The organism is Burkholderia arboris (genome assembly GCF_902499125.1).
Classification (GTDB): domain Bacteria; phylum Pseudomonadota; class Gammaproteobacteria; order Burkholderiales; family Burkholderiaceae; genus Burkholderia; species Burkholderia arboris.
This window is the reverse complement of record NZ_CABVPX010000033.1, coordinates 1-93,977: the sequence shown is the minus strand read 5'-3', so window position 1 is coordinate 93,977 and position 93,977 is coordinate 1. Positions and strand designations below refer to the sequence as shown.

Annotated in this window: 85 protein-coding genes, 1 other RNA gene and 2 pseudogenes; 59 read left to right on the top strand and 29 right to left on the bottom strand. The window is 66.5% G+C overall.

Annotation, left to right across the window (positions count from 1 at the left end; all coding sequences use genetic code 11):
• The 8 genes and pseudogenes from BLA15945_RS30565 to BLA15945_RS30530 form a co-directional block, all read left to right on the top strand.
• Window positions 1-551: pseudogene (locus BLA15945_RS30565) on the top strand (anti-sigma factor); the annotation flags it as partial.
• A gap of 243 nt (window positions 552-794) precedes the next feature.
• The gene (gene rpsF, locus BLA15945_RS30560) at window positions 795-1,169 is read left to right on the top strand and encodes a 30S ribosomal protein S6 (RefSeq protein ID WP_004193673.1); all 375 of its coding nucleotides are present in this window, start codon (window positions 795-797) and stop codon (window positions 1,167-1,169) included.
• A 40-nt stretch (window positions 1,170-1,209) separates the two neighbouring features.
• Entirely contained in the window at window positions 1,210-1,509 is a 300-nt protein-coding gene (gene priB / locus BLA15945_RS30555; protein WP_034188684.1) for a primosomal replication protein N, read from the top strand.
• A gap of 4 nt (window positions 1,510-1,513) precedes the next feature.
• Window positions 1,514-1,789, top strand: coding sequence for a 30S ribosomal protein S18 (gene rpsR / locus BLA15945_RS30550; protein WP_006486248.1), 276 nt, complete (start codon window positions 1,514-1,516; stop codon window positions 1,787-1,789).
• A gap of 27 nt (window positions 1,790-1,816) precedes the next feature.
• Window positions 1,817-2,269 carry a 50S ribosomal protein L9 gene (gene rplI / locus BLA15945_RS30545; RefSeq protein WP_059233968.1) on the top strand — a complete coding sequence of 151 codons (453 nt, stop codon included), beginning with the start codon at window positions 1,817-1,819 and terminating at the stop codon, window positions 2,267-2,269.
• Between the two features lie 139 nt (window positions 2,270-2,408).
• A complete protein-coding gene (gene dnaB / locus BLA15945_RS30540) occupies window positions 2,409-4,829 on the top strand; it encodes a replicative DNA helicase (RefSeq protein WP_059233969.1) in 2,421 nt (806 codons plus the stop codon).
• A 138-nt stretch (window positions 4,830-4,967) separates the two neighbouring features.
• Window positions 4,968-5,594, top strand: coding sequence for a DUF47 domain-containing protein (locus tag BLA15945_RS30535; protein WP_034188683.1), 627 nt, complete (start codon window positions 4,968-4,970; stop codon window positions 5,592-5,594).
• A 10-nt stretch (window positions 5,595-5,604) separates the two neighbouring features.
• The gene (locus BLA15945_RS30530) at window positions 5,605-6,615 is read left to right on the top strand and encodes an inorganic phosphate transporter (RefSeq protein WP_059233970.1); all 1,011 of its coding nucleotides are present in this window, start codon (window positions 5,605-5,607) and stop codon (window positions 6,613-6,615) included.
• Between the two features lie 147 nt (window positions 6,616-6,762).
• On the opposite strand, the gene BLA15945_RS30525 is transcribed toward BLA15945_RS30530, so the two are convergent.
• Both BLA15945_RS30525 and BLA15945_RS30520 read right to left on the bottom strand, forming a co-directional pair.
• Window positions 6,763-7,857: a C40 family peptidase gene (locus BLA15945_RS30525; RefSeq protein WP_059233971.1), complete on the bottom strand. Its 1,095-nt coding sequence runs from the start codon at window positions 7,855-7,857 to the stop codon at window positions 6,763-6,765.
• A 237-nt stretch (window positions 7,858-8,094) separates the two neighbouring features.
• Entirely contained in the window at window positions 8,095-9,891 is a 1,797-nt protein-coding gene (locus BLA15945_RS30520) for a PhoH family protein (RefSeq protein WP_059233972.1), read from the bottom strand.
• Here BLA15945_RS30520 and BLA15945_RS37975 point away from each other — a divergent pair.
• Window positions 9,787-10,040 (top strand): annotated as a pseudogene (locus BLA15945_RS37975) (hypothetical protein); the annotation flags it as partial. The gene BLA15945_RS30520 and the pseudogene BLA15945_RS37975 sit on opposite strands and share 105 nt — an antisense overlap.
• A 185-nt stretch (window positions 10,041-10,225) precedes the next feature.
• On the opposite strand, the gene BLA15945_RS30515 reads toward BLA15945_RS37975, so the two are convergent.
• The 9 genes from BLA15945_RS30515 to BLA15945_RS30475 form a co-directional block, all read right to left on the bottom strand.
• Window positions 10,226-10,687, bottom strand: a complete 462-nt coding sequence (locus tag BLA15945_RS30515; RefSeq protein ID WP_034207483.1) for a peroxiredoxin — start codon at window positions 10,685-10,687, stop codon at window positions 10,226-10,228.
• A 108-nt stretch (window positions 10,688-10,795) separates the two neighbouring features.
• The gene (locus tag BLA15945_RS30510; RefSeq protein ID WP_059233973.1) at window positions 10,796-11,692 is read right to left on the bottom strand and encodes a polysaccharide deacetylase family protein; all 897 of its coding nucleotides are present in this window, start codon (window positions 11,690-11,692) and stop codon (window positions 10,796-10,798) included.
• Window positions 11,693-11,705: 13 nt separating this feature from the next.
• The gene (locus BLA15945_RS30505; RefSeq protein ID WP_059233974.1) at window positions 11,706-12,761 is read right to left on the bottom strand and encodes a bifunctional UDP-4-keto-pentose/UDP-xylose synthase; all 1,056 of its coding nucleotides are present in this window, start codon (window positions 12,759-12,761) and stop codon (window positions 11,706-11,708) included.
• Complete coding sequence (locus BLA15945_RS30500; RefSeq protein WP_174994140.1) at window positions 12,758-13,705, bottom strand: formyltransferase; 948 nt, start codon at window positions 13,703-13,705, stop codon at window positions 12,758-12,760. Before BLA15945_RS30500 ends, BLA15945_RS30505 begins: the two co-directional genes overlap by 4 nt.
• Window positions 13,702-14,739 carry a glycosyltransferase gene (locus BLA15945_RS30495; RefSeq protein ID WP_174994139.1) on the bottom strand — a complete coding sequence of 346 codons (1,038 nt, stop codon included), beginning with the start codon at window positions 14,737-14,739 and terminating at the stop codon, window positions 13,702-13,704. Before BLA15945_RS30495 ends, BLA15945_RS30500 begins: the two co-directional genes overlap by 4 nt.
• Window positions 14,740-14,745: 6 nt before the next feature.
• Window positions 14,746-15,897 (bottom strand): DegT/DnrJ/EryC1/StrS family aminotransferase, encoded by a 1,152-nt coding sequence (locus BLA15945_RS30490; RefSeq protein WP_059233977.1) that lies wholly within the window; start codon window positions 15,895-15,897, stop codon window positions 14,746-14,748.
• 130 nt (window positions 15,898-16,027) lie between these two features.
• Entirely contained in the window at window positions 16,028-16,399 is a 372-nt protein-coding gene (locus tag BLA15945_RS30485) for an SMR family transporter (RefSeq protein ID WP_059233978.1), read from the bottom strand.
• Window positions 16,400-16,412: 13 nt separating this feature from the next.
• Entirely contained in the window at window positions 16,413-18,089 is a 1,677-nt protein-coding gene (locus BLA15945_RS30480; RefSeq protein WP_174994138.1) for a glycosyltransferase family 39 protein, read from the bottom strand.
• 124 nt (window positions 18,090-18,213) lie between these two features.
• On the bottom strand, window positions 18,214-18,588 hold the full coding sequence (locus BLA15945_RS30475; RefSeq protein WP_012328660.1) for an Mth938-like domain-containing protein: 375 nt from the start codon (window positions 18,586-18,588) through the stop codon (window positions 18,214-18,216).
• Window positions 18,589-18,903: 315 nt separating this feature from the next.
• Between BLA15945_RS30475 and BLA15945_RS30470 the strand changes: the two genes are divergently transcribed.
• The 6 genes from BLA15945_RS30470 (at window position 18,904) to BLA15945_RS30445 (ending at window position 25,285) form a co-directional block, all read left to right on the top strand.
• Window positions 18,904-20,142, top strand: coding sequence for a pyridoxal phosphate-dependent aminotransferase (locus tag BLA15945_RS30470; RefSeq protein WP_059233980.1), 1,239 nt, complete (start codon window positions 18,904-18,906; stop codon window positions 20,140-20,142).
• A 53-nt stretch (window positions 20,143-20,195) separates the two neighbouring features.
• A complete protein-coding gene (locus BLA15945_RS30465) occupies window positions 20,196-21,524 on the top strand; it encodes a homoserine dehydrogenase (RefSeq protein WP_059233981.1) in 1,329 nt (442 codons plus the stop codon).
• A 14-nt stretch (window positions 21,525-21,538) separates the two neighbouring features.
• Window positions 21,539-22,990: a threonine synthase gene (gene thrC / locus BLA15945_RS30460; RefSeq protein ID WP_059233982.1), complete on the top strand. Its 1,452-nt coding sequence runs from the start codon at window positions 21,539-21,541 to the stop codon at window positions 22,988-22,990.
• A gap of 234 nt (window positions 22,991-23,224) precedes the next feature.
• Window positions 23,225-24,472, top strand: a complete 1,248-nt coding sequence (locus BLA15945_RS30455; RefSeq protein WP_174994137.1) for a molybdopterin molybdotransferase MoeA — start codon at window positions 23,225-23,227, stop codon at window positions 24,470-24,472.
• 19 nt (window positions 24,473-24,491) lie between these two features.
• Window positions 24,492-24,749: a molybdopterin converting factor subunit 1 gene (gene moaD / locus BLA15945_RS30450; protein ID WP_012328655.1), complete on the top strand. Its 258-nt coding sequence runs from the start codon at window positions 24,492-24,494 to the stop codon at window positions 24,747-24,749.
• A 59-nt stretch (window positions 24,750-24,808) separates the two neighbouring features.
• On the top strand, window positions 24,809-25,285 hold the full coding sequence (locus tag BLA15945_RS30445) for a molybdenum cofactor biosynthesis protein MoaE (protein WP_174994136.1): 477 nt from the start codon (window positions 24,809-24,811) through the stop codon (window positions 25,283-25,285).
• A gap of 75 nt (window positions 25,286-25,360) precedes the next feature.
• Here BLA15945_RS30445 and BLA15945_RS30440 read toward each other — a convergent pair whose 3' ends face one another.
• Window positions 25,361-25,921, bottom strand: coding sequence for a group III truncated hemoglobin (locus BLA15945_RS30440; RefSeq protein ID WP_059233983.1), 561 nt, complete (start codon window positions 25,919-25,921; stop codon window positions 25,361-25,363).
• 251 nt (window positions 25,922-26,172) lie between these two features.
• Between BLA15945_RS30440 and BLA15945_RS30435 the strand changes: the two genes are divergently transcribed.
• Complete coding sequence (locus BLA15945_RS30435; RefSeq protein WP_059233984.1) at window positions 26,173-26,691, top strand: Rrf2 family transcriptional regulator; 519 nt, start codon at window positions 26,173-26,175, stop codon at window positions 26,689-26,691.
• 157 nt (window positions 26,692-26,848) lie between these two features.
• Complete coding sequence (gene clpB / locus BLA15945_RS30430; RefSeq protein ID WP_174994135.1) at window positions 26,849-29,446, top strand: ATP-dependent chaperone ClpB; 2,598 nt, start codon at window positions 26,849-26,851, stop codon at window positions 29,444-29,446.
• A gap of 117 nt (window positions 29,447-29,563) precedes the next feature.
• Here clpB and BLA15945_RS30425 read toward each other — a convergent pair whose 3' ends face one another.
• Complete coding sequence (locus BLA15945_RS30425) at window positions 29,564-30,001, bottom strand: YidB family protein (protein WP_059233986.1); 438 nt, start codon at window positions 29,999-30,001, stop codon at window positions 29,564-29,566.
• Window positions 30,002-30,089: 88 nt separating this feature from the next.
• Window positions 30,090-30,701, bottom strand: coding sequence for a ComEA family DNA-binding protein (locus BLA15945_RS30420; RefSeq protein ID WP_174994134.1), 612 nt, complete (start codon window positions 30,699-30,701; stop codon window positions 30,090-30,092).
• Window positions 30,702-30,986: 285 nt separating this feature from the next.
• Here BLA15945_RS30420 and BLA15945_RS30415 point away from each other — a divergent pair, with 285 nt between their 5' ends.
• Complete coding sequence (locus BLA15945_RS30415) at window positions 30,987-31,448, top strand: MerR family transcriptional regulator (protein ID WP_174994133.1); 462 nt, start codon at window positions 30,987-30,989, stop codon at window positions 31,446-31,448.
• Window positions 31,432-31,866, top strand: coding sequence for a carboxymuconolactone decarboxylase family protein (locus tag BLA15945_RS30410; protein ID WP_059233989.1), 435 nt, complete (start codon window positions 31,432-31,434; stop codon window positions 31,864-31,866). The genes BLA15945_RS30415 and BLA15945_RS30410 overlap by 17 nt, the downstream gene beginning before the upstream one ends.
• Window positions 31,867-31,885: 19 nt before the next feature.
• On the opposite strand, the gene BLA15945_RS30405 is transcribed toward BLA15945_RS30410, so the two are convergent.
• A complete protein-coding gene (locus tag BLA15945_RS30405; protein WP_174994132.1) occupies window positions 31,886-33,802 on the bottom strand; it encodes a sigma-54-dependent Fis family transcriptional regulator in 1,917 nt (638 codons plus the stop codon).
• A 541-nt stretch (window positions 33,803-34,343) separates the two neighbouring features.
• Between BLA15945_RS30405 and BLA15945_RS30400 the strand changes: the two genes are divergently transcribed.
• From BLA15945_RS30400 to lipA, 6 genes are all read left to right on the top strand, one after another.
• Complete coding sequence (locus BLA15945_RS30400) at window positions 34,344-35,402, top strand: ATP-NAD kinase family protein (RefSeq protein WP_174994131.1); 1,059 nt, start codon at window positions 34,344-34,346, stop codon at window positions 35,400-35,402.
• 58 nt (window positions 35,403-35,460) lie between these two features.
• Window positions 35,461-36,237, top strand: coding sequence for an SDR family NAD(P)-dependent oxidoreductase (locus BLA15945_RS30395; protein ID WP_059233992.1), 777 nt, complete (start codon window positions 35,461-35,463; stop codon window positions 36,235-36,237).
• A gap of 77 nt (window positions 36,238-36,314) precedes the next feature.
• Window positions 36,315-37,298, top strand: coding sequence for a thiamine pyrophosphate-dependent dehydrogenase E1 component subunit alpha (locus BLA15945_RS30390; RefSeq protein ID WP_059233993.1), 984 nt, complete (start codon window positions 36,315-36,317; stop codon window positions 37,296-37,298).
• Window positions 37,299-37,352: 54 nt separating this feature from the next.
• Window positions 37,353-38,357 carry an alpha-ketoacid dehydrogenase subunit beta gene (locus BLA15945_RS30385; RefSeq protein WP_059233994.1) on the top strand — a complete coding sequence of 335 codons (1,005 nt, stop codon included), beginning with the start codon at window positions 37,353-37,355 and terminating at the stop codon, window positions 38,355-38,357.
• A gap of 4 nt (window positions 38,358-38,361) precedes the next feature.
• Window positions 38,362-39,477, top strand: a complete 1,116-nt coding sequence (locus tag BLA15945_RS30380) for an acetoin dehydrogenase dihydrolipoyllysine-residue acetyltransferase subunit (RefSeq protein ID WP_174994130.1) — start codon at window positions 38,362-38,364, stop codon at window positions 39,475-39,477.
• Window positions 39,478-39,479: 2 nt separating this feature from the next.
• On the top strand, window positions 39,480-40,445 hold the full coding sequence (lipA, locus tag BLA15945_RS30375) for a lipoyl synthase (protein ID WP_174994129.1): 966 nt from the start codon (window positions 39,480-39,482) through the stop codon (window positions 40,443-40,445).
• Window positions 40,446-40,456: 11 nt separating this feature from the next.
• Here the strand turns inward: lipA and BLA15945_RS30370 are convergent, their stop codons facing one another.
• From BLA15945_RS30370 to trxA, 8 genes are all read right to left on the bottom strand, one after another.
• Window positions 40,457-41,812: an MATE family efflux transporter gene (locus BLA15945_RS30370; protein ID WP_174994128.1), complete on the bottom strand. Its 1,356-nt coding sequence runs from the start codon at window positions 41,810-41,812 to the stop codon at window positions 40,457-40,459.
• Between the two features lie 2 nt (window positions 41,813-41,814).
• The gene (locus BLA15945_RS30365) at window positions 41,815-43,647 is read right to left on the bottom strand and encodes an ArnT family glycosyltransferase (protein ID WP_155627131.1); all 1,833 of its coding nucleotides are present in this window, start codon (window positions 43,645-43,647) and stop codon (window positions 41,815-41,817) included.
• A gap of 145 nt (window positions 43,648-43,792) precedes the next feature.
• Entirely contained in the window at window positions 43,793-44,053 is a 261-nt protein-coding gene (locus BLA15945_RS30360) for a type B 50S ribosomal protein L31 (RefSeq protein ID WP_059233999.1), read from the bottom strand.
• Window positions 44,054-44,211: 158 nt separating this feature from the next.
• Window positions 44,212-45,045, bottom strand: coding sequence for a M90 family metallopeptidase (locus BLA15945_RS30355; RefSeq protein WP_059234000.1), 834 nt, complete (start codon window positions 45,043-45,045; stop codon window positions 44,212-44,214).
• Window positions 45,046-45,083: 38 nt separating this feature from the next.
• Window positions 45,084-46,640: an MFS transporter gene (locus tag BLA15945_RS30350; protein WP_174994127.1), complete on the bottom strand. Its 1,557-nt coding sequence runs from the start codon at window positions 46,638-46,640 to the stop codon at window positions 45,084-45,086.
• Window positions 46,637-47,137: a MerR family transcriptional regulator gene (locus BLA15945_RS30345; RefSeq protein WP_059234002.1), complete on the bottom strand. Its 501-nt coding sequence runs from the start codon at window positions 47,135-47,137 to the stop codon at window positions 46,637-46,639. The genes BLA15945_RS30350 and BLA15945_RS30345 overlap by 4 nt, the downstream gene beginning before the upstream one ends.
• A 124-nt stretch (window positions 47,138-47,261) precedes the next feature.
• The gene (gene rho / locus BLA15945_RS30340) at window positions 47,262-48,524 is read right to left on the bottom strand and encodes a transcription termination factor Rho (RefSeq protein ID WP_006478662.1); all 1,263 of its coding nucleotides are present in this window, start codon (window positions 48,522-48,524) and stop codon (window positions 47,262-47,264) included.
• 195 nt (window positions 48,525-48,719) lie between these two features.
• On the bottom strand, window positions 48,720-49,046 hold the full coding sequence (gene trxA / locus BLA15945_RS30335; protein WP_006402348.1) for a thioredoxin TrxA: 327 nt from the start codon (window positions 49,044-49,046) through the stop codon (window positions 48,720-48,722).
• A gap of 390 nt (window positions 49,047-49,436) precedes the next feature.
• Here trxA and ffs point away from each other — a divergent pair.
• From ffs to BLA15945_RS30285, 10 genes are all read left to right on the top strand, one after another.
• Window positions 49,437-49,535, top strand: an RNA gene (ffs, locus tag BLA15945_RS30330) — signal recognition particle sRNA small type.
• 128 nt (window positions 49,536-49,663) lie between these two features.
• Window positions 49,664-52,021, top strand: a complete 2,358-nt coding sequence (locus tag BLA15945_RS30325; protein ID WP_174994126.1) for a DNA polymerase III subunit gamma/tau — start codon at window positions 49,664-49,666, stop codon at window positions 52,019-52,021.
• Between the two features lie 94 nt (window positions 52,022-52,115).
• Complete coding sequence (locus tag BLA15945_RS30320) at window positions 52,116-52,442, top strand: YbaB/EbfC family nucleoid-associated protein (protein ID WP_014896896.1); 327 nt, start codon at window positions 52,116-52,118, stop codon at window positions 52,440-52,442.
• A 31-nt stretch (window positions 52,443-52,473) separates the two neighbouring features.
• On the top strand, window positions 52,474-53,070 hold the full coding sequence (gene recR / locus BLA15945_RS30315) for a recombination mediator RecR (RefSeq protein ID WP_034181272.1): 597 nt from the start codon (window positions 52,474-52,476) through the stop codon (window positions 53,068-53,070).
• A 48-nt stretch (window positions 53,071-53,118) separates the two neighbouring features.
• Complete coding sequence (locus tag BLA15945_RS30310) at window positions 53,119-54,303, top strand: CaiB/BaiF CoA transferase family protein (protein ID WP_174994125.1); 1,185 nt, start codon at window positions 53,119-53,121, stop codon at window positions 54,301-54,303.
• 208 nt (window positions 54,304-54,511) lie between these two features.
• Window positions 54,512-55,273 (top strand): 5'/3'-nucleotidase SurE, encoded by a 762-nt coding sequence (gene surE, locus BLA15945_RS30305; RefSeq protein ID WP_174994124.1) that lies wholly within the window; start codon window positions 54,512-54,514, stop codon window positions 55,271-55,273.
• Window positions 55,270-56,214, top strand: coding sequence for a protein-L-isoaspartate(D-aspartate) O-methyltransferase (locus BLA15945_RS30300; protein ID WP_174994123.1), 945 nt, complete (start codon window positions 55,270-55,272; stop codon window positions 56,212-56,214). The genes surE and BLA15945_RS30300 overlap by 4 nt, the downstream gene beginning before the upstream one ends.
• 5 nt (window positions 56,215-56,219) lie before the next feature.
• The gene (locus BLA15945_RS30295) at window positions 56,220-57,110 is read left to right on the top strand and encodes a peptidoglycan DD-metalloendopeptidase family protein (protein WP_174994122.1); all 891 of its coding nucleotides are present in this window, start codon (window positions 56,220-56,222) and stop codon (window positions 57,108-57,110) included.
• Window positions 57,111-57,121: 11 nt separating this feature from the next.
• Window positions 57,122-58,216 carry an RNA polymerase sigma factor RpoS gene (gene rpoS / locus BLA15945_RS30290; RefSeq protein ID WP_059234006.1) on the top strand — a complete coding sequence of 365 codons (1,095 nt, stop codon included), beginning with the start codon at window positions 57,122-57,124 and terminating at the stop codon, window positions 58,214-58,216.
• Window positions 58,217-58,219: 3 nt separating this feature from the next.
• Window positions 58,220-58,996, top strand: a complete 777-nt coding sequence (locus BLA15945_RS30285) for a 3'-5' exonuclease (protein ID WP_174994121.1) — start codon at window positions 58,220-58,222, stop codon at window positions 58,994-58,996.
• Window positions 58,997-59,026: 30 nt separating this feature from the next.
• Here BLA15945_RS30285 and BLA15945_RS30280 read toward each other — a convergent pair whose 3' ends face one another.
• Window positions 59,027-59,881, bottom strand: coding sequence for an endonuclease/exonuclease/phosphatase family protein (locus BLA15945_RS30280; RefSeq protein WP_174994120.1), 855 nt, complete (start codon window positions 59,879-59,881; stop codon window positions 59,027-59,029).
• 220 nt (window positions 59,882-60,101) lie between these two features.
• Here BLA15945_RS30280 and rlmD point away from each other — a divergent pair, with 220 nt between their 5' ends.
• Window positions 60,102-61,499, top strand: coding sequence for a 23S rRNA (uracil(1939)-C(5))-methyltransferase RlmD (rlmD, locus tag BLA15945_RS30275; protein WP_059234009.1), 1,398 nt, complete (start codon window positions 60,102-60,104; stop codon window positions 61,497-61,499).
• Between the two features lie 63 nt (window positions 61,500-61,562).
• On the opposite strand, the gene BLA15945_RS30270 is transcribed toward rlmD, so the two are convergent.
• The gene (locus tag BLA15945_RS30270; protein WP_006761414.1) at window positions 61,563-62,261 is read right to left on the bottom strand and encodes a Bax inhibitor-1/YccA family protein; all 699 of its coding nucleotides are present in this window, start codon (window positions 62,259-62,261) and stop codon (window positions 61,563-61,565) included.
• Between the two features lie 249 nt (window positions 62,262-62,510).
• Here BLA15945_RS30270 and ndk point away from each other — a divergent pair, with 249 nt between their 5' ends.
• The 17 genes from ndk to BLA15945_RS30185 all read left to right on the top strand — a co-directional run bounded on the left by ndk (window position 62,511) and on the right by BLA15945_RS30185 (window position 81,218).
• The gene (gene ndk / locus BLA15945_RS30265) at window positions 62,511-62,936 is read left to right on the top strand and encodes a nucleoside-diphosphate kinase (RefSeq protein WP_017332230.1); all 426 of its coding nucleotides are present in this window, start codon (window positions 62,511-62,513) and stop codon (window positions 62,934-62,936) included.
• Window positions 62,937-62,991: 55 nt separating this feature from the next.
• A complete protein-coding gene (gene rlmN / locus BLA15945_RS30260) occupies window positions 62,992-64,131 on the top strand; it encodes a 23S rRNA (adenine(2503)-C(2))-methyltransferase RlmN (RefSeq protein WP_011549686.1) in 1,140 nt (379 codons plus the stop codon).
• Between the two features lie 150 nt (window positions 64,132-64,281).
• Window positions 64,282-65,304: a helix-turn-helix domain-containing protein gene (locus BLA15945_RS30255; protein ID WP_174994119.1), complete on the top strand. Its 1,023-nt coding sequence runs from the start codon at window positions 64,282-64,284 to the stop codon at window positions 65,302-65,304.
• A 112-nt stretch (window positions 65,305-65,416) separates the two neighbouring features.
• Window positions 65,417-66,721 carry a flavodoxin-dependent (E)-4-hydroxy-3-methylbut-2-enyl-diphosphate synthase gene (ispG, locus tag BLA15945_RS30250; protein ID WP_059236726.1) on the top strand — a complete coding sequence of 435 codons (1,305 nt, stop codon included), beginning with the start codon at window positions 65,417-65,419 and terminating at the stop codon, window positions 66,719-66,721.
• A gap of 20 nt (window positions 66,722-66,741) precedes the next feature.
• Window positions 66,742-68,082, top strand: a complete 1,341-nt coding sequence (gene hisS / locus BLA15945_RS30245; RefSeq protein ID WP_059234012.1) for a histidine--tRNA ligase — start codon at window positions 66,742-66,744, stop codon at window positions 68,080-68,082.
• A gap of 55 nt (window positions 68,083-68,137) precedes the next feature.
• Window positions 68,138-68,767: a tetratricopeptide repeat protein gene (locus BLA15945_RS30240; RefSeq protein WP_059234013.1), complete on the top strand. Its 630-nt coding sequence runs from the start codon at window positions 68,138-68,140 to the stop codon at window positions 68,765-68,767.
• A 41-nt stretch (window positions 68,768-68,808) separates the two neighbouring features.
• Window positions 68,809-69,954, top strand: a complete 1,146-nt coding sequence (bamB, locus tag BLA15945_RS30235) for an outer membrane protein assembly factor BamB (protein ID WP_059234014.1) — start codon at window positions 68,809-68,811, stop codon at window positions 69,952-69,954.
• A 249-nt stretch (window positions 69,955-70,203) separates the two neighbouring features.
• Window positions 70,204-71,541 carry a ribosome biogenesis GTPase Der gene (gene der / locus BLA15945_RS30230; protein ID WP_059234015.1) on the top strand — a complete coding sequence of 446 codons (1,338 nt, stop codon included), beginning with the start codon at window positions 70,204-70,206 and terminating at the stop codon, window positions 71,539-71,541.
• A gap of 141 nt (window positions 71,542-71,682) precedes the next feature.
• Window positions 71,683-71,925, top strand: a complete 243-nt coding sequence (gene hfq / locus BLA15945_RS30225) for an RNA chaperone Hfq (protein WP_006754897.1) — start codon at window positions 71,683-71,685, stop codon at window positions 71,923-71,925.
• 72 nt (window positions 71,926-71,997) lie between these two features.
• The gene (gene hflX / locus BLA15945_RS30220; RefSeq protein WP_174994142.1) at window positions 71,998-73,173 is read left to right on the top strand and encodes a GTPase HflX; all 1,176 of its coding nucleotides are present in this window, start codon (window positions 71,998-72,000) and stop codon (window positions 73,171-73,173) included.
• 47 nt (window positions 73,174-73,220) lie between these two features.
• Window positions 73,221-74,567, top strand: a complete 1,347-nt coding sequence (gene hflK / locus BLA15945_RS30215; RefSeq protein WP_174994118.1) for an FtsH protease activity modulator HflK — start codon at window positions 73,221-73,223, stop codon at window positions 74,565-74,567.
• Window positions 74,568-74,582: 15 nt separating this feature from the next.
• Window positions 74,583-75,482 (top strand): protease modulator HflC, encoded by a 900-nt coding sequence (gene hflC, locus BLA15945_RS30210; protein WP_174994117.1) that lies wholly within the window; start codon window positions 74,583-74,585, stop codon window positions 75,480-75,482.
• A 36-nt stretch (window positions 75,483-75,518) separates the two neighbouring features.
• Window positions 75,519-75,710: a DUF2065 domain-containing protein gene (locus BLA15945_RS30205; RefSeq protein ID WP_009687995.1), complete on the top strand. Its 192-nt coding sequence runs from the start codon at window positions 75,519-75,521 to the stop codon at window positions 75,708-75,710.
• 103 nt (window positions 75,711-75,813) lie between these two features.
• Entirely contained in the window at window positions 75,814-76,962 is a 1,149-nt protein-coding gene (locus tag BLA15945_RS30200; protein WP_174994116.1) for an ATP phosphoribosyltransferase regulatory subunit, read from the top strand.
• Between the two features lie 113 nt (window positions 76,963-77,075).
• Window positions 77,076-78,422: an adenylosuccinate synthase gene (locus BLA15945_RS30195; RefSeq protein ID WP_059234021.1), complete on the top strand. Its 1,347-nt coding sequence runs from the start codon at window positions 77,076-77,078 to the stop codon at window positions 78,420-78,422.
• Window positions 78,423-78,429: 7 nt separating this feature from the next.
• Window positions 78,430-79,026: a phosphoribosyltransferase gene (locus BLA15945_RS30190; protein ID WP_059234022.1), complete on the top strand. Its 597-nt coding sequence runs from the start codon at window positions 78,430-78,432 to the stop codon at window positions 79,024-79,026.
• A gap of 275 nt (window positions 79,027-79,301) precedes the next feature.
• Window positions 79,302-81,218, top strand: a complete 1,917-nt coding sequence (locus BLA15945_RS30185; RefSeq protein ID WP_059234023.1) for a potassium transporter Kup — start codon at window positions 79,302-79,304, stop codon at window positions 81,216-81,218.
• A 22-nt stretch (window positions 81,219-81,240) separates the two neighbouring features.
• Here BLA15945_RS30185 and BLA15945_RS30180 read toward each other — a convergent pair whose 3' ends face one another.
• On the bottom strand, window positions 81,241-82,266 hold the full coding sequence (locus BLA15945_RS30180; RefSeq protein ID WP_174994115.1) for a terpene synthase family protein: 1,026 nt from the start codon (window positions 82,264-82,266) through the stop codon (window positions 81,241-81,243).
• A gap of 408 nt (window positions 82,267-82,674) precedes the next feature.
• Entirely contained in the window at window positions 82,675-84,999 is a 2,325-nt protein-coding gene (locus tag BLA15945_RS30175; protein WP_174994114.1) for a Tex family protein, read from the bottom strand.
• Window positions 85,000-85,163: 164 nt separating this feature from the next.
• Here BLA15945_RS30175 and BLA15945_RS30170 point away from each other — a divergent pair, with 164 nt between their 5' ends.
• The 3 genes from BLA15945_RS30170 to BLA15945_RS30160 all read left to right on the top strand — a co-directional run bounded on the left by BLA15945_RS30170 (window position 85,164) and on the right by BLA15945_RS30160 (window position 88,513).
• Entirely contained in the window at window positions 85,164-85,916 is a 753-nt protein-coding gene (locus tag BLA15945_RS30170) for a hypothetical protein (protein WP_174994113.1), read from the top strand.
• Between the two features lie 76 nt (window positions 85,917-85,992).
• Window positions 85,993-86,208 carry a YdcH family protein gene (locus tag BLA15945_RS30165; RefSeq protein WP_006478692.1) on the top strand — a complete coding sequence of 72 codons (216 nt, stop codon included), beginning with the start codon at window positions 85,993-85,995 and terminating at the stop codon, window positions 86,206-86,208.
• Between the two features lie 55 nt (window positions 86,209-86,263).
• Complete coding sequence (locus BLA15945_RS30160) at window positions 86,264-88,513, top strand: ATP-dependent DNA helicase (protein WP_174994112.1); 2,250 nt, start codon at window positions 86,264-86,266, stop codon at window positions 88,511-88,513.
• A gap of 120 nt (window positions 88,514-88,633) precedes the next feature.
• Here BLA15945_RS30160 and BLA15945_RS30155 read toward each other — a convergent pair whose 3' ends face one another.
• A complete protein-coding gene (locus BLA15945_RS30155; RefSeq protein WP_059234028.1) occupies window positions 88,634-89,458 on the bottom strand; it encodes an outer membrane protein assembly factor BamD in 825 nt (274 codons plus the stop codon).
• A 41-nt stretch (window positions 89,459-89,499) separates the two neighbouring features.
• On the opposite strand from BLA15945_RS30155, the gene BLA15945_RS30150 reads away from it, so the two are divergent.
• The 3 genes from BLA15945_RS30150 to phaC all read left to right on the top strand — a co-directional run bounded on the left by BLA15945_RS30150 (window position 89,500) and on the right by phaC (window position 93,801).
• Window positions 89,500-90,711: an RluA family pseudouridine synthase gene (locus tag BLA15945_RS30150; RefSeq protein WP_174994111.1), complete on the top strand. Its 1,212-nt coding sequence runs from the start codon at window positions 89,500-89,502 to the stop codon at window positions 90,709-90,711.
• Window positions 90,712-90,717: 6 nt separating this feature from the next.
• Window positions 90,718-91,557, top strand: a complete 840-nt coding sequence (gene pgeF, locus BLA15945_RS30145; protein WP_174994110.1) for a peptidoglycan editing factor PgeF — start codon at window positions 90,718-90,720, stop codon at window positions 91,555-91,557.
• A 360-nt stretch (window positions 91,558-91,917) separates the two neighbouring features.
• Window positions 91,918-93,801, top strand: coding sequence for a class I poly(R)-hydroxyalkanoic acid synthase (gene phaC / locus BLA15945_RS30140; protein ID WP_059234030.1), 1,884 nt, complete (start codon window positions 91,918-91,920; stop codon window positions 93,799-93,801).
• Here the strand turns inward: phaC and BLA15945_RS30135 are convergent.
• The coding region (locus BLA15945_RS30135; protein ID WP_217468175.1) for a hypothetical protein at window positions 93,780-93,977 on the bottom strand (198 nt) is incomplete at its 5' end. The genes phaC and BLA15945_RS30135 overlap by 22 nt on opposite strands.

Below are 93,977 nucleotides of genomic sequence, written 5' to 3'. Positions count from 1 at the left end.
CGGCCGTGGCCGGCGGCGGGCCGCGCGCCGCGGCATTGCCCGGGCTCGGCTGGGGCGTCGCGCTGCTGGTGGCGCTCGCGGCGGCGGGCGGGATGACGTTGTCCGCGCGCCACGCGGACACCGACCGCACGGTCGACGAACTCGTCTCGAGCCACGTGCGGGCCGACCTGTCGGCGCGCGACATCGACGTGATCTCGACCGACCGGCACACGGTCAAGCCCTGGTTCAACGGCCGGCTCGACTATGCGCCGCCGGTCGAGGATCTCGCGGCGAACGGCTTCGCGCTGGTCGGCGGCCGGCTCGACTACGTCGGGCGGCGCCGTGTCGCGGTGCTCGTCTACCGCTACCGGCAGCACGTGATCGACGTGTACGTGCGGCCGGCCGGGGAAGGGCCCGCGGCACCGTACACGACCGTGTCGCAGGGTTATGCGCTCGACCGCTGGGACGCGGCCGGGATGACGTGGTGGGCCGTGACGGACGCCGAGCCGTCGGCGCTCACGGCGTTCAAGGCTGCGCTCGACACGCGGCTCTCCGGCACGCGCAGCGAGTGACGGCGCGACGCCTGTTGCGCCCGGTGCGTGTCCGGCCGACTACCTTCAGACCCCGGTAAAACGAACCGACGGGCGGCCGCGCGCGCCGGCTCGCCCGTTCAAGTCGTTGAAAACATGGCCGAATCCGCGCGCCAATCGTTGATTGGCCTTGCATGCGCCCCGTAACCGGGTTAGAATCTTCGGCTTCTCACTTGCCACACCGGTTCAGACGCCCGGGTGGCTTTAATCCACAAGGAGTGTGTAATGCGTCATTACGAAATCGTCTTCATCGTGCACCCGGATCAAAGCGAGCAAGTGCCCGCGATGATCGAGCGCTACAAGTCCACGATCACGTCGCACGGCGGCCAGATCCACCGTGTCGAAGACTGGGGCCGTCGCCAGCTGGCCTACATGATCGAGAAACTCGCGAAGGCTCACTACGTCTGCATGAACATCGAGTGCGACCAGACGACGCTCGACGAACTCGAACACGCGTTCAAGTTCAACGACGCCGTGCTGCGTCACCTCATCGTCAAGATGAAGAAGGCCGAAACCGGCCCGTCGCCGATGATGAAGGAAGTTCAGCGCGAAGAAGCCAAGAAGGCGGCTGCAGCTCAGCCGACCGAAGCGCAGGCTTAAGTTCGTCATTCATTAAGCCATCAAGGAGCGCGTCACTCTCGTGAACAGGTTGCAATTGACGGCGAGCGTCGTCGAACGCGCACCGGTGCGATATACGCCGGCAGGTGTTCCGATTGCTAGCGCCACATTGCAGCACCGCACGGAAGTCGTCGAAGCAGGCATCCCCCGCCAGGTCGAAATGACGATTGAGGCAGTGGCGGCCGGTGAGGCGAGCGGCAGGCTGGAAAGTCGTGAAATGGGCGTCGAAACGCTGTTCACGGGCTTCCTGGCCAAGAAAAGCCGTAACGCGAGAACCTTGGTGTTTCACATCACAGCATTGCAGGACATTGGAAAGGACTGAAATCATGCCCCGCCCGACTGGTAAGAAATTCGACAAGCGTCGTCAGCAACAAAACCCGCTCTTCAAGCGCAAGAAGTTCTGCCGTTTCACGGCTGCAGGCGTCGAGCAGATCGACTACAAGGACACGGAAACGCTGAAGGACTTCATCGGCGAAAACGGCAAGATCACGCCGGCTCGTCTGACGGGTACGAAGGCGCACTATCAGCGTCAGCTGGATACGGCCATCAAGCGTGCGCGTTTCCTCGCGCTGCTGCCGTACACCGATCAGCACAAGGCGTAATCAGGCGACGCAATAAGGAGAATTCGAATGCAAATCATTCTGTTGGAAAAAGTCGCCAATCTGGGCAACCTCGGCGATATCGTCAAGGTCAAGGACGGTTACGCTCGCAACTTCCTGATCCCGAACCGCAAGGCTCGCCGTGCAACGAAGGAAGCGATCGCCGAATTCGAAGTGCGCCGCGCTGAACTCGAAAAGATCGCCGCTGAAAAGCTGGCGGCATCGCAGGCAGTCGGCGAGAAGCTGAACGGCCAGTCGTTCGAAGTCACGCAGAAGTCGGGCGTTGACGGCCGTCTGTTCGGCTCGGTCACGAACGGCGACGTCGCAGAACTGCTGAAGAAGGCAGGCTACGAAGTCGAGAAGCTGCAAGTTCGCATGCCGGAAGGCCCGCTGAAGATGATCGGCGAGCACAACGTCCAGGTCGCGCTGCACACGGACGTCGTCGTCGACGTCACGATCAACGTGATCGGCGACCACGCGTAAGCGTACGCAAGCTTTCCGGGCGGCTTCCGTCGTCCGGACAAGGGCAGGCGCCCGGGCAACCGGGGCCTGCCTTTTTTATTGTCCGATCGCTGGCGGCCGGTATGGCGTCGTCCTGTGTAATTCGCGATAATCCCAACCCATGAACGCGCCGCAAGATCCTCAAATCGAATCGCTGAAAGTCCCGCCGCATTCGGTCGAAGCCGAGCAATCGGTGCTCGGCGGGCTGTTGCTCGACAACGCGGCCTGGGACCGGATTGCCGACTTCCTGTCGCAGGGCGATTTCTACCGCTACGACCACCGGATCATCTACGAGCACATCGGCCGCCTGATCGCGTCGACGCGCCCGGCCGACGTCGTGACCGTGTACGAAGCGCTGACCACGTCCGGCAAGGCCGACGACGTCGGCGGGCTCGCGTACCTGAACGCCCTCGCGCAGAACACGCCGAGCGCCGCGAACATCCGCCGCTATGCGGAAATCGTGCGCGACCGTGCGGTGCTGCGCCGGCTCGTGTCGGTCGCCGACGAAATCTCGGCCGACGCATTCAACCCGCAGGGCAAGGAAGTCCGCCAGCTGCTCGACGAAGCCGAATCGAAGGTGTTCTCGATCGCGGAAGACGGCGCGCGCGGCAACCAGGGCTTCCTCGAGATCGGTCCGCTGCTCACGCAGGTCGTCGAGCGTATCGACACGCTGTACCACACCGCGAACCCGAGCGACGTCACGGGCACGCCGACGGGCTTCGTCGACCTCGACCGGATGACGTCCGGGATGCATGGCGGCGAACTGATCATCGTCGCAGGGCGTCCGTCGATGGGTAAGGCGCAGCCGCTCGATGCACGCGTCAGGACACTGGCGGGATGGAAGCGGATGGGCGAGCTGGCGGTCGGCGATGCGCTTGCTTCTGTCGACGGCGGCTCGTCGGTCGTGACGGGCATCTTCCCGCAAGGCGAGCGCCAGGTGTATCGGGTTCGCTTTTCCGATGGTCGCTCGGCCGAATGCTGCGACGAGCACCTTTGGTGCGTCCATTTCCGCGAGTGGGAGAAGCCGCGCGTGCTGTCGACGGCGGAGATCCGCACGTTGCTGACGCGCGAGCGGTACCGGAACCGGTTGTGGGTCGACATGCCGAGCGGTGAGTTCGGTCATCGCGACGCGCTGCCGGTCGATCCGTGGGTACTCGGCGCGCTACTGGGTGACGGTGCGCTCGGCGGTACCGCCGTGCGTTTCAGCGTGAAGGCCGAGGAAACATTGAACCGGATGCGTACGCGCGTCGACGCGTCGCTCGAACTCGAATATGCGGGTCAGTACGACTGGCGCATTAAGCGTCGGCCATCGACGGCAGAGGCCCGACCTTCCGTCAACCCGCTCAAAGCTGCGCTCGAGCAGCTCGGTGTGTGGGGGAAGACGAGCTACGACAAATTCATCCCGCGCATTTACCTCGATGCGGACAAGGATGCCCGACTCGACCTGCTGCGTGGACTGCTCGATGCCGACGGCTGGGTCGAGTCGTGGGGCACGGTGCGCTATTCGACCGCCAGTGCGCAGTTGGCGAACGATGTGTGCGAACTGGCACGTTCGATCGGCGCGTGGTGCCAGATAACCGAAAAGGCGACCAGCTTTACGGTCGACGGCGAACGCACGGCCGGCGCGACGGCCTACATTTGCACGATCAGTCATCCGGATCCGCAGAGCCTGTTCCTGTTCGAGGGCAAGCGCGAGCGGCTCACGGGCGGGCGTACGCGCCGGAAGATGCCGGTTATCACCGGCATCGAGCCGACGCGCCGGACAGCGACGCAATGCATTTCGGTCTCGCATCCGTCGCGGCTGTACGTGACCGACGATTACGTCGTGACCCACAACACTGCGTTCTCGATGAACATCGGCGAATACGTCGCGGTCGAGTATGGGTTGCCGGTCGCCGTGTTCTCGATGGAAATGCCGGGCACCCAGCTTGTGATGCGTATGCTCGGCTCGATCGGCCGGCTCGACCAGCACCGGATGCGGACGGGTCGCCTGACGGACGAGGACTGGCCGAAACTGACGCACGCGGTGCAGAAGATGAGCGAGGCGCAGCTCTTCATCGACGAGACGGGCGGTTTGAACCCGATGGAACTGCGCTCGCGCGCTCGGCGTCTTGCGCGGCAATGCGGCAAGCTCGGCCTGATCATCGTCGACTACCTGCAGCTGATGTCGGGTTCGTCGCAGGGCGAGAACCGCGCGACCGAAATTTCGGAAATCTCGCGATCGCTGAAGAGCCTCGCGAAGGAGCTCGACGTGCCGGTGATCGCGCTGTCGCAGCTGAACCGCGGCCTCGAACAGCGCCCGAACAAGCGCCCGGTGATGTCCGATTTGCGCGAATCAGGCGCAATCGAACAGGATGCTGACGTGATCCTGTTCATTTACCGCGACGAAGTTTACAATCCGGACAGCCCCGACAAGGGCACGGCCGAAATCATCATCGGCAAGCAGCGTAACGGTCCGATCGGCCCCGTTCGGCTCACGTTCCTGGGGCAATACACGAAGTTCGATAATTTTGCAGGGGCGCAGACGTTCTACGGCGAGTAAGGCCGATTGTAAAGTCCTAAATCGCCAAACGTTGTATCCAATCCCGGCGCGCGCATGTGCGCGCGTCGCGTCACGACCGAAACCGGTACAATGTCGCCCGTTTTCGTGACAGTAGTTTGACAATCTCTCAGGAATCCCATGTTCGGTCGATTCATGCCCACCGAGGGCAAGTTCTTTGAACTCTTCAACGCGCACGCGAAGCACATCGTTTCCGGTGGCCGCGAGCTCGAACTGCTGATCGACAATCTCGCCGACGCCGAGATTCACAAGCAAAACGTGCAGACCGCCGAGAAGGCCGCCGACAAGCTCACGCACGAGGCGATCGATCTGCTGCACAAGACTTTCATCACGCCGCTCGATCGCGACGAGATCCACAAGCTGATCACGACGATGGACGACATCCTCGACCTGATGGAAGACGTCGCAACGGCCGTGTCGCTGTACGACGTGCGCTCCGTCACGTCCGAGGCGAGCCAGCTCGCGCATATCGTCACGCAGTCGGCCCAGCATGTGCAGCAGGCGGTCGGGTTGCTGTCCGACATGAAGCAGTCGGCACAGATCCTCAAGCAGTGCGAGGAGATCGACCGCTGGGAGTCGGAGGCCGATCGCGTGCTGCGCGCAGCGATGTCGAAGCTGTTCCGCGAGGAAGACGACGTGAAGACGCTCATCAAGCTGAAGGCGATCTACGAGTTGCTCGAAGAGATCACCGACAAGTGCGAGGACGTCGCGAACATCATCGAAGGCATCGTGCTGGAAAACGCCTGAGCGGACCACGATGCATTCGATACAACTCGCCCTATGGATGGTCGCGACGCTGGTGCTCGTCGCGCTCGTATTCGACTTCATGAACGGCTTTCACGACGCGGCGAACTCGATCGCCACCGTCGTGTCGACCGGGGTGCTGAAACCCCAGCAGGCCGTCGTGTTCGCGGCCGCGTTCAACGTGATCGCGTATTTCATCTTCCACCTGAAAGTCGCGCAGACCGTCGGTAAAGGCACGATCGATCCCGAGATCGTCGACCACTACGTCATCTTCGGCGCGCTGGTCGGTGCGATCGGCTGGAACGTGATCACCTGGTACTACGGGATTCCGTCGAGCTCGTCGCACGCGCTGATCGGCGGCCTCGTCGGCGCGGCGCTCGCGAAGTCGGGCTGGAGCTCGCTGAACATCGACGGGCTGCTGAAGACCGTCGCGTTCATCTTCATCTCGCCGCTGCTCGGTTTCATCCTCGGTTCGCTGTTCATGCTCGGGGTGTCGTGGCTGTACTTCCGTACCGCGCCCAGCAAGGTCGACCGGCGTTTCCGCCGGCTGCAGCTGCTGTCGGCCGGCCTGTACAGTCTCGGCCACGGCGGCAACGATGCGCAAAAGACGATCGGCATCATCTGGATGCTGCTGATCGCGAGCGGCTACGCATCGGCCACCGCCGATGCGCCGCCTGCGTGGGTGATCGGCGCGTGCTATCTGTCGATGGGGCTCGGCACGCTGTTCGGCGGCTGGCGCATCGTGCGCACGATGGGCCAGAAGATCACGAAGCTCAAGCCGGTCGGCGGGTTCTGCGCGGAAAGCGGCGGGGCGATCACGCTGTTCATCGCGTCGTTCCTCGGCATTCCGGTGTCGACCACGCATACGATCACCGGCGCAATCGTCGGTGTCGGCGCGACGCAGAAGCTGTCGGCCGTGCGTTGGGGCGTGGCCGGCAACATCGTGTGGGCGTGGGTGCTGACGCTGCCCGCAGCCGCGCTGTTCGCGGCCGGCGGATGGTGGCTCGGTCACCAGATCTTCTGATCGTCCGCAGCCAGATCGACCTGAAATGCGCCGCAAGCCGAAAGGCTGCGGCGCATTTTCTTTTGGAGCGGGGATGGGCGACGGAACGGGCGGGGCGGCGGCAGATGCCGCCAACGTGAATTACCGTCGGGGGGGGCGGGCAATCGGTCAGTAACTTCCGTTCGCGAATCGCGCAATCGGATCGTCTGCGGTGCTGGTACGCGGGCTGACGGGCGCCGATTGCGTTGACGCACGCAATACCTGCACGGGGGCCGGCTCGATACTGCGCGGAGATGCGGACGCAGTGGCGGGCGGCGGTTCGGCATCGAATGCGGCGGCCTGGGCGGCCGTCAGCGCCGTCGTCGGAATCTGCGTGCCGGACTCCGCCGACGCGGTCGGTGCTGCATTGGCCGTCATCGCGCTCATGCCGTCATTCACCGACGTCGCCTGTTGCCGGGCGGCCTGCATGCGCGTCGGCGGCGGTTCGTACGGATCGGCGGCCGGGGCCGCAGGTGCAACCGCAGCGGTCGTCACAATCGGCGCGGCCGGGACCACCGGAGCAGGCGCGGGCGCCTGCGTCACTCGCGCTTGCGGCGAAGCATAGGCGGGCGGCCGCGACGCAGCGGCCGTCACGACCACCGGAGCCGGCGCAGCCGCCGGCGGGTTGCGGGGCTCGTCGCGTTTCGCCTCGTAGGTCGGCGCATCGAACGGCGTCGGTGCCGTGCGCGGCGGCGCGACACGGCGAATGCCGTCGAAACGCTTGGCCCAGTACGGGTTCGTCAGGTAGTCGAGCCGCACGGTGCCGCCCGTCGACGGCGCGTTGACGAAGCGCAGCTTGCCGACATAGATGCCGACGTGCGAATGCGGCCGCCCGGTCGTATTGAAGAAAATCAGGTCGCCGGGGGCGATCTCGTCGGGTTCGACCGACACGCCGCGGCCGCTCATGTCGGCGGTCGTGCGCGGCAGGTTCACGTCGGCCGCGCGGCCGATCACGTAGCGCACGAGCCCGCTGCAGTCGAAGCCGCTCGTCGGCGTGTTGCCGCCCCAGCGATACGGGACACCGACGAGGCTCATCGCCTGGATCGAGATTTCTTCCTGGCCGACGCTGTGATCGACGAATTTCGGGAAATTGGCGGGCGCGGGGAACGCGCGCGGCGTCGTGATCTTCATGCCCGACGCGGGACGCGATGCCGACTGCGGCGGCACGCTGGAGCAGGCCGCAAGCAGGGAGACGACGGCAACGGGAACCCAGATTCGAAGCATGGCAAGGCGGGCGAGCGCGGCGCGCTCGCGAATCGTATGACAACAGACAGACCCGATGGTAGACGCTCCGGCGGGGCTTAAGCAACCATTCTTGAGAATTTACTTGAAGTTTCGCGCGTAAACTGCGTTGTTGCGTGACGAAGCGTTACTTTTGTCTTCGACCCCAAATAAAAACGGCGCTCCGGAAACGGAGCGCCGTGTGGCGTCGACAGCCGGCCGACGGGCCGGCTTGCGGTGTTACAGGATGTCCGACGCGTAGTCGGCGAGCCGCGAACGTTCGCCGCGCGCGAGCGTCACGTGGCCGCTGTGGCCCCAGCCCTTGAAGCGGTCGACGACGTAGGTCAGGCCCGAGCTGCCTTCGGTCAGGTAAGGCGTGTCGATCTGCGCGATGTTGCCGAGGCACACGATCTTCGTGCCGGGGCCCGCGCGCGTGACGAGCGTCTTCATCTGCTTCGGCGTCAGGTTCTGCGCTTCGTCGATGATCAGGTACTTGTCGACGAACGTGCGGCCGCGCATGAAGTTCATGCTCTTCACCTTCAGGCGCGAACGGATCAGCTCCTGCGTTGCAGCCCGGCCCCATTCACCGGCCGCGTCGTCGGTCTTCTGCAGCACTTCGAGGTTGTCGTCGAATGCACCCATCCACGGCTGCATCTTCTCTTCCTCGGTACCGGGCAGGAAACCGATATCCTCGCCGACGGGCACGGTCGCGCGCGTCACGATGATCTCGTTGTAGCGCTTGTCGTCGAGCACCTGCGCGAGGCCGGCCGCGAGCGCGACGAGCGTCTTGCCGGTGCCGGCCTGGCCGAGCAGCGTGACGAAGTCGATCTCGGGGTTCATCAGCAGGTTCAGCGCGAAGTTCTGCTCGCGGTTGCGCGCCGTGATGCCCCACACGTTGTTCTTGTGGTGGCTGTAGTCGCGCAGCGTCTGCAGCAACGCCGTCTTGCCGTTCAGCTCGCGGACGATCGCATGGAACGTCGGCTCGCCGTTCTGCGGCTCGAGATAGACGAACTCGTTGACGAGCATCGACGCGACGAGCGGGCCCGTCACGCGGTAATACGTGGTGCCCGTCTTCGTGTCCTGCCAGCTCTCCATGCCCTTCGCATGCTTGGTCCAGAAGTCCTGCGGCAGTTCGCGCACGCCGGTGTAGAGGAGATCCGAATCCTCGAGCACCTGGTCGTTGAAGTAGTCTTCCGCGGGCAGGCCGAGCGCATGCGCCTTGATCCGCATGTTGATGTCTTTCGACACCAGCACGACCTGACGGTCGGGCCGGTCGCGCTGCAGCGCGCGCACGACACCGAGGATCTGGTTGTCGGCCTTGCCTTCGGGCAGGCCCTCGACCGGCGCGATGTCGGCGAGCTTCGTCTGGAAGTACAGGCGGCCGAGCGCCTCGCGGCTGCCGAGGCGCGACAGCGGAATGCCGTCCGAGATCGGGCCGCCGTCGGCGACGAGCGCGTCGAGCGTGCGGCTGACCTGGCGTGCGTTGCGCGCGACTTCCGACATCCCCTTCTTGTGGTTGTCGAGTTCCTCGAGCGTCATCATCGGCAGATAGACGTCGTGTTCCTCGAAGCGGAAGAGGCTGCTCGGGTCGTGCATCAGCACGTTGGTGTCGAGCACGAACAGTTTCTGCAGTTCGGCTTCGGCGGGCTTGCGGCTGCGCGACTTCGTCGCGGCGCCGGCGTCGCGCGCGGGCGCGGCGGCCGGTTTGCCGGCGGCCGGCTTGTCGTTGCGTGCGACGACCGGCGCCGCGGGTTCGACGGGCGCGGGCATCGGCTGCAACAGGGCGGCTGTCTGCCTGGTCTTGCGGCCGCGTGCGGGTGCGGCGTCAGGCGCCGAAGACGCGACGGCACGCAGCGGCGCGGCCGTGTTCGCGGCTTCGATCATCGGTTGGGCCACGCTGGCCGGACCATAGTCACCGGCTGTGGATGCGTCCCCTTCGGCGGATTTCTTCGCGGCTTTCGCGGGCCGCGCTTTCGCCTTGTATTCGTCGGGCGGCAGCAGGCTGCCGAGCTTGCTGGGGGGGGTAGGCAAAGGCATGGTGTCCCTCGGGAGGAATCGTGTCGCATGGCGTGCGCCGCTGATCGCATCCTGCGTGACGTAGACGCATGCAGTTTGCGCGCGGTGGCGCACAGGAAGTTCGTCTAGCCGGTTCGCCTAAGTGTCGATCAGCTCCTCGATGCGGTTAGGGCCGGACCGGGAGGGCCGGCGCGCAATCCATAAAAAAAGCCGCTGCCCCGTCGACAGGGACATGCGGCTCGGCTGGTACCGTCGTGATGCGCGTCAGGTGCCGGGAAGCATCGCAACGGGCACCGGCGCAGCTACGAGAAATATGGGGCGAACTGGCATTCATTGCGGCCCAATATAACGCGCCTCAAAGCGCTTGTACAGCCTTTAGCACGTCGTCCACGTGACCCGGCACCTTGATGCCGCGCCATGCCTGACGGAGCACGCCGTCGGCGTCGATCAGGAACGTCGAGCGCTCGATTCCGCGCACTTCCTTGCCATACATTTTCTTCATCTTGATGACATCGAACAGCGCGCACAGCGCTTCGTCGGCATCGGAAATCAGCGGGAACGGCAGTTCGAGCTTTGCCTTGAAATTGTCATGCGAGCGCAGGCTGTCGCGCGATACGCCGATGACTTCCGCACCGGCTTTCTTGAACTTCGGATAGAGATCGCGGAACTGCAGCCCTTCGGTCGTGCAGCCCGGCGTGTTGTCCTTCGGATAGAAGTACAGGACGAGCTTCTTGCCTTTCAGGTCGGACAGCGAAATGTCGCCGCCCGTGGCCGGTGCGGTGAAATCGGGAACTTGACGGTCAACTTCGACAGACACGTGTTTCTCCTGTTGTTATGGAAAGGCGCCGCTACGGCGGCGCGGTGCGGCAGGGCGTCGCGGCAGCGCGTGGCAACGGCGCTGCGGGCGACGCCGGCTCGCGCGAACTCAGTCGGGCTGGACGATCAGTTCGCCGGAGCGGCCGGGGATTTCGCCCCACGTGACAGGGTACGATGGCAGCGAGTCGCGGTCCAGCGTCGCGTGGTAGTCACCCATCGTCGCAAACGTGTGGCCTTGCGCACGCCAGCCGGCGAGCAGCTGCTCGAACACGGGCGCGAGCTTCTGGCCTTCCAGTTCCGCATGCAGCGTGAACACCTGGTCGTGCGGATTGGTTTCGGTGAACTTGAGGATATGTGCGGCGACGTTGTGCGTGTCGACGCCGTCGATGCCGAGCACTTCGTCGAGCGTCGGCAGCGTGGTCGGCATCTGCACGTGCGACAGCGTGCGGCCGCCGACGACGGGCAGGTACGGCGAATGGCCGCGCCCGTCGGATGCATAGCGCATCCCCCATGCGTCGATCTGCTCGAACGCGGCATCGTTCATCTGCCAGCCGGCCGCGCCGTGCGTGACGGGCGGCGCGCCGAAGATCTCGATGAAGCGCGCGTGACTCTTCTGCATTTCACGCGCGGTCCAGTCGCGATCGCGCTCGCGGACGTTGTCCTGCCAGTACACGTGATCCCACGTGTGGATCCCGCATTCGAAGCCGGCTTCGTGAATCGCGCGCATGTCGGCGATCGCACGGCGGCCGATGTCGGGGCCCGGCAGCAGCACGCCGTACATCAGCTGCTTCAGGCCGTAGTGCTCGACCACCGACGTGCGCGACACCTTCTTCAGGAAGCCCGGGCGGAACACGCGCCGCAGCGCCCAGCCCGTGTGATCGGGCCCGAGGCTGAAGAGGAAGGTCGCGCGCGCACTGAAGCGGTCGAAGATGCGCGCGAGGTTCGGCACGCCTTCGCGCGTGCCGCGCAGCGTGTCGACGTCGATCTTGAGGACGATACGAGCCAAGCGAACGTCCCGGTCAGCCTTGCTGTTCGACGAGCGCGCGCGCGTCGGCGACGTGGCCGCGGTACGCTTCGAAGATGTTGCGCAGCGCGTCGTCGAACGTCGCCTGCGGCGCCCAGCCAAGCTCCTGCATCGTGTTGTCGATCTTCGGCACGCGGTTCTGCACGTCCTGGTAGCCGTTGCCGTAGTAGGCGCCGGACGTCGTTTCGACGAGCTTCACCTGCTTGGCCGAATCGGCGTACTCGGGGTATTCCGCGGCCAGTTCGAGCATCTTGTGCGCGAGTTCGCGAACCGAGAAGTTGTTCTTCGGATTCCCGATGTTGTAGATCTTGCCCGACGCGACGCCGTCCTTGTTCTCGATGATCTTCATCAGCGCGCTGATGCCGTCGCCGATGTCGGTGAACGCGCGCTTCTGCGAGCCACCGTCGACGAGGCTGATGTTCTCGCCGCGCACGATGTGGCCGAGGAACTGCGTGACCACGCGCGAGCTGCCTTCCTTCGGCGTGTAGATCGAGTCGAGGCCCGGGCCGATCCAGTTGAACGGACGGAACAGCGTGAAGTTCAGGCCTTCCATCCCGTAACCCCAGATCACGCGGTCCATCAGCTGCTTCGAGCACGCGTAGATCCAGCGCGGCTTGTTGATCGGGCCGTAGGTGAGGGCCGATGCGTCCGGATCGAACTGCTCGTCCGAGCACATGCCGTAGACCTCGGAGGTCGACGGGAACACGAGGTGCTTGCCGTACTTGACGGCCGAACGCACGATCGGCAGGTTCGCCTCGAAGTCGAGTTCGAACACGCGCAGCGGCTGCTGGACGTAGGTGGCGGGCGTCGCGATCGCGACGAGCGGCAGGATCACGTCGCACTTCTTCACGTGATACTCGACCCACTCCTTGTTGATCGTGATGTCGCCTTCGAAGAAATGCATCCGCTCGTGGTTGACGAGGTCGCCAAGCCGATCGGTCTGCATGTCCATGCCGAACACTTCCCAATCGGTGGTTTCAAGAATGCGCTTCGACAGGTGATGGCCGATGAAGCCGTTCACACCCAGGATCAGGACTTTTTTTGCTTTCATGAATGACGGGAAGAATGAATGAACTGCGCGAATTCCGCGGGCGTCACGACGGTTTCGCTGCCGTCGCGCTGCTGCCACAGCTCGAGAATGGATAGGGCGCGGCTGTCGCCGCAGACGCCGAATAGCGCATTATCGCTTACGTGCAGGCCGGGCGGCAAATCCGCCGCGGCCGCCGCCGCCGCGCTGCCGGGCGCCGCGAGGCGCGCGCGCGCGATCACGAAGCGCGCGCCGTCGACGTCGGTGAACGCGCCCGGATACGGGGGCGCGACCGCGCGCACCAGGTTGTAGACCTGCGCGGCCGGCTTCGACCAGTCGACGCGGCCGTCTTCGGGCTTGCGCCCGCCGTAGTAGCTGCCGGTCGACAGATCGTTCGGCAGATGCGGCGCCTCGCCCGCGAGCAACGCGGGCAGCGCGCGCCAGAGCGTCTGCTCGGCGGCTACCGTGACCTTGTCGAACACCTGCGTGGCCGTGTCGTCCGGCAGGATCGGCACCGCGGTCTGGCCGACGATCGCGCCCGCGTCGGGCTTTGCGGCCATCTCGTGCAGCGTCGCGCCGGTTTCGGTCTCGCCGTTCAGCACGGCCCAGTTGGTCGGTACCCGACCCCGGTATTTCGGCAGCAGCGAACCGTGCATGTTGTACGCGCCGCGCGGCGCGATCGCGAGCAGGTCCACCGGCAGCATGTGACGGTAGTAGAACGAGAAGATGAAATCGGGCTGCGCATCCGACACCGCGCGGCGCAGTGCCGGATCAGCGGGATCGGCCGGCGTGAGCACCGGAATGCCGTGCTCGGCCGCGACGGACGCAACGCTGCCGAACCAGATGTTCTCGTTCGGGTTGTCCTCGTGCGTGACGACGAGCGCGACGTCGACGCCGCGTGCGAGCAGCACCTGCAGGCACCGCACGCCGACGTTGTGATACGCGAAGACGACCGCGCGCGGCTTCATTGCGCGGCTCCCGGGTGCTTCGCGGCGGCCGGAACCGCCGGCACGCCGTCGTGCTGTTCGAGCACGGCCTGGATCAGGTAGCGCGGACGGGCGCGCACCTGCTGGTAGATGCGGCCGACGTACTCGCCGAGCAGGCCGAGCGCGAAGATGATCACGCCGAGCAGGAAGAACGTGATCGCGAACAGCGTGAACACGCCTTGCACTTCCGCGCCGACGATGAAGCGGCGCACCAGCAGCAGCACGAACAGCGCGGCGGAGCCGAGCGACAGGATCACGCCGATGAACGACAGCCACTGCAGCGGCACGACCGAGAAGCCGGTCACGAGGTCGAAGTTCAGCCGGATCAGGCTGTACAGCGAATACTTCGATTCGCCCGCGAAGCGTTCCTCGTGCGCGACCTCGATTTCGGTCGGCTTCTGCGCGAACGTGTACGCAAGTGCGGGGATGAACGTGTTGACTTCGCCGCACACGTTGATCGTGTCGATGATGCGGCGGCTGTATGCGCGCAGCATGCAGCCCTGGTCGGTCATCTTGATGCGCGTGATGCGCTCGCGCAGCCGGTTCATCATCTGCGACGCCTTGCGCCGCCACAGGCTGTCCTGGCGCTGCTTGCGGATCGAGCCGACGTAGTCGTAGCCCTCGCGCATCTTCGTGATCAGTTTGCCGATTTCCTCGGGCGGGTTCTGCAGGTCGGCGTCGAGCGTGATGACGATCTCGCCGCGCGACTGCGCGAAGCCCGCGAGGATGGCCATGTGCTGGCCGTAGTTGCCGTTGAGCAGCACGATGCGCGTCGTGTCGGGCCGTACGTGGAACTGATCGGCGAGCATGGCGGCCGAGCGGTCGCGGCTGCCGTCGTTGATCAGGATCACTTCGTATGACGTGTCGAGTGCGTCGAGCGCCGGATACAGCCGCGCGAACAGCGCGGCGAGGCCGTCTTCCTCGTTGTACACGGGGATGATGACCGATACTTCGGGCCGGCCGGCGTCCAGGTGCCCGGCGCCCGGATGCCCGGCGCGTGCTTCAAGGTGACTCATGTACGCTTATTTTCCGTATTGTTCGCAAATCTGATTGATGGCGTCGACCACGCGACGCACGTCGTCTTCCGTCATCTGCGTGAACAGCGGCAGCGTGACGGTCGACGCGCCGTACCGTTCGGCGTGGGGGAACATGCCCTCCTTGAAGCCGCGCGCACGGTACAGCGTGAAAAGATGGATCGCCGGGTAGTGGATGCCCGTGCCGATGCCGCGTTCCTTGAGCTGCGCCATGAATTCGGCGCGCGTGATCGTCAGCCGCTCGAGCGGCAGCGTGATCAGGAACATGTGCCAGTTACTGTTCTCGAAATCGGCAACCGGCAGGCCGACGCCGAGCTTCACGGCCGCGCTGCCGTCGAACGCGTCGAAATACGCGCGGGCGAGCACGCGGCGCTGTGCGGTGAAGCGGTCGATGTGCGGCAACTGGCCGAGGCCGACGCGGGCGGCGACGTCGGTCAGGTTGTACTTGCCGCCGAGCACGTCGCAGTCCATCCCGTCGAAGCCGGTGCGCGTGATGCCTTGCAGCCGGTACTTCTGCGCGAGCGTTGCCTCGTCCTCGTTGTTCAGCACGAGCGCGCCGCCTTCGATCGTCGTCAGGTTCTTGTTCGCGTGGAAGCTGAACGACACGATGTCGCCGATCGCGCCGATGCGCTTGCCGTTCCATGTCGAGCCGAACGCTTGCGCGGCGTCTTCGATCACGCGCAGCTTGTGCGCGCGCGCGATCGCGTACAGGCGGTCCATGTCGACCGGCAGGCCGGACAGGAACACCGGGATGATCGCCTTCGTGCGCGGCGTGATCGCCTGCTCGAGCTTGTCGAGATCGATGTTGCGCGTGACGGGATCGATGTCGGCGAACACGGGCGTCGCGCCCGTTTCGATGATCACGTTGCTGGTCGAGACCCACGACGCCGGCGTCGTGATCACCTCGTCGCCGGCGCCGACGCCCGCGATGCGCAGGCCGATCTCGAGCGTGCAGGTGCCCGAATTGAACACGCGGACCGGACGGCCGCCGCAGTACTCGGACAGCGCTGCTTCAAACTTCTGGCTCTGCGGGCCGGTGGTGATCCAGCCCGAGCGCAGCACGTCGACGACGCCCTGGATGGTTTCCTCGTCGATTTCCGGTCGGGTGAACGGCAGAAACGGAGCGGTTGTCTGGCTCATGAACGCGTTGGCCTGTAATGGCGTGTAATAAAAGGGTCGGGCGATCCCGCCCGAAACCGGCATTAAACACCGGTTGGCGGATTCGTACCGTGATTTTTTGTAGGCGGACGCTTAACGCCGCGGGGCGTGCTCAGCTGCGCGCGAGCACGAGCACGCCGATCAGGATGATGCCGATGCCGATGAGCCGCTGGACCGACAGCACCTCGCCGAACAGGTACCAGGCCGCGAACGCGTTGACGACGTAGCCGAGCGACAGCATCGGGTACGCGATCGACACGTCGACCCGCGACAACCCGAGAATCCAGACGACGACGCTCAGCACGTAGCAGCCGAGGCCGCCGATGATCGGCAGCTGGGTCGCGATCTTCAGGCCGACCGGGAGGATGTTCGCACGGCTGAATTCGAAGTGCCCAACGGCGTTGACGCCGGCTTTCAGCAGAAGTTGCGCGACGGCGTTGAGCATCACGCCGGTGACGATGCAGACGAGTGAAACGGGATTCATGCGATGGGCGTCCTTACGATTGCGGTTTCTCGACGATCACGCGGCGGTTGTCGCGCGCGATCACGCGCATCGGCACGCCTTCCTTGACCAGCGCGTCGTACTGGCCGGGCGGCATGATCGCGAGCGCATGGGTTTCCTGCTTCCAGCGCGTGATCCATTCGCCGACGGTCGGAATCCACTTGTTCGGCTCCATCGAGATCCCGAACGCGAGCTCGTCCTGGCGCTGGACCATGATCGTCGTGTGGCCCATATAGAACGGGAACGTGTGGTCGAGCATCTCGATCGAGTAGAACGGCGTGTCGGACGGCAGTTTCGCCAGTTCGGCGCGCACGGCAGGCGCGAGCAGCGCGCCCGAGCTGTAGCGGCCGAACTCGTCGTGCCCGGTGCCGCCGATCGTGCCGAACGCGAGCCACGCGGCGCCGAACGCGGCGATCGCGGCGGCCACGCCGGTGCGGCGGTTCAGCCACGCGGCTGCGAGCGTCAGCGCGGCCGAGACCGCGAGGCCCGCGTACAGCCACATCTGGAACGCGCGGTACAGCGCGTTCGGCGTGCGGGCATCGCCCAGGTACGCGAGGAAGATGATCCCGAACGCCGCGGCGACGAAGAACACGAGGTAGCCGAGCAGGTGGCGGCGGAACCGGTCGGCCGACATCAGCGGCAGGTACGCGCCGATGATCAGCGCGAGCGCCGGCGCGACCGGCAGCACGTACGAGATCAGCTTCGAATGCGACGTGCTGAAGAACAGGAAGATGAATGCGCTCCAGATCAGCAGCACGAGCATCGGCGAGAAGCCGTTCGGCTGGCGCGGCATCCGCAGCGCGTGGCGGATGCTCTGCCACGCGACCGACAGCCACGGCAGGAAGCCGACCAGCAGCACCGGCACGAAGTAGTACAGCGGGCCCGGGCGGTTCTGTTCCGGGGTCAGGTACCGGCGGAACTGCTGGACGATGAAGAAGAAGTTGAAGAATTCGGGGTTGCGCTGCTGGACGAGCACGAACCACGGCGTGACGATCGCGAAGAAGATCACGAGGCCGCTCACCAGGTACAGGCGCTTCCACAGCGCCCAGTCGCGCGCGATCAGCGTATAGAGCACGAGCACGGCGCCGGGCAGGATCAGGCCGACGAGGCCCTTGGACAGCACCGCGAACGCCATCGCGGCCCAGCACGCCCACATCCAGCCGCGCGTCGCGGCCGGGCGCAGCCCGGGCCGCTGCGCGAGCAGCAGCGAGCAGAGCGACAGCGCCATCCAGAACGCGAGCCCCATGTCGAGCGCGTTGAAGTGCCCCATCAGGTTCCAGTACGGCGAGCTCGCGAGCACGACGGCCGCGAGGAAGCCCGACAGCGGATTGAACAGGCGCGCGCCGGTGTAGCCGACGAGCAGCACGCCGGCGAAGCTCGCGACGGCCGTGTAGAGGCGCGCCTGCCATTCGCCGATGCCGAACCACGCGAACGTGAGCGCATTCAGCCAGGTCTGCAGCGGCGGCTTCTCGAAGTACTTGTAGCCGTTGTAGCGCGGCGTGATCCAGTCGCCGGTGACGAACATCTCACGCGCCATTTCCGCGTAGCGGCCTTCGTCGCTCGGGATCAGGTGGCGCAGCCCGAGCGGCGCGAACCAGACGATCGCGAGCGCGACGAGCAGGAGGACGAGCGTGATGCGATTGAGCGGTAGCCTCGACGGCGTATCGTTCATGGATTTTCAGCCTGTTGGTTGTTGTGACGGGCCGCCGGCGGGTGGCGCCGGAGGCGGGCGGCCTCGCCGGGCCGATCGGAGGGATCGACCCGCTGCGCCGGCCCGAGTTTTACCGCATCGGGGATTAACGTTCAATTAAGAGCGCGGCGGCAACTTTGCGGCCCTCGGCCATCAGAATGTTGTAGGTGCGGCAGGCCGCCTGGAAATCCATCGTCTCGACGCCGATCCGCTTCGCCGTGAGCGCCGCGACGAGCCGCGGGTGCGGGAAGCGTAGCCGCGCGCCGCTGCCGAAGATCACGAGTTCGGGCGTCGGGTCGAGCAGCATCGCGAAATGCTCGGGCGCGAGCGCGTCGAACGACGACACGGGCCATGCCTGGACCGGCGCGCCGGGCAGCACGATGACGCTCGTTTCATGGCGTTCGAGATTGACGTCGACGTAATCGGGGCCGTAGCCGGTGACGGTGTTGAGCGCGCCGCTCGTGTCCTGGTGCAGTTTCAAATCGGTATTCCGCGGTTCCGTAGGGGAATGGTTCGCAGGGCCGCAGCGGCCCGGGGGGCCGGTTTCACGCGCCTGGCCACACGGGGACGCCTGACGGCGCGGGCCCGGCGCGGCTATGGTGCATTGCGAAAGTCGGCCAAAATCCGCTAAATTATAACTTTTTGGTCGCCCCCGGGCGCCACTTGCGTCGTGCGTCGCCACAAGCCGCGTCCGACCGCCCGCTTTTTCCAGTCTAGACAGCGCGCACAGACCGGCCGCTTTCCAGTTTTGATCCCGTCCCCCCGGCCGCAAGGCCAACCCAGGAACCGTGTCGTCGTGAAACCGATTCAGAAGTCGAACAAGCTGCTCAACGTCTGCTACGACATCCGTGGCCCGGTGCTCGAGCACGCGAAGCGCCTCGAGGAAGAAGGCCACCGCATCATCAAGCTGAACATCGGCAACCTCGCGCCGTTCGGTTTCGACGCGCCGGACGAGATCATCCAGGACATGATCCGCAACCTGCCGGCGTCGTCCGGCTATTCGGATTCGAAGGGCGTGTTCTCGGCGCGCAAGGCCGTGATGCACTACACGCAGGAAAAGGGCGTCGTGGGCGTCGGCCTCGACGACATCTACATCGGCAACGGCGCGTCCGAGCTCATCGTGATGGCGACCCAGGCGCTGCTGAACGACGGCGACGAAGTGCTGCTGCCCGCGCCCGACTACCCGCTGTGGACGGCGGCGGTGAGCCTGTCGGGCGGCACGCCCGTGCACTACGTGTGCGACGAGCAGAACGCGTGGATGCCGGATCTCGACGACATCCGCAGCAAGATCACGCCGAACACGAAGGCGATCGTCGTGATCAACCCGAACAACCCGACGGGCGCGCTTTATTCCGACGAATTGCTGCTCGAGCTGCTCGAGATCGCGCGCCAGCACGGGCTGATCGTGTTTGCCGACGAGGTCTACGACAAGATCGTCTACGACGGCCTCGAGCACACGGCGATGGGGGCGCTGTCGGAGGATGTGATCACCGTCACGTTCAACAGCCTGTCGAAGAGCTATCGCTCGTGCGGCTATCGCGCGGGCTGGATGGCCGTATCGGGCCTCGGCGGCGACAACCGCCGGCGCGCGAAGGATTACCTCGAGGGGCTCGGCATCCTGTCGTCGATGCGCCTGTGCGCGAACGTGCCCGGGCAGTTCGCGATCCAGACGGCGCTCGGCGGCTACCAGAGCATCAACGAGCTGATCGTGCCGAGCGGGCGCCTGTACAAGCAGCGCGAGCTTGCGTACGACATGCTGACGTCGATCCCGGGCGTGACCTGCGTGAAGCCGCAGGCCGCGCTGTACATGTTCCCGCGCCTCGACCCGAAGCTTTACCCGATCCAGAACGACCAGCAGTTCATTCTCGACCTGTTGCTCGAGGAGCGCGTGCTGCTGGTGCAGGGCACGGGGTTCAACTGGGCGACGCCGGACCACTTCCGCGTGGTCTTCCTGCCGAACCTCGACGACCTGACCGATTCGATCAACCGGATTGCACGCTTCCTCGACGGCTACCGCAAGCGCCATTCGGTGTGAGCGGGCAAGGCCACACGGAATTCACTACTTCTTACTCATCGATCACACGCAGCATGGAACCGATCAAAGTTGGCCTGTTGGGCTTCGGCACTGTGGGCAGCGGCACCTTCACGGTGCTGCGCCGCAACCAGGAAGAAATCAAGCGACGCGCGGGGCGCGGCATCGAGGTGGCGCGCATTGCCGTGCGCAACCCGGCCAAGGCGCAGGCTGCGCTCGGCGGTGACGCCGCCGTCGCGCAGATCACCGACGACTTCAACGCCGTCGTCGACGATCCGTCGATCGCGATCGTCGCCGAGATGATCGGCGGCACGGGCATCGCGCGCGAGCTCGTGCTGCGCGCGATCGCGAACGGCAAGCACGTCGTGACGGCAAACAAGGCGCTGCTCGCGGTGCACGGCACCGAGATTTTCGAGGCCGCGCGCGAAAAGGGCGTGATGGTTGCGTTCGAAGCGGCCGTCGCCGGCGGCATCCCGATCATCAAGGCGCTGCGCGAAGGCCTGACCGCGAACCGCATCCAGTACATCGCGGGCATCATCAACGGCACGACCAACTACATCCTGTCGGAAATGCGCGATCGCGGGCTCGACTTCGCGACCGCGCTGAAGGCCGCGCAGGAGCTTGGGTACGCGGAAGCCGACCCGACCTTCGACATCGAAGGCGTCGACGCCGCGCACAAGGCGACGATCATGAGCGCGATCGCGTTCGGCGTGCCGGTGCAGTTCGACCGTGCGTACGTCGAAGGCATCAGCAAGCTCGATGCGACCGACATCCGCTACGCGGAAGAGCTCGGCTACCGGATCAAGCTGCTCGGCATCACGCGCCGCGCCGAAAACGGCATCGAGCTGCGCGTGCACCCGACGCTGATCCCGGAAAAACGCCTGCTCGCGAACGTCGAAGGCGCGATGAACGCCGTCGTCGTGCACGGCGATGCGGTCGGCACGACGCTGTACTACGGCAAGGGCGCGGGCGCTGAGCCGACCGCATCGGCCGTGGTCGCGGATCTCGTCGACGTCACGCGCCTGCATACGGCCGACCCGGAGCATCGCGTGCCGCATCTCGCGTTCCAGCCGGACAGCCTGTCGAACACGCCGATCTTGCCGATCGAGGAAGTGACGAGCGGCTATTACCTGCGCCTGCGCGTCGCCGACCAGACCGGCGTGCTGGCCGACATCACGCGCATCCTCGCCGCATCGGGCATCTCGATCGACGCGCTGCTGCAGAAGGAGTCGGAGCAGGTCGACGACGCGAACGGCGAAACCGACATCATCCTGATCACGCACGAAACGGTCGAGAAGAACGTCAATGCGGCGATCGCGCAAATCGAGAGCCTCGCGACGGTCGTGTCGAAGGTGACGAAGCTGCGCATGGAAGCGCTGAACTGAGGACGGAAGGCGACATGAACTACATCTCCACGCGCGGCGCCGGCATCGGCGAGCGCCATACGTTCTCCGACATCCTGCTCGGCGGCCTCGCGAAGGACGGCGGGCTCTACCTGCCGGCCGAATACCCGAAGGTGTCCGCCGACGAGCTCGCCCGCTGGCGCGCGCTGTCGTACGCGGATCTCGCGTTCGAGATCCTGTCGAAGTTCTGCGACGACGTGCCGGCCGACGACCTGCGCGCGATCACGCGCCGCACGTATACGGCCGACGTGTACAGCAACACTCGCCACGGCGAGAACGCGTCCGACATCACGCCGCTGAAGACGCTCGGCACCGAGAACGGTGCGGCGCTGTCGCTGCTCGAACTGTCGAACGGCCCGACGCTCGCGTTCAAGGACATGGCGATGCAGCTGCTCGGCAACCTGTTCGAGTACACGCTCGCGAAGCACGGTGAAGCGCTGAACATCCTCGGGGCGACGTCGGGCGACACGGGTAGCGCGGCCGAGTACGCGATGCGCGGCAAGGCCGGCGTGCGCGTGTTCATGCTGTCGCCGCACAAGAAGATGAGCGCGTTCCAGACGGCACAGATGTTCAGCCTGCAGGATCCGAACATCTTCAACCTCGCGGTCGAAGGCGTGTTCGACGATTGCCAGGACATCGTGAAGGCCGTCTCGAACGATCACGCGTTCAAGGCGCAGCAGAAGATCGGCACGGTCAACTCGATCAACTGGGCACGCGTCGTCGCACAGGTCGTGTACTACTTCAAGGGCTACTTCGCAGCGACGCAGTCCAACGACGAGCGCGTGTCGTTCACGGTGCCGTCGGGCAACTTCGGCAACGTCTGCGCGGGCCACATCGCGCGGATGATGGGGCTGCCGATCGCGAAGCTCGTGGTCGCGACCAACGAGAACGACGTGCTCGACGAGTTCTTCCGTACGGGCGCGTATCGCGTGCGCAGCGCCGAGAACACGTATCACACCAGCAGCCCGAGCATGGACATCTCGAAGGCGTCGAACTTCGAGCGCTTCGTGTTCGACCTGCTCGGCCGCGATCCGGCGCGCGTGATGCAGCTGTTCCGCGATGTCGAGGAGAAGGGCGGTTTCGATCTCGCGGCGAGCGGCGATTTCGCGCGCGTCGCCGAGTTTGGCTTCGTGTCGGGCCGCAGCGGCCACACCGACCGGATCGCGACGATCCGCGACGTGTTCTCGCGCTACGACACGATGATCGATACGCACACGGCCGACGGCGTGAAGGTCGCACGCGAACATCTGGACGCAGGCGTGCCGATGGTCGTGCTCGAGACGGCTCAGCCGATCAAGTTCGGCGAGACGATCCGCGAAGCGCTCGATCGCGAGGCCGAGCGGCCGGCCGCATTCGACGGGCTCGAGGCGCTGCCGCAGCGCTTCGAGGTCGTGAAGGCCGACGCGCAGCAGGTGAAGGACTTCATCGTCGCCCACACGGGCGCATGACGCACGGCCGGGCCCGCGGGCCCGGCGGCGCAGGACGGCCGGAATGCCGATTCGTCGAACGGATCGGGGTTCCGGCCGTTTCGTTTGGCGCCCGGGCATTGCCTGTCGCGCGAAACAAGTGCCAGACCCGCACGTTCGCGCCGATCACAGTTTTCGCATGTCCGCCATATCGCGCGCCCGTGCGGCGGCGTCGCTACAATGACGTATTGACTCCAACGATCCCCGATTCCATCGATGTCGAACCCGAATCCCGCGGCGCCGCGCGCGCCGATGCTGTCGACCGCCGAGGCGCTCGCCGCGCTGCTCGATGCCGCGAAGCCGCTGCCCGGCGCGGAAACCGTCGCCACGCTCGATGCGCTCGGCCGCGTGCTGGCAGCCGACGTGAGCTCGCCGCTCGACGTGCCGCCGATGCATACCAGCGCGATGGACGGCTATGCGGTGCGCGTCGCCGACCTGCTGCACGGCGATCGGCGGTTGCCGGTGTCGCAGCGCATTCCGGCCGGTCATCCGGCTCAAGCGCTCGCGGCCGGCACGGCCGCGCGGATCTTCACCGGTGCGACGGTGCCGCCCGGCGCGGACGCGGTCGTGATGCAGGAGCAGGCGTCGGCCGACGGCGATGCGGTCGAGATCCTGCACACGCCGAAGGCCGGCGAGTGGATCACCGCGCAGGGTGCCGACATCCGGCAAGGGTCGGTGATCCTGCCGGCCGGCACGCGGCTCACGCCGCAGGCGCTCGGCCTGGCCGCATCGGTCGGCTGCGCGCAGCTGTCGGTTGCGCGGCGGATTCGCGTCGCGGTGTTCTTCACCGGCGACGAACTGACGATGCCCGGCGAGCCGCTGAAGCCCGGCGCGATCTACAACTCGAACCGTTTCACGCTGCGCGGGCTGCTGGAGCGGCTCGGCTGCCACGTGACCGACTACGGGATCGTGCCCGATTCGCTTGCCGCGACACGCGACACGCTGCGCGAGGCCGCGCGCGATCACGACGTGATCCTGACGAGCGGCGGTGTATCGGTCGGAGAAGAGGATCACGTGAAGCCGGCCGTCGAGTCCGAAGGGCGGCTCGCGCTGTGGCAGATCGCGATGAAGCCCGGCAAGCCGCTCGCGTACGGCGCGGTGCGCCGCGGCGACGAGCGCGCCGATGCGCACTTCATCGGGCTGCCCGGCAACCCCGTTTCGAGCTTCGTCACGTTCCTGCTGTTCGTGCGGCCGTTCCTGCTGCGCCTGTCCGGCGTGCGCGACGTCGCGCCGCGCGCGCTGTCGCTGCGGGCGGACTTCTCGCAGAGCAAGGGCGACCGGCGCAACGAATTCCTGCGTGCGCGGGTCAACGCGGCGGGCGGCCTCGACCTGTTCCCGAACCAGAGCTCGGCGGTGCTGACGTCGACGGTCTGGGGCGACGGCCTGATCGACAATCCGCCACAGCACGCGATCAGCGCGGGCGAGACCGTGCGTTTCATTCCGTTTTCCGAACTGCTGTCGTAACGCGACGGCTTCCCGAACCATGAAGATTCAGCTGAAATTTTTTGCAAGCGTGCGCGAGGCACTGGGCGTCGCCGACGAAGAGGCAAACGTGCCGGACAGCGTGACGACCGTCGGCGACGTGCGCGCATGGCTGCGCGTGCGCGGCGGCGCGTGGGCCGAGACGCTCGCCGAAGGGCGCGCGCTGCGCATGGCGTGCAACCACGAGATGACCGATCCCGACACACGGCTCACCGAAGGCTGCGAGGTCGCGTTCTTTCCGCCGGTGACGGGCGGTTGAGCTTTGCATGGGATCCGAGCAAGCGCTCAAGCGCTCACTCTGGTCGACAGGGGCAGATGATGGCAACAGTACGAGTCCAGGCCGGCGATTTCGATCTGAACGCCGAAGTCGCGGCATTGCGCGCGCGCAACCCGAAGATCGGCGCGGTGGCGTGCTTCGTCGGCACGGTGCGCGACCTGAACGAAGGCGATTCGGTCGCCGCGATGGAGCTCGAGCACTATCCGGGGATGACCGAGAAGGCGCTCGAGAAGATTGCGGCCGAGGCCGGCCGGCGCTGGCCGGGCATCGACGTCGCGATCGTGCATCGCGTCGGCAAGCTGCTGCCGCTCGACCAGATCGTGATGGTCGCGACGGTCGCGTCGCACCGCGGCGATGCGTTCGCGTCGTGCGAGTTCGTGATGGACTATCTGAAGACCGAAGCGCCGTTCTGGAAGAAGGAAACGACGCCGGACGGCGAGCGCTGGGTCGATGCGCGCAGTACCGACGACGCTGCGCTCGCGCGCTGGGGCGTCGAGTCGGGCAACACGCCGCGCTGAGCGCGGCATCCGGACAGGCGGTGCGGCCATGTGCCGCAGGTGGCGTTGCCGCCGGGCGTCGCGTATCGCCGTCGGTTACGCGTCCGGATCGATGCTGCGCCCGATGATCTTCGTCGGAAACGGTTCGCCGCGGGCGCGCGACGGCGGCGCGTGCGGATCGTCCCCCGCGTCGCGGCGGCGCGGCGCGATCGCGTCGAGCAGCGCCTGCTGCTCGGGCGGAATCTGATAGTCCCAGCCGAACCGGCTCAACTGCAGGCTCTGCGCGATCCGCAGTGCGGGCTCCATGAAGCGGATCGCCGCGGGCGGCGCGTAGCGCGTCTCGACGGTCTTCAGGAACAGCGCCAGCCAGCGGCTGAAATGGGCCGGCTCGATCCCGTCGAGCGGCTGATGCGCCTGCTGCACGTTGCCGCGATACCCCTTGGTGCCGAGCACGAGGCTCGACCAGAACGTCACCATCTTCGGCAGGTGGTCGTCCCAGCGGCCGGCCAGCTTCGCGTCGAACACGGGCCCCAGTAGCGGATCGGCGCGCACGCGATCGTAGAACGCGTAGACGAGTTCGCGGATGTTGTCTTCGGTCGGCTCGGCGTCGCGAGGGCGCGCCGGTGCGGTTTCGGGCGAGGCAGGCAGGGCAGTCATGGCAAAAAGGGCGGGTAGATCGGGGCGGCGACGGGCGGTAGCGTGGTGATCGGGGAGGACGCCGGTCGGATTTTGACGCAGAATAGCGTCCAATACCCCCTGAAAAACGTGTAACTGTCACGCATCTTATTGCGCGCACGCGATCCCGGCAACCCGGGGTGGCGGAACGGGGCCGTCAGCCGGCCCCGCGTGCATCGCGGTCGGCCCGGTTCACGTTATCGGGGCACGATCGATCATTTCCGTATTCGCCCATGAGACTCACTGACTACACCGACTATTCGCTGCGCGTGATGCTGTACCTTGCCGTGCGCGGCGAGGGGCTCGCGACGATCCAGGAGATCTCGGATGCCTACGGTATCTCGAAGAACCATCTGATGAAAGTCGTGCAGCAGCTCGGCGAGCTGGGATGGGTCGACACCGTGCGCGGCCGCAATGGCGGGCTGCGGCTGTTCCCCGAATCGCTGCAACTGACGGTCGGCGAGGTCGTGCGTGCGACCGAGAACGACTTTGCGCTGGTCGGCTGCTTTTCGGCTGACGGCAGCGACTCGCGCGGCTGCGTGATCGAGCCGCAGTGCCGGCTGAAGGGCGTGCTGGCGGCCGCGCGCGATGCCTTTTTCGCCGAACTCGATCGTCACACGCTAGGCGAACTGGCCGAGCCCGCGTCGCCGCTCGTGGCGCTGCTCGGCATCCGTCCGGTCGCGCTCGTGCGTGCCGCAACGTCGCCGGACGAAGCGCCGGCAGTTGCCGAACCGCCGTCCAAGACGCACTGACACGCGGGAGCCGCGCCCCGCGCGCCGACCGCGGCCCGTCCCCGGGCCACTTCCAGTCTATCCAGCAATTTTTGCGCTGAATCAACCCGAATTTCGCTTGAAAGCCGCATAACCATCCTCATCTTGGTGTTAATCGAAAATTGGAGGTCTCGACTAAATGAGAATCGACAAGCTCACCACCAAGTTCCAGGAAGCACTCGCGGACGCGCAAAGCCTCGCGGCAGGCCGCGACAATCAATACATCGAACCCGTTCACGTCCTCGCGGCGCTGGTCGCGCAGCACGACGGTTCCGCCCGCTCGCTGATGTCGCGCGCGGGTGTTCACGTGCAGGCGCTGCAAGGCGCGCTGAACGAAGCCATTTCGCGCCTGCCGCAAGTGACGGGCACGGGCGGCGACATCCAGATCGGCCGTGAACTGGCCGGGCTGCTGAATCATGCCGACAAGGAAGCGCAGAAGCTCAACGACACGTTCATCGCGAGCGAAATGTTCTTGCTCGCCGCGTCCGACGACAAGGGCGAGGCCGGCAAGCTCGCGCGTCAGCACGGCCTCACGCGCAAGGCGCTCGAAGCCGCGATCGCCGCGGTGCGCGGCGGCTCGCAGGTGCACAGCCAGGACGCGGAAAGCCAGCGCGAAGCGCTGAAGAAATACACGGTCGACCTGACCGAGCGCGCCCGTGCGGGCAAGCTCGACCCGGTGATCGGCCGCGACGACGAAATCCGCCGCTCGATCCAGATCCTGCAGCGCCGCACGAAGAACAACCCGGTGCTGATCGGCGAGCCGGGCGTCGGCAAGACCGCGATCGTCGAAGGGCTCGCGCAACGGATCGTCAACGGCGAGGTGCCGGAGACGCTGAAGGGCAAGCGCGTGCTGTCGCTCGACATGGCCGCGCTGCTCGCCGGTGCGAAGTACCGCGGCGAATTCGAGGAGCGCCTGAAGGCGGTGCTCAGCGACATCGCGAAGGACGAAGGCCAGACGATCGTCTTCATCGACGAAATCCACACGATGGTCGGCGCGGGCAAGGCCGAAGGCGCGATGGATGCGGGCAACATGCTGAAGCCGGCGCTGTCGCGCGGCGAGCTGCACTGTATCGGCGCGACCACGCTCGACGAATACCGCAAGTACATCGAGAAGGACGCCGCGCTCGAGCGCCGCTTCCAGAAGGTGCTCGTCGACGAGCCGAGCGTCGAGGCGACGATCGCGATCCTGCGCGGGCTGCAGGAGAAGTACGAACTGCACCACGGCGTCGACATCACCGATCCGGCGATCGTCGCCGCGGCCGAGCTGTCGCACCGCTACATCACCGACCGCTTCTTGCCCGACAAGGCCATCGACCTGATCGACGAAGCCGCTTCGAAGATCAAGATGGAAATCGATTCGAAGCCCGAAGAGATGGACAAGCTCGACCGTCGTCTGATCCAGCTGAAGATCGAGCGCGAAGCCGTGAAGAAGGAGCAGGACGAAGCGTCGCAGAAGCGCCTGCAGCTGATCGAGGAAGAGATCGATCGCCTTGGCCGCGAGTATGCGGACCTGGAAGAGATCTGGACCGCCGAGAAGGCCGCGGTGCAGGGCAGCGCCCAGCTCAAGGAAGAGATCGAGAAGGTGCGTGCGGACATCGCGCGGCTGCAGCGTGACGGCAAGCTGGAGAAGGTTGCCGAGCTGCAGTACGGCAAGCTGCCGCAGCTCGAGGCGCAGCTGAAGCAGGTCACGCAGGCCGAAGAGCAGGAGCAGCACAACCCGACGCGTCCGCGCCTGTTGCGCACGCAGGTCGGCGCCGAGGAAATCGCGGAAGTCGTGTCGCGTTCGACGGGGATTCCCGTGTCGCGGATGATGCAGGGCGAGCGCGAGAAGCTGTTGCACATCGAGGAAAAGCTGCACGAGCGCGTGGTCGGCCAGCATGAGGCGATCAGCGCGGTGGCCGATGCGATCCGCCGTTCGCGCGCGGGTCTCGCGGATCCGAACCGTCCGTACGGTTCGTTCCTGTTCCTCGGTCCGACGGGGGTCGGCAAGACCGAGCTGTGCAAGGCGCTGGCGTCGTTCCTGTTCGACTCGGAAGAGCACCTGATCCGCATCGACATGAGCGAGTTCATGGAGAAGCACAGCGTCGCGCGGCTGATCGGCGCGCCGCCGGGCTATGTCGGCTACGAGGAAGGCGGCTACCTGACGGAAGCCGTGCGCCGCAAGCCGTACAGCGTGATCCTGCTCGACGAGATCGAAAAGGCGCATCCGGACGTGTTCAACGTGCTGCTGCAGGTGCTCGACGACGGCCGCATGACGGACGGGCAGGGGCGCACGGTCGACTTCAAGAACACGGTCATCGTGATGACGTCGAACCTCGGCTCGCAGGTGATTCAGGCGATGACGGGTGCGCCGCAGGAAGAGATCAAGGACGCGGTGTGGCTCGAGGTGAAGCAGCATTTCCGCCCCGAGTTCCTGAACCGGATCGACGACGTCGTCGTGTTCCATGCGCTCGACCGCAGCAACATCCAGTCGATCGCGAAGATCCAGCTGGCGCGCCTGCACGATCGGCTCGCGAAGCTCGACATGGCGCTCGACGTGTCGGAAGCGGCGCTCGAACAGATCGGGAAGGTCGGCTACGATCCGCTGTTCGGTGCGCGGCCGCTGAAGCGCGCGATCCAGCAGGAGATCGAGAACCCGGTCGCGAAGCTGATCCTCGCGGGCCGCTTCGGTCCGAAGGACGTGATTCCGGTCGACGTCCACGACGGCAAGTTCGTGTTCGACCGCGTCGTGCACTGATCGCCTGCCAGCGGCTGCGTGCCCGGTTCGCGCCGGGCGCGCAAAAACAAACACCCCGCCTCGGCGGGGTGTTTGCTTATGGAGCGGCCGAACGGGCCGCCCGGTAGCGTGGCGTGCTTAGCCCTGCTTGTTGCCGCCGAACAGGCCGGCGAGCTGCGACAGCGAGCCGAGCACGTTCGACGTGTCGACCTGTGCCTGGCCGTCGGCCGGCACCGCGCCGTCCGGCGTCGCGTGGTTGACGACGTGCGGCAGCACCTGCGCGAGGACGGTCGACGCCATCGACGGGTCGACGCCGAACTTGCTTGCCAGCGCGCCGATCGCGTCCGAGCCGAGCACGTTCTGCAGCGCATCCGGCGAGATCGGCTGGTTCTGGCCGTTGCCGACCCACGAACCGATGATGTCGCCGGCGCCGCCTGCCTTGAACTTCTCGATCAGGCCGTTCAGGCCGCCCGGCTGGTTGTTGATGAATTCGAGCGCGGTCGTGATCAGCGCGCTTTGCGAGTTGCCGCCTGCCTGGCCGCCGATCAGACCGCCAACGATGTCGAGGAGACCCATGGTTCTTCACCTTCACTGAAAAGGGCGCCGTGACGACGGCGCCCGTTGAACGAATGCCGCGCGCACGCCGTCGCGCGCGCGGCGCACATCAGGCGCCCGACGCCGCGGCGGCGGAGGCTGCCTTGTCCTTCTTGCTCTTCTTCTTCGAACCCTTCGCCGCCTTCGCGGACGACGCCGCGGCCGGCGCGCTCGCGCCCGCGTCGGCGGATGCCGCCGCTGCGGCCGCTGCTTTTTCCTTCTTCGATGCGCGCTTGGCCTTGGCCGGCTTCGCCGCCGCATCCGGTGCGCTGGCCGCCGGGGCCGGCGCTGCAGTCGTCGTGCCGGCCGTCGCGGTCGTGGACGTCGACGCGGTGCCTGCCGTCGTCGTGGCCGGCGTGGTGGCCGGTGCGGTCGCGGCCGGCTTCGACAGCTTCACGCCCTTCGGCGGCGTCGACGAGCCGCCGATCGTCAGGCCGTTTTCCTCCAGATGCCCGACCGATTTCGTGCCGAGGCCCTTCACGCGGTTCGCGAGATCGTCGGCGTCCTTGAACGGGCCGTTCTTGGTGCGTTCGTCGATGATCGCCTTCGATTTCACGGGCCCGAGACCCTTCACGGATTCGAGCGCGGCCTGGTCAGCCGAGTTGACTTCGACGGCCGCGGCAAGGCCGGCGGCGAGCGACAGCGATAGCGCGACGAACAGCATCAGCAGCTTCTTCAGCATGGCAAAGGCTCCCTGGTTCTGACGGATGAATGGCTGTTGCAACGGACGGCGGGGCGAGATCCGGCCGGACGTCGCCGTTAAGCATAGGACAAATGCGTGCCCTTTTTAAGACAGGCTGACTGAATCTTGCTGAAGGCTTGCGGTGCTGTAAAGGCCGAAACCCGTGCCGGGCGCCGATTTTGACCATTCTTTACGGTGTCGCAGGGGCGCGCTGGGTGTCGTTGCACTGGCCGTTCGAAAGCGCTTGACTTAGAGTTGGCTCTAACTCTTAACCTTGTTTCTGCCATGTCGAAAACCGTATCCAAACCTTCCGCCGCCGGTCCGCTGACGATCGGACAAGTCGCCGAAATGACCGGCTTGTCGACGCATACGCTGCGGTACTACGAGCAGGCCGGGCTGCTGCGCGCGATTTCGCGCACGGCGGCCGGGCACCGGCTTTACGCGCCGGCCGACCTTGACTGGCTGGCCTTCGTGATGCGCCTGAAGGCGACCGGCATGCCGATCGCGCAGATGCAGGAATTCGCGGCGCTGCGTGCGCAAGGCGAGCCGACCTTCGGTGCGCGCCGCAGCCTGCTGGTCACGCATCGCGACGCGGTGCGCGCGCATCTCGCGGAGCTGCAGGCGAGCCTCGACGCGATCAGCGACAAGATCGCGTACTACGAGGCGCAGGAGCGCGAAGCGGAACGACGGGCAAACCCTTCTCACGCTATATCCGAACAGGACGGACACCATGGAACGACTCGCTGAAGACCGCTACACGCGCGGCTGGAACAAACTGAAGGAAATCGACGGCGAAGTGGGCGAACGCGTGATCGCGGCGCTGGCGCCGATCGCGCCGGATTTCGGGCGGCTGCTGGTCGAGTTCAGCTTCGGCGACATCTACAGCCGGCCGCAGCTCGATCTGAAAGCGCGCGAAATCGCGACAATCGCGGCGCTGGCCGCGCTCGGCAACGCGCAGCCGCAGTTGAAGGTGCATATCGAGGCCGCGCTGAACGTCGGCTGCACGCGCGAAGAGATCGTCGAGGTGTTCATGCAGATGGCCGTCTACGCGGGTTTCCCGGCCGCGCTCAACGCGCTGTTCGCCGCGCACGAGGTGTTCACGCGGCGCGACGAAGCGGCCGGCGAGGCCGGACAGGCGAACCAAGCGGCCGGGCAGGCTGCATGACCGCTGTCGCGCTCGCGCATCACGCGCGATGCGGCGCGACGATCCGGTGCTTCGCGATGCGCCGGTACAGCGTCGCGCGCGACATGCCGAGCGCCTTGGCGGCCGCGTCGGGCCGCCAGCGGTGCGCGGTGAGCGCCGCGACGATGCGGCCGCGTTCGTCGTCGGGCAGCGCACCCGACGGGGCGGCGCCGAGTTGCGCGGCGATGTCGGCGGGCAGGTCGCGCCGCGTCACGCGCGCGGCGTCGCACACCGCGCACGCATAGCGCAGCACGTTGCGCAGTTGCCGCACGTTGCCGGGCCACGCGTACGCCGCGAGCTGTTCGGCGAGCGTCGGATCGAGCGTGAGCACGTGGCCGGTCGCCTGCGCTTCCTCGGCGAACACGGTGGCAATCACGTCGCGCACGTCCGCGCGTGCGCGCAGCGGCGGCAGTTCGAACGTCGCGCCGCTCAGCCGGTAATACAGATCTTCGCGGAACGTCCCGTCGGCGACCATCCGCGCGAGATCGCGGTGCGTCGCGCAGATCACGTCGAGATCGACGCGCACGGGCGCATCGCTGCCGAGCGGCACGACTTCACCGTCGGCGAGTACGCGCAGCAGGCGCGTCTGCAACGCGAGCGGCATGTCGCCGATTTCATCGAGAAACAGCGTGCCGCCATCGGCGAGCGCGATCTTGCCGCGTGCGCCGTGCTTGCGCGCGCCGGTGAACGCGCCGGCCGCATAGCCGAACAGTTCGCTCTCGATCAGCGCTTCCGGCAGTGCGCCGCAGTTGACGGCGACGAACGGCCGCGCGCGCCGCGCACCGGCGTCATGGATCGCGCGCGCGAACACTTCCTTGCCCGCCCCGGTTTCGCCGAGCACGAGAATCGGCAGCCGCTTGCTCGCGACGCGCAGCGCGAGTTCCGCCTGTTGTGCGATATGCGTGTCGCTGCTGTGCAGGAACGGCGTCAGCGCGCCGACGTGACGTGGCGCGGCGCCCGCGCGGCGCGATACCGTGCCGGGCTCGCGGCCGGCACGCCGTAGCGGCGCCCGCAGGCGCGCATAGAGCGGGGCGCCCGTCGCGCGCAGCCGTAGCGCGACGATCGCATCGAGCCGCGCGGCGTCACGTAGCGGTATTTCGGTCGCATCGAAGATCTCGTCGATATGGCGCGGCTCGCGCAGTGCGGGCAGTGCGTCGCGGGCCTGACGGTTCGCGGCGACGATGTTGCCGCAGTCGTCGAACGCGATCAGCCACTCCGGCTGCGCTTCGACGTAGTGACGATTCGGATGCCCGAACAAGATCCAGTGCTGCGCGGTGCTGTGCACGAAGTAGCCGTCCTCGATCAGCGCCGCGCTCTGCCGCACGAGCTGGTAGACGAGGCGCTGGCTGTCGCGGCCGTCGGGCGAATGCACGGCCGACGCGTCGAGCACGCCGATCAGTTCGCCGCCCGGCGAGAAGATCGGCGCCGCGCTGCAGGTGAGCGTCGTGAATGCCGCGCGAAAGTGATCGGTCTTGTGCACGGTGATCGGCGCGAGATCGGTCAGCACGCTCGCGACGCCGCAGGTCCCTTCCTCGCTTTCCGACCAGCACGAGCCGATGTGCAGGCCCGCGTGACGGAAGTCGTTGCGGCGCTCGCGGTCGATCCGGTAATCGATCGTCACGCCGTGCGCGTCGGTCAGCATCACGCAGTAGTCGGCGACGCGAATCATGTCGTGCAGCCGCGTCAGGCACTGGCCCGACGCGCGCAGGAAGGCCTCTTCCTTGTCGCGTACTTCGCGCAGCTCGGCCGCGGTCAGCACGCGCGGGCCGATCGACGAAGCGGGGTCGAGACAATGACGCTCCAGCGAGCGTTGCCACGACGACACCAGCCGCTCGGAATCGGCCGGCGCGGGCAGGCGTCCGGCGAGCGCGCCGAGTACACGGTCGGCGTGCTGGGCCTGGGGGACGGCGTAGGGCATGGTCGGCTCCGGTTCCGTACGGCGGGGATATCGATGTCCTTGTAGCACATCCGGTTGCGCGGATCACATTGCATCGCAGCACGCGGCGCGCGTGAGACGTTCGTCTCACCGGCATCTCGCCGTGTCTCGCGCGGTTGAGACGTCCGCATGCGTGGCGCGCGGCGGTCGTCGGGCCTGCCGTGACGCGCGCCGCGCCGCGTGAACGCCGGTTTTGCGGGCGGCGCGGCGCGCATGCACAGGTGCCGCGGCCATCGCGTCGTCGCATCGACAGCGTGAGACGCAGGGATGGTTTCGCGAGGTGCCGCATCGTCGCAGCCGCGCATCCTGAACACGCGTCAGCCCGCCGCGCCAGCGTGTGCGCGGGTTTCACGGTCACCGCAGTGACGATGGCACGCCGCTTGCAGAGATCACGGGCAAGCCGATGCGGTCGCGTTGGCGACGACGATCCGCTGCCCGTCGATGGCAGCGGACGAAACCGGCAGGGCTGGACGAAGCGCCGATGCGCCGATGCCGGCCCGGCCAACTGGATGGAGACGAACCCGTGACGACGCCCGTTACCGTCGGCGTGATCGCGAACCCCGCATCGGGGCGCGACATCCGCCGCCTCACGACGCATGCCTCCGTGTTTCCGACGGCCGAGAAGGCGAACATGATCGTGCGCCTGCTGGCCGGCCTCGGCGCGATGGGCGTCGAGCGCGTGCTGACGCTGCGCGACCGTACGGGCATCGCGACGCTGCTGCTGCGCGCGATCGATACGCATCGCGCGGTCGCGCCGCACGAACGCTGGCCCGAGGTCGAATTCGTCGACCTGCCGATTACCGATTCCGTCGCCGACACGCAAGCCGGCGCCGCGTACCTGCACCGGATGGAAGTCGCGCTGCTCGTCGTGCTCGGCGGCGACGGCACCCATCGCGCGGTGGCCGCGCATTGCGGCGCGACGCCGCTCGTCGCGCTGTCCACCGGCACCAACAACGCGTTTCCCGAACATCGCGAGGCGACCGTCGCCGGCGTCGCGGCAGGGCTTGCCGCGACCGGCGCCGTGCCGGCCGAAGTTGCATTCGTGCGCAACAAGCGGCTCGTCGTGCGCTGCGTGGCGGGCGCGCAGCCGGGGCGCGAGGAAATCGCGCTCGTCGACGTGTGCGCCGCGCGGCAGCGCTTCATCGGCGCGCGCGCGATCTCCGGATCCGACGACATCGATTCGCTCTACCTGACGTTCGCGGAGCCGGACGGTATCGGCCTGTCCGCCCTCGGCGGCGCGTGGGCGCCGCTCGAGCGCAGCGCGCCGCACGGGCTCGCGATGCGCTTTGCGGAAACCGGCAAGACGGCCGGCACGCCGCTCGTCGCGCCGATCGCGCCGGGGCGTGTCGATCGCGTCGTGATGCGCAGTTGCGAGCGGCTCGAACCGGGCACGTGGCAGGCGATTCCGTTCGAACGCGGCACGCTCGCGTTCGACGGCGAGCGCGAGATCGAGGTGGCGCGCGGCGACCATTACGAGATTTCGCTCGACTGGCGCGGGCCGCTGACGGTCGATGTCGGCCGCACGTTGCGCTACGCGTCTTCGCGGCAATTGCTGCGCGACGCCGGCGCGTGGCACGACTGAACATCCGGTTTGCGCACAGCATTTCGTCATCCATAACGATCGTCAAGGAGACATTGCCATGACAGCCCCACTCGAAGGACAGGTCGCCATCGTCACCGGCGGCGCACGCGGCATCGGCCGCGGCATTGCGCTGACGCTTGCCGGCGCAGGCGCCGACATCCTGCTGGCCGACCTGCTCGACGACGCGCTCGACGCCACCGCGCGCGAGGTGCGCACACTGGGCCGCCGGGCGGCGGTGGCGAAGGTCGACGTGACGCAGGCCGCCCAGGTCGAGGCAATGGTTGCACAGGCACTCGCCGAACTCGGCGGGCTCGACATCCTCGTGAACTGCGCGGGCGTGATCAGCATTCATCCGGTTGCCGAACTGACCGAGCGCGACTGGGATTTCGTGATGGACGTGAATGCGAAGGGCACGTTCCTCGGCTGCCGTGCGGCGCTCGCGCATCTGAAGGCGCAGGGGCGTGGCCGGATCATCAACGTCGCGTCGATCGCCGGCAAGGAAGGCTTCCCGGATCTCGCGCACTACAGCGCATCGAAATTCGCGGTCGTCGGCTTCACGAACGCGCTCGCGAAGGAGCTCGCGCGCGATGGCGTGACCGTCAACGCGATCTGCCCCGGCATCGTCCGTACCTACATGTGGGACCGGCTGTCCGACGAATGGAAGACCGACGGCGAAACGGTCGAAGCGTCGTGGCAGCGGCACCAGTTGGCGTTGATCCCGCAGGGTCGCGCGCAGACGCCCGAGGACATGGGCCGGCTCGCGCTGTTCTTCGCGACGATGGACAACGTGACGGGCCAGGCCGTGAACGTCGACGGCGGCTTCACGTTCCACTGACGGCCGCCGGCCGTGTAATCCGTCGCCGTGGCACCGCCTCGGCGGCATTCGCAGTCAGACCTACCCAGGAGACATACATGACCGCTTCGACACAGCTCAGCAGGGACAAGCTGCTGGACGCCTACCGGCTGATGCGCACGATCCGCGAATTCGAGGAACGCCTGCACGTCGAATTCGCGACCGGCGAGATTCCCGGCTTCGTTCACCTGTATGCCGGCGAGGAGGCGTCCGCAGTCGGCACGATCCTGCACCTCGGCCTCGACGACTACGTGGCCACCACGCACCGCGGCCACGGCCATTGCATTGCAAAGGGCGTCGACGTGCACGGGATGATGGCCGAGATCTACGGCAAGAAGACGGGCGTTTGCCACGGCAAGGGCGGCTCGATGCACATCGCCGACCTGTCGATGGGGATGCTCGGCGCGAACGGGATCGTCGGCGCGGGCGGCCCGCTCGTGTGCGGCGCGGCGCTCGCGGCGAAACACAAGAAGACGGGCGGCGTCGGCGTGTGCTTCTTCGGCGACGGCGCGTCGAACCAGGGCGTGATCTTCGAATCGATGAACCTGGCGTCGGTGTGGCGGCTCCCCGCGATCTTCGTCGCCGAAAACAACGGCTATGCGGAAGCGACGTCGTCGAGCTGGTCGGTCGCGACCGACAACATCGCCGATCGCGCGAACGGGTTCGGGATGCCGGGCGTGATCGTCGACGGCTTCGATTTCTTCGCGGTGCACGAAGCGCTCGGCGAAGCCGTCGAGCGCGCGCGCAACGGCGGCGGCCCGACGCTCGTCGAGGTGAAGTTCACGCGCTACTTCGGCCACTTCGAAGGCGATGCGCAAACCTACCGCGCGCCGGGCGAGGTGCAGAAGCTGCGCGACGAGAAGGACTGCCTGAAGCACTTCGAGACGCGCGTCGTGCGCGCCGAAGCGCTGACGACGGCCGACCTGCGCGCGGTCGATGCACAGGTGAAGGCGCTGATCGACGACGCGGTCGCGCAGGCGAAGGCCGCGCCGGTGCCGGATGCCGCCGACCTGCTGACCGACGTCTACGTGTCGTATCCGTGAGCGCGGCCTGACACCGCAGCCGGCACGGCGAACCGAACATTCCAGGAGACAGACATGGCAAGGAAGATCACTTATTCGCAGGCGATCAACGAAGCGCTCGCGCAGGAAATGGCGCGCGACGACAGCGTGATCGTGATGGGCGAGGACAACGCGGGCGGCGCGGGCGCGCCGGGCGAGGACGACGCATGGGGCGGCGTGCTCGGCGTGACGAAGGGGCTGTTCCACAAGTTTCCGGGCCGCGTGCTCGATACGCCGCTGTCGGAGGGCGGCTACATCGGCGCGGCGGTCGGCGCGGCCGCGTGCGGGATGCGGCCCGTCGCGGAGCTGATGTTCATCGATTTCATGGGCGTGTGCTTCGACCAGATCTTCAACCAGGCCGCGAAATTCCGCTACATGTTCGGCGGCAAGGCCGTGACGCCGGTCGTGATCCGCGCGATGTACGGCGCGGGTTTGCGCGCGGCCGCGCAGCACTCGCAGATGCTGACGTCGCTGTTCACGCACATTCCGGGGCTGAAGGTCGTGTGCCCGTCGACGCCGTACGACGCGAAGGGGCTGCTGATCCAGGCGATCCGCGACAACGATCCCGTGATCTTTCTCGAACACAAGCTGCTCTATACGCGCGAAGGCGACGTACCGGAGGAGTCCTATGCGATTCCGTTCGGCGAGGCGAACGTGGTGCGCGAAGGCGACGACGTGACGATCGTCACGTACGGCCGGATGGTGCATCTCGCGACGGATGCGGCCGCGAAGCTCGCGAAGGACGGCATCCAGTGCGACGTGATCGACCTGCGCACGACGTCGCCGCTCGACGAGGAAACGATCCTCGAAAGCGCGGAGCGCACCGGGCGCGTGGTGGTCGTCGACGAGGCGAACCCGCGCTGCTCGATCGCGACCGACATCGCCGCGCTCGTCGCGCAGCGCGCGTTCCATTCGCTGAAGGCGCCGATCGAGCTCGTCACCGCGCCGCATACGCCCGCGCCGTTCGCGAGCGTGCTGGAAGACCTGTACATCCCGACCGCCGATGCGATTGCGCAGGCGGTCCTGAAGACGAGGAGCTGACACGATGTCGATTCACATGATCACGATGCCCAAGTGGGGGCTGTCGATGGAGCAGGGGCAGGTCAACGGCTGGCTGAAGGCGCTCGGCGAACGCGTGACGAAGGGCGATGAGGTGCTCGACGTCGAGACCGACAAGATCTCGTCGGGCGTCGAATGCGCATTCGACGGCACGCTGCGCCGGCAGGTCGCGCAGGAGGGCGAGACGCTGCCGGTCGGCGCGCTGCTCGGGGTCGTCGCGGCGGCCGAGGCGAGCGATGCCGACATCGATGCGGCGATCGCCGATTTCCAGCGCGATTTCGTACCGAGCGCGGCTGCCGACGAAGCAGCCGGCCCGCAGCCCGAGAAGGCGCAGATCGGCGGCCGCACCGTGCGCTTCCTGAAGCTCGGCGACGGGACGGGCACGCCGGCCGTGCTGATCCACGGCTTCGGCGGCGACCTGAACAACTGGCTGTTCAATCACGCGGATCTCGCCGCGCACCGGCCGGTGTGGGCGCTCGACCTGCCCGGGCATGGCGAGTCGGGCAAGGCCGTCGACACCGGCAGCCTCGACGAACTCGCCGACGCGGTGCTCGCGTTGCTCGACGCGCAGCACATCGAGCGCGCGCACCTGATCGGCCATTCGATGGGCGGCGCGGTCGCGATGGCGGCGGCCGAGCGCGCACCGCAACGCGTCGCGTCGCTGACGCTGATCGCAAGCGCGGGGCTCGGCACCGACATCAACCGTGCTTACATCGACGGTTTCGTCGCCGGCAACAGCCGCAACACGCTGAAGCCGCACCTCGGCGCGCTGTTCGCCGACAACGCGCTGGTGACGCGGCAGCTCGTCGAGGATCTCGTCAAGTACAAGCGGCTCGAAGGCGTGCAGGCCGCGCTGGAGAAGATCGCGAACGCCGCGTTCGACGGCGCCGCACAGCGGCGCGTGTTCCGCGACGGGCTCGCGACACTTGCGCCGCGCACGCTCGTGATCTGGGGGGAGCGCGACCAGGTGATTCCCGCGCAGCATGCGCAGGGCTTGCCGGGCGGCGTGCGCGCCGAAGTGATCGCCGGCAGCGGCCACATGGTGCAGATGGAGGCGGCTGCCGATGTGAACCGCCTGATCGTCGCGTTTCTCGGAGACTGACGATGGCCGCCGCGCTCGAACGACCCAGCCTCACGGCGCTCGGCCAGCCGGGCGCGCGAAGCCGCGACAAGCTTGCGCGCATCCCGGTGCGCGTCGAGCCCGCGGCCGGCACGGTGTTGCCGAAGCCGCCGTGGCTGCGCGCACGGCCGATGATGAGCGCGGCGGTGGCCGACATGGCCGCCGTGCTGCGCGACCATCGGCTGCATTCCGTCTGCGAGGAGGCGATGTGCCCGAACATCGGCGAATGCTTCGCGCAGCGCACCGCGACCTTCATGATCATGGGCGGGCTGTGCACGCGGCGCTGCCCGTTCTGCGATGTTGCGCACGGCCGCCCCGATCCGCTCGATCCCGATGAACCCGCGCGGCTGGCCGACGCGGCGGCGGCGCTCGGGTTGCGCTACGTCGTGATCACGTCGGTCGACCGCGACGACCTGCGCGACGGCGGCGCCGCGCATTTCGCCGCATGCATCGCGGCGGTGCGCGCGAGCGTGCCGGGCATCGGCGTCGAAGTGCTGACGCCGGACTTCCGCGGCCGCGTGACGCGTGCGCTCGATGCGCTGTCGACAGCCTGGCCGGACGTGTTCAACCACAACATCGAGACGGTGCCGTCGCTGTATCGCGCGGCGCGACCGGGTGCCGACTATCGCGGCTCGCTTGAATTGCTCGCGCAGGCGAAGGCTGCGCGGCCGGCACTGGTGACGAAATCGGGGCTGATGCTCGGGCTCGGCGAGCGTGACGACGAAGTGCGCGACACGCTGCGCGACCTGCGCGTGCACGACGTCGACGTGCTGACGCTCGGCCAGTATCTCGCGCCGTCGGAACACCATCTGCCGGTGCGGCGCTACGTGAGCCCGGACGCGTTCGCTGCGTGGCGCGACGAAGCGCTTGCGCTGGGTTTCAGGGAAGTCGTTGCCGGCCCGCTCGTGCGGTCGTCATATCACGCGGCCGACGTGCTGGAGAACGCGTAGCGGGTGGCGTGTCAGGCAGGGGCGGTGACGTGCGCGCGGCTGATGTGGCGCAGGTACAGCACGAGCCCTGCACCCGCGAGCATCAGGCTGACCGTGTTCGCGAACCAGAAGCCGCGTGCGCCCGTCAGCCACGCGGGTGCGATGCCGCCGACGTCGAAGCCGAGCACGTAGCCGCCGCTGAGGCCGACGCCCCACAGCGCGACCGCATAGATCACGGTCGGCACGACCGCCACCTTGTACGCGCGCAGCACGAACGCCGACGTGACCTGCAGCGCATCGAAGACGTGGTAGCACGCGACGATCGCGACGAGCGGCATCGCGGCCGCGGCGACGGCCGGGTTCGGCGTATAGCCGCCGATGATCAGCGGGCGCAACGTGAAGACGAGCACGCCGTAGGCGGCGGCCACGCCGCACGCGAACATCACGCTGTGCCGGCCGAGCAGCCGGGCTTCTTCGGGACGTCCGGCGCCGAGCGCGCGCGCGACCAGCGTCGACGCCGCCACGCCGATCGACAGCGGTGTCATGTACAGCACCGCACCGATGTTGCCGGCGATCTGGTGGCCGGCGAGCGTCGTCGTGCCGAACTGCGCGATGAACAGCGCCATGCAGGTATAGGACGTGACCTCGATCAGGTACGACAGGCCCATCGGCAACCCGAGTTTCAGGATCGCCTTCTGGCGCGCCCAGACGGGCCAGCAGAAGCGCGAGAAGATGGCGAGCGGCGCGAACACGTCGAGCTTCGCGAGCAGCGTATAGCCGATCAGCGCGAGCCCCCAGTTGATCAGTGTGCTCGCGAGCCCGCAGCCGGGGCCGCCGAGGGCCGGGACGCCGAGCCCGCCGAAGATGAACCAGACGTTGAGCGGAAACTTGAGCAGCAGTGCGCCGATCTGCAGGATCATCGCGAGCCGCGGCTTGCCGGCCGCGTTGGTCAGCGCGTTGTAGATGCGGAAGACGAGGCTGGCGGGCAGCCCGTACGACAGGATGCGCAGGTAGTCGACGGTGCGGTCGTGCAGGGCGGCAGGCGCGTGCGCGACGCGCAGCAGCGGCTCCGGAAAATGCAGCAACAGGAAGCCGGGAATCGCGAGCAGCAGCGCGAGCCACAGTGCCTGGCGTACTTCCTCGCCGATTTCGGCGTAGCGCCGCGCGCCGTACAGCTGCCCGGTGATCGGCTGCAGCGCGGACAGGATGCCCGTCAGGCCGATATAGATCGAGACGTAGATCGACGAGCCGAGCCCCAGCGCGGCGAGGTCGACGGCCGAATAGCGGCCGACCATTGCGGTGTCGATCACGCCGAACGCGATGATCGCGAGCTGGCCGACGAGCACCGGCCACGCGAGACCGACGATCCGGCGGATGTCGCCGAACATCGTCAATCGGCCGCCTGGCGGCGCGGCGGGCGCTTCTTGACGGGCGTCTTCGGCCGTTCGATGCGTTCGTACAGGCGGAAGCGCTCGTCGCGGTCGGCGACGCGGCGGCCTTCCCACACGAGACGCCACACGTATTGCGACATCGCGCTCGGCTCGCCGAAGTCGGCGCGGTCCTGGCGCAGGATCACGTCGCAGTCGCCGGAGAAATCGAAGTGCATGTTGCCGAAATACGCGAAGGTCGCAATCTGTGCATCGCCGAGCCGCACGGGCGAGATGCACTCGTAGTCGGACGGCAGGTGGACGGCGATCTGTTGCGCGACATCGCGATAGGTCCGGCCGTAGTTGACGATCGGCAGCCACAGCGTCATCAGCAGCACCCACATCAGCGTGGTACCGGCGCCGGACAGCACGACGCTGCGCCACAGTACCTTCGGTTGTCGCGAGATGCGCCAGCGCACGAGAAAGCACCAGCACACCGTGACGATCACCGCGCAGATGAACGACAGGATCTTGAAATGCGGTTCGTAGCCGGGCACGAGGCGCGCGAGGTTGCGTGCGAGCGGATGCGGGAAGCCGGTGAGCGAGGCGAGCCACACGAGCCACACGAAGGTGCCGAGGATCGTGAAGCTCAGCACCGCGAACCAGTCGATCGCGTTGATCGCGCCGCGCTTGAGGGTCGGCAGCGCGAACGTCGCGAGCACCGCGAGCGGCGGCATCAGCAGCATGTACATGCGGTTCGACTGCTGGCTCTGCAGGATCACGAGAGCGACCAGCGGCACGGCAACCGACAGCGGAATCGCGATGTGCGCGCGGCGACGCATGCCCGCCCAGCTCCACCAGGCCCAGATCGCGAGCGGCCACGCGGGCCACGTGAACAGCGGCAGGTTCTTCGCCGCGTAGCCGAGCACGGCCGTCGGCGGGCCCGAAAAGCGCATCAGGCTGCCGTGGATCCACTGGTTGAAGAACCACGCGGCGTCGTCGGGCGCCGCGACGAACGCGGCGAGCGGCCACAGCGCGAAGATCGCGGCCGCGAGCGGCACGCCGATCAGCGGCAGGCGCAGGTTACGCATCTCGGGCGTGACGAGCCACAGCGCGGCGGTGCCGGCGAGCAGCGCGACGACCAGCACGGGGTTGCCGGACAGCCCGACGAGGCCGATCGCGACGCCCCACCACAGCGCGCCCTGCAGCGGCTTGTCGATGCCGCGCACGATACCGTAGACGAGCATCGCGATCCACGCGAACTGTGCGAGCTGCGGCGTCGTTTCATGGCCGCGTTCCGCGAGGCCGAAGCATGCGACCAGCACCAGCAGCGCGCCGTCGGCGAGCGTGCGGCCGTAGTCGCGCGGTTCGGGTTCGCCGCCGAATGCGTATTTGAACGGCTGGACCTCGGCACGCCGGCCGAGCAGGTAGGCCGCGTACCAGACGAATGCGCACGCGACGCAGAACAGCACGCCCGTATCGACGCGCGACGCGTTGCTCGCATCGACCCACGGGCCGAGGCCGCGGATCGACAGCGCGCCGAGCCAGTAGCCGAGCGGCCCGTCGGTCGTGATGAACTTGCCGACCAGGTTCGGCAGCAGCCAGTCGTGCCAGCCGCCCTTGGCCATCGTCCACATCACGCCGAAGCCCGCCGCGTCCTCGTTTTTCCACGGGTCGCGGCCGAACAGGCCGAACGCCGCGTAGACGAGGCAGAGCGTGAGCAGCAGCCAGCGCGGTAGCGCGCGCGTGGCGGAGGCGGTGAGACGGACGACAGGCTTCATGCAGATGAGCGTTTTGTTATGGGCGGGCGTCCGGCGCGGTCGTGCGCGGACGGGCCGGTTTCGAGCATCCGGCATTGTAGACGCGCCGGCGATGACGCGTCAGATCGATGCCCGGACGCCGGCCGGCCGTTTCCGGGCGAGCAGAGACAAAAAAGGGCAGCCTGGGCTGCCCTTTTTGTGCGGTACCGGTGCGTTACAGCCACCGGATACGATGCGAAGCTTACTTCGCCTTGCCGTTGGCGCGGACGCCGAACTTGTTCTTGAACTTCTCGACACGGCCTGCCGTGTCCATGATCTTTTGCTGACCCGTGTAGAACGAGTGCGATTCCGACGACACTTCGATCTTGGCGAGCGGGTAGGTCTTGCCGTCGAGTTCGATGTTTTCGCGCGTCTGGATCGTCGAGCGCGTGATGAACTTGAAGCCGTTCGACATGTCTTGGAAGACGACTTCGCGGTAATTCGGGTGGATGCCTTCTTTCATGGTCTTTCCTTGGTGAGAGCGGTAGCCAACCCGCCGCTTGCCGTGCCGGCCTGCGCACATTGCGCAATACCAGACGACGCCAAGCCCGGCGCGAGCCACTTGCCTAAGGTCGAAAAACGGCGATTATGCCAGAAAATCAGATGGTTGACGAATAATTTTCAGGGGGCGTCGAGCGCGCCGGTGCCGGCCGGATCCTGCCGGTAGTAACGCGCGAGCAGCCGGTACAGCTCCGGAAATTCGGACTCGAACGCTTTCGGCCGCACGAACAGCGCTTCGCTGCACACCGCGAAGAATTCCGACGGGTGGTCGGCCGCATAGGGATCGATCAGCGAGTCCCGCTCGAAGCGCGCCCACGCACGGTCCGGCACCGCGTCGACGCGTGCGCAGAACTGGTCGTACGCATGCTCGAACACGTCGGCCCACGCCTGCGCATCGAGGTGCGGCGCGTGCCAGCGGCGAAACAGGGGCGGATAGCCATCGGCCGCGCCGTTGACCATGTCGATCTTGTGCGCGAATTCGTGGATCACGACGTTGTACGCGTCCCGGCCGTCCGTCATCTGCGCGTCTTCCCACGACAGGATCACCGGGCCGCCTTCCCAGGCCTCGCCGCTCGCGTCCTGCTCGACTTCGTGGACGACGCCGTCCTCGTCCTGCACGGTCTTGCGGATCACGAATTCGCCCGGATACACGACGACGCCGACCCAGCCGTCGTACAGCGACAGGTCGAGATTCAGCACGGGCAGGCAGGCCTGCGCGCCGATCGCGACGATCATTTCGTCGGTCAGTTCGAGCCCGTGCGCGGTCGAGAACGACTTCTTCGCGAGAAACAGGCTCGTCAGCTCACGCAGCCGGCCGAGCGCGTCGGGCGGCAGCGCCGCGAGGAACGGCAGGCGCTCGACCGTGTCGTGCCACAGCGTGTCGGAGATCGGGTGGCTGCGCAGCGCGCGGTCGCGGCGGCGGTCGTCGAACCAGCGGGTGAGTTTCGAGAGCATGGAAGCGGCGGACGATGATCCAAAGCCTGTCTTTTAACTCAATCGATCTCTTTTTGCCATGCTGCGAAGACGCCGCCGACGAGCGCGACGCCCGCCAGGAAGTAAAAGCCGTCGAGCGACGCGAGGAACGACGCCTGTTGCGCGACCATCCGCGCAATCGAGGCGATCGCGAGGGCGTGCGCCTCGTTCAGCGCGTGGCCGGCCGCGGCGTAGCTGCGCGTCAGCGCGTCGACGGTCTGCTGGAACAGCGGGTCGAACACGTTCGCGCGCTCGACGAGCCGCGTCTGGTGCACGGCCACGCGGTGCTGCTCGACGATGATCACCGACGACGTCGCGAACGAGATCGTCAGTTGCCGCACGATGTTCTTCAGCCGGTAGCCGTGCGTGTATTCGTCGATCGCGAAGATCCGGAACGTGAGGTTGGCGACCGGCAGCACGATGAAGAGCAGCAGCAGCCCGCGCAGCAGCAGCGGGACGATCAGTGCGGCTTCGCCGACCTGCGGCGTCATGCGCGTCATCCACAGCGCCGCCGTGACGGCGATCGCGAACCCGGGCACGACGAACCACTTCTTGTGCGTGACGAGCTTCGCATAACGCAGGTACGCGAACAGCGCGGTGGCCGAGATCAGCGACATCGTGCCCACCAGGCGCCCGGCGTTCTCGACCGGATAGCCGAGCCCGCCTTCGAGAAAGCGCGACGTCAGGTAACTGAAACCCGTCGTCTCGTAGTAATAGAACATGTAAAGCAGCAGCCCGACCTGGAAGGTCCGCTCGCGAAACGCATGCAGCCGCACGAGCGGCGTCGGGTGGTTCCACTGGTGATACGCGAACCATGCGAGCGCGCCGATTCCCGCGATCGTCAGCGCGATCAGCATCGGCGAGCCGCTGTAGAGCTGGTAATGCACCTGCTGCATCACGATCTGCAGCGCGCCTTGCGCGAGCGCGAACACGACGTACGGCCAGAAGTGCCCGGAGCCGCGTGCGTCGTCGGGCGTCCGGCCCGAATCGGGCAGCGTGAGCAGCGCGAGGACCGCGAACGCAATGCCGGCCGGCGCTGTGCACGCGAACAGTGCACGCCACGTCGAATGCGCGACGAGCAGCCCGCCGACGAGCGGCGCGAGCGCGCTGCCGAGCAGGATCATGATCAGGAACGCGCGCGTCGCGGGCGGCCGCGCCTGCGGCTTGAAGCTGATCTGGATCAGGATCCGGCACGCGCCCATCATCGGGCCGATGAAATACCCCTGGAAACCGCGCGCGAACGCGAGTTGCAGCGATGTATCGGCGAGCGCGGCCGCGATCGCGCCGAACGAGAACATCAGCATGCAGCCGGCGACGTAGCGGCGATGGCCGAGCCGGTCGACCCACCATTGCTGCTGCAGGATGCCCAGCACGGCCGTGACCGCATACGCGCTCGACGACCACACGAGTTCGTCGGGCGACGCGTTGATGCCGCCCGCGATGTAGCTTGCGAAGAACGAGAAGACCGCGTTGTCGAAGTAGTCGATGCCGGTGACGAGTGCGAGCGCCCACGGGAACAGGTCCGCGCGCAGGTTCGCGCGGCTCCACAGCGGCGGGCGACCGGGCACCGTGTTCATTCGCGATCCTTGCGCGCGCGCCGCGCGCCGGCTTCGGCCTGCCGCTGCGCGATCAGCGCATCGGGGTTTTCGCCGGCGAGGCGCCGCTCGACGTAGTCGACGTCGTGCTGCAGTTCCTTGCGCAGCGCGACGGCTTCCTTCAGTTCGCGCTGGACGGCCGCGATTCGCCGGTCGAGCGTGTCGATCTGCTCGGCGAGGCTGGTGCGGATGTCGCGCAACGACGCGTCCGAATAGCGGCGCCGGCCGTCGCCCGTTTCTTCCAGCGGGCGCTTCAGCATTTCGGCGATGCCATGCAGCGAGAAACCGAGCGCCCGTAGCCGCAGGACGCGCGCGAAGCGCTCGAGGTCGGCTTCGTCGTAGAGGCGGTAGCGGCCCTCGCTGCGCGACGGCGTGACGAGCCCGCGCTCTTCGTAATACTTCAGCGTGCGCGGCGTGACGCCGAGCCGCGACGCGGCGTCGCTCACGGTCAGCAGCGGGGTGGTGGCGTCGTTCGGCATCGGGAGGCGTGGGTTGGGGTGATGGCGCGATTATAGATCAACCTGTACGTTCACGTTTAGGTTGGGGTGAAAAAACGGCCGCCGGGCAAGCTGCGCGGGCGGCCGTTTTGCGGGGCGGAGGCGATCAGCCGCCGCGGCGCATCAGGTCGAAGAACTCGGAGTTGCTCTTCGTCTGGCGGATCTTGTCGAGCAGGAATTCCATGGCCTCGACTTCGTCCATGTCGTGGATGAACTTGCGCAGCACCCAGATCTTCTGGAGGATCTCGGGCTTGATCAGCATTTCTTCGCGGCGCGTGCCCGACTTGTTCAGGTTGATCGACGGATAGACGCGCTTTTCAGCGAGACGGCGCTCGAGGTGCACTTCCATGTTGCCGGTGCCCTTGAACTCTTCGTAGATCACGTCGTCCATGCGGCTGCCGGTTTCGATCAGCGCGGTGCCGATGATCGTCAGCGAACCGCCTTCCTCGATGTTGCGCGCTGCGCCGAAGAAGCGCTTCGGACGCTGCAGTGCGTTCGCGTCGACACCACCCGTCAGCACCTTGCCCGATGCCGGGATCACGGTGTTGTACGCACGCGCGAGACGCGTGATCGAGTCGAGCAGAATCACGACGTCGTGCTTCATTTCGACGAGGCGCTTGGCCTTCTCGATCACCATTTCGGCGACCTGGACGTGGCGCGTGGCCGGTTCGTCGAACGTCGAGGCGATCACTTCGCCGGCGACCGAGCGCTGCATTTCGGTCACTTCTTCAGGGCGTTCGTCGATCAGCAGCACGAACAGGATCACGTCCGGGTGGTTCTGCTTGATCGCGTGCGCGATGTGCTGGAGCATCACGGTCTTGCCCGACTTCGGCGATGCGACGAGCAGGCCGCGCTGGCCCTTGCCGATCGGCGCGATCATGTCGATGATGCGGCCCGTGACGTTCTCTTCGCCGCGCATTTCGCGTTCGAGCGACAGCGGCTTGTTCGGGTGCAGCGGCGTGAGGTTCTCGAACATGATCTTGTGTTTCGAGGCCTCGGGCGGCTGCCCGTTGACTTTGTCGACCTTCACCAGCGCGAAGTAGCGCTCGCCGTCCTTCGGCGTGCGGACTTCACCTTCGATGGTGTCGCCGGTGTGCAGGTTGAAGCGGCGGATCTGCGACGGGCTGATATAGATGTCGTCGGTGCTCGCGAGGTACGACATTTCCGGCGAACGCAGGAAACCGAAACCGTCCGGAAGCACTTCGAGCGTACCGTCGCCGAAGATCGTCTCTCCCGTCTTGGCGCGCTTTTTAAGAATGGCAAACATCAACTCCTGCTTGCGCAGGCGGTTCGCGTTTTCGATCTCCAGGCCATTGGCCATTTCGATCAGTTCGGAGACGTGCAGAGACTTGAGCTCGGATAAATGCATACGGAGAACCCGCCAGGGAGGAGATGCGACGAAAGAAAATAAGGGAGGAGGGCGAGCGGAAGCGCTCAGAGACTTAAATGCGTCTTGTCGACGTTTTTTAATTCTAGCATAGGCCGATTCGCGCTTGAGCGAGCGATCGGCGGCTGGACGACGGACGTGTTGCCGGCTGACAACACGTCCGTGGAACTGCCGGTATTACAGGTGGCTGTCCAGGAATGCGGTGAGCTGCGACTTCGACAGCGCGCCGACCTTCTGCGCGGCGGCCGCGCCGTTCTTGAACAGGATCAGCGTCGGGATGCCGCGCACGCCGAACTTCGCAGGCGTAGCCTGGTTGTCGTCGACGTTGATCTTCGCGATCTGCAGCTTGTCGCCGTAGTCTTTCGCGACTTCGTCGAGGATCGGGGCGATCATCTTGCACGGGCCGCACCATTCGGCCCAGAAATCGACGAGCACGGGCTTGTCGGACTTGACGACGTCCTGTTCGAACGATGCGTCGCTGATGTGTTTGATCTGTTCGCTCATTGGGTCAATACCTCTTACGGTTCGGGGACTGCCTGCTTGCGCGTTGCGGCGTACCGGCCGCCGTAGGCTGCCGGCCGCTGCGGCAGGCCACGCCGCGCTCCGGAAAGGAGGGGCGTAGGCGCTGCATGCCGCGGCTCGCGGGTCGTTCGGGCGTCATATTAGCCTAAATTGCTATCTGCTGCGGGCGGCGATAGTAGCCGCTACGCGAGTAGGGGTACGACGCGACGTTCGACCGTTGTGCCATGCAAGTGGAGGCTGGCCTGCAAATTACAAGGGGCGGGCACGCATGCGCGTCGTGCGAACGGATGGCATGCCGGTTTGCCCGGCGATATTCGCATTGATGCGAACAAACGGTCGCATTCGTCCGGAAGCGGTGATAGAATATGCCGTGACGGGCCTCCTCGCATGGTGGGGCGGTGAACCTGGTCAGGTCGGGAACGAAGCAGCCACAATCGTTTTCCGCCAGTGCCGAGGGTTGGGCTCGTCACCTTCCTTCTCGCCCCGTTCGCAGGGCGTTTTTTATTTCTGCATCACACTCCGTTCGACCCCGCACTTTGCCCGTGTTCCGCACCGTTTCACGTGTCGGCGCGACGCAGCGTTACTGATACAATTTCCCGATGACCTATCAAGTTCTCGCACGCAAGTGGCGTCCGAAGGATTTCGCTTCGCTCGTCGGCCAGGAGCACGTCGTCAGGGCGCTCACGCACGCGCTCGACGGCGGGCGTCTCCATCACGCCTATCTGTTTACCGGAACCCGCGGTGTCGGCAAGACGACGCTGTCGCGGATCTTCGCCAAGGCGCTCAACTGTGAAACCGGCGTCACGTCGCAGCCGTGCGGCGTGTGCCGCGCCTGCCGCGAGATCGACGAGGGCCGTTTCGTCGATTACGTCGAAATGGATGCCGCGAGCAACCGCGGCGTCGACGAGATGGCCGCGCTGCTCGAGCGCGCGGTGTACGCGCCCGTCGATGCGCGCTTCAAGGTCTACATGATCGACGAAGTGCACATGCTGACGAACCACGCGTTCAACGCGATGCTGAAGACGCTCGAGGAGCCGCCGCCGCACGTCAAGTTCATCCTCGCGACGACCGATCCGCAGAAAATTCCCGTCACCGTGCTGTCGCGCTGCCTGCAGTTCAACCTGAAGCAGATGCCGGCCGGGCACATCGTGTCGCATCTGGAGCGGATCCTCGGCGAAGAGCAGATCACGTTCGAGCCGCAGGCGTTGCGCCTGCTCGCGCGTGCCGCGCAGGGCAGCATGCGCGATGCGCTGTCGCTCACCGACCAGGCGATCGCCTATTCGGCGAACGAAGTGACCGAATCGGCCGTGTCGGGCATGCTCGGCGCGCTCGACCAGACTTACATGGTGCGCCTGCTCGACGCGCTCGCGGCCGGCGGCGGCCCCGAAATCCTCGCGATCGCCGACGAAATGTCGCTGCGCAGCCTGTCGTTCTCGACCGCGCTGCAGGATCTCGCGAGCCTGCTGCACCGAATCGCATGGGCCCAGTTCGCGCCGGGTTCGGTGCTCGACGAGTGGCCGGAAGCGGCCGACCTGCGCCGCTTCGCGGAGACTTTGAGCCCCGAACAGGTTCAGTTGTTCTATCAGATCGCGACGGTCGGGCGCGCCGAGCTCGGCCTGGCGCCGGACGAGTACGCCGGTTTCACGATGACGCTGCTGCGGATGCTCGCGTTCGAGCCGGCCGTCGCTGCCGGCAGTGCGCCGGGCGGGCAGCCGTCCGTGCCGCGTGCCGTGCCGGCCCCGCGTACGGCCGTGGCGTCGGCTGCCGCGGCGAAGCCGGTATCGGCTGCGCCGGTCGAGGCAGCGCGTCCGCAGGCTGCAGTGCCGGTTGCGCGTTCTGCACCGGCGCAGTCCGGCGATGACGCAGGCCTGCCGGTCGCGAAGCCGGCACCTGTCCAGGCAGCCGCGCCGGCCCCGGTCGATGCACCCGTTATCGAAACGCCGCAACCGGAAGCGGATGCGGTGCCTCAGGCGCCGCAAGCGGCACCGGCAGGCGACTTGCCGCCGCCCGTCCGCAAGGAACCCGAGCCGCCTGCGACTGCGGCTGCTGTCGTCGCGCAGCGAAACGACGAACCGGCCGTATCAGCCGAGCCGGTGCAGCGCGCTGCACCGCCCGAGCCCGCCGCCCGCCCGGCGTCGCGTGCAGGCGGCGCCGCCGCCGCGCTCGACGTGTTGCGCAATGCGGGGATGCGCGTGTCGTCCGACCGCGGGCGCGCGAGCGCCGTGCCGAAACCGGCTGCCGCGCCGGCCGCCGAGAAACCGGCTGCGCCGCGCCCCGCCGTGCCGGTGCCGACGCCGCGTGCTGCCGCCCGTGCGCCGCAAGCAGCCGATTCGCGCCAGGCGTCGCCGCCGTGGGAAGACATCCCGCCCGACGACTACGTGCCGCTCAGCGCCGACGAGATGTTCGGCGCGCCGGACGACGGCTTCGTGCCGGTATTCGACAGCGGGCCCGACGATGTCCGCGTGACGCCGAAGCCTGCGGAAGCGCGTCCGGCTGCGCCGGTCGACGCGCGCCCGTTGCCGCCCGCGATCGCGCTCGACCCGATCGGCTTCGACGGTGAATGGCCGGCGCTGGCCGCGCAGTTGCCGTTGAAGGGTGTCGCGTACCAGCTCGCGTTCAACAGCGAACTGACGGCTGTCGACGCGACCGCGTTGAATCTGTCCGTGCCGGTGCCGCAGTATGCGGACGCCGCGCAGGTGACGAAGCTGAAGGCTGCACTGGCCGATGCCCTCGGCAAGCCGGTCGAGGTGACCGTCGAGGTCGGGCCCGCACGGCGTACCGCGGCGGCGCTCGATGCGGCGGCGCGCGCGGCTCGCCAGCGCGAAGCCGAGCAGGAGATTCACGGCGATCCGTTCGTCCAGCAGCTCGTGCGCGACTTCGGTGCGCGCATCGTCGAGGGCTCGGTGCGTCCGCTCGCCGATTCGGCGCCGGACGGCGTGCCGCCGACGCTGCATTGAACTGACCGCCCCGAGACAGGCACAATCACGCCCGCACACATTGACCGGCACGCGCCGCGTGCCGGTTTTCACACGATCAAGAAGGAGTATTCCCATGTTGAAAGGCAACCTCGCCGGACTGATGAAGCAAGCGCAGCAAATGCAGGAAAACATGAAGAAGATGCAGGAGCAGCTTGCGCTGATCGAAGTCGAAGGGCAGTCGGGTGCCGGCCTCGTCAAGGTGACGATGACGTGCCGCAACGAAGTGCGCCGCGTCGCGATCGACCCGAGCCTGCTCGCGGACGACAAGGACATGCTCGAGGATCTCGTCGCCGCTGCGTTCAACGACGCGGTGCGCAAGGCCGAAGCGACGTCGCAGGAAAAGATGAGCGGCATGACGTCGGGCCTGCCGCTGCCCCCGGGCTTCAAGCTGCCGTTCTGAGCGTAACGTCCTTGCCACTGTCTGCTGCCGTATGAAACAGCCGTCCGCCCTGTCTGCTCTCGTCGAAGCGTTGCGTGTGCTGCCCGGCGTCGGGCCGAAATCCGCACAGCGCATGGCGGTCCACCTGATGCAGCACGACCGCGAAGGCGCGGAACGGCTCGGCCGGTCGCTGTTGTTCGCGACCGAGCACCTGCAGCACTGCGAGAAGTGCAACACGTTCACCGAAGCGCAAATCTGCGAGGTCTGCAGCGACGAGGAGCGTGATCCGACGCTGCTGTGCGTCGTCGAAACGCCTGCCGACCAGATCATGCTCGAGCAGACGATGACGTACCGCGGGCTGTATTTCGTGCTGATGGGGCGGCTGAGCCCGCTCGACGGAATCGGCCCGAAGGAAATCCATTTCGATCGCCTCGTGCGGCGTGCGTCCGACGGCATCGTCAAGGAGGTCGTGCTCGCGACCAACTTCACGAACGAAGGCGAAGCCACCGCGCATTACCTCGGCCAGACGCTGAAGGCACGCGGCCTTGCGGTCACGCGCCTCGCGCGCGGCGTGCCGGTGGGCGGCGAGCTCGAGTACGTCGACGCGGGCACCATCGCCCGTGCAATGCTCGATCGCCGCACGATGTAAGCCGGGCGCCGCCTGCCGGCGGCGCCGTTCCTCATGCCAGGGAGACACATGAGCACCAGCCAGGGCCCGCTCGCGGGCGTCAAAGTGCTCGAATTCGGAACGCTGATCGCGGGGCCGTTCGCGTCGCGGCTGTTCGCCGAATTCGGCGCGGAAGTGATCAAGATCGAGGATCCGAACGGCGGCGACCCGCTGCGCAAGTGGCGCAAGCTCCACCCGGAGCAGGGCGGCACGTCGCTGTGGTGGTCCGTCCAGGCGCGCAACAAGAAATCGGTCACGCTCAACCTGAAAGCCGATGCCGGCAAGGCGATCGCGCGGCAGCTCGCGAGCGAGGCTGACATCGTGATCGAGAACTTCCGTCCGGGGCTGCTCGAAAAACTCGGGCTCGGCTACGACGTGCTGTCCGCCGACAATCCGGGCCTCGTGATGGTGCGTCTGTCCGGCTACGGACAGACGGGCCCGTATCGCGACCGGCCCGGCTTCGGCGCGATTGCCGAATCGATGGGCGGGCTGCGTCACATCACCGGCTACCCCGATCTGCCGCCGCCGCGCATCGGCATCTCGATCGGCGATTCGATCGCCGCGCTGATGGCGCTCCATCACCGCAAGGTCAACGGCGGCGCGGGGCAGGTGGTCGACGTTGCGCTGTATGAAGCCGTCTTCAACATGATGGAAAGCGTGGTGCCCGAATACGGCGTGTACGGGATGGTGCGCGAGCGCACCGGCGCGTCGCTGCCGGGCATCGTGCCGTCGAATACCTACGCGTGCCGCGACGGCAGCATCGTGATCGGCGGCAACAGCGATCCGATCTTCAAGCGGCTGATGAAGGCGATCGAGCGCGACGACCTCGCCGACGATCCCGCGCTCGCGCAAAACGACGGGCGCGTGCCGCGCACGCAGGAGATCGACGACGCGATCGCCGCATGGCTCGCGCCGCGCACGATCGACGAGGCGCTCGTCGTGCTCAACGCGGCCGACGTGCCGGCCGGGCGCATCTACAGCGCCGCCGACATGTTCACCGATCCGCAGTTCGTCGCGCGCCAGATGATCCAGCGTTTCAAGCTGGCCGACGGCACCGACATCCCGCTGCCGAACATCACGCCGAAGCTGTCGGACACGCCGGGCGAAACGCGCTGGCTCGGGCCCGAACTCGGCGAGCACACGGACGAAGTGCTGCGCGGCCTCGGTTACGACGCGCAGGCGATTGCCGCACTGCGAGAAGCGGGCGCGATCTAGGGGAAGCCCGGGGCGCTGTTGCTTCGCGCCAGGTCCCCGGCGGGACTTCCTTCGAGGCGGAAAACCCGGGGCGGCCCCGCGTTTTCCCGAGCAGGCGGAAAGCCGCTGCGCCATGCGGCGGCGCACCGTGCGCGCATGCGCGCACCCGTCCTTTCGCGGCCGCCGGACTGTCGCTCTCGCGCCATCTTTCCTCGGTTACAATCGCCGGATGCGAATCCTACTCAGCAACGACGACGGCTATCTCGCCCCCGGTCTCGCCGCGCTCAGCGAAGCGCTGCGGCCGGTGGCCGAACTCACTGTGATCGCGCCCGAGCAGAACTGCAGCGGCGCGTCGAATTCCCTCACGTTGTCGCGGCCGCTGTCGGTGCAGCGCGCAGCGGGTACGGGTTTCTTCTACGTGAACGGCACGCCGACCGATTCGGTGCACGTCGCGCTGACGGGGATGGCCGATGCGCGGCCGGATCTCGTCGTTTCCGGGATCAACAACGGCCAGAACATGGGCGAAGACACGCTCTATTCAGGGACAGTTGCAGCCGCCACCGAAGGCATCATGTTCGGCGTGCCGGCCATTGCATTCTCGCTGGCCGACAAGGGCTGGGCCCATCTGGCGGACGCCGCGCGCGTCGCCGCGGAGATCGTCGAGCACTACCTCGCGCATCCGCTGGCGGGCAACCCGCTGCTGAACGTCAATATTCCGAACCTGCCGTACGACGAGCTGAAGGGCTGGAAGGTCACGCGTCTCGGCAAGCGTCATCCGTCGCAGCCGGTGATTCGCCAGACCGACCCGCGCGGCGAACCGATCTACTGGATCGGCGCAGCGGGCGCGGCGCTGGACGCGAGCGACGGCACCGATTTCCACGCCGTCGCAAACGGTTTCGTGTCGATCACGCCGCTGCAGCTCGACCTCACGCATACGCAGATGCTGCCCGCGACGCGCGAATGGGCGCGCGCCGGAGGACGGGCTTCATGAGCGGCGAGCGCGCGAAGCGGTTCCCGCTCGCGCTCGAAGATCTTAAGCGAGCGCCACGCAAATCGGAAGGTCGGGCCGGTGAACGCCATGCGGCGGTCGCGGTGTCGAAGGCTGCCGACAAGCCGGCTGCCGTGCTGAAACCGGTTGCGGTGAAGCCCGTTGCCGCGCGCTCGCCGTTGCCCGGTCCCGCCACGGCGAAGCCCGCGACGGCACCGAAGCCGACTGCGCTGAAGCCCGCGATGCCGAAACCGGCTGCGCCGAGCGTCGCGCCGGCCGGCGCGTTCGCGCTCACGTCGGAACGCGTGCGCGAGCGGATGGTCGAACGCCTGCGCGCGAACGGCGTGACCGACGCGCGCGTGCTGGACGCGATGGCCGCGGTGCCGCGCCACCTGTTCGTGGATCCGGGGCTCGCGACGCAGGCCTACGAGGATTCGGCGTTGCCGATCGGCCACCAGCAAACCATTTCCAAGCCGTCGGTTGTCGCGCGCATGATCGAGCTCGCGATGGCCGGCCGCACACTCGAGCGCGTGCTCGAGCGCGTGCTCGAGATCGGCACGGGCTGCGGCTATCAGGCCGCCGTGCTGAGCCACGTGGCACGCGACGTGTATTCGATTGAACGCATCAAGCCGCTTTATGAGCGCGCGAAGCTGAACCTGCGGCCGCTGCGCGTGCCGAACATCCGTCTGCACTACGGCGACGGGCGTGTCGGTCTGCCGTCCGCAGCCCCGTTCGACGCGATCGTGATCGCGGCGGCTGGGCTCGACGTGCCACAGGCGCTGCTCGAGCAGCTCGCGATCGGCGGGCGGCTCGTCGCGCCGGTCGGCGCGCAAAGTGGGCAGCATCAGGTGCTCACGCTCGTCGAGCGCGTCGCGCACGCGCAATGGCGAGAGTCCCGGCTTGATCGCGTTTTCTTTGTCCCTTTAAAATCCGGAGTGATTTGAAACCGATGAGTATGTTGCGCGCGATGCAAAACAACCGATCCAGGGAACCGCTCACGCTCGCCCAGCGCGCGATCTGTGTGGCTGCGTTCTCCACGCTACTGGCCGCCTGTGCGACGCGGCTCGACAACGCGCCCGTCGTCGATCGCTCCGGCTCGCTCGGCACGACCGCCGCCGCGCAGCCCGCGGTGCCGCTCGGCCCGCCGCCCCCCGGCTTCTACCGTGTGAAGCCGGGCGACACGCTGTACCGGATTGCGCTCGAGAACGGGCAGAACTATCGCGACATCGCGACGTGGAACAATCTGGCGAACCCGAACCAGATCGAAGTCGACCAGTTGCTGCGCGTGGCGCCGCCGGGCGGCGCTGCGGTTGCGGGCGCACCGGCTACCGCGCCGATCGCGGGTGCCGCGGTGGCGACCGCGCCGCTGAGCAGCGGTCCGGCAACGCCGGCCGCCGGCACGTCGTCGGCACTTGCCGCCACGCCGCCGGCTGCGGCAACCGGGTCGAGCGATACGGCGGCTGCCCCGAGCGGCCCCGTGACGTTCGCGTGGCCCGCGCGCGGGCCCGTGCTGAACGGGTTCGACGACGCGAAGAACAAGGGCGTCAATATCGGCGGCACGGCCGGCGAGACCGTGAAGGCGGCAGCGGACGGCCGTGTCGTTTACTCCGGCAATGGCCTGCGTGGTTACGGCAACCTCATTATCATCAAACACGATGCAACTTACCTCACGGCGTATGCACACAATCGCGCTTTGATGGTAAAAGAGGGGGACGCGGTAACGAAGGGGCAGAAGATCGCCGAGATGGGTAACAGCGATGCCGACCGCGTGATGCTGCATTTCGAGGTTCGCCGGCAGGGTAAACCTGTCGATCCGCTGAAGTATTTGCCGCCTCAATAACCGAGACGACCATGCCGAAATCGAAGCGCCACGAGCCGCAAGCCGAGTCTGAGAAGATCAGTCGTGCCACGCAAGCATCGGTGGGGCGATCGGGTGCTTCGACGGACGACGAAGACGACGTCGCGGAAAACGAACGTGATCTCGAGGCACGTGACGCCGAGTCGGACGCGGACGGTGGCGACGACGAGCGCGAAGGGCGTTCGGAAGCAGCGCCCGACGTCGACGATTTCCGCACGATCCTGCAAGCCGAGCTCACGGCCGACACGATTCAGCATTACCTGAACCGGATCAGCGTGAAGCCGCTGCTGACCGTCGAGGAAGAGCAGCGCTATTCCCGCCTCGCGAAGGCCGGCGAATTCGAGGCCCGGCAGGTGATGATCGAGCGCAACCTGCGTCTCGTCGTCAGCATCGCGAAGGGGTACCTGAACCGCGGCGTGCCGCTGCTCGACCTGATCGAGGAGGGTAACCTCGGCTTGATGCACGCGATCGAGAAATTCGACCCGACGCGCGGTTTCCGTTTCTCGACCTACGCGACATGGTGGATCCGGCAGAGCATCGAGCGGGCGATCATGAACCAGGCCCGCACGGTGCGCCTGCCCGTGCACGTGATCCGCGAACTGAACCAGGTGCTGCGCGCGAAGCGCCACCTCGAAAAGAATTCGATGTCGACGGGCGAGGCGGCCGAGCGCCGCGAAGCCAGTATCGACGATATCGCCTATCTCACCGGCAAGACCGCCGAGGAAGTCACCGACATCCTTGCGCTCAACGAACACACGGCGTCGCTCGACGCGCCGCTCGATCTCGATCCCGCGAGCAGCCTGCTCGACCTGTTGCCCGACGACCAGAGCCAGTCGCCCGACGCCGAGGTGCAGCACCGCGAGCTCGAAACGCTGACGCGCGCGTGGCTGTCGCGGCTGTCCGACAAGCACCGGCACGTGATCGAGCGCCGCTTCGGCCTGAACCACATCGAACCGGCGACGCTCGAGGAGCTGGCCGACGAGATGGGGCTCACGCGCGAGCGCGTGCGGCAGATCCAGCAGGAAGCGCTGGTGCGCCTCAAGCGGTTCTTTGCCTCCAACGGCGTGCGCAAGGACGCCGTTCTGTAACTGATGACTCCGATTCTCGTTTTTGACATCGAGACGATTCCCGATGTCGACGGCATTCGCCGTCTGGAAGACCTGCCTGCGACGCTCGACGATGCCGCGGTGGCCGAACACGCGTTCGCCGCGCGCCGCGAGAAGACCGGCGGCGATTTCCTGCCGCACCACCTGCAGCGGATCGCGGCGATCTCGTGCGTGTTCCGCGACAACAACGGCTTTCGCGTGCGCTCGCTCGGGACGCCGCAGGACAACGAAGCGACGCTGATCCAGTCGTTTTACCGCGTGATCGAGAAATACACACCGCAGCTCGTGTCGTGGAACGGCGGCGGCTTCGATCTGCCGGTGCTGCATTACCGCGCGCTCGTGCACGGCATTCCCGCGACCCGCTACTGGGATCTCGGCGAGGACGACCGCGAATTCAAGTGGAACAACTACATCTCGCGCTATCACTCGCGGCATACCGACCTGATGGACGTGCTCGCGATGTATCATGCGCGCGCAAATGCGCCGCTCGACGCGCTGGCGAAGCTGTGCGGCTTCCCGGGCAAGCTCGGGATGGACGGCAGCCAGGTGTGGCCGGCGTTCCGGGATGGCCGGATCGACGAAATCCGCAACTATTGCGAAACCGACGTCGTCAACACCTACCTGCTGTACTGCCGGTTCCAGTTGATGCGCGGCGGCCTGACGCCGAGCGAGTACGCGGACGAGATCCTGATCGTGAAGAACGCGCTCGCGCTGGAGCCGGCGCCGCACTGGGCCGAGTACCTGGCCGGCTTCGACGCGTAGCGCGGGCGGCCCGCGCCGCAACCGGCGCGATCAGGCCAGTTCGAGCAGCACCGGCTGGTGATCCGACGCGCGCACGTCGCCGTCGATCTCGCAGCGGATGACGCGCGGCAGCAGCGTGTCGGTCACGAACACGAAGTCGCACGCGAGCGGCCCTTCCGACCATTGCACCGTATCGTGGACGCCGGCCGTCGGCGGCGGCGTGCGGCCCGGGTGTCGTGCGACCCACGCGTCGACGAAGCGCGGCGCGTCGGCGATCGGCGCCAGGAAGCGCCGGTACGCATCGCTGTCGAATGCGCTATTGAAATCGCCGCAGACGATCGCATCGCGCGGCTGGCCGGTCGCGCTGAACGGCCCCTCGGCGGTCTCGGCGGGCGCCGGGCATGCCGCGTGCGCGCAGGCCTCGCGATGCCGGTCGCGCAGCGCGCCGACCTGCGCAAGCCGCTGGCGCGCCGAGTAATACTCCAGATGCGTGGTGACCACGCGCAACAGCCCGAACGGCGCCTGCACCTCGACGTCGAGCGCGACGCGCGGCATCGACGGCGCGCCGGCGTCGGCCGGCCACGGCAGCAACTGGCGCAGCACGCGTCCGGCCGGCAGCCGCGTCGCGATCGCGTTGCCGAACTGGCGGCGCGGAGCGCCCGGTTCGATCGCCGGCAAGTCGGCGCCGATCGCTTCGATGATCGTGTAGCCGGGCAGCCGCGCCGCGAGTTCGGCGAACTGGTCGGGGCCGGGGCCGCCGGGCAGCGCGCCGAAGCCGCGCGTGACTTCCTGCAGGCACAGCACGTCGAAATCGCCGAGGCGCTGGATCGCCGAGACGGTTCGGGAAAGGTCGACGATGCCGTCCGCGTCCCGACCCCATTGGATGTTCCAGTCGATCAGTCGCATGGTCGAATCTCCTGTCGGGCGGATGCGGGCCCGAGGGCTTGCCCCGGCCGGTTCCGCGGCATGCCGGGGCGGGCGCCTCCCGAAGTCGCGTGAACGGCCGTGCGAGCGCCACGCAGGGCCGTCCATGCGCAAGTGTCGCCGCTTGCCCGATCCAAAGCGCGCGATACGGGCCTGCGTCGTCTACAATCTCGCCTTCTTCAACGTTTGTCAGGAAAAGCTGGTGTCCGAAGCCGTCCCCACTTCTGCGCGCAAATCGAAAAATGCGCCCGTCGCGCCCGGGCCCGCCCCGGTTCTCGAGATCGAATCGCTCGACATGGAAGCGCGCGGTGTCGGCCGCACGATCACCGAGGACGGCGAGCCGGGCAAGGTCATCTTCGTCGAAGGCGCGTTGCCGGGCGAGCGCGTGACCTATTCGAGCTACCGCCGCAAGCCCAGCTACGAGCAGGCGACGGTTGTCGACATTCTGCGCCCGAGCGTGATGCGCACGCAGCCGAAATGCAAGTTCTTCGGCACCTGCGGCGGCTGCTCGATGCAGCATCTCGACATGCGCGCGCAGGTGGCGGTCAAGCAGCGTGTGCTCGAGGACAACCTGTGGCACCTGGCGAAGCTGCGCGCGGAAACGATGTTCGCGCCGATCCACGGCCCGTCGTGGGGTTATCGCTATCGTGCGCGCCTGACCGTGCGCAACGTGGCGAAGAAGGGCGGCGTGCTGGTCGGCTTCCACGAGAAGAAGAGCAGCTATGTTGCCGACATGACGAGCTGCGAAGTGTTGCCGCCGCACGTGTCGGCGATGCTGGTGCCGCTGCGCCGGCTCGTCGAAGGGCTGTCGATCCGCGATCGCATGCCGCAGATCGAACTCGCGGTCGGCTCGGACGTCACGGCGCTCGTGCTGCGCGTGCTGGAGCCGATCAACGCGGACGACGAAGCGCTGCTGCGTGCGTTCGCCGACGAGCACAAGGTGCAGTTCTGGCTGCAGCCGAAGGGCCCGGACACGGTGACGCCGTTCTACCCGCTCGACGTATCGCTCGACTACACGCTGCCGGAATTCGGCATCCGCATGCCGTTCAAGCCGACCGACTTCACGCAGGTCAATCACCAGATCAACCGCGTGCTGGTGGGCCGCGCGCTACGCCTGCTCGCGCCGTCGCGCGACGACCGCGTGCTCGACCTGTTCTGCGGGATCGGCAACTTCACGCTGCCGCTCGCGCGGCTGTCGCGCGAAGTGATGGGCATCGAGGGTAGCGACACGCTGACGACGCGCGCGCTGGCGAATGCGCGCGAGAACGGTGTCGACGGCCACACGACGTTCGCCTGCCGGAACCTGTTCGAAGTGACGGGCGACGACCTGCGCGCGCTCGGCGCCTTCGACAAGTTCCTGATCGACCCGCCGCGCGAAGGCGCGCTCGCGGTGTCGAAGGCGCTGGCCGAGATCGCGCAGAGCGGCGAAGGCCCGCTGCCGAAGCGGATCGTCTACGTGTCGTGCAACCCGTCGACGCTCGCGCGCGACGCGGGCCTGCTCGTGCACGAGGCCGGTTACCGGCTCAAGGGTGCCGGTGTCGTCAACATGTTCCCGAATACGTCGCACGTCGAATCGATCGCGCTGTTCGAGCGCGACTGAGCCGGGCGGCGGACGTAAAAAAACCGGCCCGAGGGCCGGTTTTTTCTTGAGGCGTGACGAGCGTCAGTTGCGGTTGCCGCCGAAGATGCCGAGCAGGGCAAGCAGGTTCGTGAACACGTTGTACAGGTCGAGGTAGATCGCGAGCGTGGCCGAGATGTAGTTCGTCTCGCCGCCGTTCACGACGCGCTGGACGTCGAACAGCATGTAGGCCGAGAAGATCGCGATTGCGAGCACCGACACGGTGAGCATCAGCGCCGGCAGCTGCAGGAAGATGTTCGCGACCGAGGCGAGCAGGATCACGATCACGCCCATGAACAGCCACTTGCCGAGACCCGAGAAATCGCGCTTGCTGACGGTGGCGATCGTTGCCATCGCGGCGAAGATGATGCCGGTGCCGCCGAACGCGAGCATGATCAGCGACGGGCCGTTCGAGAAGCCGAGGATGAAGCTCAGCAGCCGCGACAGCATCAGGCCCATGAAGAACGTGAAGCCGAGCAGCACGAACACGCCGGCCGCGCTGTTTTTCGTCCGCTCGATCGCGAACATGAAGCCGAATGCGATCGCGAAGAATGCGAGCAGGCTCATCATCGGGCTCGTGGCCGCGAACAGCGAGAAGCCCGTCGCGACGCCGACCCAGGCGCCCAGCACGGTCGGGACCATCGATAGCGCGAGCAGCCAGTACGTGTTCCGCAGCACGCGGTTGCGAACCTCGGCGGTGCTGACGGAACCGCCGCGGCCGAAATTGTACGGATAGTCGTTCATGGTTTCTCCTAACATTGAACGCGTGGGCGTCCGGGGCCGGTTCGGCACACGCGGTGTGCGGCGCAGCAAACCGGAGCAGCTATGGCTAAGATACGTTCCGTGCCGGGAGGTTTCAATGGCCGTGCGGCACAAAACATATGGATTCTGAACCTTTCATTCGTGTAAGGGTTCAATCGCAATGATACACGGGATCGTGCTACAATAGCGGATTCATTTGAACCTGTAACTTCTTAATTTTTTGGAGTTTTTATGGCAATCGAGCGCACCCTGTCGATCATCAAGCCGGATGCGGTGGCAAAGAACGTGATCGGCCAGATCTACAGCCGTTTCGAAGGCGCCGGCCTGAAGATCATCGCATCGCGCATGGCGCACCTGTCGCGCGCTGACGCAGAGAAGTTCTACGCGGTTCACGCTGCACGTCCGTTCTTCAAGGACCTCGTCGATTTCATGATCTCGGGCCCGGTGATGATCCAGGTCCTGGAAGGTGAAGGCGCGATCCTGAAGAACCGCGACCTGATGGGCGCAACGGATCCGAAGAAGGCAGAAAAGGGCACGATCCGCGCCGATTTCGCCGACAGCATCGACGCGAACGCGGTGCACGGCTCGGACGCGGCTGAAACGGCAGCGGTCGAAGTCGCTTTCTTCTTCCCGGAAATGAACGTTTACTCGCGTTAAGCCCTGGCTGACAGCAAGTAGGCCGGATTCAGCGCACGCGGCAAGGCAGCACATCATGACGAGCGAAACTTCCGTCAATCTTCTCGACTTCGATGCCGAGGGTCTTGTCGCGTACTGCGGCAGCCTTGGCGAGAAGCCGTTCCGCGCCAAGCAGTTGCAGCGCTGGATCCACCAGTACAACGCCGGCGATTTCGACGGCATGACCGATCTTGCGAAGTCCCTGAGAGAAAAGCTCAAGGGCCGCGCATCGATCGTGATGCCCGATATCGCCAGCGATCACGTTTCCACCGACGGCACGCGCAAGTGGCTGATCGACGTCGGAAACGGCAATGCGGTCGAAACCGTGTTCATCCCGGAAGAAACGCGCGGCACGCTGTGCGTGTCGTCGCAGGCCGGGTGCGCGGTCAACTGCCGCTTCTGTTCGACGGGCAAGCAGGGCTTTTCCCGCAACCTGTCGACAGCCGAAATCATCGGCCAGCTCCGCATGGCCGAATTTGCATTGCGAGCGTCGCTGGGCCGCGCGCCCGGTCCGAACGGCAAGGCCGAACGGGTCGTCACCAACGTGGTGATGATGGGCATGGGCGAGCCGCTCCTGAACTACAGCGCGGTCGTGCCCGCGATGCGGCTGATGCTCGACGACAACGCGTACGGCCTGTCGCGCCGCCGCGTCACGCTGTCCACGTCGGGCGTGGTGCCGATGATGGACCGCCTCGGCGCCGAGCTGCCGGTCGCGCTGGCCGTTTCGCTGCACGCGCCGAACGACGCGCTGCGCGACGAGCTGGTGCCGCTCAACAAGAAGTATCCGCTGCGCGAACTGATGGCTGCGTGCCAGCGTTATCTGAAAGTCGCGCCGCGCGACTTCATCACTTTCGAATACTGCATGCTCGACGGCGTCAACGACACCGAAGCGCATGCGCGCGAACTGCTGGCCGTCACGCGCGACGTGCCGTGCAAGTTCAACCTGATCCCGTTCAATCCGTTTCCGGAATCGGGCCTCATCCGCTCGAAGCCGGAGCAGATCAAGCGTTTTGCACAGGTCCTCATCGACGCGGGTGTCGTCACGACCGTGCGCAAGACGCGCGGCGACGACATCGACGCTGCGTGCGGCCAGCTGGCCGGCGCCGTGAAGGACCGCACGCGCCTCGCGGAACGAACGGGCGCAGCAGGAAAAATCATCGAAGTTCGGGCGGTTTGACGGGGATGCCCGAACCTTTTGGCGGTACAGCACGCGAATAGCGATCGGTCGCGGCGCCTCGGCGCCGCGCATGGTATGAACAGTTGCGGACGCGGGCCGGCGGGAGCCGGCGGCGGCCGCCAGTGAAGAAGAATCGACGCGAGGACAAGGATGAGTGAGCCGCAGCCGACTAACGGCGCAGAGACGAATGCCGCGAAGCCGGCACCGGCGGGACTGGAATCGCTGGCGGCGGTCGGCAGCCGGCTGGCGCAGCTTCGGGAGACGAAGGGCTGGTCGGTCGACGACGTATCGGCGCGACTCAAGGTCGCACCGCAGAAGCTCCGGGCACTCGAGGCCGGCGACATCAGCCATTTGCCCGGTGTGACGTTCGCGCTCGGTGTCGTGCGCAGTTACGCGAAGATGCTCGGCGTCGATCCGGAGCCGTTCGCGCAGGCGCTGCGCCGTGAGCGCGGGGTGCCGGAAGTCGATCTGTCGATGCCCGCGTCGTCGGGGACGGATCTGCCGCGCGGCCGCGTGTCGATTCCGCTGGGCGGTTCGTCGCGCCACCATCCGTGGCTGTGGGGAACGGCGATCGTCGTCGTCGCGGTGGTCGCCGTACTGATGTGGCACACTGGCGGCGATTCGTCGAGCCTGCTCGCGCGCTTCAAGGGCGGCGATACGGAGCACGCGTCGGCCGCGAGTGCGTCGGCGGCATCCTCGTCGTCGGTCGAAGAGGCTGCCTCGAGCGGCGCATCGGCTGTCACCGCCAATGAGGTTCCGGCCCCGGCGGCCGCTTCGGCCGCCCCGGCGGTGCAGGCGATTGCATCCGCTGTCCCGGCGCCCGTGGCGCCGGTTGCGGCTGCTGCTGCGTCGCAGCCCGTCGTGGCAACGACGGCGGCAAGCGCTGCCGCGCCGGCCCAGCCGGCGAGCGTCGTGGCCGCGGCAGGCCAGTCGATGGTCGAACTGAAGGTCAAGCAGGATTGCTGGTTCAGCGTGCGCGACAAGAACGGCAAGGAGCTGTTCTCGGCGATGGTGCGGGCCGGCGAAACGAAGCAGGTCGCCGGCGACGGGCCGTTCAAGGTCACGATCGGCAACAAGGCAGGCCTCGACGCAGTCGCGTTCGACGGAAAACCTGTCGATCCGGCAAAATATTCGGCAGCGCGGGGTAATGTGGCACGGTTCACGTTGCCCTGACGTCAAGCGCCGTGGCGAAGGCCTGTCGTCGATATCGGCAGGCCGTGCGGGCACGGCGCTTTTTCAATTCATGCGCCGCGTCGCGGCGCATTCCGCGTAAATGGATCTATCGATGCAATCCGAAGCTCAATCCCCACGCAGCAGTCAGATTTGTTCAACCGAGCCGGTGTTCGGCGGGCATCAGCCGCGCCGCGTATCGCATGCGGTGGATGTCCGCTGGGGCGGGCAGCTCGTGACGATCGGCGGCGACGCGCCGGTGCGCGTGCAGTCGATGACGAATACCGACACGGCCGACGCGATCGGCACGGCGATCCAGATCAAGGAACTCGCGAACGCAGGCTCCGAACTGGTGCGCATCACGGTCAACACGCCCGAGGCCGCGGCCGCCGTGCCGGCGATCCGCGAGCAGCTCGACCGGATGGGCGTGACCGTGCCGCTGGTCGGCGATTTCCACTACAACGGCCACCTGCTGCTGCGCGATTACCCGGGCTGCGCGGAAGCGCTGTCGAAGTACCGGATCAACCCGGGTAACGTCGGCCAGGGCGCGAAACGCGATACGCAGTTCGCGCTGATGATCGAGGCCGCGGCCAAATACGACAAGGTCGTGCGAATCGGCGTGAACTGGGGCAGCCTCGACCAGGACCTGCTCGCGCGCATGATGGACGAGAACGGTGCGCGTGCGCAGCCGTGGGGCGCGCAAAGCGTGATGTACGAAGCGCTGATCCAGTCGGCGATCGGCTCGGCCGAACGTGCGGTCGAACTCGGCCTCGGCCGCGACCGCATCGTGCTGTCGTGCAAGGTCAGCGGCGTGCAGGACCTGATCGCCGTGTACCGCGAGCTCGGCCGCCGCTGCGGCTTTGCGCTGCACCTCGGGCTGACCGAGGCCGGCATGGGCTCGAAGGGCATCGTCGCATCGACGGCCGCGCTCGGCGTGCTGCTGCAGGAAGGGATCGGCGACACGATCCGCATCTCGCTGACGCCGGAGCCGGGCGCGTCGCGCACGGGTGAAGTGATCGTCGGCCAGGAAATCCTGCAAACGATGGGCCTGCGCTCGTTCGCGCCGATGGTGATCGCGTGCCCGGGCTGCGGCCGCACGACGAGCACGCTGTTCCAGGAACTCGCGATGCAGATCCAGACCTACCTGCGCGAGCAGATGCCGGTCTGGCGCAAGGAATATCCGGGCGTCGAGAAGATGAACGTCGCGGTGATGGGCTGTATCGTCAACGGCCCGGGCGAATCGAAGCACGCGAACATCGGCATCAGCCTGCCGGGTTCGGGCGAGAACCCGGCCGCCCCCGTCTTCATCGACGGCGAGAAGGTCAAGACGCTGCGCGGCGAGCGGATCGCCGAGGAATTCCAGCAGATCGTCAGCGACTACGTCGCACGCAATTACGGCCGCACCGAGGCCCTGAACTAATTCGTCCACACACACGAACGATGACTGAACAGAAACGCAAGATCGAGAAGCTCACCGGCGTCAAAGGCATGAACGACATCCTTCCGCAGGATGCCGGCCTGTGGGAATTCTTCGAAGCTACCGTGAAATCGCTGCTGCGCGCGTACGGCTACCAGAACATCCGCACGCCGATCGTCGAACACACGCAGCTCTTCACGCGCGGCATCGGCGAAGTCACCGACATCGTCGAGAAGGAGATGTACAGCTTCACCGACGCGCTGAACGGCGAGAACCTGACGATGCGCCCGGAAAACACCGCGGCCGTCGTGCGCGCGTCGATCGAGCACAACATGCTGTACGACGGCCCGAAGCGCCTGTGGTACATCGGCCCGATGTTCCGTCACGAGCGTCCGCAGCGCGGCCGCTATCGCCAGTTCCACCAGGTCGGCGTCGAGGCGCTCGGCTTCGCGGGCCCCGATGCGGATGCCGAGATCATCATGATGTGCCAGCGCCTGTGGGACGACCTCGGCCTGACCGGCATCAAGCTCGAGATCAACTCGCTCGGCCTCGCCGAAGAGCGCGCCGCACACCGCGTCGAGCTGATCAAGTACCTCGAGCAGTTCGCCGACGTGCTCGACGAGGACGCCAAGCGCCGTCTGTATACGAATCCGCTGCGCGTGCTCGACACGAAGAATCCCGCGCTGCAGGAAATCGCGCAGAACGCGCCGAAGCTGATCGACTTCCTCGGTGAAGAATCGCGCGCGCACTTCGAAGGGCTGCAGCGCCTGCTGCTCGCGAACAACATTCCGTTCAAGATCAACCCGCGTCTCGTGCGCGGCCTCGATTACTACAACCTGACCGTGTTCGAGTGGGTGACCGACAAGCTCGGCGCGCAGGGCACGGTTGCGGCCGGCGGCCGCTACGATCCGCTGATCGAGCAGCTCGGCGGCAAGCCGACCGCCGCGTGCGGCTGGGCGATGGGCATCGAGCGCATCCTCGAGCTGCTGAAGGAAGAGGATCTCGCACCCGAGCAGGAAGGTGTCGACGTGTACGTCGTGCACCAGGGCGACACGGCGCGCGAACAGGCGTTCATCGCGGCCGAGCGCCTGCGCGATACGGGCCTCGACGTGATCTTCCACTGCAGCGCCGACGGCGCGACGGCGAGCTTCAAGTCGCAGATGAAGCGGGCCGACGCAAGCGGCGCCGCGTTCGCGGTGATCTTCGGCGAAGAAGAGGTCGCGAACGGCACGGTGGGCGTGAAAGCGTTGCGCGGTGCGGGTGCGGAAGGGGAAAAGAACGTTCAGCAGACCGTACCGGTCGAAAGCTTGACCGAATTCCTAATCAATGCGATGGTTGCATCCGCCGAAGACGGCGACGACTGATCGCGCTGGCATCCGCTCGACAAGAAAAGCCTGAACAGGAAGGAATCGCTCGCCGATGAGTTATCACGACGAACAAGAATCGATTGAAAGTCTCAAGGCGTGGTGGGCCCGCTGGGGCAACCTCACCACGTGGATCGTGCTCGCGGCGCTCGTCGTCGCGGCCGGTTTCAACGGCTGGAACTACTGGCAGCGCCGTCAGGCCGCCGAGGCGTCCGGGCTGTACGAGCAGGTTCAGAAGGCCGCCGCCGCGAACGACAAGGCGACGATGGCCCGCGCGGCCGGCGACATGGAAGACAAGTTCGGCAGCACGCCGTATGCGCAGATGACGGCGCTCGCGGCCGCGAAGACGCTGTATGCGGCCGGCGACACCGCAGGCGCGAAGGCGCAGCTGCAATGGGCCGTCGATCACGCCAAGGACGACGAGTACAAGCAGATCGCGAAGCTGCGTCTCGCGTCGCTGCTGCTCGACGAAAAGGCGTACGACGCGGGCCTCGCGCTGCTGTCGGGTACGACGGTCGATGCATTCAAGGGCCTCGTGGCCGATCGTCGCGGCGATCTGCTGGCTGCGCAAGGCAAGACCGACGATGCGCGCGCCGCTTACAAGCTCGCACTCGACGGCCTGTCGAAGGACGACCAGTCTGCGCGCCAGCTCGTGCAGTTCAAGCTGGACGCGCTCGGCGGCTGACTCCCGGTCCCCTCAACCTCTTAACTCTGCTTCGCTAACCGATGAATTTGCTGAAACGTTACGCTGTGCCCGTTGCCTGCGCGGCGGCTGTCCTCGCTTTGGCGGCCTGCTCGTCGTCGAAGGACGCGCGCCGCGTGCCGACGCCGCTCACCGAGTTCAAGCCCGTCATGGACGTGCAACAGGTCTGGAAGGCGAGCGTCGGCAAGGGTGGGCGCTACCTGTTCTCGCCGGTGGCCGTGGGCGACGCCGTCTTTGCTGCGGGCGAAAACGGTTCGGTCGAGAAGATCGATGCGAAGACGGGCCAGACCATCTGGCGCTCGAAGGTCGGTTCGGACCTGTCGGCCGGTGTCGGCAGCGACGGCAACCTGACCGCGGTCGGCGCACTGAAGGGCGGTGTGTTCGTGCTGGGCCCGGACGGCAAGCAACTGTGGAAGACGGCAGTGCAGGGCGAGATCTTCTCGCCGCCGCTCGTCGGCAACGGCCTCGTGGTCGTCCGCACGATCGACGGCCAGGTGATCGCGTTCAACGCGCAGACGGGCGAACAGAAGTGGAACTACCGCAACCGTGCGGTGCCGCTGAATCTGCGCGTGTCGGCCGGCATGACGTTCGCGGGGGATGCGGCCGTGCTGGCAGGCTTCCCGGGCGGCGGTCTCGTTGCGATCAACCTGCAGACGGGCGAGCCGTTCTGGCAGACCCCGGTGTCGTTCCCGAAGGGCGTGACCGAGGTCGAGCGCATCAATGATGTCAGCGGCCCGCCGACGCTCGTGGGTGCGGAAGCCTGCGCGGTGACGTTCCAGGGTCAGCTCGGCTGCTTCGATGCGAACTCGGGCCGTGCGCTGTGGGAAAAGCCGTTCTCGAGCCGCAGCGGTCTCGCTCAGGACGATTCGGTGGTCGCCGGCGGCGACGACTGGTCGGTCGTGACCGCGTACGACGCGGCCTCGGGCAACCAGCTGTGGCGCAACGACAAGCTGAAGAGCCGTGACGTCGGCGTGCCGTACCTGCTCGGGCACGCGGTCGTGATGGGCGATTACAAGGGCTTCGTGCACTTCCTGTCGCGCGAAGACGGCAGCTTCATCGCCCGGATGAAGACCGACGGCAGCGCGATTGCAGCGGCGCCGGTCCTCGCGGGCAATACGCTCGTGGTGCAGACGAAGGACGGCGGCCTGTACGGGTTCCGTCCGCGCTGACGCGCAGGAAAAACAGGTGCGGCCGGGGCGCGGCGGGCTTGTCCCGCGCGCCCCGGCCGTGCAGCATGAGGGCGGCCGGTGTTCCCGGCCGCTCGGTATTTGAAAGGCAGTTCGAGACGAAAGACGACGGCGCGCAACGCGCGCCGGGCGCGCGCATCCGAGGCGGCGCGAATTCGTGATATTTTCATTCAGCGCAGCCGCCCGCAGCAGCGGGCCTCCCGCTGCTGCGCTTCACCGTAGAAAACACAGATGAAACCGGTCATTGCCCTCGTTGGGCGCCCCAATGTGGGGAAATCCACGCTGTTCAACCGGCTCACGCGTTCGCGCGATGCGCTGGTCGCCGACTTGCCGGGCCTGACGCGCGATCGCCATTACGGCGAAGGGCGCGTCGGCGAACGCCCGTACCTGGTCGTCGATACGGGCGGCTTCGAACCCGTCGCGAAGGACGGCATCCTGCACGAAATGGCGCGCCAGACGCGGCAGGCCGTCGAGGAAGCCGACATCGTCGTCTTCATCGTCGACGGCCGCAACGGGCTCGCGCCGCAGGACAAGTCGATCGCCGACTACCTGCGCAAGACCGGCCGGCCGATCTTCCTCGTCGTCAACAAGGCCGAGGGGATGAAGTACACGTCGGTCGCGGCCGACTTCTACGAGCTCGGGCTCGGCGACCCGCGCGCGATTTCGGCCGCGCACGGCGACGGCGTGACCGACATGATCAACGAGGCGCTGGAGGTTGCTTACGCCGACCGCCCGGAGGAAGAGGACGAGAACGACCCGTCGCGCGGCATCAAGATCGCGATCGTCGGCCGTCCGAACGTCGGCAAGTCGACGCTCGTGAACGCGCTGATCGGCGAGGATCGCGTGATCGCATTCGACATGCCGGGTACGACGCGCGATTCGATCTACGTCGACTTCGAACGTAACGGCAAGAAATACACGCTGATCGACACGGCCGGCCTGCGGCGTCGCGGCAAGGTGTTCGAGGCGATCGAGAAGTTCTCGGTGGTGAAGACGCTGCAGTCGATCTCCGATGCGAACGTCGTCATTCTTCTGCTGGATGCGCAGCAGGATATTTCGGACCAGGACGCGCACATTGCCGGCTTCGTCGTCGAGCAGGGCCGTGCGCTCGTGATCGGCGTCAACAAGTGGGACGGTCTCGACGAACACGCGCGCGACCGCGCGAAAGCGGATTTGACCCGCAAGCTGAAATTCCTCGACTTCGCGAAGTCGCACTTCATTTCGGCTGCGAAGAAGACGGGCATTGGCGCGCTGATGCGCTCGGTTGATGACGCGTACGCAGCGGCGATGGCGAAGCTGCCGACGCCGAAGCTCACGCGCGCGCTGATCGAGGCCGTCGAATTCCAGCAGCCGCGCCGTCGCGGCCCGGTGCGTCCGAAGCTGCGCTACGCGCACCAGGGCGGCCAGAATCCGCCGCTGATCGTCATCCACGGCAACGCGCTCGACGCGGTCACGGAAACCTACAAACGCTACCTCGAAAACCGGTTCCGCGAAACTTTCTCGCTGACCGGGACTCCATTGCGCATAGAGTTCCGTTCGTCGAACAACCCGTACGCGGACAAGGGCTGAAGCACGCCCCGCAAGGGTAGGCCGCAAGGCCTACGCCCCGGGCGGGGCAGGCAAAATCGGCTATAGTGTAGCGATTGGCGCCGGATCTCTTTTTCTTCGCCGCCAATCCAGATCAACCTGCAAAAAAAGATGGAGTACGCCATGAGCAACAAAGGGCAATTGTTACAAGACCCGTTTTTGAACGCACTGCGCAAAGAGCACGTTCCCGTTTCGATCTACCTCGTCAACGGCATCAAGCTTCAAGGGAACATTGAATCGTTCGACCAGTACGTCGTGTTGCTCCGTAATACGGTGACCCAGATGGTCTACAAGCACGCCATCTCGACGGTCGTGCCGGCGCGTCCGGTGAATTTCCACCCGGACGCGGAAGCCACCACGTCCTAACCTATCGCAGCGGCCGGCATCCGGTCGCCGCGAGCGACCGATGCCAGCCGCCTTATCTTGACACCCGATAATTTGATCAACGCAGCGCTCGTCGGCATCGATTTCGGCAAGACCGATTTCGAAGCCAGTCTCGAAGAACTCAGTCTTCTCGCCTCCAGCGCGGGGGCCCGTCCCGCCGTCACCCTCACGGGTCGTCGCGCCAGTCCCGATGCCAAGATGTTCATCGGCAGCGGCAAAGCCGAAGAACTACGGCTTGCGTGCGACGCGCACAACGTCGAAATCGTCATCTTCAACCACGCCCTCGCGCCGGCCCAGCAACGCAATCTGGAGCAGGCACTTAACAGGCGTGTGGTCGATCGCACGAGCCTCATCCTCGATATCTTCGCGCAGCGCGCCCGCAGCCACGAAGGCAAGCTGCAGGTCGAACTCGCGCAGCTGCAATACCTGTCGACGCGGCTCATTCGTGCGTGGACCCACCTTGAACGGCAGAAGGGCGGTATCGGCCTGCGCGGCCCCGGCGAAACGCAGCTCGAAACCGACCGCCGGCTGATCGGCGAGCGCATCAAGATGCTGAAGTCGCGGCTCGACCGGCTGCGCCGGCAGCACAGCACGCAGCGTCGGCAGCGCGCGCGCAGCGGCACGATGTCGGTGTCGCTCGTCGGCTATACGAACGCAGGCAAGTCGACGCTGTTCAATGCGCTGACGAAAGCACAGGCTTACGCGGCCGACCAGCTGTTCGCCACGCTCGATACGACGTCGCGGCGCGTGTACCTCGGCGACGAGGTCGGCCAGATCGTCGTGTCCGATACGGTCGGGTTCATCCGCGAGCTGCCTCACCAGCTCGTCGCGGCCTTCCGCGCGACCCTCGAGGAAACGATCCACGCGGATCTGCTGCTGCATGTGGTCGATGCGTCGAGCGCGGTCAGGCTCGAGCAGATCGAGCAGGTCAACGGCGTGCTGCACGAGATCGGCGCGGACACGATCCGGCAGGTGCTGGTGTTCAACAAGATCGACGCCGTGCCCGAGCTGGCGGCCCGCGGCGACGCGGTCGAGCGGGACGAATATGGTAATATTTCGCGCGTCTTTTTGAGCGCGCGCACCGGTCAGGGTCTTGATACGTTGCGTGCCGCCATCGCCGAAATCGCCTCCGCGGAACACCTCTCCAGTGCGACGTTACCCAGCGGCGCGCTCGACGGCGCACCCGCAGAACCACACGAAGACCACACGATTTCCGAACACGGGCGCTAACCGGTCCCGGCCGGTTCGCCGGCGTCTTATCTGGTGAACAAACTCTGGTGAACGAATACAACGAGCGGAGTACCTGGCGGCGGATGCGCGCCTTGCTGTCGATCAACGATCCCCGCTGGGGACGCGGCGAAGGCAATGGCAAGGACGGATCCCGTCCGCGTCCGAACGAATCGAAGCGTCCGCAAGGCGGCGACGGCGATGGTCCGCCCGATCTCGACGAGATGTGGCGCAACTTCAACCGGCGCCTGAGCGGCCTTTTCGGCGGCAAGGGCGGCAACGGCTTCCGTCCTGACAACGGGCGGGCTGCACGCGTCGGCGTCGGCATTGTGATCGGCGTGCTGGTCGCAGTCTATGCAGGCAGCGGGCTGTTCGTCGTGCAGGAGGGCCAGACAGGCGTCGTGCTGCAGCTCGGCAAGCTGTCGGGCACGGTCGGCCAGGGCGTGCACTGGCGCGCGCCGTATCCGTTCGCGTCGCACGAGATCGTCGACACGTCGCAGGTCCGCTCGATCGAGATCGGCCGCAACAATGTCGTGCGTCTCGCGAACGTGAAGGAAGCCGCGATGCTGACGCGCGACGCCGACATCGTCGACGTGCGCTTCATCGTCCAGTACCGGATCCGTTCGGCCACCGACTACCTGTTCCGCAGCATCGATCCCGAACGCAGCGTGTCGCAGGCCGCGCAGGCCGCGGTGCGCGCGATCGTCGGCACGCGCAGCGCGGCCGACATGCTGAACCAGGACCGCGACGCGCTGCGCGAGCAGCTTTCCGCCGCGATCCAGCGCGATCTCGACCGCTACCAGTCGGGCCTCGAAGTGACGGCCGTCACGATGCAGAGCGTCGCGGCGCCGGAGCAGACGCAGGCCGCCTACGCCGAAGTCGCGAAGGCGCGCGACGAGCGCGAGGCCGCCAAGCGTGCCGCGCAGGCGTATGCAAGCGATCTGTTGCCGAAGGCGCAGGGCGATGCCGCGAAGCTCGTCGACGAAGCGAAGGCCTACGCCGATCGCGTGGTCACGCAGGCCGAAGGCGACGCCGACCGCTTCAAGCAGGTCTACGCGCAGTACTCGAAGGCGCCCGCGGTGATCCGCGAGCGGATGTACCTCGAGACGATGCAGGAAATCTATTCGAACGCGACGAAGGTGTTCGTCGGCAACAAGGGCGGCAACAGCGTCGTGTACCTGCCGCTCGACAAGCTCGTCGAGCAGGGGCGGCAAAACGCCGCAGCGTCGACCGGCGCGTCCGCGCCCGACGCGGCGTCGGCACCGGCGGCCGTGGCGCCGGCGGCAGCCGCAGCCGTGCCCGCGAGCGCCGCACCGGCCGCCGCGGCATCGGGCGTCGATGTGCTGCGATCGCGTGAAGCGTTTCGCAGCCGGTCGCGCGAAGACGATACGAAGTAACGGGGAGCGCAGAACATGAACCGAATCATTGCGCTCGTCGTCGCAATCGTGATCGTTGCCTTCGCGGCGTCGTCGACGGTCCTGACCGTCGATCCGCGCCATACGGCCGTGCTGTCGGGCCGCGACGGCGCGCAGCCCGAACTCGCAGGCCCCGGCATCCATTTCAAGCTGCCGCCGCCGCTGCAGACGGCCACGCTGATCGACACGCGCCTGCAGTCGCTCGAGTCGTCCGATCCGCTGCAACTGGCAACCGAAGACAAGCACGACCTGCTCGTCGCGTATGCGGCGAAGTATCGGATCAGCGATCCGATGAAGTATTTCACCGCGACGGGCGGCGACCCGGCGGCGGCGACCGAACGGCTGTCCGGCGCGCTGAAGAGTGCGCTCGGCGACGCGTTCGGTACGCGCGCGCTCGACGATGCGCTCGGTGGCCAGCGCGCGATCGCCGATGCGGCCCGCGATGCGGCGAAGGCGAAAGCGTCCGGTTTCGGCGTCGATGTGGTCGACGTCCAGCTGACGCGCGTCGACCTGCCGGCCGCGCAGACGGATGCCGTCTATCAACGGATGATCGGCGCGTTGCGCGATCAGGCTGCACAGGTGCGCGCGCAAGGTGCGTCCGACGTCGAGCAGATCAAGGCCGACGCCGAACGCGAACAGCAGGCCGTGCTCGCGAACGCGTACAAGTCCGCCCAGACGATCAAGGGCGAGGGCGACGCGAAGGCCGCGACGATTGCCGCCGATGCGTTCGGCCGCGATCCGCAGTTCTATCAGTTCTACGCGAGCCTGCAGGCCTACCGGAACACGTTCAAGCGCAACGACATCATCGTCGTCGATCCTGACAGCGAGTTCTTCCGCTTCATGCGCAGCCCGACGGGCGGTGCCGCACCGGCGGCGCCTGCTCCCCGCAAACATTGACCTTGGGGCGCCGCGTCGAGCGGCGCCGTCGCTCGCATGGACCTGGCTGGCTCGTTGTTGCTCGCAGTAGCGCTGATGCTGATCATCGAGGGGGCGTTCCCCTTCGTGTTTCCCGTCGCCTGGCGCGACACGTTTCGTAGAATAGCTGAGCGGCCGCCGCATCATATCCGGATCGGCGGGCTGATCGTGATGGCGCTCGGGCTCGTGCTGCTGCTGCTCGCCACCTGATCCGGAAGGCGCATCCGCCGTTCCGTTCCGCCCGATTCCGAAGTTCCGATTTCAACTCGCGGCGCGCGTGTCACGCGCCGTTCCCCGTCGTAGGACCGTACCGATGTCGACCTGGTTACTTCCCGAGAATATCGCCGACGTACTGCCGTCGGAAGCGCGCAAGATCGAGGAGCTGCGTCGCAGGCTGCTCGACCGCTTCCGTTCGTACGGCTACGAAATGGTGATGCCGCCGCTGCTCGAGTATCTCGAGTCGCTGCTGACGAGCGGTGGCGCGGACCTTCGTCTGCGCACCTTCAAGCTGGTTGACCAGTTGTCGGGCCGCACGCTCGGCCTGCGCGCGGACATGACGCCGCAGGTGGCACGGATCGACGCGCACCTGTTGAACCGTCAGGGCGTGACGCGTCTCTGCTATGCGGGCCACGTGATGCATACGCGTCCGCGCGGCCTGCACGCGACGCGCGAGCAGATCCAGATCGGCGCCGAAATCTACGGGCATGCCGGGCTGGAAGCCGACCTCGAGATCCAGCAGCTGATGCTCGACGCGCTGCATCTCGCGGGCCTGTCGCGCATCCGCCTCGACCTCGGCCACGCGGGCGTGCTCGCGGCGCTGCTGGCGCGCGACGCGCAGGCCGCCGAGCGTGGCGAGTCGCTGTACGACGCGCTGTCGGGCAAGGACGTGCCGCTCCTGAACGAACTCACCGACGATCTCGGCGCCGATACGCGTGCCGCGCTGCGCGCACTGCCGAACCTCTACGGCGACGCGAGTGTGCTCGTCGAGGCGCGCGCACGCTTGCCGGTCCTGCCCGAAATCACGCGGGCGCTCGACGATCTGGCGCAGCTCGCGGCGCAAGCGAAGGGCGCCGAAGTCGCGATCGATCTCGCCGACCTGCGCGGCTACGCGTACCACAGCGGTGCGATGTTCAGCGCGTACATCGACGGCGTGCCGAACGCGATCGCACGCGGCGGCCGTTACGACCACGTGGGGCAGGCGTACGGCCGTGCCCGCCCGGCAACGGGCTTCTCGCTCGACCTGCGCGAGCTCGCGCGGATTTCGCCGGTCGAGGCGCGCGGCACCGCGATCCTCGCGCCGTGGGCGCAGGACGATGCGCTGGGCGCGGCCGTCGCCGCGCTGCGCGATGCGGGCGAGGTCGTGATCCAGGCACTGCCGGGTCACGATCACGTGCTCGACGAGTTCGCGTGCGACCGTTCGCTCGTCGAGCGCAACGGTGCATGGGTGGTCGAACCCCGATAAACAGGCGTTCGCGGGCCGTGCTTCGGCGTGCATATCGTTGAAGCGAAACGGAAAAATTCGGAATCGCCCGCGAACATAGGTAGAATACGTTTTTAACCAGCTAACGAATCAACATGTCTGCCAGCGCAGTGAACGTGACTCCCGGGCGCAATGTCGTCGTCGTGGGAACGCAATGGGGTGATGAAGGCAAGGGCAAGATCGTCGACTGGCTGACGGACCACGCTCAGGGCGTCGTGCGTTTCCAGGGCGGTCACAACGCCGGCCACACCCTCATCATCGGCGGCAAGAAAACGATCTTGCGCCTCATTCCGTCGGGCATCATGCGTGAAGGCGTCGCCTGCTACATCGGCAACGGCGTCGTCCTGTCCCCCGAAGCACTGTTCAAGGAAATCGGCGAGCTCGAAGAAGCCGGCGTGAACGTGCGCGACCGTCTGTTCATCTCCGAAGCCACGACGCTGATCCTGCCGTACCACATCGCGATCGACCAGGCGCGCGAAGCGCGCAAGGGCGCGGGCAAGATCGGCACGACGGGCCGCGGCATCGGCCCTGCGTACGAAGACAAGGTCGGCCGCCGCGCGCTGCGCGTGCAGGACCTGTTCGACGCGAAGACCTTCGCCGACCGCCTGCGCGAAAACCTCGATTTCCACAACTTCGTCCTGACCCAGTACCTGGGCGGCGCGGCCGTCGATTTCCAGGCCACGCTCGACACGATGCTCGGCTATGCCGACCGCCTGAAGCCGATGGTGGCAGACGTATCGCGCCGCCTGTACGACGCGAACAACGCGGGTCAGAACCTGCTGTTCGAAGGCGCGCAAGGCACGCTGCTCGACATCGATCACGGCACCTATCCGTTCGTCACGTCGAGCAACTGCGTCGCGGGTGCGGCGTCGGCTGGCGCGGGCGTCGGTCCGCAGAAGCTCAACTACATCCTCGGCATCACGAAGGCGTATTGCACGCGCGTCGGTTCGGGCCCGTTCCCGAGCGAACTGTACGATGCGGACAATCCGCAGCGTCAGGACCAGGTTGGCGTCACGCTCGCGAACGTCGGCAAGGAATTCGGCTCGGTCACCGGCCGTCCGCGCCGCACGGGCTGGCTCGATGCCGCTGCGCTGCGCCGTTCGATCCAGATCAACGGCGTGTCGGGCCTGTGCATGACGAAGCTCGACGTGCTCGACGGCCTCGACGAAGTCAAGCTGTGCGTCGGCTACAAGATCGACGGCAAGGATGTGGACATCCTGCCGCGTGGCGCAGCCGATGTCGCGCGTTGCGAACCCGTGTACGAAACGTTCCCCGGCTGGAAGGAAAGCACGGTCGGCATCAAGACGTGGGATGCGCTGCCGGCGAACGCGCAGGCGTACCTGTCCCGCGTTCAGGAAGTGGCTGGCGTGCCGGTCGACATGGTGTCGACGGGCCCGGACCGCGACGAAACGATCCTGCTCCGCCATCCGTTCAAGGTGTAATTCTCAGATGACGCAGCAAATTTCGATGACGGCGGCAGATTTGATGACCGATCCGCGCAACGACGACAAGAACCTCTGGGTGGGCTGGGACGAGTATCACCGTCTGATCGAGCTGCTCGCGCTCCAGGTGCACGCCTCGGGCTGGAAGTTCGACCAGATCCTGTGCCTCGCGCGCGGCGGCCTGCGTGTCGGTGATCAGCTGTCGCGCATCTACGACGTGCCGCTCGCGATTCTCGCGACGAGCTCGTACCGGGAAGCGGCGGGCACCGAGCAGGGTGAGCTCGACATCGCGCAGTACATCACGATGACGCGCGGCAATCTGGCGGGCAACGTGCTGCTGGTCGACGATCTCGTCGATTCGGGCGTCACGCTCGCGCGCGTGCAGGAGCACCTGAAGGAGCGCTATCCGTCCGTGACGGCCGTGCGCTCGGCCGTGCTCTGGTACAAGGGTTGCTCGAAGGTCAAGCCCGACTATCACACGCAGTTTCTGCCGACGAATCCGTGGATTCACCAGCCGTTCGAGGAGTGGGACACGGTTCGTCCGCACAACCTCGAGGCGTGGATCAAGCGCGGTCGCGCGCAGCGCGACGGGTCGGGCGCGTAAGCGCCTGCCCGATCGAAGGAAAGCCTTGTACGGCGCCGCTTGCGGCGCCGTTTTTCATTGGCGCGCCGGGTGCGCCGGGCGGTGCGCGCCGCGGATCCGGTAGGCAGACGGCGCGGCCCCGGCTATGATGGCAGCCCCTGCCACAGCTCGCGCCGGATTGCATGCGCAGTGTGGCTCACGTGGTTCCACGGCAACAGAGCAGGGCGGCGTTTCACGGGGGCGCGAGTAGAATAGCGCTCGTTTTGTCCGACCCGGACCCGATTATTACGTTTCATATGAACGACACGATCCACGCGACCGACGCCGCACACGCGCCGCATTCGACGCAACAACACTCGATGCGGGCGCTAGCGATAGCAGCCATCGGCGTCGTGTTCGGCGACATCGGCACCAGCCCGCTGTACTCGCTGAAGGAGGCGTTCAGCCCCGCCCACGGCATTCCGCTCACCGAGGGGTCGATTCTCGGCGTGATCTCGCTGCTGTTCTGGGCAATCATCCTGGTGGTCGGCGTCAAGTACCTGCTGTTCGTGATGCGGGCCGACAACAACGGGGAAGGCGGCGTGCTCGCGCTGATGGCGCTGTCGCTGCGGCCGCTCGACTCGAAAACGCGGGTCGCGGGTGCGCTGATGGCGCTCGGGATCTTCGGTGCGTGCATGTTCTACGGCGACGCGGTGATCACGCCGGCAATCTCCGTGATGTCGGCGGTCGAGGGTCTCGAAATCGCGACGCCGCACCTGTCCCATCTCGTGCTGCCGATCACGATCGTGATCCTGATCGCGCTGTTCTGGATCCAGCGCCACGGCACCGCGCTGGTCGGCAAGCTGTTCGGGCCGATCATGGTTCTGTGGTTCGTCGTGATCGCAGCGCTCGGCGTGTACCACATCGTTCGCGTGCCGGGCATCATCGCGGCCGTCAACCCGTACTACGCGGCATCGTTCATGGCCGACCACCTGCTGCAGGCCTACGTCGTGCTCGGCTCGGTCGTGCTGGTGCTGACCGGGGCGGAAGCGCTCTATGCGGACATGGGCCACTTCGGTGCAAAGCCGATCCGGATCGCCGCATACGGGCTCGTGATGCCGTCGCTCGTGCTGAACTACTTCGGCCAGGGCGCGCTGCTGATCCAGAACCCGAAAGCGATCGAAAACCCGTTCTTCCTGCTGGCGCCCGAATGGGGGCTGCTGCCGCTCGTCGTGCTGTCGACGGTCGCGACCGTGATCGCGTCGCAGGCCGTGATCTCGGGCGCATATTCGCTGACGTCGCAGGCGATCCAGCTCGGCTACGTGCCGCGCATGAAGGTGCTGCACACGTCGGAACTCGCGATCGGCCAGATCTACGTGCCGGTCGTGAACTGGCTGCTGCTGTTCGTGATCCTCTGTATCGTGGTCGGCTTCAAGAGCTCCGATAACCTCGCGGCTGCGTACGGCATTGCGGTGACGGCGACGATGGTGATCACGACCGTGCTCGCGTGCGTCGTGATGGTGAAGGTGTGGAACTGGAACCGGTTGCTGGTCGGCGCGATCATCGCGGTGTTTCTCGCGATCGACCTCGGCTTTTTCGGCGCGAACCTGCTGAAGGTCGCGCAAGGCGGCTGGCTGCCGCTCGGCATCGGCGCGCTGCTGTTCTTCCTGCTGATGACCTGGTACAAGGGGCGTCACATCGTCAAGGAACGCACGGCGGCCGACGGTATTCCGCTCGAGCCGTTCCTGCAGGGGCTGCTTGCGCATCCGCCGCATCGGGTGTCGGGTACCGCGATCTACCTGACCGGCAACGACAAGCTCGTGCCCGTCAGCCTGCTGCACAACCTGAAGCACAACAAGGTGCTGCACGAGCGGACCATTTTCCTGACGTTCGTCACGCGCGACTTTCCGTACGTCCGCGGCGACAAGCGCCAGACTTCGCGCGATGCGGGCGGCGGGCTGTACATCGTCAAGGCCGAGTACGGCTTCAACGAGACGCCGGACGTGAAGGCCGTGCTCGAGGAATTCGGCCGCACGCACGACATGACGTTCGAGCTGATGGACACGTCGTTCTTCCTCGCGCGCGAAACGGTCGTGCCGACGCATCTGCCCGGGATGTCGATCTGGCGCGAGCGCGTGTTCGCGTGGATGCACCAGAACGCCGCGAAGCCGACCGACTTCTTCTCGATTCCGGCGAACCGCGTCGTCGAGCTCGGTACGAAGATCGAGATCTGACCGGGCGCGGCGCGCAGGCGGTTCAGCCGCGCGCCGCGTTCGCCGACAGCGCCATCGCGCCGCGATCGTCCGCATCGCCCGCCGCGAACGCAGCCGCATAGCGCTGCGTGTCCCGCGTCACCCAATCCAGATAGCCGCGTATCCAGTACCGGTAGCCGTCGACGAGGCCGCGCACGCGCGTGTCGGCGTGCTGGACAAGCGCATCGGCGCACTGCACGAACTCGGCGATCTCGGCGCGTACGCGGTCCGCCGTGTAATCGACGCCGGCCTGCAGCGAATGACCGCGCGCCGCGTGGATCATCACCATGTTCCTGAACTGGCCCGGCTGGCGTGCTTCGATACCGATACTCTGGATGTCGTTGCACCAGCAGACGATATGGTTCGCGTGCCGGCCCAGCGCCTGGATCTCAGGCCGGTGAAACGTGTCGGGCGGGACGGCGCCGGAATTGGCCACGTCCGCCAGCGCCAGGCAAGGATTCATGCCGCTCGTGTGGCGCCGGATCGTTTCGTACTGCGGCACGGCGACCGGCTCGACTTTCAGGTGACCGAGAATCTGCAATCCGGCCGTGGTGGCCCACAGGCGCATCCCTTGCGCGAAGCGCGCGAAATGCTCGGCGGACAGGCGCGCACGCAGCCGTTGACATACGTCGAACCACGCTCGCTCGCCGTAGACCGGCTCGGGGCCCGTACATTCGTAGTCGAGTACGTCGATCATCGCGGTCAGGTTGCGCAGCGTATCGGGGCCGATCGGCTCCGCGCGATTGACGAACGCGTCGTCGGCGAGAAAGAACCACACGAAATAATCGGCAAGCGCCTGCAGCAGCGGAGGATCGGCGTTCGGGTAACAGCGCGCGGCGAGCCAGCCGTATCGGGTGCGGGCGACGCGCTCCCGATGGTCGTCGGAGGCGAGCAGGCCGTATGCGCCGGCCCATTCGAGCATGCGCGATTCGATCAGCTCGACGTGCGGTGAACAGGCACCGGCCCACGGCACATCGAAAACGGGAATGCGCAAGGCGGCCAGTTCGGTTTCCAGATCATCTGCTTTCATGATTCCCCGATCCATTTTGGCGAATAGGGGCCGGCTTGCTGGCCGGCGCCCATTCCGGATGTCATGCGTCGTGAATCGACTTCAGAACGTGGTAATGAGAGACGGGAGGCTTGACGCGCGCGGCGCGTCTGAGCGCCGCTGGGAATCCTGTTGCCGAGCGGAAAGATCATTTCGCCTTTCCAGGACATTGAAATGCCGTTTGCGAATTAATTTTATGTACGGTATCCGACGCGTCAAGAAAATGCATGCTGCAGTGCGAATTGTTTAACTCGCTGATTGGAAACAGGGAAGTGGTGACGAAATTGCATATATTCGGTTTTCATCGCGAATCCTGAATCCGTGCGGCGATGCAATAAAAAAAGCCCGCCGTAAGGCGGGCTTTTTTGTGCGTCGACGGCTTTCGCGTGCTCAGCGCTTCAGCTTCGCGAATGCCGCGGCCATCGCGCCGGCCGGTTCCGGCTCGCGCGAACGCTGCGGGCGAGCCGCGCCGCGTCCCGCATTGCCGCGATCCTGGCCGCCACGCGACGACATGCCGGGCGCTGCCGCGTCGTCGTCGAGGCGCATCGTCAGCGCAATGCGCTGGCGCTTCACGTCGACGTCGATCACCTTCACCTTGACGACCTGGCCGGCCTTCACGACTTCGTGCGGGTCCTTGATGAACTTCGTCGACATCGCGGATACGTGGACGAGGCCGTCCTGGTGAACGCCGATATCCACGAACGCACCGAACGCGGCGACGTTCGTCACGACGCCCTCGAGCGTCATGCCCGGCACGAGATCCGACACCTTCTCGACGCCTTCGCGGAACGTCGCCGTCTTGAATTCCGGACGCGGATCGCGGCCCGGTTTCTCGAGTTCGGACAGGATGTCGCGCACGGTCGGCAGACCGAAACGCTCGTCAACAAATTCCGTCGGGGACAGGCCCGACAGTGCTTCGCGGTTGCCGAGCACGTCGTCGATACGCTTGCTGATCTTCGCGAGCATCCGTTCGACGACCGGATACGCTTCCGGGTGCACCGACGAGCGGTCGAGCGGATTCTCGCCGCCGTTGATGCGCAGGAAGCCGGCGGCCTGTTCGAAGGTCTTGTCGCCGAGGCGCGGCACCTTGCGCAGGTGCTCGCGCGACGGGAACGGGCCGTTCGCATCGCGGTAGTCGACGATGTTGCGTGCGAGCGTTGCGTTCAGCCCCGACACGCGCGCGAGCAGCGGCGCCGACGCCGTGTTTGCGTCGACGCCGACCGCGTTCACGCAATCCTCGACGACCGCGTCGAGCGAGCGCGCGAGTTCGCGCTGGTTCACGTCGTGCTGGTACTGGCCGACGCCGATTGCCTTCGGCTCGATCTTCACGAGCTCGGCGAGCGGATCCTGCAGGCGGCGTGCGATCGACACGGCGCCGCGCAGCGACACGTCGAGCTCCGGGAATTCCTTCGCAGCGAGCTCGGAAGCCGAGTAGACCGATGCGCCGGCTTCCGACACGACGATCTTCTGCAGGCGCAGCTCCGGGTGCTTCGCGATCAGTTCGCTCGCAAGCTTGTCGGTTTCGCGCGATGCGGTGCCGTTGCCGATGCTGATCAGTTCGGCCTGCGTCTGCGCGGCGATGCGCGCGAGTTTCGCGATCGAGCCGTCCCAGTCGCGGCGCGGCTCGTGCGGGTAGATCGTGTCGGTGGCGAGTACCTTGCCGGTGCGGTCGACGACCGCGACCTTCACGCCCGTGCGCAGGCCGGGGTCGAGACCGATCACGGCCTTCGGGCCGGCCGGCGCGGCCAGCAGCAGGTCGTTCAGGTTGCGCGCGAACACGCGGATCGCTTCGGCTTCGGCCGTTTCACGCAACTGCGTGAGCAGTTCGTTCTCGATATGCGGCTGGACCTTCACGCGCCAGCACCAGCGGCAGACGTCGGACAGCCATTTGTCGGCCGGCCGGTTCTGGTTCGCGATGCCGAAATGGCGCGCGATCATCGCCTCGCCGGGGTGCGGCACCTGCGCGTCGAGCTCTTCACCGAGGCCGAGCTTGACCGTCAGCACGCCTGCGTTACGGCCGCGGAACAACGCGAGTGCGCGGTGCGACGGCACGGTCTTGATCGTTTCCGCGTAGTCGTAATAGTCGCGGAATTTCTCGCCTTCCTCGTTTTCCTTGCCTTCGACGACAGCCGACGACACGACCCCCTGGTTGTGCAGGTAGTCGCGCAGCTTGCCGAGCAGCTCGGCCGTTTCGCCGAACTGTTCGGACAGGATGTCGCGCGCGCCGTCGAGCGCGGCCTTCACGTCGGCCACGCCCTTGTCGGCGTCGACGTACGCGGCCGCCTCGGCCTGCGGGGCGAGCAGCGGGTTCGCGAGCAGCGCCTGCGCGAGCGGCTCGAGACCGGCCTCGCGGGCGATCTGTGCGCGCGTGCGGCGCTTCGGCTTGTACGGCAGATAAAGGTCTTCGAGCACCTGCTTGCTGTCGGCTGCGTCGATCGCGGCACGCAGCTCGCCGGTCAGCTTGCCCTGTTCGTCGATGCTCGACAGGATTGCCGCGCGGCGATCCTCGAGCTCGCGCAGATACAGGAGGCGTTCCTCGAGCTGGCGCAACTGCGTGTCGTCCAGGTTGCCGGTCACTTCCTTGCGGTACCGGGCAATGAACGGAACGGTCGAGCCTTCGTCGAGGAGTTGCACGGCCGCCGCGACCTGGCGCGGCTGGACGGACAGTTCGGTGGCGATGCGCTGTACGATCTTGAGTGCTACGGTTTCCGTCATGTCGTAGATGGTCTATCTGCCTGCTGAAATCGCGGCGAGGGCCGGCAGGCCCGGAGCGGCGGGCTGCATGGCGGGCCCGGCGGGCCAGATGCCGCGGGTGAGTGAAGCGGGGCATTTTGCCATAAATGGCGGAGCGTCCAGCCGGGGGTGATAGAATTTGACACATGTCCCGCAGCTTTCCTACGACGTTGCCAACTTCCCGAATTTCTCTCGTCGCGCTCGGCGCAGCGCTCGCCGCGGCTTTGTCCGCCGGGCCTTCCGGCGTGTTCGCGCAGGCCTCGGGCGCACCCGCGCCGGACGCCGTCGCGGCCGCACCCGTTGCAGTCTCCGCCGCGCCGGATTTCGACGCCCGTCAAAAAGTGCTCAATCAACGCTCCGCCGAAAACGATTATCGTTATGCGGTGGCCGAGCACGATTGCTACAGCAAGTTCTTCGTCAATTACTGTCTCGGCAAGGCGCGCGACCAGATGCGCGACGAGCGGGCAGGCATTCGCCAGGAGCAGCTCGCGCTCAACGACGAGCAGCGTGCGGTGCGCGCGCAGCAGCGCGACCAGCAGCAGGCGCTGAAGCAGGCACAGAATGCGGCGGAAGCGCCGCAGCGCGCGGCGAACGAGGCGGCAAACGCGGCTGCATTCCGCGACAAGCAGGAGCAGAATGCACTGAAGCAGGCGCAACGCGGCGCGGAAGGGCCGCAACACGCGGCGAGCAAGCAGGCATACGACCAGAAGCAGGCGGATTTCCAGCACAAGCTCGACCAGGCGCACCAGCAGGCTGGGCAGAAGGCGCAGGAGCGGGCGGACAACGCCACGCGCTACGAGCAGAAGCAGAAGGAAGCCGCGCAGCACAAGGCCGATGTCGAGCGGCGTCAGCAGGAAGCGGCCGACAAGGCCAAGCAGCAGCAACAGCAGGGGCAGTAACGTGTTGGATTGATCGGGATCAGTCTCGGGCGCGCCGGCATGCCAGCCGTCGCGCTGCTTCGATGAGGAGGCAAGTATGCAAAACCGTCACACGGAACAGCAGCAGGAATTGCACAACCGTTTGGCTGCATTGCAGGAGCAGCACCAGCAGCTCGCTCGGGAGATCGAGCTGAAGGAAGGACACTCCGACATCGACGACATCACGCTGCACCGGCTGAAGAAGGAAAAGCTGGCCGCCAAGGACAAAATCATTCTGCTGCAATCGCAGCTCGAACCGGATAAGCGCGCCTGAGCGCGGCCTGGCAAGCGCCGGCGCCGCCCGGGCGCTGGACACAGGAACGCTTGCCTTGAATTCACCGCTTGAAGCCACCCCCGATGCCCGGCGCGACACGACGTCTGCCGGGCGCGTTCGTGCGCCCGAAGGCACCTTCGAGCTGAGCCGCAAGCGCGTCGACGAACTCGACACCATCTTCGGCGATGGCGGGTTGCTGGCGCGCGCGCTCGACGGCTACCGGCCGCGTACGTCGCAGATCGAAATGGCGCGTGCAGTCGCGTCCGCGATGGAGGCGTCCGCGCGCCGGATGCCCGAACCCGAGATCTTCGAGACCCGCAAGCGGCCGGCGCGCCGCCTCGGCGACGGCGACAAGACGGTCGAGCCGGGCGCGGACGGCGCCACGTCGGGCGAATCCGACAGCGACACAGGCGACAACACGCTGATCGTCGAGGCCGGCACGGGTACCGGCAAAACCTATGCGTACCTGGTGCCCGCGATGCTGTGGGGCGGCAAGGTGATCGTGTCGACCGGCACGAAACACCTGCAGGATCAGCTGTTCCTGCGCGACATCCCGACCGTGCGCAATGCGCTCGCGGTGCCGGTGTCGGTCGCGATGCTCAAGGGGCGCTCCAACTATCTGTGCCACTACTACCTGCAACGCACGGCGGACAACGGTCGCCTGCCGTCGCGGCAGGATACCGCCTATCTGCAGGAAATCGTCCGCTTCGCGAAGATCACGAAGAGCGGCGACAAGGCCGAGCTTGCGAGCGTGCCGGAAACGGCGCCCGTGTGGTCGATGGTCACGTCGACGCGCGACAACTGTCTCGGCCAGGAATGCCCGCATTACAAGGAATGCTTCGTGATGCAGGCGCGGCGCGAGGCGCAGCAGGCGGACGTCGTCGTCGTCAACCATCACCTGTTCTTCGCGGACATCATGCTGCGCGATACCGGGATGGCCGAACTGCTACCGAACGCGAACACGGTCATCTTCGACGAAGCGCACCAGTTGCCGGAGACCGCGACGCTGTTCTTCGGCGAGACACTGTCGACCACGCAGATCCTCGAGCTGGCACGCGACACGGTGGCCGAAGGCCTGAGCCATGCACGCGACGCGGTCGAGTGGGTGAAGCTCGGCGGCGATCTCGAGCGCGCGGCGCGCGACTTGCGTCTCGCGTTTGCGAACGACCAGATCGTGCGCATGTCGCTCGCGCAGCTCGGTGACGATCACCCGATGTTCGGCGCGCTCGACGCGCTCGAGGCGGCGCTCGACGCGCTCGCGTCGGCGCTCGCGAGCCAGGCCGAGCGCGCGGAATCGCTCGGCGCCTGCCTGCGGCGCGCCCGCGAGCTGCAGGACCTGCTGGCCGGCTGGGTCGCGCCCGGCGCGACGGAGGCGGCCGCGAAAGCCGACGCGGCGGCGGCCGGCGACAAGGCGGCATCCGACGGCGACCCGAACGAGAAAGTGCGCTGGGTCGAGGTGTTTGCGCACACCGTCCAGCTGCATGAAACGCCGCTGTCGGTCGCGCCGATCTTTGCGAAGCAGCGCGCAGGCGTGCCGCGCGCATGGGTGTTCACGTCGGCGACGTTGTCGGTGCGCGGCGATTTTACGCACTACGCCGCGCAGATGGGCCTCAGCTCGCGCCGTTCGATGACGCTCGCCAGCCCGTTCGATTACCAGTCGCAGGGGCTGCTGTACGTGCCGCGCAACCTGCCGCAACCGTCTTCGCCGGCGTTTACCGACGCCGTCTTCGATGCCGCGCTGCCGGCGATCGAGGCGTCCGGCGGCGGCGTATTCATGCTGTGCACGACGCTGCGGGCGGTCGACCGGATCGCTTCGAAGCTGCGCGATGTCATCGAATCGCGCGGCTGGAACACGCCGCTGCTCGTGCAGGGCGATGCGAGCCGTACCGAACTGCTCGACCGTTTCCGCGCGTACGGCAACGCGATCCTGGTCGGCAGCCAGAGTTTCTGGGAAGGCGTCGACGTGCGCGGCGACGCGCTGTCGCTCGTCGTGATCGACAAGCTGCCGTTCGCGCCGCCCGACGATCCGGTGCTGGCCGCACGCCTCGACGCGCTGACGAAGAAGGGCTTGAGCCCGTTCGCCGTGCACCAGTTGCCGCAGGCCGTGATCACGCTGAAGCAGGGCGCGGGCCGGTTGATTCGTGCGGAGACGGATCGCGGCGTGCTGATGATCTGCGACACGCGGCTCGTCGACAAGCCCTATGGGCGCCGGATCTGGCAGAGCCTGCCGCCGTTCAAGCGCACGCGCGAGATCGCGGTCGTCCAGGATTTCTTCGACGAGCATCGCTCGGACAAGCGCGCATGACGGCACGCGCGGCGCTTGCCGCGTGAACGCCCCGGCGCCGCTCGAATGCGGCGCCAATAAAAAACCCGGCGCGATGGCCGGGTTTTTTGTTCATGCAGCGGGCGTTGCGTCGTGCGTTCGTCAGAACTGCCACCACGACTTCGTCGCGCCCGGGCGCGAATGGCCGGTGACGTACGGGCTGTCGGGGAACGTGCCCGCGAGTACGCGCTTCGTGTCCTCGGCGAGTTGCGGCTGGTTCAGCTTGTTGTACGACAGGATCATGATGTGGAGTGCGTCTTCGATCGCCGGCGCACCCTTGTAATCCTTGATCGCGAGCTGTGCGCGGTTGATCGCCGCCACATAGGCGCCACGACGGTAGTAGTAGTCGGCCGCGTGCACTTCGTGCGACGCGAGCGCGTTGACGATGTAGCGCATCCGTGCAGCTGCGTCGGGCGCGTACTTGCTCTTCGGGAAGCGGTCGACGACGACCTTGAACGCATCGTACGATTCGCGCAGCGCCTGCGGATCGCGTTCGCTCATGTCCTGGCCGGAGAAGCGCCCGAACAGGCCGAGATCGTCGTTGAAGTGGATCATCCCCTTCAGATAGTACGCGTACGGGATATCCGGATGATCCGGGTGGAGCTGGATGAAGCGGTCGACGGCCTGGTCGGCGGCTGCCGCTTCGTTGTCCTTCCAGTTGCAGTATGCAACGTTGATCTGCGCCTGTTGCGCGAAATGGCCGAACGGATCGCGGCCTTGCAGCGATTCGAAATATTTCGCGCACTTGCCCCAGTCGCCGCCGGACAGTGCGTCCTGGGCCTCTGAGTATAATTTGTTATTCGACCAGGTAGCCGTCTCGTCCTGCTTCTGCGGCAAGCCGTGGCAGCCGGCGATGAGGGCCGCGGCCGCTACCGCCGCAGCCCGGGCGGCGACGGTTCTGGCCGTACGTTTGGTCGAATTCATCATGCTCGCATGTCCTAGCTTCAAGTCTCGGTGACCCAGTCTAAATGACCCGTTCAAGTTCGCAGAATGCCCAGCCGGGCACACCAAATCGCGAAGATTATAGCCCAAGCGATCGGCCCGCCGACGCCGCGTCGGGGGATTCCCTCGATGACGATCTGGCCGGCGACGCGATGCAGCCGCCCGTCGTGCCGTCCGCGGCGGTCGACGAGGCGCCGCGCGTCGTCGAAGTGCCGCTGTCGCTCGCGGGTGAACGCCTCGACAAGGCGCTTGCCCAGCTGTTCCCCGAATTCTCCCGCAGCCGCCTGCAGAGCTGGATCGAGGCGCAGCGCGTGCTCGTCGACGGCGCGCCGGCGAAGATCCGCCAGCCGGTGCCGCTCGGTGCGAAGATCGAGCTCGTGCCCGACCTGCTGCCCGAGCAGCTCGCGTTCACGCCGGAGCCCGTGCCGCTCGACGTGATCTACGAGGACGACGCGCTCGTCGTGATCAACAAGCCGGCCGGTCTCGTCGTGCATCCGGCCGCCGGCAACTGGAGCGGCACGATTCTCAACGGTTTGCTGCATCGCTACGGCGACGCGGCGGCCGGCCTGCCGCGCGCGGGGATCGTCCACCGGCTCGACAAGGAAACGTCCGGCCTGATGGTGGTGGCCCGCACGCTGGCTGCACAGACGGACCTCGTGCGCCAGCTGCAGGCCCGCACGGTGAAGCGCCGCTACTTCGCGCTCGTGTGGGGCACGATGCCGGAGGAAGGCACGATCGACGCGCCGATCGGCCGCGACCCGCGCGAGCGCACGCGCATGGCCGTCGTCACGGGCGCGTCGGGCAAGCCCGCCCGCACGCATTTCCGCACGGTTGACACATGCCTGTGGCAACGTCAGCCGGTTTCGGCGATTCAGTGCGATCTCGAAACCGGCCGCACGCACCAGATCCGCGTACATTGCGCGCACGCCGGGCATCCGCTGCTCGGCGATCCCGTCTACGGGCGGGCGCGCGGCAAGCGCTCGGTCACGCCGCTGCCGGACGGGTTCGCACGACAGGCGCTGCATGCATGGCGGCTCGGCCTCGTGCATCCGGTCACCGGCAAGGCGATGCAATGGCGCTGCCCGTTGCCGGACGACATGAATACGCTCGTCGCGGCGCTCGGCTTCGGGCAGGGCGACGAGGAATTCGACGACGACGACGGTGTCTATGACGATGACGATTTCGGCGGCGAGTATCACGATGACGAGCCGTACCTGGACGACGATGAGGAGGCATGAGTACCGATGACGAACCTGGCGCCGTTGACGTGGCAGGACTGCGTTCAGCCCGACTGGCAGGTGTCGCCGCGCGTGCGTGCGCTGATCACGACGCGCGACGGCGGCGTGAGCGAAGGCCCGTACGGGCGCTGGCAGGATGGAGACGCGTTGCCGGGCGGGATGAATCTCGGTCTGCATACCGGTGACGACGCGGCCCACGTCGCCGCGAATCGCGCGCGTTTGCTCGGTCTTGCCGGCCAGTCGAGCGCCGCATGGCTCGAACAGGTTCACGGTGCGCAGATCGCGCGCGCGGACGAGGTGATCGCGATGGCGCCCGCCGCCGCGGCGCCGGTGCAGGCCGACGCGAGCGTCACGGACCGGGCAGGGGCCGTCTGCGTCGTGATGGTCGCCGATTGCCTGCCCGTGCTGCTGTGCGACGCGCAGGGCCGGGCGGTCGGTGCCGCGCATGCGGGCTGGCGGGGGCTCGCGGCCGGCATCGTCGAGCAGACCGCGGCACGCGTTGCGGCGCTGGCCGGCGGCGCGGCGGACACGCTGCATGCGTACCTCGGGCCGGCGATCGGCCCGCAGGCGTTCGAGGTCGGTGCGGACGTGCGCGACGCGTTTCTCGACACGGCTCCGCAGTCGGAGCATGATAAAACCCGGCTTGCGTTCGTCGCGATCGACGGCGCGCCCGGCAAGTTTCTCACCGATCTCTACGCGCTCGCGCGCCTGCGTCTCGCGCGTGCGGGCGTGGCGCACGTGAGCGGCGGGACGGCCTGCACGGTCACCGAACACGCACGCTTCTATTCGTACCGCCGCGATCGCGTGACGGGCCGCATGGCGGCAGCGATCTGGCTGGCCGATTGACGGCATGCGCATGCGCGCGGGGTTTGTTGCGTCGCGAAATCGGGTTATCTCGATATTTAGACGGCAATGCGGCGCGGCATGCGCATCTGAATGAAAAATCCCGAAGTCAAGCCAAACAAAATGTTTTATGTTTCGCCGGAACCCTTGTCCCGCCTGTTGCACGCGGATTATCTCCGTGCAGAAATGTTCAGTGGTTTGACTTGGCGCTTCACATGGGGAAAACGATAATGATAAAAATACCGCACTGCGGCAGAATCTGGAGACGCCTCTCCAGAGCATGACGGCCCGGCTCGCAACCGGCACGCCGCGCGCGAGCAGGATTTCACGATTGACGCTCACGAATCACCGGTAAGGCAGGTAATGACAGCATCGAAAAATTCGTCGACGTCCGCTCAGGCGGGCACTTCCGCGGGCAGCACCGGTTTCGATCCGGCCGCCCAGCCGATGCAGCAGATGTTTGAGTCGTGGTTGAACGCGTGGCGCGGTTTTGCAGATCCGGCGCGTGCCGCGACTGCGTCGGCTACCGTCAATCCGTTCGCGACATTCCAGTTCCCTGCGTCGTTTCCGTTCCAGATGCCGTCGATGCCCGATCTCGGTGGCCTCGCGGGCCTTGGCGGCATGGCTTCGCCGTTCGCGGGGCTGAAGCTGCCGGTTGCCGCGATTCCGCCCGAACGGCTCCAGGCGCTGCAGGCCGACTACGCGCGCGATTGCATGACGCTGATGCAGCAGGCCGCGGCCACGAAGCTCGAATCTCCCGAATTGAAGGACCGCCGCTTCAGCGGCGACGCGTGGAAGTCGTCGCCTGCGCATGCGTTCGCGGCTGCGTGGTATCTGCTCAACGCGCGCTATCTGCAGGAGCTGGCCGACGCGCTTCAGACCGATCCGAAGACGCGCGAGCGCATCCGGTTCACGGTCCAGCAATGGACGGCCGCCGCCGCACCGAGCAACTACCTCGCACTCAATCCCGACGCACAGAAATCGATTCTCGAAACGCAGGGCGAAAGCCTGCGGCAGGGGATGATGAACCTGCTCGGCGACCTGCAGCGCGGCAAGATTTCGCAGACCGACGAATCGCAGTTCGTGGTCGGCAAGAACCTCGGGTGTACTGAAGGCGCGGTCGTCTACGAGAACGACCTGATCCAGCTGATCCAGTACACGCCGAAGACGGACAAGGTGTTCGAGCGGCCGCTGCTGATCGTCCCGCCGTGCATCAACAAGTTCTACATCCTCGACCTGCAGCCCGAGAATTCGCTCGTCGCGCACGCGCTGTCGAACGGTCATCAGGTGTTCCTCGTGTCGTGGCGCAATGCGGATGCATCGGTCGCGCACAAGACGTGGGACGACTACATGAACGAGGGGCTGCTCGCAGCGATCGACGCCGTGCAGCAGGTCAGCGGCCGCGAGCAGATCAACACGCTCGGCTTCTGCGTCGGCGGCACGATGCTCGCGACCGCGCTCGCGGTGCTCGCCGCACGCGGCGAACATCCGGCCGCGTCGATGACGCTGCTCACCGCGATGCTCGACTTCAGCGATACCGGCATCCTCGACGTGTTCGTCGACGAGGCGCACGTGCAGATGCGCGAGCAGACGATCGGCGGCAAGAACGGTACGCAACCGGGGCTGATGCGCGGCGTCGAGTTCGCGAACACGTTTTCGTTCCTGCGTCCGAACGACCTCGTGTGGAACTACGTCGTCGACAACTACCTGAAGGGCCGCACGCCCGCGCCGTTCGACCTGCTGTACTGGAACAGCGATTCGACGAGCCTGCCGGGCCCGATGTACGCGTGGTACCTGCGCAATACCTATCTCGAGAACAAGCTGCGCGAGCCGGGCGCGCTGACCGTGTGCGGCGACACCGTCGACCTGTCGCTGATCGACGTGCCGACCTTCATCTACGGTTCGCGCGAGGATCACATCGTGCCGTGGCAGACGGCCTACGCATCGACGTCGATCCTGTCGGGCCCGCTGAAATTCGTGCTCGGCGCGTCGGGTCACATCGCAGGCGTGATCAATCCGCCGGCGAAGAAGAAGCGCAGCTACTGGATCAACGACGGTGACCTGCCCGAATCCGCGGACGACTGGTTCGCCGGTGCGGCGGAGCAGCCGGGAAGCTGGTGGACGACGTGGGTCGAATGGCTCGACCAGTACGGCGGCCGCAAGGTGGCGCCGCCCGCCGGGGCCGGTTCCGCGCAGTTCCCGGTGATCGAGCCGGCGCCGGGACGCTACGTGTTGCAGCGCGATTGACGAAATCCGGACAGCGGCGCACGCTGTCCGGTGCACCGCAGTTTTTTTAACAGGGCCGGTAACGATGCGCCGTGTCGTGCGGGCCTGGAGGAAAGGGAAATGACGGACGTAGTGATCGTATCGGCCGCGCGGACCGCGGTCGGCAAATTCGGCGGCTCGCTTGCGAAGATTGCGGC

Coding starts and splice junctions, on each gene's coding strand:
- clpB (WP_174994135.1), top strand. CDS start 26,849: ATGAGAATCGACAAGCTCACCACCAAGTTCCAGGAAGCACTCGCGGAC.
- thrC (WP_059233982.1), top strand. CDS start 21,539: ATGAACTACATCTCCACGCGCGGCGCCGGCATCGGCGAGCGCCATACG.
- BLA15945_RS30295 (WP_174994122.1), top strand. CDS start 56,220: ATGAGTATGTTGCGCGCGATGCAAAACAACCGATCCAGGGAACCGCTC.
- BLA15945_RS30465 (WP_059233981.1), top strand. CDS start 20,196: ATGGAACCGATCAAAGTTGGCCTGTTGGGCTTCGGCACTGTGGGCAGC.
- BLA15945_RS30355 (WP_059234000.1), bottom strand. CDS start 45,045: ATGCTCTCGAAACTCACCCGCTGGTTCGACGACCGCCGCCGCGACCGC.
- der (WP_059234015.1), top strand. CDS start 70,204: ATGAAACCGGTCATTGCCCTCGTTGGGCGCCCCAATGTGGGGAAATCC.
- lipA (WP_174994129.1), top strand. CDS start 39,480: ATGGCCGCCGCGCTCGAACGACCCAGCCTCACGGCGCTCGGCCAGCCG.
- BLA15945_RS30480 (WP_174994138.1), bottom strand. CDS start 18,089: ATGAACGATACGCCGTCGAGGCTACCGCTCAATCGCATCACGCTCGTC.
- BLA15945_RS30350 (WP_174994127.1), bottom strand. CDS start 46,640: ATGAACACGGTGCCCGGTCGCCCGCCGCTGTGGAGCCGCGCGAACCTG.
- rpsR (WP_006486248.1), top strand. CDS start 1,514: ATGCCCCGCCCGACTGGTAAGAAATTCGACAAGCGTCGTCAGCAACAA.
- BLA15945_RS30280 (WP_174994120.1), bottom strand. CDS start 59,881: ATGCGACTGATCGACTGGAACATCCAATGGGGTCGGGACGCGGACGGC.
- hfq (WP_006754897.1), top strand. CDS start 71,683: ATGAGCAACAAAGGGCAATTGTTACAAGACCCGTTTTTGAACGCACTG.
- BLA15945_RS30380 (WP_174994130.1), top strand. CDS start 38,362: ATGTCGATTCACATGATCACGATGCCCAAGTGGGGGCTGTCGATGGAG.
- BLA15945_RS30285 (WP_174994121.1), top strand. CDS start 58,220: ATGACTCCGATTCTCGTTTTTGACATCGAGACGATTCCCGATGTCGAC.
- BLA15945_RS30495 (WP_174994139.1), bottom strand. CDS start 14,739: ATGAGTCACCTTGAAGCACGCGCCGGGCATCCGGGCGCCGGGCACCTG.
- rho (WP_006478662.1), bottom strand. CDS start 48,524: ATGCATTTATCCGAGCTCAAGTCTCTGCACGTCTCCGAACTGATCGAA.
- rlmN (WP_011549686.1), top strand. CDS start 62,992: ATGACGAGCGAAACTTCCGTCAATCTTCTCGACTTCGATGCCGAGGGT.
- BLA15945_RS30195 (WP_059234021.1), top strand. CDS start 77,076: ATGTCTGCCAGCGCAGTGAACGTGACTCCCGGGCGCAATGTCGTCGTC.
- BLA15945_RS30325 (WP_174994126.1), top strand. CDS start 49,664: ATGACCTATCAAGTTCTCGCACGCAAGTGGCGTCCGAAGGATTTCGCT.
- BLA15945_RS30410 (WP_059233989.1), top strand. CDS start 31,432: ATGGAACGACTCGCTGAAGACCGCTACACGCGCGGCTGGAACAAACTG.
- bamB (WP_059234014.1), top strand. CDS start 68,809: ATGAATTTGCTGAAACGTTACGCTGTGCCCGTTGCCTGCGCGGCGGCT.
- hflC (WP_174994117.1), top strand. CDS start 74,583: ATGAACCGAATCATTGCGCTCGTCGTCGCAATCGTGATCGTTGCCTTC.
- BLA15945_RS30445 (WP_174994136.1), top strand. CDS start 24,809: ATGGCAACAGTACGAGTCCAGGCCGGCGATTTCGATCTGAACGCCGAA.
- BLA15945_RS30365 (WP_155627131.1), bottom strand. CDS start 43,647: ATGCCGGATGCTCGAAACCGGCCCGTCCGCGCACGACCGCGCCGGACG.
- BLA15945_RS30425 (WP_059233986.1), bottom strand. CDS start 30,001: ATGGGTCTCCTCGACATCGTTGGCGGTCTGATCGGCGGCCAGGCAGGC.
- BLA15945_RS30300 (WP_174994123.1), top strand. CDS start 55,270: ATGAGCGGCGAGCGCGCGAAGCGGTTCCCGCTCGCGCTCGAAGATCTT.
- BLA15945_RS30270 (WP_006761414.1), bottom strand. CDS start 62,261: ATGAACGACTATCCGTACAATTTCGGCCGCGGCGGTTCCGTCAGCACC.
- BLA15945_RS30415 (WP_174994133.1), top strand. CDS start 30,987: ATGTCGAAAACCGTATCCAAACCTTCCGCCGCCGGTCCGCTGACGATC.
- BLA15945_RS30240 (WP_059234013.1), top strand. CDS start 68,138: ATGAGTTATCACGACGAACAAGAATCGATTGAAAGTCTCAAGGCGTGG.
- surE (WP_174994124.1), top strand. CDS start 54,512: ATGCGAATCCTACTCAGCAACGACGACGGCTATCTCGCCCCCGGTCTC.
- phaC (WP_059234030.1), top strand. CDS start 91,918: ATGACAGCATCGAAAAATTCGTCGACGTCCGCTCAGGCGGGCACTTCC.
- hisS (WP_059234012.1), top strand. CDS start 66,742: ATGACTGAACAGAAACGCAAGATCGAGAAGCTCACCGGCGTCAAAGGC.
- BLA15945_RS30395 (WP_059233992.1), top strand. CDS start 35,461: ATGACAGCCCCACTCGAAGGACAGGTCGCCATCGTCACCGGCGGCGCA.
- BLA15945_RS30175 (WP_174994114.1), bottom strand. CDS start 84,999: ATGACGGAAACCGTAGCACTCAAGATCGTACAGCGCATCGCCACCGAA.
- BLA15945_RS30370 (WP_174994128.1), bottom strand. CDS start 41,812: ATGTTCGGCGACATCCGCCGGATCGTCGGTCTCGCGTGGCCGGTGCTC.
- BLA15945_RS30200 (WP_174994116.1), top strand. CDS start 75,814: ATGTCGACCTGGTTACTTCCCGAGAATATCGCCGACGTACTGCCGTCG.
- rpsF (WP_004193673.1), top strand. CDS start 795: ATGCGTCATTACGAAATCGTCTTCATCGTGCACCCGGATCAAAGCGAG.
- BLA15945_RS30150 (WP_174994111.1), top strand. CDS start 89,500: ATGACCCGTTCAAGTTCGCAGAATGCCCAGCCGGGCACACCAAATCGC.
- BLA15945_RS30525 (WP_059233971.1), bottom strand. CDS start 7,857: ATGCTTCGAATCTGGGTTCCCGTTGCCGTCGTCTCCCTGCTTGCGGCC.
- rpoS (WP_059234006.1), top strand. CDS start 57,122: ATGCCGAAATCGAAGCGCCACGAGCCGCAAGCCGAGTCTGAGAAGATC.
- moaD (WP_012328655.1), top strand. CDS start 24,492: ATGAAGATTCAGCTGAAATTTTTTGCAAGCGTGCGCGAGGCACTGGGC.
- BLA15945_RS30420 (WP_174994134.1), bottom strand. CDS start 30,701: ATGCTGAAGAAGCTGCTGATGCTGTTCGTCGCGCTATCGCTGTCGCTC.
- BLA15945_RS30205 (WP_009687995.1), top strand. CDS start 75,519: ATGGACCTGGCTGGCTCGTTGTTGCTCGCAGTAGCGCTGATGCTGATC.
- BLA15945_RS30455 (WP_174994137.1), top strand. CDS start 23,225: ATGTCGAACCCGAATCCCGCGGCGCCGCGCGCGCCGATGCTGTCGACC.
- BLA15945_RS30535 (WP_034188683.1), top strand. CDS start 4,968: ATGTTCGGTCGATTCATGCCCACCGAGGGCAAGTTCTTTGAACTCTTC.
- trxA (WP_006402348.1), bottom strand. CDS start 49,046: ATGAGCGAACAGATCAAACACATCAGCGACGCATCGTTCGAACAGGAC.
- BLA15945_RS30190 (WP_059234022.1), top strand. CDS start 78,430: ATGACGCAGCAAATTTCGATGACGGCGGCAGATTTGATGACCGATCCG.
- BLA15945_RS30180 (WP_174994115.1), bottom strand. CDS start 82,266: ATGAAAGCAGATGATCTGGAAACCGAACTGGCCGCCTTGCGCATTCCC.
- BLA15945_RS30530 (WP_059233970.1), top strand. CDS start 5,605: ATGCATTCGATACAACTCGCCCTATGGATGGTCGCGACGCTGGTGCTC.
- BLA15945_RS30165 (WP_006478692.1), top strand. CDS start 85,993: ATGCAAAACCGTCACACGGAACAGCAGCAGGAATTGCACAACCGTTTG.
- BLA15945_RS30485 (WP_059233978.1), bottom strand. CDS start 16,399: ATGAATCCCGTTTCACTCGTCTGCATCGTCACCGGCGTGATGCTCAAC.
- pgeF (WP_174994110.1), top strand. CDS start 90,718: ATGACGAACCTGGCGCCGTTGACGTGGCAGGACTGCGTTCAGCCCGAC.
- ispG (WP_059236726.1), top strand. CDS start 65,417: ATGCAATCCGAAGCTCAATCCCCACGCAGCAGTCAGATTTGTTCAACC.
- BLA15945_RS30405 (WP_174994132.1), bottom strand. CDS start 33,802: ATGCCCTACGCCGTCCCCCAGGCCCAGCACGCCGACCGTGTACTCGGC.
- rplI (WP_059233968.1), top strand. CDS start 1,817: ATGCAAATCATTCTGTTGGAAAAAGTCGCCAATCTGGGCAACCTCGGC.
- BLA15945_RS30435 (WP_059233984.1), top strand. CDS start 26,173: ATGAGACTCACTGACTACACCGACTATTCGCTGCGCGTGATGCTGTAC.
- recR (WP_034181272.1), top strand. CDS start 52,474: ATGAAACAGCCGTCCGCCCTGTCTGCTCTCGTCGAAGCGTTGCGTGTG.
- BLA15945_RS30360 (WP_059233999.1), bottom strand. CDS start 44,053: ATGAAAGAAGGCATCCACCCGAATTACCGCGAAGTCGTCTTCCAAGAC.
- BLA15945_RS30320 (WP_014896896.1), top strand. CDS start 52,116: ATGTTGAAAGGCAACCTCGCCGGACTGATGAAGCAAGCGCAGCAAATG.
- BLA15945_RS30170 (WP_174994113.1), top strand. CDS start 85,164: ATGTCCCGCAGCTTTCCTACGACGTTGCCAACTTCCCGAATTTCTCTC.
- BLA15945_RS30185 (WP_059234023.1), top strand. CDS start 79,302: ATGAACGACACGATCCACGCGACCGACGCCGCACACGCGCCGCATTCG.
- BLA15945_RS30310 (WP_174994125.1), top strand. CDS start 53,119: ATGAGCACCAGCCAGGGCCCGCTCGCGGGCGTCAAAGTGCTCGAATTC.
- BLA15945_RS30490 (WP_059233977.1), bottom strand. CDS start 15,897: ATGAGCCAGACAACCGCTCCGTTTCTGCCGTTCACCCGACCGGAAATC.
- BLA15945_RS30390 (WP_059233993.1), top strand. CDS start 36,315: ATGACCGCTTCGACACAGCTCAGCAGGGACAAGCTGCTGGACGCCTAC.
- BLA15945_RS30520 (WP_059233972.1), bottom strand. CDS start 9,891: ATGCCTTTGCCTACCCCCCCCAGCAAGCTCGGCAGCCTGCTGCCGCCC.
- BLA15945_RS30255 (WP_174994119.1), top strand. CDS start 64,282: ATGAGTGAGCCGCAGCCGACTAACGGCGCAGAGACGAATGCCGCGAAG.
- BLA15945_RS30155 (WP_059234028.1), bottom strand. CDS start 89,458: ATGATGAATTCGACCAAACGTACGGCCAGAACCGTCGCCGCCCGGGCT.
- BLA15945_RS30345 (WP_059234002.1), bottom strand. CDS start 47,137: ATGCCGAACGACGCCACCACCCCGCTGCTGACCGTGAGCGACGCCGCG.
- BLA15945_RS30385 (WP_059233994.1), top strand. CDS start 37,353: ATGGCAAGGAAGATCACTTATTCGCAGGCGATCAACGAAGCGCTCGCG.
- BLA15945_RS30440 (WP_059233983.1), bottom strand. CDS start 25,921: ATGACTGCCCTGCCTGCCTCGCCCGAAACCGCACCGGCGCGCCCTCGC.
- ndk (WP_017332230.1), top strand. CDS start 62,511: ATGGCAATCGAGCGCACCCTGTCGATCATCAAGCCGGATGCGGTGGCA.
- BLA15945_RS30505 (WP_059233974.1), bottom strand. CDS start 12,761: ATGAAAGCAAAAAAAGTCCTGATCCTGGGTGTGAACGGCTTCATCGGC.
- BLA15945_RS30500 (WP_174994140.1), bottom strand. CDS start 13,705: ATGAAGCCGCGCGCGGTCGTCTTCGCGTATCACAACGTCGGCGTGCGG.
- dnaB (WP_059233969.1), top strand. CDS start 2,409: ATGAACGCGCCGCAAGATCCTCAAATCGAATCGCTGAAAGTCCCGCCG.